76 protein-coding genes and 5 tRNA genes are annotated in these 84,417 nt (G+C 55.7%); 57 read left to right on the plus strand and 24 right to left on the minus strand.

The annotated features are described in order from the left end of the window. Positions 1 to 101: 101 nt before the first annotated feature. Positions 102 to 177 (plus strand) — tRNA-Trp (locus ABLU78_RS15265). A 102-nt stretch (positions 178 to 279) separates the two neighbouring features. Here the strand turns inward: ABLU78_RS15265 and hdfR are convergent. Beyond that, positions 280 to 1,101: an HTH-type transcriptional regulator HdfR gene (hdfR, locus tag ABLU78_RS15270; RefSeq protein WP_015703960.1), complete on the minus strand. Its 822-nt coding sequence runs from the start codon at positions 1,099 to 1,101 to the stop codon at positions 280 to 282. Between the two features lie 118 nt (positions 1,102 to 1,219). Here hdfR and ABLU78_RS15275 point away from each other — a divergent pair, with 118 nt between their 5' ends. Beyond that, positions 1,220 to 1,558: a DUF413 domain-containing protein gene (locus tag ABLU78_RS15275; protein ID WP_015368901.1), complete on the plus strand. Its 339-nt coding sequence runs from the start codon at positions 1,220 to 1,222 to the stop codon at positions 1,556 to 1,558. 23 nt (positions 1,559 to 1,581) lie between these two features. Here the strand turns inward: ABLU78_RS15275 and ABLU78_RS15280 are convergent, their stop codons facing one another. Next, the gene (locus ABLU78_RS15280; RefSeq protein WP_020077608.1) at positions 1,582 to 3,102 is read right to left on the minus strand and encodes a YifB family Mg chelatase-like AAA ATPase; all 1,521 of its coding nucleotides are present in this window, start codon (positions 3,100 to 3,102) and stop codon (positions 1,582 to 1,584) included. A 354-nt stretch (positions 3,103 to 3,456) separates the two neighbouring features. Between ABLU78_RS15280 and ilvL the strand changes: the two genes are divergently transcribed. The 6 genes from ilvL to ilvA all read left to right on the plus strand — a co-directional run bounded on the left by ilvL (position 3,457) and on the right by ilvA (position 10,003). Next, positions 3,457 to 3,555 (plus strand): ilv operon leader peptide, encoded by a 99-nt coding sequence (ilvL, locus tag ABLU78_RS15285; RefSeq protein WP_001311244.1) that lies wholly within the window; start codon positions 3,457 to 3,459, stop codon positions 3,553 to 3,555. Between the two features lie 140 nt (positions 3,556 to 3,695). Beyond that, a complete protein-coding gene (ilvG, locus tag ABLU78_RS15290; protein WP_015368898.1) occupies positions 3,696 to 5,342 on the plus strand; it encodes an acetolactate synthase 2 catalytic subunit in 1,647 nt (548 codons plus the stop codon). Further along, on the plus strand, positions 5,339 to 5,596 hold the full coding sequence (ilvM, locus tag ABLU78_RS15295; RefSeq protein WP_015368897.1) for an acetolactate synthase 2 small subunit: 258 nt from the start codon (positions 5,339 to 5,341) through the stop codon (positions 5,594 to 5,596). Before ilvG ends, ilvM begins: the two co-directional genes overlap by 4 nt. A gap of 19 nt (positions 5,597 to 5,615) precedes the next feature. Then, positions 5,616 to 6,545 carry a branched-chain amino acid transaminase gene (locus ABLU78_RS15300; RefSeq protein WP_008807980.1) on the plus strand — a complete coding sequence of 310 codons (930 nt, stop codon included), beginning with the start codon at positions 5,616 to 5,618 and terminating at the stop codon, positions 6,543 to 6,545. 60 nt (positions 6,546 to 6,605) lie between these two features. After that, positions 6,606 to 8,456 carry a dihydroxy-acid dehydratase gene (gene ilvD / locus ABLU78_RS15305; protein WP_015368896.1) on the plus strand — a complete coding sequence of 617 codons (1,851 nt, stop codon included), beginning with the start codon at positions 6,606 to 6,608 and terminating at the stop codon, positions 8,454 to 8,456. Positions 8,457 to 8,458: 2 nt separating this feature from the next. Further along, positions 8,459 to 10,003 carry a threonine ammonia-lyase, biosynthetic gene (gene ilvA / locus ABLU78_RS15310; protein ID WP_015368895.1) on the plus strand — a complete coding sequence of 515 codons (1,545 nt, stop codon included), beginning with the start codon at positions 8,459 to 8,461 and terminating at the stop codon, positions 10,001 to 10,003. Here ilvA and ilvY read toward each other — a convergent pair. Then, entirely contained in the window at positions 10,000 to 10,890 is an 891-nt protein-coding gene (gene ilvY / locus ABLU78_RS15315) for an HTH-type transcriptional activator IlvY (protein WP_015703964.1), read from the minus strand. The two genes, ilvA and ilvY, sit on opposite strands and share 4 nt — an antisense overlap. A gap of 155 nt (positions 10,891 to 11,045) precedes the next feature. On the opposite strand from ilvY, the gene ilvC reads away from it, so the two are divergent. After that, positions 11,046 to 12,521, plus strand: coding sequence for a ketol-acid reductoisomerase (ilvC, locus tag ABLU78_RS15320; protein ID WP_015703965.1), 1,476 nt, complete (start codon positions 11,046 to 11,048; stop codon positions 12,519 to 12,521). A gap of 203 nt (positions 12,522 to 12,724) precedes the next feature. Here ilvC and ppiC (ABLU78_RS15325) read toward each other — a convergent pair whose 3' ends face one another. Both ppiC (ABLU78_RS15325) and ppiC (ABLU78_RS15330) read right to left on the minus strand, forming a co-directional pair. Further along, positions 12,725 to 13,006, minus strand: a complete 282-nt coding sequence (ppiC, locus tag ABLU78_RS15325; protein WP_002883180.1) for a peptidylprolyl isomerase PpiC — start codon at positions 13,004 to 13,006, stop codon at positions 12,725 to 12,727. Positions 13,007 to 13,057: 51 nt separating this feature from the next. After that, on the minus strand, positions 13,058 to 13,339 hold the full coding sequence (gene ppiC / locus ABLU78_RS15330; RefSeq protein WP_048230017.1) for a peptidylprolyl isomerase PpiC: 282 nt from the start codon (positions 13,337 to 13,339) through the stop codon (positions 13,058 to 13,060). A gap of 112 nt (positions 13,340 to 13,451) precedes the next feature. Between ppiC (ABLU78_RS15330) and rep the strand changes: the two genes are divergently transcribed. Next, positions 13,452 to 15,473 (plus strand): DNA helicase Rep, encoded by a 2,022-nt coding sequence (rep, locus tag ABLU78_RS15335; RefSeq protein ID WP_015368891.1) that lies wholly within the window; start codon positions 13,452 to 13,454, stop codon positions 15,471 to 15,473. Between the two features lie 4 nt (positions 15,474 to 15,477). Here rep and ABLU78_RS15340 read toward each other — a convergent pair whose 3' ends face one another. The 5 genes from ABLU78_RS15340 to rhlB all read right to left on the minus strand — a co-directional run bounded on the left by ABLU78_RS15340 (position 15,478) and on the right by rhlB (position 21,189). Continuing rightward, positions 15,478 to 16,200: a DUF554 domain-containing protein gene (locus ABLU78_RS15340; RefSeq protein ID WP_015368890.1), complete on the minus strand. Its 723-nt coding sequence runs from the start codon at positions 16,198 to 16,200 to the stop codon at positions 15,478 to 15,480. 61 nt (positions 16,201 to 16,261) lie between these two features. Further along, positions 16,262 to 17,260, minus strand: coding sequence for an amidohydrolase family protein (locus ABLU78_RS15345; protein ID WP_015368889.1), 999 nt, complete (start codon positions 17,258 to 17,260; stop codon positions 16,262 to 16,264). Between the two features lie 131 nt (positions 17,261 to 17,391). Further along, the gene (locus tag ABLU78_RS15350; RefSeq protein ID WP_048230019.1) at positions 17,392 to 18,309 is read right to left on the minus strand and encodes a LysR family transcriptional regulator; all 918 of its coding nucleotides are present in this window, start codon (positions 18,307 to 18,309) and stop codon (positions 17,392 to 17,394) included. 19 nt (positions 18,310 to 18,328) lie between these two features. Then, on the minus strand, positions 18,329 to 19,834 hold the full coding sequence (gene gppA / locus ABLU78_RS15355) for a guanosine-5'-triphosphate,3'-diphosphate diphosphatase (protein WP_020077605.1): 1,506 nt from the start codon (positions 19,832 to 19,834) through the stop codon (positions 18,329 to 18,331). A gap of 89 nt (positions 19,835 to 19,923) precedes the next feature. Further along, entirely contained in the window at positions 19,924 to 21,189 is a 1,266-nt protein-coding gene (gene rhlB, locus ABLU78_RS15360; RefSeq protein ID WP_015368886.1) for an ATP-dependent RNA helicase RhlB, read from the minus strand. A gap of 343 nt (positions 21,190 to 21,532) precedes the next feature. Between rhlB and trxA the strand changes: the two genes are divergently transcribed. The 17 genes from trxA to ABLU78_RS15445 all read left to right on the plus strand — a co-directional run bounded on the left by trxA (position 21,533) and on the right by ABLU78_RS15445 (position 36,689). Further along, on the plus strand, positions 21,533 to 21,862 hold the full coding sequence (trxA, locus tag ABLU78_RS15365; RefSeq protein WP_002883224.1) for a thioredoxin TrxA: 330 nt from the start codon (positions 21,533 to 21,535) through the stop codon (positions 21,860 to 21,862). Positions 21,863 to 22,193: 331 nt separating this feature from the next. Further along, on the plus strand, positions 22,194 to 23,453 hold the full coding sequence (gene rho / locus ABLU78_RS15370; RefSeq protein ID WP_002883293.1) for a transcription termination factor Rho: 1,260 nt from the start codon (positions 22,194 to 22,196) through the stop codon (positions 23,451 to 23,453). Between the two features lie 241 nt (positions 23,454 to 23,694). After that, entirely contained in the window at positions 23,695 to 24,798 is a 1,104-nt protein-coding gene (gene wecA, locus ABLU78_RS15375) for a UDP-N-acetylglucosamine--undecaprenyl-phosphate N-acetylglucosaminephosphotransferase (RefSeq protein WP_015368885.1), read from the plus strand. Positions 24,799 to 24,811: 13 nt separating this feature from the next. After that, positions 24,812 to 25,858: an ECA polysaccharide chain length modulation protein gene (gene wzzE / locus ABLU78_RS15380; RefSeq protein WP_020077604.1), complete on the plus strand. Its 1,047-nt coding sequence runs from the start codon at positions 24,812 to 24,814 to the stop codon at positions 25,856 to 25,858. Between the two features lie 55 nt (positions 25,859 to 25,913). Beyond that, on the plus strand, positions 25,914 to 27,044 hold the full coding sequence (gene wecB, locus ABLU78_RS15385; RefSeq protein ID WP_015703970.1) for a UDP-N-acetylglucosamine 2-epimerase (non-hydrolyzing): 1,131 nt from the start codon (positions 25,914 to 25,916) through the stop codon (positions 27,042 to 27,044). Beyond that, entirely contained in the window at positions 27,041 to 28,303 is a 1,263-nt protein-coding gene (gene wecC, locus ABLU78_RS15390; protein WP_048230023.1) for a UDP-N-acetyl-D-mannosamine dehydrogenase, read from the plus strand. The genes wecB and wecC overlap by 4 nt, the downstream gene beginning before the upstream one ends. A gap of 27 nt (positions 28,304 to 28,330) precedes the next feature. Further along, positions 28,331 to 29,005 (plus strand): dTDP-4-amino-4,6-dideoxy-D-galactose acyltransferase, encoded by a 675-nt coding sequence (gene rffC / locus ABLU78_RS15395; protein ID WP_020077602.1) that lies wholly within the window; start codon positions 28,331 to 28,333, stop codon positions 29,003 to 29,005. Between the two features lie 4 nt (positions 29,006 to 29,009). After that, positions 29,010 to 30,140 (plus strand): dTDP-4-amino-4,6-dideoxygalactose transaminase, encoded by a 1,131-nt coding sequence (gene rffA / locus ABLU78_RS15400; protein WP_045389293.1) that lies wholly within the window; start codon positions 29,010 to 29,012, stop codon positions 30,138 to 30,140. Between the two features lies 1 nt (position 30,141). Beyond that, positions 30,142 to 31,392, plus strand: coding sequence for a lipid III flippase WzxE (gene wzxE, locus ABLU78_RS15405; protein ID WP_045389291.1), 1,251 nt, complete (start codon positions 30,142 to 30,144; stop codon positions 31,390 to 31,392). Continuing rightward, positions 31,389 to 32,465 carry a TDP-N-acetylfucosamine:lipid II N-acetylfucosaminyltransferase gene (locus tag ABLU78_RS15410; protein WP_048230024.1) on the plus strand — a complete coding sequence of 359 codons (1,077 nt, stop codon included), beginning with the start codon at positions 31,389 to 31,391 and terminating at the stop codon, positions 32,463 to 32,465. Before wzxE ends, ABLU78_RS15410 begins: the two co-directional genes overlap by 4 nt. After that, positions 32,462 to 33,808 (plus strand): ECA oligosaccharide polymerase, encoded by a 1,347-nt coding sequence (wzyE, locus tag ABLU78_RS15415; RefSeq protein WP_015368875.1) that lies wholly within the window; start codon positions 32,462 to 32,464, stop codon positions 33,806 to 33,808. Before ABLU78_RS15410 ends, wzyE begins: the two co-directional genes overlap by 4 nt. An 11-nt stretch (positions 33,809 to 33,819) precedes the next feature. Next, a complete protein-coding gene (wecG, locus tag ABLU78_RS15420; protein WP_015368874.1) occupies positions 33,820 to 34,560 on the plus strand; it encodes a lipopolysaccharide N-acetylmannosaminouronosyltransferase in 741 nt (246 codons plus the stop codon). Between the two features lie 205 nt (positions 34,561 to 34,765). Next, positions 34,766 to 36,151 carry an amino acid permease gene (locus ABLU78_RS15425; RefSeq protein ID WP_015368873.1) on the plus strand — a complete coding sequence of 462 codons (1,386 nt, stop codon included), beginning with the start codon at positions 34,766 to 34,768 and terminating at the stop codon, positions 36,149 to 36,151. Between the two features lie 102 nt (positions 36,152 to 36,253). Continuing rightward, positions 36,254 to 36,330: transfer RNA gene (locus ABLU78_RS15430), tRNA-Arg, on the plus strand. Between the two features lie 55 nt (positions 36,331 to 36,385). Continuing rightward, positions 36,386 to 36,461: transfer RNA gene (locus ABLU78_RS15435), tRNA-His, on the plus strand. Between the two features lie 22 nt (positions 36,462 to 36,483). Next, positions 36,484 to 36,570 (plus strand) — tRNA-Leu (locus ABLU78_RS15440). A gap of 42 nt (positions 36,571 to 36,612) precedes the next feature. Next, positions 36,613 to 36,689, plus strand: a tRNA-Pro gene (locus ABLU78_RS15445). A 466-nt stretch (positions 36,690 to 37,155) separates the two neighbouring features. Here ABLU78_RS15445 and hemY read toward each other — a convergent pair. The 4 genes from hemY to hemC are packed head-to-tail and all read right to left on the minus strand — an operon-like array spanning position 37,156 to position 41,228. Then, the gene (hemY, locus tag ABLU78_RS15450) at positions 37,156 to 38,352 is read right to left on the minus strand and encodes a protoheme IX biogenesis protein HemY (protein WP_015703976.1); all 1,197 of its coding nucleotides are present in this window, start codon (positions 38,350 to 38,352) and stop codon (positions 37,156 to 37,158) included. Positions 38,353 to 38,355: 3 nt separating this feature from the next. Beyond that, positions 38,356 to 39,528: a uroporphyrinogen-III C-methyltransferase gene (hemX, locus tag ABLU78_RS15455; protein ID WP_048230025.1), complete on the minus strand. Its 1,173-nt coding sequence runs from the start codon at positions 39,526 to 39,528 to the stop codon at positions 38,356 to 38,358. Positions 39,529 to 39,549: 21 nt separating this feature from the next. Further along, positions 39,550 to 40,290: a uroporphyrinogen-III synthase gene (gene hemD, locus ABLU78_RS15460; protein WP_015368870.1), complete on the minus strand. Its 741-nt coding sequence runs from the start codon at positions 40,288 to 40,290 to the stop codon at positions 39,550 to 39,552. Continuing rightward, a complete protein-coding gene (gene hemC, locus ABLU78_RS15465) occupies positions 40,287 to 41,228 on the minus strand; it encodes a hydroxymethylbilane synthase (protein WP_015368869.1) in 942 nt (313 codons plus the stop codon). The genes hemD and hemC overlap by 4 nt, the downstream gene beginning before the upstream one ends. A 350-nt stretch (positions 41,229 to 41,578) precedes the next feature. Here hemC and cyaA point away from each other — a divergent pair, with 350 nt between their 5' ends. After that, on the plus strand, positions 41,579 to 44,131 hold the full coding sequence (cyaA, locus tag ABLU78_RS15470; protein ID WP_015368868.1) for a class I adenylate cyclase: 2,553 nt from the start codon (positions 41,579 to 41,581) through the stop codon (positions 44,129 to 44,131). 133 nt (positions 44,132 to 44,264) lie between these two features. On the opposite strand, the gene cyaY is transcribed toward cyaA, so the two are convergent. After that, positions 44,265 to 44,585, minus strand: a complete 321-nt coding sequence (gene cyaY / locus ABLU78_RS15475) for an iron donor protein CyaY (RefSeq protein ID WP_015368867.1) — start codon at positions 44,583 to 44,585, stop codon at positions 44,265 to 44,267. Positions 44,586 to 44,724: 139 nt separating this feature from the next. On the opposite strand from cyaY, the gene ABLU78_RS15480 reads away from it, so the two are divergent. The 7 genes from ABLU78_RS15480 (at position 44,725) to corA (ending at position 51,639) form a co-directional block, all read left to right on the plus strand. After that, a complete protein-coding gene (locus tag ABLU78_RS15480; RefSeq protein ID WP_015703981.1) occupies positions 44,725 to 44,928 on the plus strand; it encodes a lipoprotein in 204 nt (67 codons plus the stop codon). Between the two features lie 35 nt (positions 44,929 to 44,963). Continuing rightward, positions 44,964 to 45,788 (plus strand): diaminopimelate epimerase, encoded by an 825-nt coding sequence (gene dapF, locus ABLU78_RS15485; protein ID WP_032713809.1) that lies wholly within the window; start codon positions 44,964 to 44,966, stop codon positions 45,786 to 45,788. Further along, entirely contained in the window at positions 45,785 to 46,492 is a 708-nt protein-coding gene (locus ABLU78_RS15490) for a DUF484 domain-containing protein (RefSeq protein ID WP_048230027.1), read from the plus strand. Before dapF ends, ABLU78_RS15490 begins: the two co-directional genes overlap by 4 nt. Further along, positions 46,489 to 47,391, plus strand: coding sequence for a tyrosine recombinase XerC (gene xerC / locus ABLU78_RS15495; RefSeq protein ID WP_015368863.1), 903 nt, complete (start codon positions 46,489 to 46,491; stop codon positions 47,389 to 47,391). The genes ABLU78_RS15490 and xerC overlap by 4 nt, the downstream gene beginning before the upstream one ends. Further along, complete coding sequence (gene yigB, locus ABLU78_RS15500) at positions 47,391 to 48,107, plus strand: 5-amino-6-(5-phospho-D-ribitylamino)uracil phosphatase YigB (protein WP_015368862.1); 717 nt, start codon at positions 47,391 to 47,393, stop codon at positions 48,105 to 48,107. The genes xerC and yigB overlap by 1 nt, the downstream gene beginning before the upstream one ends. A 63-nt stretch (positions 48,108 to 48,170) precedes the next feature. Beyond that, positions 48,171 to 50,333: a DNA helicase II gene (uvrD, locus tag ABLU78_RS15505; RefSeq protein ID WP_015368861.1), complete on the plus strand. Its 2,163-nt coding sequence runs from the start codon at positions 48,171 to 48,173 to the stop codon at positions 50,331 to 50,333. A 355-nt stretch (positions 50,334 to 50,688) separates the two neighbouring features. Continuing rightward, positions 50,689 to 51,639, plus strand: a complete 951-nt coding sequence (corA, locus tag ABLU78_RS15510; RefSeq protein ID WP_002883400.1) for a magnesium/cobalt transporter CorA — start codon at positions 50,689 to 50,691, stop codon at positions 51,637 to 51,639. An 88-nt stretch (positions 51,640 to 51,727) separates the two neighbouring features. Here the strand turns inward: corA and rarD are convergent, their stop codons facing one another. Next, positions 51,728 to 52,621 (minus strand): EamA family transporter RarD, encoded by an 894-nt coding sequence (rarD, locus tag ABLU78_RS15515; RefSeq protein WP_015368860.1) that lies wholly within the window; start codon positions 52,619 to 52,621, stop codon positions 51,728 to 51,730. 48 nt (positions 52,622 to 52,669) lie between these two features. Next, a complete protein-coding gene (gene yigI, locus ABLU78_RS15520; protein ID WP_004097567.1) occupies positions 52,670 to 53,134 on the minus strand; it encodes an acyl-CoA thioesterase YigI in 465 nt (154 codons plus the stop codon). Positions 53,135 to 53,287: 153 nt separating this feature from the next. Between yigI and pldA the strand changes: the two genes are divergently transcribed. From pldA to rhtC, 3 genes are all read left to right on the plus strand, one after another. Further along, positions 53,288 to 54,160: a phospholipase A gene (gene pldA, locus ABLU78_RS15525; RefSeq protein WP_015703985.1), complete on the plus strand. Its 873-nt coding sequence runs from the start codon at positions 53,288 to 53,290 to the stop codon at positions 54,158 to 54,160. 67 nt (positions 54,161 to 54,227) lie between these two features. After that, the gene (recQ, locus tag ABLU78_RS15530; RefSeq protein WP_048230030.1) at positions 54,228 to 56,054 is read left to right on the plus strand and encodes an ATP-dependent DNA helicase RecQ; all 1,827 of its coding nucleotides are present in this window, start codon (positions 54,228 to 54,230) and stop codon (positions 56,052 to 56,054) included. A gap of 61 nt (positions 56,055 to 56,115) precedes the next feature. Further along, the gene (gene rhtC, locus ABLU78_RS15535) at positions 56,116 to 56,736 is read left to right on the plus strand and encodes a threonine export protein RhtC (protein WP_015703986.1); all 621 of its coding nucleotides are present in this window, start codon (positions 56,116 to 56,118) and stop codon (positions 56,734 to 56,736) included. A gap of 47 nt (positions 56,737 to 56,783) precedes the next feature. On the opposite strand, the gene ABLU78_RS15540 is transcribed toward rhtC, so the two are convergent. Continuing rightward, a complete protein-coding gene (locus ABLU78_RS15540) occupies positions 56,784 to 57,692 on the minus strand; it encodes an Rpn family recombination-promoting nuclease/putative transposase (RefSeq protein ID WP_048230032.1) in 909 nt (302 codons plus the stop codon). 161 nt (positions 57,693 to 57,853) lie between these two features. Further along, entirely contained in the window at positions 57,854 to 58,474 is a 621-nt protein-coding gene (rhtB, locus tag ABLU78_RS15545; RefSeq protein WP_015368855.1) for a homoserine/homoserine lactone efflux protein, read from the minus strand. Positions 58,475 to 58,583: 109 nt separating this feature from the next. Between rhtB and pldB the strand changes: the two genes are divergently transcribed. The 3 genes from pldB (at position 58,584) to ABLU78_RS15560 (ending at position 61,409) form a co-directional block, all read left to right on the plus strand. Next, on the plus strand, positions 58,584 to 59,576 hold the full coding sequence (gene pldB, locus ABLU78_RS15550) for a lysophospholipase L2 (protein ID WP_048230033.1): 993 nt from the start codon (positions 58,584 to 58,586) through the stop codon (positions 59,574 to 59,576). 44 nt (positions 59,577 to 59,620) lie between these two features. After that, a complete protein-coding gene (gene yigL / locus ABLU78_RS15555; RefSeq protein WP_020077589.1) occupies positions 59,621 to 60,421 on the plus strand; it encodes a sugar/pyridoxal phosphate phosphatase YigL in 801 nt (266 codons plus the stop codon). Between the two features lie 88 nt (positions 60,422 to 60,509). Next, positions 60,510 to 61,409 carry a carboxylate/amino acid/amine transporter gene (locus ABLU78_RS15560; protein WP_032713806.1) on the plus strand — a complete coding sequence of 300 codons (900 nt, stop codon included), beginning with the start codon at positions 60,510 to 60,512 and terminating at the stop codon, positions 61,407 to 61,409. On the opposite strand, the gene metR is transcribed toward ABLU78_RS15560, so the two are convergent. After that, positions 61,297 to 62,250: an HTH-type transcriptional regulator MetR gene (metR, locus tag ABLU78_RS15565; protein ID WP_015703991.1), complete on the minus strand. Its 954-nt coding sequence runs from the start codon at positions 62,248 to 62,250 to the stop codon at positions 61,297 to 61,299. The two genes, ABLU78_RS15560 and metR, sit on opposite strands and share 113 nt — an antisense overlap. Positions 62,251 to 62,367: 117 nt before the next feature. Between metR and metE the strand changes: the two genes are divergently transcribed. Then, positions 62,368 to 64,632: a 5-methyltetrahydropteroyltriglutamate--homocysteine S-methyltransferase gene (metE, locus tag ABLU78_RS15570; protein ID WP_032713805.1), complete on the plus strand. Its 2,265-nt coding sequence runs from the start codon at positions 62,368 to 62,370 to the stop codon at positions 64,630 to 64,632. A gap of 59 nt (positions 64,633 to 64,691) precedes the next feature. Here the strand turns inward: metE and ABLU78_RS15575 are convergent, their stop codons facing one another. Then, positions 64,692 to 65,504, minus strand: coding sequence for a dienelactone hydrolase family protein (locus ABLU78_RS15575; RefSeq protein ID WP_015368850.1), 813 nt, complete (start codon positions 65,502 to 65,504; stop codon positions 64,692 to 64,694). A 265-nt stretch (positions 65,505 to 65,769) separates the two neighbouring features. On the opposite strand from ABLU78_RS15575, the gene udp reads away from it, so the two are divergent. The 9 genes from udp to tatD all read left to right on the plus strand — a co-directional run bounded on the left by udp (position 65,770) and on the right by tatD (position 73,724). Beyond that, positions 65,770 to 66,531, plus strand: a complete 762-nt coding sequence (udp, locus tag ABLU78_RS15580; protein WP_004181652.1) for a uridine phosphorylase — start codon at positions 65,770 to 65,772, stop codon at positions 66,529 to 66,531. A 135-nt stretch (positions 66,532 to 66,666) separates the two neighbouring features. Further along, positions 66,667 to 68,115: a DNA recombination protein RmuC gene (gene rmuC / locus ABLU78_RS15585; protein ID WP_032713804.1), complete on the plus strand. Its 1,449-nt coding sequence runs from the start codon at positions 66,667 to 66,669 to the stop codon at positions 68,113 to 68,115. 70 nt (positions 68,116 to 68,185) lie between these two features. Beyond that, positions 68,186 to 68,941 carry a bifunctional demethylmenaquinone methyltransferase/2-methoxy-6-polyprenyl-1,4-benzoquinol methylase UbiE gene (gene ubiE, locus ABLU78_RS15590; protein WP_015368847.1) on the plus strand — a complete coding sequence of 252 codons (756 nt, stop codon included), beginning with the start codon at positions 68,186 to 68,188 and terminating at the stop codon, positions 68,939 to 68,941. Between the two features lie 13 nt (positions 68,942 to 68,954). Next, positions 68,955 to 69,560: an SCP2 domain-containing protein gene (locus ABLU78_RS15595; protein ID WP_032713803.1), complete on the plus strand. Its 606-nt coding sequence runs from the start codon at positions 68,955 to 68,957 to the stop codon at positions 69,558 to 69,560. Beyond that, positions 69,557 to 71,197, plus strand: a complete 1,641-nt coding sequence (ubiB, locus tag ABLU78_RS15600) for a ubiquinone biosynthesis regulatory protein kinase UbiB (protein ID WP_032713802.1) — start codon at positions 69,557 to 69,559, stop codon at positions 71,195 to 71,197. The genes ABLU78_RS15595 and ubiB overlap by 4 nt, the downstream gene beginning before the upstream one ends. Positions 71,198 to 71,328: 131 nt before the next feature. Further along, positions 71,329 to 71,580, plus strand: a complete 252-nt coding sequence (gene tatA / locus ABLU78_RS15605; RefSeq protein ID WP_015368844.1) for a Sec-independent protein translocase subunit TatA — start codon at positions 71,329 to 71,331, stop codon at positions 71,578 to 71,580. A 3-nt stretch (positions 71,581 to 71,583) separates the two neighbouring features. Then, positions 71,584 to 72,120, plus strand: a complete 537-nt coding sequence (gene tatB, locus ABLU78_RS15610; RefSeq protein WP_015703995.1) for a Sec-independent protein translocase protein TatB — start codon at positions 71,584 to 71,586, stop codon at positions 72,118 to 72,120. Between the two features lie 3 nt (positions 72,121 to 72,123). Further along, on the plus strand, positions 72,124 to 72,897 hold the full coding sequence (gene tatC / locus ABLU78_RS15615; RefSeq protein WP_015368842.1) for a Sec-independent protein translocase subunit TatC: 774 nt from the start codon (positions 72,124 to 72,126) through the stop codon (positions 72,895 to 72,897). Between the two features lie 32 nt (positions 72,898 to 72,929). Next, complete coding sequence (gene tatD, locus ABLU78_RS15620; protein ID WP_162866945.1) at positions 72,930 to 73,724, plus strand: 3'-5' ssDNA/RNA exonuclease TatD; 795 nt, start codon at positions 72,930 to 72,932, stop codon at positions 73,722 to 73,724. A gap of 8 nt (positions 73,725 to 73,732) precedes the next feature. Here tatD and rfaH read toward each other — a convergent pair whose 3' ends face one another. Beyond that, a complete protein-coding gene (gene rfaH / locus ABLU78_RS15625) occupies positions 73,733 to 74,221 on the minus strand; it encodes a transcription/translation regulatory transformer protein RfaH (protein ID WP_015703997.1) in 489 nt (162 codons plus the stop codon). Positions 74,222 to 74,398: 177 nt separating this feature from the next. Between rfaH and ubiD the strand changes: the two genes are divergently transcribed. Further along, a complete protein-coding gene (gene ubiD / locus ABLU78_RS15630; protein WP_015368839.1) occupies positions 74,399 to 75,868 on the plus strand; it encodes a 4-hydroxy-3-polyprenylbenzoate decarboxylase in 1,470 nt (489 codons plus the stop codon). Positions 75,869 to 75,923: 55 nt separating this feature from the next. Further along, positions 75,924 to 76,625 (plus strand): NAD(P)H-flavin reductase, encoded by a 702-nt coding sequence (gene fre, locus ABLU78_RS15635; RefSeq protein WP_008807928.1) that lies wholly within the window; start codon positions 75,924 to 75,926, stop codon positions 76,623 to 76,625. Between the two features lie 104 nt (positions 76,626 to 76,729). On the opposite strand, the gene fadA is transcribed toward fre, so the two are convergent. Continuing rightward, complete coding sequence (gene fadA / locus ABLU78_RS15640; RefSeq protein ID WP_032713798.1) at positions 76,730 to 77,893, minus strand: acetyl-CoA C-acyltransferase FadA; 1,164 nt, start codon at positions 77,891 to 77,893, stop codon at positions 76,730 to 76,732. 9 nt (positions 77,894 to 77,902) lie between these two features. Beyond that, on the minus strand, positions 77,903 to 80,092 hold the full coding sequence (gene fadB / locus ABLU78_RS15645; protein WP_032713797.1) for a fatty acid oxidation complex subunit alpha FadB: 2,190 nt from the start codon (positions 80,090 to 80,092) through the stop codon (positions 77,903 to 77,905). Positions 80,093 to 80,283: 191 nt separating this feature from the next. On the opposite strand from fadB, the gene pepQ reads away from it, so the two are divergent. Genes pepQ through hemG form a run of 4 tightly spaced genes read left to right on the plus strand, consistent with a single transcriptional unit; the run spans position 80,284 to position 84,267 of the window. Next, complete coding sequence (pepQ, locus tag ABLU78_RS15650; protein ID WP_015704000.1) at positions 80,284 to 81,615, plus strand: Xaa-Pro dipeptidase; 1,332 nt, start codon at positions 80,284 to 80,286, stop codon at positions 81,613 to 81,615. Next, complete coding sequence (locus tag ABLU78_RS15655) at positions 81,615 to 82,229, plus strand: IMPACT family protein (RefSeq protein ID WP_015704001.1); 615 nt, start codon at positions 81,615 to 81,617, stop codon at positions 82,227 to 82,229. Before pepQ ends, ABLU78_RS15655 begins: the two co-directional genes overlap by 1 nt. Positions 82,230 to 82,270: 41 nt before the next feature. After that, complete coding sequence (gene trkH, locus ABLU78_RS15660) at positions 82,271 to 83,722, plus strand: Trk system potassium transporter TrkH (protein ID WP_015368834.1); 1,452 nt, start codon at positions 82,271 to 82,273, stop codon at positions 83,720 to 83,722. A gap of 11 nt (positions 83,723 to 83,733) precedes the next feature. Then, positions 83,734 to 84,267 (plus strand): menaquinone-dependent protoporphyrinogen IX dehydrogenase, encoded by a 534-nt coding sequence (gene hemG, locus ABLU78_RS15665; RefSeq protein WP_015368833.1) that lies wholly within the window; start codon positions 83,734 to 83,736, stop codon positions 84,265 to 84,267. Positions 84,268 to 84,417 lie beyond the last annotated feature (150 nt).

An 84,417-nucleotide genomic window follows, 5' to 3' on the forward strand; every position in this document is an offset into this window, starting at 1 on the left:
CTGCCTGTCACGCAGGGGGTCGCGGGTTCGAGTCCCGTCCGTTCCGCCACTTATTTATATTAAGCCTGCTATATTAGCGGGCTTAATAGCGAGAAAGATTTAGGGGCGTAGCTCAGTTGGTAGAGCACCGGTCTCCAAAACCGGGTGTCGCGAGTTCGAGTCTCTCCGCCCCTGCCATATATAATCCTTTGCTTCGGCAAAGGATTTTTTTTGTCTTTAATTTCTCCCATCACTCTGCCTTTCCAGTTTTTTAGCCACTCCATCCATGGAGTCAGATCGCTATTCCAGGATGCTGCTTTTCAGGATCTCGCGAATATGTGCCTGCTTATCGCTATTTTGTAGCCAAATGGCATACAGAGGACGTGAAAGGGTCGCGCTATCGGTCACCGTGTGCAGGCCAGTTTTCTGCTGTGCCCAACTAACGGGTAACCAGGTACAACCATTCAAGGTAGTGAGCTGTTGATAAGCCAGTTCTGCGGAGCTCGTCGTCAGTAACGGTACATCATCGCTGCCGATCAAACCCACTTCGTTTTGCTGGAAGTCCGGTCCCCATTCCAGCCGCAGGTAGTTCAAATCATTCTTATTTTTTCCCGGCGCGGCACAATAGAGCGCCAGGGTGAAATGGCCCAATAACTGGCTGCTTAATTCATCCATCTTCGGTGATTCTGTGGTGATCAGGAGATCGAGCTGGCGTTCATGCAACTGCTTAACTAATGACTGGCGTTGAGCTATCCGAGCCTCAAATTGCAGGTTATAGGGATCTTTGTAGAGCGTCCCCAGCCAACCGTTCAATAGGCATTCCCATAGCGACGCGCTGGCGCCGATCGAAAACTCATTATGGCGAGAAGAGTGGGCGACCTCCTTACGCGCGGCCTGCCAGGTATTCATCAACGTTTCGGCATAGGGCAACAGTTTCTCACCGGCTGACGTCAGGCGAATATTGTTACGATGGCGGGTGAATAAATTTACGCCCAGCTGGTTCTCCAACTGACGAATGCGGAAGCTAACCGCTGATTGTGTTAAATAAAGCGCTTCCGCTGCCCGCCCAAAGTGGCGAGTTCTGCTCACTTCAAGGAAAGTTTTGAGCAATTCCGTGTCCACACTCTTCTCCGCAAAATTATTTGTCGTGATGATTTAAATGTTTTGTTTGACGCTCTGTCAAGCGTAACTAATACTCCGCGCCATAAATAGCTCGGCCAAAGAATCAGGAGCGTGTAGGATGGCGGAAAGCTTTACGACGACTAATCGTTTTTTCGACAATAAAAATTATCCACGCGGGTTCTCCCGTCACGGTGATTTCACCATCAAAGAGGCGCAACTGCTTGAACGTCATGGTTACGCCTTTAATGAGCTGGAATTGGGCAAACGCGAGCCTGTTACCGAAGATGAAAAACAATTCGTTGCGGTATGCCACGGCGAACGTGAGCCGGTGACCGAAGCGGAACGCGTTTGGATTAAGTATATGGCGCGAATCAAACGTCCGAAGCGTTTTCACACCTTATCTGGCGGTAAGCCGCAGGTTGAAGGCGCTGAAGACTACACTGAAAGCGACGATTAAAAAAAAGGGCGAAAGCCCTTTTTTTATGCCATTAGCGTCTGCAGGTGATTTAACATACGGTCGATAGCCCGGTAGCTTAGCGCCTCCTGCAAATGATGACGTTCGATATCCCTATCCTCATTAAGATCGGCGATAGTACGCGCAACTTTCAGTAAACGTTGCCATGCGCGGATTGAAAGCCCTAACAGTGAGAGCGTCTGTTCCAGCCATATCGCGTCGTCTTCTTTCAGCTTGCACCAGACTTTTATCTCCCCGCTGTCCAATTGTGCATTAAGTTTATTCTGCCGTGCGAGCTGTCTGTCGCGCGCCGCGAATACCCGTAGACGAATGGTGGCGCTTCGCTCTTCGCCAACGCCACCCCGGCTTAATACGCCCGGTGGAGGAAGTGGAATCTCAAGCGAGAGATCGAAGCGGTCGAGAAATGGCCCTGACAATCGGCCCAGGTAGCGCAGGGTCTGTTCCGGTGTGGCCCGATTATGCTGACCCTGGTAATGTCCTGTTGGGCTGGGATTCATGGCGGCAATCAACTGAAATCGCGCAGGATAGTCAATCTTAGCCCGAGTGCGGGAAAGATGAATTTTTCCTGATTCAATGGGCTCTCGTAGTGCATCCAGAACCCGACGCTCGAATTCAGGTAGTTCATCAAGAAACAGAATACCGTTATGCGCCAGGGAGATCTCCCCCGGGGCAGGGATTGAGCCGCCGCCGACCATCGCCGTTAGCGAAGCGCTGTGGTGAGGGGCACGAAAAGGCCGCCGACGCCACTGACGCGTAACGTAATGAGCATTGACGAGGCTGAGGATAGCCGCACTTTCCAGCGCTTCCTGGTTGCTTAGTGGCGGTAAAAGCCCCGGCAAACGGCTGGCGAGCATCGTCTTTCCTGTACCCGGTGGACCCATCAAAAGTAAATTATGACCGCCAGCTGCGACTATCTCCAGCGCGCGTTTTCCCTGCTGTTGGCCAATGACATCGCCGAGATCGTCATAATCGTCCTCTCCCGCAGTTATTTCACCAGTCGGCGGCTGCAGAGTATGTTTCCCTTCCAGAAACGCACAGACTTCCTGCAGGTGCCCTGCTATAAGGCACTCATTGCCGTTAATCAAGCCGACCTCTTCGGCGTTATCTCCAGCAACGACAATCTGCCTCCCGACTTTTATCGCTTCCATAGCGCTGGATATTGCCCCAGGAACGCCGCGTAACGCGCCTGTAAGCGCTAATTCGCCAATAAACTCATACTGATTAAGTTTCGGGGCGGCAAGCTGCTGCGAAGCGACCAGGAGCGCGAGAGCGATAGGTAAATCATATCTCCCGCCCTCTTTCGGCAGATCGGCTGGGGCAAGGTTTATGGTTATCTTCTTTGCCGGAAAGCTGTAGCCGCTGTTAATAATGGCGCTACGTACCCGATCGCGGGCTTCCTTTACCGTGGTTTCCGGCAGGCCGACCATCGTCAAACCAGGGAGTCCGTTGCTGATATGGACTTCGACGGTAATTAGCGGCGCGCTGACCCCGAGCGCCGCGCGGGTATAGACAATTGCGAGTGACATAACGCCTCCTGAGCGGAATGATTATGTCTATTCATAGAGTTTCATGAACCTGGGAATATTTAACTTTACGACGCCTGTTCCAGACAATTGTCTGCAAAGTTTTGCATTTTTATTATCTTGCGAGGGCATGCGCAAATCCGTCATGACGCCGTTTTAATGCCGTAAAACATGGATGCAAACGCGAGAATAAGCTGAATTTTTTTCATTTTATTTTTTTCTTTTTAAAAACAACTGGTTTAATAAAAATCGTTAGCAAGATCAGAAAATGGAACATAAAAAAATCTTGTGCTTAATGTGATGTCTGTGGTAACTCTTTAGGTATTCCTTCGAACAAGAAGCCAGAAAGAACAGAAAATGACAGCCCTTCTACGAGTGATTAGCCTGGTCGTGATTAGCGTGGTGGTGATTATTATCCCACCGTGCGGGGCTGCACTTGGACGAGGAAAGGCTTAGAAATCAAGCCTTAACGAACTAAGACCCCCGCACCGAAAGGTCCGGGGGTTTTTTTATAACTTAAAAAACATAAGCGAGGAGCAGAAGATGAGTTTTAGCATAAAATTCTGTTTCTCCCGATCTATGACGGGGAAGTAACTATGAACGGGGCGCAGTGGGTGGTACATGCTTTGCGAACACAGGGGGTCGACACGGTATTTGGCTATCCGGGTGGCGCGATTATGCCGGTTTACGATGCTTTGTATGACGGCGGCGTGGAACACCTGCTGTGTCGGCACGAGCAAGGCGCCGCAATGGCCGCCATCGGTTATGCCCGCGCGACCGGCAAAACTGGTGTTTGCATCGCCACTTCCGGCCCTGGCGCCACCAACCTGATCACCGGTTTGGCTGACGCATTACTTGATTCTGTACCTGTTGTCGCCATCACCGGTCAAGTGGCGGCGCCGTTTATCGGCACCGATGCTTTTCAGGAAGTGGACGTTCTCGGTTTGTCGCTGGCCTGCACCAAACACAGTTTCCTCGTGCAGTCGTTGGAAGAGCTGCCGCGCGTCATTGCGGAAGCTTTCCAGGTGGCAAACTCAGGCCGTCCTGGCCCGGTACTGGTTGATATTCCAAAAGATATCCAGTTGGCTAAAGGCGAATTAGATCCGCATTTCTCCACCGTCCCTGATGATGTTGAGTTCCCGCACACACAAGTCGAGCAGGCGTTAGCGATGCTTGCGCAGTCCCACAAGCCAATGCTGTACGTGGGCGGCGGTGTTGGAATGGCACAGGCGGTACCGGCCGTGCGCGAATTTCTGGCGGTGACGCAGATGCCGGTAACCTGCACTCTGAAAGGGTTGGGCGCCGTCGCCGCGGATTATCCGTATTACCTTGGCATGCTGGGTATGCACGGAACCAAGGCAGCAAACCTGGCGGTGCAGGAGTGCGATTTATTAATCGCCGTCGGCGCCCGTTTTGATGACCGGGTTACCGGCAAGCTGAATACCTTTGCCCCGCACGCCAAAGTAATCCATATGGATATTGACCCGGCCGAGCTGAACAAACTGCGCCAGGCGCACGTCGCCTTAACCGGAGATTTAAACGCCATGCTGCCGGCGTTGCAGCAGCCGTTGGCCATCGATGCGTGGCGCGAGCACAACGCGCAGCTGCGCGCGGAGCACGCCTGGCGTTACGATCATCCCGGCGAGGCAATCTACGCACCGCTGTTGCTCAAGCAGCTTTCCGATCGCAAACCGGCGGATTGCGTCGTGACGACCGATGTCGGCCAGCACCAAATGTGGTCGGCCCAGCACATGACCTATACCCGCCCGGAAAACTTCATCACTTCCAGCGGCCTCGGCACCATGGGTTTTGGTCTGCCGGCAGCCGTTGGCGCGCAGGTGGCTCGCCCGGACGATACGGTTATCTGTATCTCCGGCGATGGCTCTTTCATGATGAACGTGCAGGAGCTGGGCACCGTTAAGCGCAAGCAATTACCGTTGAAAATCGTGCTGCTGGATAACCAACGTTTAGGCATGGTTCGCCAGTGGCAGCAGCTGTTTTTCCAGGAGCGTTACAGCGAAACCACGCTTACCGATAATCCTGATTTTCTTACGCTGGCCAGCGCTTTTGGCATTCCAGGCCAGCACATCACCCGTAAAGACCAGGTTGAAGCGGCACTCGACACGATGCTTTCGAGCCAGGGGCCATACCTGCTTCATGTCTCAATCGATGAACTTGAGAATGTCTGGCCGTTGGTGCCGCCCGGCGCCAGTAATGCAGAAATGCTGGAGAAATTATCATGATGCAACATCAGGTCGCTTTACAGGCTCGCTTCAACCCCGAAACCTTAGAACGCGTGCTGCGCGTGGTGCGCCATCGCGGTTTTCAAATTTGCTCAATGAATATGGAAACCGCGTCGGATGCGCAAAACATAAATATCGAGCTGACCGTTGCCAGCCAGCGGCCCGTCGAATTACTGTTTAGTCAGTTACGCAAACTGGTCGACGTCGCCTGCGTCGAGATCCAGCAACCCACATCACAACAAATCCGCGCCTGAGCGCAGAGGAATAAAAACAATGACGACGAAGAAAGCTGATTACATTTGGTTCAATGGCGAGATGACCCCATGGGGCGAGGCGAAAGTACATGTCATGTCCCACGCGTTGCACTACGGGACTTCGGTATTCGAAGGTATCCGCTGCTACGATTCTCACAAAGGGCCAGTGGTGTTCCGCCATCGTGAACACATGCAGCGTCTGCATGATTCAGCAAAAATCTACCGTTTCCCGGTTTCTCAGAGCGTTGACGAGCTGATGGAAGCCTGCCGCGAAGTTATCCGTACCAATAAACTGACCAGCGCTTATATCCGTCCGCTGGTGTTTGTTGGCGATGTTGGCATGGGCGTTAACCCGCCGGACGGCTATAAAACCGACGTTATCATCGCGGCGTTCCCGTGGGGTGCATACCTTGGCGCAGAAGCGCTGGAGCAGGGGATCGATGCGATGGTTTCTTCCTGGAACCGCGCGGCGCCAAACACCATCCCAACCGCAGCGAAAGCGGGCGGCAACTATCTCTCCTCTCTGCTGGTCGGCAGCGAAGCGCGTCGTCACGGTTATCAGGAAGGTATCGCGCTGGACGTTAACGGCTATATCTCCGAAGGCGCAGGCGAAAACCTGTTTGAGGTGAAAGATGGCGTGCTGTTTACTCCGCCGTTTACCTCTTCCGCGCTGCCGGGTATCACCCGCGACGCCATCATCAAACTGGCGAAAGATCTCGGTATCGAAGTCCGCGAGCAGGTGCTGTCCCGCGAATCTCTGTACCTGGCGGATGAAGTGTTCATGTCCGGTACCGCTGCGGAAATCACGCCGGTACGCAGCGTTGACGGTATCCAGGTTGGCGCAGGCCGCCGTGGCCCGGTGACCAAACGCATTCAGGAAGCCTTCTTTGGCCTCTTCACCGGTGAAACGGAAGATAAATGGGGCTGGCTGGATCCGGTAAGTAAGTGATTAAAAATGGGACGGCACGCACCGTCCCATTGCATAAACAGAGATGGGAGTAAAAAGAGCATGCCTAAGTACCGTTCCGCCACCACCACACATGGCCGCAATATGGCGGGCGCCCGCGCGCTGTGGCGCGCAACCGGGATGACCGATGCCGATTTCGGCAAACCGATCATCGCCGTTGTTAACTCCTTTACCCAGTTTGTACCAGGGCACGTGCATCTGCGCGATCTCGGCAAACTGGTTGCCGAGCAAATTGAAGCTGCTGGCGGCGTTGCTAAAGAATTCAACACCATCGCGGTGGATGATGGGATCGCCATGGGGCACGGGGGTATGCTCTATTCACTGCCATCCCGCGAGCTCATCGCCGATTCAGTCGAGTACATGGTTAACGCCCACTGCGCCGATGCTATGGTCTGTATCTCTAACTGCGACAAAATCACCCCGGGGATGCTGATGGCCTCCCTGCGATTGAATATTCCGGTGATCTTTGTCTCCGGCGGTCCGATGGAAGCCGGGAAAACCAAGCTGTCTGACAAAATCATCAAGTTGGATCTGGTTGATGCCATGATCCAGGGGGCAGACCCGAAAGTCTCTGACGATCAGAGCGAACAGGTGGAGCGTTCCGCCTGTCCGACCTGCGGTTCGTGCTCGGGGATGTTCACCGCGAACTCAATGAACTGCCTGACCGAAGCATTAGGCCTGTCGCAGCCGGGTAATGGTTCTCTGCTGGCGACCCATGCCGACCGTAAAGCGCTGTTTCTCAACGCCGGTAAACGTATCGTTGAACTGACCAAACGCTACTACGAGCAGGACGACGCTTCCGCGCTACCGCGCAATATCGCCAGCAAGGCGGCATTTGAAAACGCCATGACTCTCGATATCGCAATGGGCGGCTCAACCAATACCGTACTGCACCTGCTGGCGGCGGCGCAGGAAGCCGAAATCGACTTCACCATGAGTGATATCGACAAGCTGTCCCGCAAAGTGCCGCAGCTGTGTAAGGTGGCGCCGAGTACGCAAAAATACCATATGGAAGACGTGCACCGCGCCGGTGGCGTGCTGGGTATCCTCGGCGAGCTGGATCGCGCGGGGTTACTCAACCGCGATGTTAAAAACGTCCTTGGCCTGACGCTGCCGCAGACCCTGGAACAGTACGATGTGATGGTGACCCAGGACGACGCGGTGAAAAAAATGTTCCGCGCCGGTCCGGCGGGGATCCGTACTACCCAGGCGTTCTCGCAGGATTGCCGCTGGGATACGCTGGATGACGATCGCGCTGAGGGATGTATCCGTTCTCTGGAACATGCCTACAGTAAAGACGGTGGCCTGGCAGTACTGTACGGTAACTTTGCCGAAAACGGCTGTATCGTCAAAACCGCTGGCGTCGACGATAGCATCCTGAAATTTACCGGCCCGGCGAAAGTTTATGAAAGCCAGGACGAAGCGGTTGAGGCTATCCTCGGCGGCAAAGTCGTGGAAGGCGACGTCGTGGTTATTCGCTATGAAGGGCCGAAAGGCGGGCCGGGAATGCAGGAGATGCTCTATCCGACCACTTTCCTGAAGTCCATGGGGCTTGGCAAAGCGTGCGCGTTGATCACCGATGGCCGCTTCTCCGGCGGCACCTCCGGGCTTTCCATCGGCCACGTATCGCCGGAAGCCGCGAGCGGCGGCAACATCGCTATCATCGAAGATGGCGACATGATTGCTATCGATATTCCGAACCGCGGTATTCAGCTGCAGCTCAGCGATGCCGAAATCGCTGCCCGTCGCGAAGCGCAAGAAGCGCGTGGCGATAAGGCGTGGACGCCGAAAGACCGCGAGCGCCAGGTCTCCTTCGCGCTGCGCGCTTACGCCAGCCTCGCGACCAGTGCCGACAAGGGCGCCGTGCGCGATAAATCAAAACTTGGGGGTTAATCATGGCCGAGTCGCAACCCCTATCCGCCGCCCCTGAGGGGGCGGAGTATCTCCGGGCGGTACTGCGCGCGCCGGTTTATGAAGCGGTGCAGAAAACCCCGCTGCAAAAAATGGACAAGCTCTCTTCGCGGCTGGATAACGTTATCCTGGTGAAACGCGAAGATCGCCAGCCGGTGCATAGCTTTAAGCTGCGCGGCGCCTACGCGATGATGTCCGGCCTGACGGCGGAACAAAAATCAAATGGCGTGATCACCGCTTCGGCGGGTAATCATGCGCAAGGCGTGGCGTTTTCTGCCTCCCGGCTGGGTGTTAAGGCGCTGATCGTGATGCCGGTAGCGACCGCCGATATCAAAGTCGATGCCGTTCGCGGCTTTGGCGGCGAAGTGCTACTGCACGGCGCCAACTTTGACGAAGCGAAAGCCCGCGCGATCGAGCTGGCGCAGCAGCAGGGGTTTACCTGGGTGCCGCCGTTCGATCACCCGATGGTCATCGCCGGTCAGGGAACGCTGGCGCTGGAGCTGCTGCAGCAGGATGCCCACATTGACCGCGTATTCGTCCCGGTTGGCGGTGGTGGTCTGGCGGCAGGCGTGGCGGTGCTTATCAAGCAGCTGATGCCGCAGATTAAAGTGATAGCGGTCGAAGCGGAAGATTCGGCGTGTCTGAAAGCGGCGCTGGATGCCGGTCACCCGGTGGATCTGCCGCGCGTCGGTTTGTTCGCTGAAGGCGTGGCGGTGAAGCGCATCGGCGATGAAACGTTCCGTGTATGCCAGGAGTATCTGGACGACATCATCACCGTCGATAGCGATGCTATCTGCGCGGCGATGAAAGATCTGTTCGAAGATGTGCGGGCGGTAGCGGAGCCCTCCGGCGCGCTGGCGCTGGCGGGGATGAAAAAGTATATCGCCCAGCATAACATCCGCGGCGAGCGTCTGGCTCACATCCTGTCCGGCGCCAACGTCAACTTCCACGGACTACGCTACGTTTCTGAGCGTTGCGAGCTCGGGGAGCAGCGCGAAGCGCTGCTGGCGGTGACGATACCGGAAGAGAAGGGTAGTTTTCTTAAGTTCTGCCAGCTACTGGGCGGCCGTTCGGTTACCGAGTTCAACTACCGTTTTGCCGATGCCAAAGATGCCTGTATTTTCGTTGGCGTGCGGCTGAGCCGCGGGCTGGATGAGCGTAAAGAGATCCTCGATTTACTGAGCGAAGGCGGCTACAGCGTGGTCGATCTTTCCGATGACGAAATGGCGAAACTGCACGTGCGCTATATGGTCGGCGGACGGCCGTCTAAACCGCTGCAGGAGCGCCTGTTTAGCTTCGAGTTCCCGGAATCACCAGGCGCGCTGCTCAAGTTTCTCCACACCCTCGGCACCCACTGGAATATTTCGCTGTTCCACTATCGTAGCCACGGCACCGATTTTGGCCGCGTTCTGGCGGCGTTTGAGCTTGGCGAGCATGAGCCGGACTTCGAAACCCGTCTTAATGAACTGGGCTACGAGTGTCATGACGAAACCCATAACCCGGCGTTCCGCTTTTTCCTCGCGGGCTAGTGGTTAGGCAGGATTTTCCAGAACGCATCAATAAGCGGCTCGTACAGCCGCTTTTTTTGTGCGCAGACGCCCAGCTCAAATGGCGTCTTCTCATCGCTGCGATCGAGGATCATCACGCGATTGCGGACCGGCTCGGGGCTGTTTTCCAGCACCACTTCCGGCAGTAGCGCCACGCCGCAGCCGAGGGCGACCATCGATACCATGGCTTCATGGCCGCCGACGGTGGCGTAAATGGATGGATTGCTGATTTTATGGCGACGGAACCACAGCTCGATGCGGCGGCGCACCGGGCCCTGATCGGCCATGATAAACGGCACCGTTGCCCAGTCGGGATGTTCGACCGTCACCTGATTGCGCACCGGGCAGGGCAACGCCGGGGCAATCAGTACCACCGCAAGATTTTCCAGCATCGAAAACGCCACCGAACCCGGCAGCGTCTCCGGCTTACCGGCAATGGCCAGATCGGCTTCCCCAGTGACCACTTTTTCCATCGCATCAGCGGCGTCGCCGGTCGATAACTTTATCTCTACCGAAGGATGCGCGGCGCGAAAGCGATCGAGAATCGGCGGCAAGTGACTGTAAGCGGCGGTCACGGAGCAGAAAATATGTAGCTCGCCGGAGAGCGACGGCCCCTGCTGGTCGATGGCGTGGCGCAGTTGCTGATACTGCAATAAGGTCTGCTGGGCAAAGGTGCGGAGTTCTTCGCCGGCCTCGGTTAGGGTCACGGTGCGATTATCGCGAACGAACAGCGGCTGGCCGAGGTCCTCTTCCAGGCGTTGAATCTGCCGCGAAAGCGTGGAGGGGCTGACATGCATAGCCCGCGCGCTGCGGCCAAAATGGCGGCTTTCCGCCAGATGCAGAAAGGTTTTCAGATCGCGTAAATCCATGGCTCAATCCCCTGAAAATAACGTTGCAGTTATTGCAATGTGATGTTGTGAATATATCAATTTTCGCAACGAAATTCCTGTCATATAGTGGGTTCATTCTCGCAAAACGCGAACCGAACAATAAGCACGACAACACAACATCACGAGGTATCACCATGGCTAACTACTTCAACACACTGAATCTGCGCCAGCAGCTGGCTCAGCTGGGCAAATGCCGCTTTATGGGGCGCGATGAATTTGCCGATGGCGCAAGCTATCTTCAGGGTAAAAAAGTAGTCATCGTCGGCTGTGGCGCGCAGGGCCTGAATCAGGGGCTGAACATGCGTGACTCCGGCCTGGATATCTCCTATGCGCTGCGTAAAGAAGCGATCGCCGAGAAGCGCGCATCCTGGCGTAAAGCGACGGAAAACGGCTTCAAAGTGGGTACCTATGAAGAGCTGATCCCGCAGGCTGACCTGGTCGTCAACCTGACTCCGGACAAACAGCACTCTGACGTTGTGCGTTCCGTACAGCCGCTGATGAAAGACGGCGCGGCGTTGGGTTACTCCCACGGCTTCAACATCGTTGAAGTGGGCGAGCAGATCCGCAAAGACATCACCGTGGTGATGGTGGCGCCGAAGTGCCCGGGTACCGAAGTTCGTGAAGAGTACAAACGCGGTTTCGGCGTGCCGACGCTTATCGCCGTACACCCGGAAAACGATCCGAAAGGCGAAGGTATGGCCATTGCTAAAGCGTGGGCAGCGGCGACCGGCGGCCATCGTGCGGGCGTTCTGGAATCCTCCTTCGTGGCGGAAGTAAAATCTGACCTGATGGGCGAGCAGACCATCCTCTGCGGTATGCTGCAGGCGGGTTCTCTGCTGTGCTTCGACAAGCTGGTGGCTGAAGGTACCGATCCGGCCTACGCGGAAAAACTGATTCAGTTCGGTTGGGAAACCATCACCGAAGCGCTGAAGCAAGGCGGCATCACCCTGATGATGGATCGCCTGTCTAATCCGGCGAAACTGCGTGCTTACGCGCTGTCAGAACAGCTGAAAGAGATCATGGCGCCGCTGTTCCAGAAACATATGGATGACATCATCTCCGGCGAATTCTCTTCCGGCATGATGGCTGACTGGGCGAACGACGACAAAAAACTGCTGACCTGGCGTGAAGAGACCGGTAAAACCGCGTTCGAAACCGCGCCGCAGTATGAAGGTAAAATCGGCGAGCAGGAGTACTTCGATAAAGGCGTTCTGATGATTGCAATGGTGAAAGCTGGCGTTGAACTGGCCTTCGAAACCATGGTTGATTCCGGCATCATCGAAGAGTCCGCTTACTACGAATCGCTGCACGAGCTGCCGCTTATCGCCAACACAATCGCCCGTAAGCGCCTGTATGAAATGAACGTGGTTATCTCCGATACCGCGGAGTACGGTAACTACCTGTTCTCTTATGCTTGCGTACCGCTGCTGAAAGAGTTCATGACCACTCTGCAGACCGGCGACCTGGGCAAAGCGATTGCCGAAGGCGCGGTAGATAACGCTCAGCTGCGCGACGTGAACGAAGCGATTCGCAGCCACGCTATCGAAGCGGTGGGTAAAAAACTGCGCGGTTATATGACCGATATGAAGCGTATCGCGGTTGCCGGCTGATTCCTCGTCGTCTTTCGACTTGCCGATGCGTTGGCTACGGTACGTACACCCCAGTCACATAGGAATCTATGTTCCTGGGGATGTACTTCCTTACCGCCTTCCGGCAAGCCGAAATCCATAGAGGAATGGATTTGTTTAGTAGGCCTGATAAGCGAAGCGCCATCAGGCAAAAACCCGGAGATTAAGATCCCCGGGTTTTTTTATTATTTCCGGTACAGCACTTTGATGATGTGGTAACCGAACTGGGTATGCAGCGGGCCGGTTGGCTCCAGTTCCGGGCAGGAGAAAACCACTTTATCGAATGCCGGAACCATCTGGCCCTGGCGGAATTCGCCCAGATCGCCGCCGCGTTTTCCTGACGGGCAGATAGAGTGTTTTTTCGCCAGCTTGCCGAAGTCGGCGCCGTTTTTGAGCTGCTCAAGCAGATCGAGAGCCAGTTTCTCTTCTTTTACCAGGATATGCAGTGCTGCCGCTGTTTTAGCCATGATTGCGCCTTGATTGAGTTGGGATAAATCAGGGCGCCATAGTAACACGCGCTAGCGGCGATACAGCACCTTGATGATATGGTAGCCAAATTTGGTTTGTACCGGGCCATAGGGTTTGAGCAGCGGACAGCTGAACACGGCTTTATCAAACGGAGCGACCATCGCGCCCTGCTGGAACTCCCCCAAATCGCCGCCATGGAGTCCGGACGGACATTTTGAGTAGCGCTTTGCCAGATGATCGAAGCTGACGCCCCGTTCCAGCTTGGCGAGGATCTCGTGTGCCAGTTTTTCTTCTTTGACCAGAATATGCAGGGCCGCTGCGCTTTTTGCCATTACCGGAGCCTCAGGATGAATTGCGTGGCTGACACTTTACCATCAGCCGGTAAATCTCGGCCTCGCTTTCTGCTACAATCCACACCCCGTTCGAAGATTGAGCAATATTCCCATGCGTTTAAACCCTGGCCAACAACAAGCCGTCGAATTCGTTACCGGACCGTGCCTGGTGCTGGCGGGCGCCGGTTCCGGTAAGACCCGCGTTATTACGAATAAAATCGCCCACCTGATCCGCGGCTGCGGTTATCAGGCGCGCCATATCGCGGCCGTCACCTTTACTAACAAGGCCGCCCGCGAAATGAAAGAGCGCGTCGGGCAAACGCTGGGGCGAAAAGAGGCGCGCGGGCTGATGATTTCCACCTTCCACACCCTGGGGCTGGATATCATCAAACGTGAATACGCCGCGCTGGGAATGAAATCCAACTTTTCCTTGTTCGATGATACCGACCAGGTCGCGCTGCTCAAAGAGCTCACCGAAGGGTTGATCGAAGATGACAAAGTGGTGTTGCAGCAGCTTATCTCGACGATCTCCAACTGGAAAAACGATCTGAAAACGCCGGCGCAGGCGGCGGCTGGCGCGAAAGGCGAACGGGACCGCATCTTCGCCCACTGCTATGGGCTCTATGATGCGCATATGAAGGCCTGCAACGTCCTTGATTTTGACGATCTTATTCTACTGCCGACGCTTCTGTTGCAGCGCAATGAAGAGGTGCGCGAACGCTGGCAGAACAAGATCCGTTACCTGCTGGTGGATGAGTATCAGGATACCAACACCAGCCAGTATGAGCTGGTGAAGCTGCTGGTGGGGCAGCGCGCGCGCTTTACCGTGGTGGGTGATGATGACCAGTCGATTTACTCGTGGCGCGGCGCGCGGCCGCAGAACCTGGTGCTGTTAAGCCAGGATTTTCCGGCGCTGCAGGTGATCAAGCTTGAACAGAACTACCGTTCATCAGGGCGTATTCTGAAGGCTGCCAACATTTTGATCGCCAATAACCCGCACGTGTTTGAAAAGCGGCTGTTCTCGGAACTTGGCTACGGTACCGAGCTGAAAGTGCTCTCCGCCAATAACGAAGATCATGAAGCGGAGCGCGTCGCTGGCGAACTGATTGCCCACCACTTTATTAATAAAACAAACTACAAAGATTACGCCATCCTTTATCGCGGCAATCACCAGTCGCGGGTCTTTGAAAAGATGCTGATGCAGAACCGCATCCCGTACAAAATCTCGGGCGGCACCTCGTTCTTCTCGCGTCCGGAAATTAAAGATCTGCTGGCCTATCTGCGCGTACTCACCAACCCGGATGACGACAGCGCCTTCCTGCGTATCGTCAATACGCCGAAGCGAGAGATTGGTCCGGCGACCTTGCAAAAACTGGGCGAATGGGCGATGAGCCGCAATAAAGGCTTATTCACCGCCAGCTTTGATATGGGGTTAAGCCAGACGCTGACCGGGCGCGGGTATGAATCCCTCACTCGTTTCACCCACTGGCTGCGGGAAATTCAGCAACTGGCCGAGCGTGAACCAGTCAATGCCGTGCGGGATTTAATTCGCGGGATTGATTATGAGTCCTGGCTATATGAAACCTCGCCGAGCCCGAAAGCCGCGGAAATGCGGATGAAAAACGTCAACCAGCTGTTCACCTGGATGACCGAAATGCTGGAAGGCAGCGAGATAGATGAGCCGATGACGCTGACGCAGGTGGTTACCCGCTTTACCCTGCGCGATATGATGGAACGCGGCGAATCGGATGAAGAGCTGGATCAGGTGCAGTTGATGACCCTGCATGCCTCAAAAGGGCTGGAGTTCCCGTATGTTTACCTGGTGGGAATGGAAGAGGGATTGCTGCCGCATCAGAGCAGTATCGATGAAGATAATGTTGATGAAGAACGGCGTCTGGCCTATGTAGGTATCACGCGCGCGCAGAAAGAGTTGACCTTTACGCTCTGTAAGGAGCGTCGTCAGTATGGCGAGCTGGTACGCCCGGAGCCGAGCCGTTTTCTGCTTGAGCTCCCGCAAGACGATCTGATTTGGGAGCAGGAGCGGAAAGTCATCTCTGCGGAAGAACGTATGCATAAAGGCCAGGCCAACGTTGCGAATATCAAGGCGATGCTGGCGAAGGCGAAAAAGGGCTAACGTTTCAGGCGACAAACTGCTGCCAGGCGGTGGAAAATGGCATCACCAGCAGCAGTGACGGCAGCATGTTGGCGGTGGGGAAATGGCGAATACCGCAAAGCCGAAAACCGGTCGCCAGCATAATAATACCGCCGCAGGCAGTAAAATCAGCGATCATCGATGGGCTTATCAACGTCATAATAAACGTGGCGGCGAAGAACAGAATCACGAAGATGATCAGCTGGGGAATAAAAATCGCGGTGATAATGTAGCCCAGCGTCGAAGCGAAAATGGCGGCGGTGAAAAAGTCGAGTATCGACTTGGTCAGCAGAATGGTCGGGTCGCCGGTCATCCCTTCGGTTAGGGCGCCAAAAATACCGGTACCGCTGGCGCAGAACAGGATCAGCACCGCGATAAACTGGTTCATAAAATCCTCCGCTTCTACGCCTGCGTTGTTTTGGCCTGGAAAAATGCGCTCGATGGGCGTTCGCAGCTGTGTTCCCGCCCGCTCAATCCACTTCTCAATATTCAACAGGCCGCCAATAATCGTGCCGATGATAACGGCCAGCGCAATGGGTGGCAGATTGATGAGTTTGTTAAGGAAGAACACGCCCATACTGATAGAGATTAACCCGGAAATAAGCGGTAGCGTTTTCTTAAAGTGATCCGGGATAAATCGGTTGAGTGAGGCGCCTGCAATCGCGCCGACGAGTAATGAACCGCTGCAAACAAAAATACCTACCGGCATAGTATATTCTCCCTGTAATAAAACCAGGGCCTGAGAACAGGCCCTGTCGATTTATTTTTTATTATTTGATATTAAATACGCGGCTGGCATTGCCCCAGGCTATTTTTTCTTTCAGCCCTTCATCCATTTCTAACGGATCAAACCAGTCGCAGGCCTGATGAATATCTTCATAAGGGTAATCAACGGAGAACATCACGCGATCGGCACCCATTACTTCAATCGCATTATTTAGCGAGTGAGTATTAAAATGACCGCTGGTGGTGACAATAAAGTTATTTTGCAGATAGTGCATTAACGGTTTTTCCGCCTTGCCCAAACCGCAGCCGAAACGCTGACGATAGAGGCGATGTTGAGTGCGCGGCAGCATGTGTACCAGCCCTTCACCGAGGTGTCCCAGCACCAGGTTAAGATTCGGATAACGGTCGAACAGGCCGCTCATCATCAGGCGAATAGCGTGAACGGCGGTTTCCTGCGCAAAGCCCCAGGCGGAACCGATTAGGCTTTCGTAACCGGTATAAATCCCGCGCGCCGGGCCTTCCAGCGGTTCACGCGGATGCAGGTACACCGGCACGTTTAGCTCGTTGACTTTATCCCAGAATACCAGCATGGATTCATCATCAAGATACAGGCCATGTTCGCTGTCTTTGACGTTGGTGTAGCCGTTAATCAGCGCGCCTTTCATGCCCAGTTTTTTCACCGCGCGCTCCAGCTCTTCCGCCGCAGCTTCCGGGTTTTGTAACGCCAGCGTGGCGAACGCGCTAAATTTATCCGGATTCGGTTTTACATAATTATCAACGATAAAGTCGTTAGTGTCGCGAGCGAAAGAGACCGCTTTGGCTTTATCTAAAATAGATTGCGCGCCGGGTGAAGTCAGAGAAAGAATAACGTGGTCAATATTACGTTGCGCCATTTCTTCGAGTTGAATGCTGCGGTCAAGCAGGCGGCGCTCTACGTCTTGCATATATTCGCTACCGTTACGGTTAGCTTCGCCGGTCGAATCCCATAAACGGTTATTTTCAGGAGTAGATACATGTTCTTCTAAAGCGATTTTTCCGCGCATGATAGGTTCCTTTATTTATTCGGTCGATATGAACTGATGCGGGGAGATTAAAATGTTTGACGTATTGACAGCAATAAACCAAATAGAATATAGCGTATCAGAAATCCTAATACAGCCGCTTATTTTATGATTTAAATGCTAATAGAACCGCCTGAGGCGGCAAGATCTACAATCTGCTTGCGCAGCCAGATATGCCCAGGATCGCGGTGCAGACGCTGGTGCCAGACCTGGCGAATCGCGATGTTAGCCAGTGAGAAAGGTAGCGGCCAGCTGCGGCAGGGGTAACGCCTGGTGATGTGGCGCGCCAGCTGTTCCGGCACCACCGCGATCATCTCGCTGCCGGCAACCAGCTCGCCCGCGCCTAAAAAGCTGGGCAGCGTCAATGCGATGCGCCGCGGCATACTGTGTTCCGCCAGCAGTTTATCAATGTCGCCGTGGGCGGTGCCGTTGACGCGAACCGCAAGGTGCTTTTCCTGACGCCAGTCTTCGGTGCTGAACCGATGACGAATGCGCGGGTGATTGTCCGCTGCCAGACAAACATACGACTGATCGAACAGATGCTGCTGATAGACGCTATCCGGCAGTTGGGTAAGATAGCCGATCGCCAAATCACATTTACCTGATTCCAGCGCGCTAAGCGTCTGATCGTCAATATTCAGCACCGTAAAGGTGATGCCGCTGGCGTCCAGCCGCTGGAGCTGGCTTTGCAGCAAAGGAAGAAGCGTCATCTGGCTGATATCGGTCATGCCGATGGTGAAGTTACGGTTGCTCTCTTGTGGGATAAATTCCGGCTTAGCCGTCAGATCGGTATCGGCCAGTTGCAAAAGAGTAAAAATGGTGGGGGCGATAGCGTCCGCGCGCGGCGTTGGCGCCATGCGTTGTCCAACGCGCACAAACAGCGGGTCGTCAAAGTGCTCGCGTAGCTTTTTTAGCAGCAGGCTACCGGTTGGCTGACTGATATCGAGCGCTTCCGCTGCCGGAGAGACATTCCCCAAACGGTAGAGCGCGGAGAAAAAGCGTAGTGATTTGAAATCCAGTTCTTCCCGCATGCGCCCTCCTGGCTGGAAATTACCTCGCCGCGTCGTCGTTGATCAACAGCGCCCAGTGGACATAGCTCTGCCACTGACACTCTTGCTCGACCATTTCCCGGCCCAGCGGATGTTCCTTTAGCCAGTCATCCGGCAGCGTCAGCGTCAGTTTTTCGTCGTCGGCGGCAAGTTGAATGGCTGGCAGGAGATCGTCGCGCCGGCGGCTGGCAAACAGAATCGCCAGTCGCAGCAGGCGACACAAATGTTCAGCAACGCGCGGCGGTACCGCGTTTTGCTGATGGAGCGAAGAAAGATCGATGGCGTTAGTCTGGTTGAGCAGCAGCGTGGCGATGAGCTTCTTCTGCGCCGGGGTAAAACCGGGCAGGTCGAGGTTATTGACCAGATAGGCGGCGTGCTGCGGCGCGCGTTTGAAATCGACGCTCAGGCCAATTTCATGAAGCGCACAGGCGCTGACGAGTAAATCGCGGCTTAGCGGATCCAGCTCCCAGCCGCTGTCCAGTTGATCAACCAGATGGGTGGCCAGATTAGCAACACGTTGCGCCTGTTCAGTATCGATCATAAAGCGCCGCTGAATATTACGCAGCGTGCGGCTACGAATATCCTGATCGACAGAAAGGTGCAACATGCCGTAGACCAGGCCTTCGCGTAATGCGCCGCCAGCCAGCGTCATGCACTGAATATTCAGTTCGCTAAAGATAGCAATCAGAATGGCAAGGCCGCTCGGAAAAACCAGTGCGCGTTCGAGCGTCAGCCCTTCGATTTCCAGCTCTTCGAGTCGGCCGCACTGGATGGCGCGCTGCTTAAGCTGCTGTAGCTTGCTGAGGGTGATGCGCTCATCCATTCCCTGCGCCATCATAATTTCCTGCAGCGCCTGCACGGTGCCTGAAGCGCCGACGCACACTTTCCAGCCGTGGTAACGCAGGACATCAGCGATTGGAAGCAGCACATCGCGCGCCGCCGCTTCAGCGAGATCGAAGTTTTCTTTCGTCAGGCTACGGTCGGCAAAGTAGCGTTCAAGCCAGGTGACGCAGCCCATCGACAGGCTGAACAGCGAGGTCGTTTGCGCGCCGGTGCCGGTCACCAGTTCAGTGCTGGCGCCACCGATATCCACCACCAGACGCTGATCGGCGCCGCCGGTGGTATGGGCTACGCCCTGGTAGATCAGGCGGGCTTCTTCCTCACCGCTAATCACCTGGACGGGGCAACCGAGGATTTCCTGCGCTTTCGCCAGAAATTCGCCGGCGTTGACCGCCAGACGCAGGGTGGCGGTGGCGACGACGCGAATTTGCGCCGAAGGAATATCCTGCAGACGTTCGGCAAACAGGCGTAAGCACTGCCAGCCGCGCTCCATCGCTTCTGCGGAGAGCGCATTGTCGCTATTCAGGCCGGCAGCCAGACGCACCTTGCGCTTAATGCGGCTCAGGGTCTGAATACTGCCCGCCACCTCGCGCACCACCAACATATGAAAACTATTGGAGCCAAGGTCGATGGCGGCATACAGCGAGGTGGAACTCATACTCTTCATCTTTCAGGCAGCTCCTGTGTCGACTGGGCTTCGTTGCCCGGGATAATCTCCGTGGCGCATCCTGAAAAATTTCGTGTATGGCATAGATATTAACCTGAGCGACGACGATTACGAGGCGGGCCATTACGGCGCGGGCCATTACCTGGGCGGGTGCGCGTTAAACGCAGCGGCTTCGGTAAATCGGTCATCAGCGCGTCCGGATTGTACTTGCTGACCGGGATCGAGTGGCCGATATAGGTTTCGATTGCCGGCAGGTTCAACGCGTATTCTTCGCAGGCCAGGCTGATGGAGTGCCCGCTGGCGCCCGCGCGGCCGGTACGGCCGATACGGTGGACATAGTCTTCGCAGTCATCCGGCAGGTCATAGTTAAAGACATGGGTGACGGCTGGGATATGCAGGCCGCGAGCGGCTACGTCGGTCGCAACCAGAATATCGAGATCGCCGCGGGTGAACTCTTCGAGAATACGCAGGCGTTTTTTCTGCGCCACGTCGCCGGTCAGCAGGCCGACGCGATGTCCATCTGCCGCCAGATGGCCCCAGATATCTTCACAACGATGCTTGGTGTTGGCGAAAACAATAGCGCGGTCGGGCCACTCTTCTTCCAGCAGCGTCTGCAGCAGGCGCATTTTTTCGTCGTTGGAAGGATAGAACAACTCTTCTTTAATGCGGTGGCCGGTTTTCTGTTCCGGTTCGACTTCAACGTACTCGGCGTTGTTCATCTGTTCGAATGCCAGTTCGCGTACGCGATAAGACAGCGTGGCGGAGAACAGCATGTTCAGGCGCTGAGTGGCCGGCGGCATGCGGCGGAATAGCCAGCGGATATCTTTAATAAAGCCGAGATCGTACATGCGATCGGCTTCGTCGAGCACGACAACCTGAATGGCGCCGAGATTAATGTGGTTTTGTTTGGCGTAATCGATCAGTCGACCGGTGGTGCCGATCAGAATATCAACGCCGCTTTCCAGTACTTTCAGCTGCTTATCGTAGCCGTCGCCGCCGTAAGCCAGACCGAGCTTCAGACCGGTGGCCTGCGCCAGCGGTTCGGCGTCAGCGTGAATCTGTACCGCCAGCTCGCGCGTTGGCGCCATGATCAGCGCGCGCGGTTGGTTAACCTGGCGGTCTGCGATGGCCGGGTGAGAGAGAAGATAATGAAACGTTGACGTCAGAAACGCCATCGTTTTACCGGTACCGGTTTGCGCCTGCCCGGCGACATCGCGGCCTTCCAGCGTGAGCGGAAGGGCGAGAGCCTGAATGGGTGTGCAATTATGAAACCCTTTTTTTTCAAGGGCTTCGACAACTGCCGGGTGCAGGGCGAAGTCGGAAAACTTCTGTTCTGTCAAATGTGTTTTGCTCATAGTGTGGTAGAATATCAGCTAACTATTGCATTAAGAAAGCGTATCCGGTGAAATAACGTCAACCTTTCGTTGGCGATATACGAAATTATTCAAGGTGCGTCTCCGGCTACTGAATGGATCCCGGAAAGCTTAGACTACTAAGCGCAACGGGGGCGGTAAATCTGCCGCAGGTAGATTTGCAGACAGTGCGCTTAAGCATCGGCGGTGGTGGTCCATGGTGGATCCATTCCCGCAGGTAGCTTATAAAAGAGGCATCCTGAAGAATAGCGTGCATAACGTAGCATCAACACGTCGTTGATGGCTGCGACACCAACACACCAGGCTTATTCCTGTGGAGTTATATATGAGCGATAAAATTATTCACCTGACTGACGACAGTTTTGACACGGACGTACTCAAGGCTGACGGGCTGACCCTCGTCGATTTCTGGGCAGAGTGGTGTGGTCCGTGCAAAATGATCGCCCCGATTCTGGATGAGATCGCTGAAGAGTATCAAGGCAAACTGACCGTGGCTAAACTGAACATCGATCAGAACCCGGGCACGGCGCCGAAGTACGGCATCCGCGGCATCCCGACGCTGCTGCTGTTCAAAAACGGCGAAGTCGCGGCGACCAAAGTCGGCGCGCTGTCCAAAGGCCAACTGAAAGAGTTCCTCGACGCCAACCTGGCGTAATCGGTTTGCCATTCCGGCGTCCGGATTCCTATTTTTTGTGGAACTCTGGACGCCCGGCCTGAGTCGTGCTAAGTTAATTCCAGACTTCGTTTTAAACATACCTATTGTTTGAATCTTGTTTTACCCAAAGCGTCCCGCAGACTATGCGCGTGAGGCTAATAATTCCGGGCTTATCACTCATTCCGTCTTGTCGTTTCAGTTCTGCGTTCTTTCCTGTGACCAGGCAACGTACAGACACGAGATGAAGCCGCTAACAGGCATGGATGTTCCTGCCATACCATTCACAACATTAAGTTCGAGATTTACCCCGAGTTTAAGAACCCACACCACTATGAATCTTACCGAATTAAAGAATACGCCGGTTTCTGAGCTGATTACTCTCGGCGAAAATATGGGGCTGGAAAACCTGGCTCGTATGCGTAAGCAGGATATTATTTTTGCCATCCTCAAGCAGCATTCAAAGAGTGGCGAAGATATCTTTGGCGATGGCGTACTGGAGATACTGCAGGATGGATTTGGATTCCTCCGCTCAGCAGACAGCTCCTACCTCGCCGGTCCAGACGACATCTACGTATCCCCCAGCCAAATCCGCCGCTTCAACCTCCGCACTGGTGACACCATTTCCGGTAAGATTCGTCCTCCTAAAGAGGGTGAACGTTACTTCGCGCTGCTGAAAGTTAACGAAGTTAACTACGACAAGCCGGAAAACGCGCGTAACAAGATTCTGTTCGAGAACTTAACGCCGCTGCACGCGAATTCACGCCTGCGTATGGAGCGTGGTAATGGTTCTACCGAAGACTTAACCGCTCGCGTACTGGATCTGGCATCGCCGATTGGCCGCGGCCAGCGTGGTCTGATCGTCGCGCCGCCGAAAGCCGGTAAAACCATGCTGCTGCAGAACATCGCGCAGAGCATCGCGTACAACCATCCTGACTGCGTGCTGATGGTGTTGCTTATCGACGAACGTCCGGAAGAAGTGACCGAGATGCAGCGTCTGGTTAAAGGCGAAGTTGTTGCTTCTACCTTTGACGAACCCGCATCTCGTCACGTGCAAGTTGCCGAAATGGTTATCGAGAAAGCGAAACGTCTGGTTGAGCACAAAAAAGACGTTATTATCCTGCTCGACTCCATCACCCGTCTGGCTCGTGCCTACAACACCGTGGTTCCGGCTTCCGGTAAAGTGCTGACCGGTGGTGTGGACGCCAACGCCCTGCATCGTCCGAAGCGTTTCTTCGGTGCGGCGCGTAATGTGGAAGAGGGCGGCAGCCTGACCATCATCGCTACCGCGCTTATCGATACCGGCTCTAAAATGGATGAAGTTATCTACGAAGAGTTTAAAGGTACCGGTAACATGGAACTGCACCTCTCCCGTAAGATTGCGGAAAAACGCGTCTTCCCGGCTATCGACTACAACCGTTCCGGTACCCGTAAAGAAGAGCTGCTGACCACCCAGGAAGAACTGCAGAAAATGTGGATCCTGCGCAAAATCATCCATCCAATGGGTGAAATCGACGCAATGGAGTTCCTCATTAACAAGCTGGCGATGACCAAAACTAACGACGACTTCTTCGATATGATGAAGCGTTCGTAGGACGGAATACGCCGAAAAAACGCCACGCGATTGCGTGGCGTTTTGTTTTGTAGCTTTGTATGATCCAGGCGGGAAAAGCACCGCCAACGTTGACGTATGATATGCGCGGCGGGTTAAGCAGAAAGGACTTTAACAGTCTAAAATATATACAATAAATTTGTAATGTTCTGCTTTTCCCCTTCAGGAGTGGAGACATCATCGTTATACTCCCCGGATTAACTATGCTGAGAGCACATGTGTTGTGAATTTACTCACTGCTATTACTGAATTAATCAGTGTTTTCTTATTCACGACCCTGTTTATATTTGTTGCCCGTAAAGCAGCGAAAAAAATTGGGTTAGTGGATAAGCCAAACTATCGGAAACGGCATCAAGGTTTGATTCCGTTAGTTGGTGGTATCTCAGTTTATGCCGGTATTTGTTTTACCTTTGCGATTGCCGATTATTATATCCCTCATGCCACGCTGTATCTGGCCTGCGCGGGGGTGCTGGTGTTGGTCGGCGCGTTGGATGACCGATTTGATATCAGCGTAAAAATTCGTGCGGTTATTCAGGCCGCGATAGCCGTTATCATGATGACGGCGGGTAATCTGCATCTCAGCAGCCTCGGCTATATTTTCGGTTCGTGGGAGTTAGTCCTCGGCCCCTTTGGTTTTTTCCTCACGCTTTTCGCCGTTTGGGCGGCAATCAACGCCTTCAATATGGTGGATGGCATTGACGGGTTGCTCGGCGGGCTTTCGTCCGTCTCCTTCGCGGCAACCGGCATCATCTTATGGTTTGATGGCCAGTACAGCCTGGCGATGTGGTGTTTTGCGATGATCGCCGCCATTCTGCCCTATATTTTACTTAATCTTGGCGCGCTTGGACGTCGCTATAAAGTGTTTATGGGTGATGCCGGCAGTACCATGATTGGCTTCACCATTATCTGGATCCTGCTGGAGACGACGCAGGGCAAAACGCATCCCATCAGCCCGGTGACGGCGCTGTGGATTATTGCGATTCCACTGATGGATATGGTGGCGATTATGTATCGCCGCCTGCGAAAGGGGATGAGCCCGTTCTCGCCAGATCGTCAGCATATTCATCATTTGATCATGCGTGCCGGGTTTACTTCCCGGCAGGCCTTTGTCCTGATTACGCTGGCTGCCGCTTTACTGGCGCTGGTCGGCGTAGTGGCGGAATACACCCGTATTGTTCCTGAATGGGTGATGTTAATACTCTTTTTGTTTGCTTTTTTACTTTATGGCTACTGCATTAAGCGCGCATGGAAAGTGGCGCGTCTGGTTAAGCGCATTAGACGCAGAATTCGGCGACACAGCGGCAATAATCCAAATTTAACCAAGTAAAACTGGGGAAGTGATGACTCAACCATTACCGGGAGCACAAGCAGTGAACGTTGAGAACGAACTGGATATTCGCGGGCTGTTTCGCGCCTTATGGGCAGGAAAAGGCTGGATAGTCGGCATCGCCGTGCTGTTCGCACTGATCGTTCTTATTTATTCCTTTTTTGCTCGCCAGGAGTGGAGCGCGACGGCAATTACCGACCGGCCGACCGTCAATATGCTGGGCGGATACTATTCGCAACAGCAGTTCTTACGTAACCTGGATATCAAAGCCGATCTGGCTTCGGTAGACCAACCTTCCGCCATGGATGAGGCATACAAAGAGTTTATTATGCAACAGGCGTCATGGGATACCCGCCGTGACTTCTGGCTGCAGACCGATTACTACAAGCAGCGCCAGTCAGGCAACTCACGCGCGGATGCCGCGATGCTTGACGATCTGATTAACGATATTCAGTTTATCCCCGGCGACCCGCTGAAAAGCGTCAATGACAGCATCAAGCTGACGGCGGAGACCGCGCCAGATGCCAATAATCTGCTGCGTCAGTATGTCGCTTTTGCCAGCCAACGTGCCGCTGGTCATCTTAATGATGAGCTGAAGGGCGCCTGGGCGGCGCGTACGGTACAGATGAAAGCGCAGGTGAAGCGTCAGGAAGAGGTGGCAAGCGAGATCTTCAACCGCCGCGTGCAGAGCGTCGAGCAGGCGTTGAAAATCGCCCAGCAACATAACATTTCCCGCAGCGAGACCGATGTTCCGGCGGAACAGCTGCCGGCCTCCGAACTCTTCTTACTTGGCCGGCCGATGCTGCAGGCGCGCCTCGAAAATCTGCAGGCCGTAGGGCCGGAATACGATCTCGACTATGACCAGAACCGCGCCATGCTGAACACGCTAAACGTTGGCCCGACGCTGGATCCACGTTTTCAGACTTACAGATATTTGCGTACGCCGGAAGAACCTGTAAAACGCGATAGCCCGCGGCGTGTATTTCTGATGATCATGTGGGGGATTGTGGGCGCGCTCATCGGCGCAGGCGTGGCGTTAGCACGTCGTCGTGTCCAGTGAATGGGGCCTGTGATGAAGGCTCCGCGCCATCATCACCTAATCGAAGAGAATCGATGTGAAAGTACTAACTGTATTTGGCACGAGACCAGAAGCCATCAAGATGGCGCCGCTGGTCCATGCGCTGGCAAAGGATCCTCATTTTGAGGCAAAGGTTTGCGTAACCGCGCAGCATCGGGAGATGCTCGATCAGGTGTTGAAACTGTTTTCGATTACGCCGGACTACGATCTGAACATTATGCAGCCGGGTCAGGGATTAACCGAGATCACCTGCCGCATTCTGCAAGGTTTAAAGCCGGTACTGGAGTCATTTAAGCCGGACGTGGTGCTGGTACATGGCGATACCACGACGACGATGGCGGCCAGCCTGGCGGCGTTTTATCAGCGCATCCCGGTGGGCCACGTGGAAGCGGGCCTGCGTACCGGCGACCTGAACTCGCCGTGGCCGGAAGAGGGTAACCGCACGCTGACCGGGCGTCTGGCAATGTACCATTTCGCCCCGACCGCCACCTCGCGCGATAACCTGCTGCGGGAAAATATTAACGAAGAACGCATTACCGTCACCGGCAATACGGTGATCGATGCGTTGTTCTGGGTTCGCGATCGTGTCCTTGGTGACGAGGCGCTGCGCAATGAACTGATGCAGCGCTACCCGTTCCTCGAAGAGGATAAGAAATTAATTCTGGTGACCGGCCACCGCCGCGAGAGCTTTGGTCTCGGCTTTGAGCACATTTGCCATGCGCTGGCGGATATCGCCAGCCATCACCCTGATGTACAGATTGTTTATCCGGTTCACCTGAACCCGAACGTCAGCGAGCCGGTTAACCGTATTCTCGGCCATGTCGCTAACGTGAAATTAATTGATCCGCAGGATTACCTGCCGTTCGTCTGGCTGATGAATCGCGCGTGGCTGATTCTGACCGATTCCGGCGGGATTCAGGAAGAAGCGCCGTCGCTTGGGAAACCGGTACTGGTGATGCGCGAAATGACGGAGCGCCCGGAGGCGGTCGCCGCTGGCACCGTACGTCTGGTCGGCACCGACAGGCAGCGTATCGTCGATGAAGTCACCCGTCTGCTGCAGGATGATGCCGCCTGGCAGGCAATGAGTCGGGCCCATAACCCTTACGGCGATGGTCAGGCATGCGATCGTATTTTATCCGCTCTTAAAAATAATCAGGTAACGCTATGAGTTTTTCTACCATTTCAGTGATTGGCCTTGGGTACATTGGTCTGCCAACCGCTGCCGCATTTGCTTCCCGGCAACGGCGGGTGGTTGGCGTGGACATCAATCAACACGCCGTTGAGACCATTAACCGTGGTGAGATTCATATCGTCGAGCCGGATTTAGCGAGCGTCGTAAAAACGGCGGTTGAACAGGGATATTTAAGCGCCACCACCGTGCCGGTGGAGTCTGACGCCTACCTGATTGCCGTCCCGACGCCGTTTAAAGGCGGGCATGAGCCAGATATGGCCTTTGTTGAATCCGCCGCTAAATCTATTGCCCCGACCCTGAAGAAAGGGGCGTTAGTGATCCTGGAATCCACCTCGCCGGTCGGTTCGACTGAACAGATGGCCGAGTGGCTGGCGGCGATGCGCCCCGATCTCTGCTTCCCACAGCAGGTGGGCGAGGCGGCCGACGTTAATGTCGCCTACTGTCCGGAGCGCGTGCTGCCGGGGCAGGTGATGGTTGAGCTCATCAAAAACGACCGCGTTATTGGCGGCATGTCGCCGGTCTGCTCGGCGCGTGCCAGTGAGCTGTATAAAATCTTCCTTGAAGGCGAATGCGTGGTGACTAACTCGCGCACTGCGGAAATGTGCAAGCTGACGGAAAACAGCTTCCGCGACGTCAACATCGCCTTTGCTAACGAACTATCGCTGATTTGCGCCGACCAGGGGATCAACGTCTGGGAACTGATCCGCCTGGCGAACCGCCATCCGCGCGTCAATATTCTGCAGCCGGGTCCGGGCGTCGGCGGCCACTGTATCGCCGTCGACCCGTGGTTTATCGTGGCGCAAAACCCGCAGCAGGCGCGTCTGATTCGCACCGCGCGCGAGGTTAACGACCACAAGCCGGAATGGGTTATCGAACGGGTGAAAGCACAGGTTGCCGAGTGCCTGAATGCCAGCAATAAACGCGCCAGTGAACTGACTATTGCCTGCTTCGGCCTGGCCTTTAAGCCTAACATTGATGATCTACGTGAAAGCCCGGCGATGGAAATTGCCGCGCAGATCGCCCGCTGGCACAGCGGCGTGACGCAGGTGGTTGAGCCCAACATTCACACGCTGCCGAAGAAGCTTGATGGCCTGTGTACGCTGGCGACCCTTGATGATGCGCTGGCGAGCGCCGATGTGCTGGTGATGCTGGTCGATCACAACGAGTTTAAAGCCGTTAGCGGCGATAGCGTTACCCAGGCCTATATCATCGACACCAAAGGAGTGTGGCGGTGAGAATCCTACCCTCGTCTGGTTCATCCAATGCCTCTGCGCGCCAGTATTGAAGCGCTGGAGTGGGAAAACCGCTTCTTCGCCGTTAATAGCGGTATCGTTCGCTTTGACGAGCGCGCGCCGCTGCTCACCGCTGAATCCCTGGCAGGATGGGCGCGAGTGCAAGCGAAAGTCGCCGCCAGCGACACCGCCCGGCTGGATGCGCTACAGGAGATCGGTTTTCAACTGGTGGAAGGCGAGGTCGATCTGGCGTTGCCGGTAGGCGAGCCGGCTGATGCCGGCGCCGAATGGGCCGTTGAAGGCGATATTGCGCGGCTACGCGAACTGGCGGCACAGGCCTTTGCTATGAGCCGTTTTCGCGCTCCCTGGTATGCCGCTGACGCCAGCGGCCGATTCTACGCGCAATGGATTGAAAACGCGGTGCTGGGGACCTTTGACCACCAGTGTCTGCTATTTCGCGCGTCCGATGGCGACATCCGCGCATTTGTTTCTTTGCGTCAGCTCAACGACACCGACGCGCGTATCGGCCTGCTGGCCGGGCGCGGCGCTGGCGCCGAGCTTATGCAGGCGGCGCGCCACTGGGCGGCGCAACGCGGGCTTTCTACACTGCGGGTGGCGACCCAGATGGGCAACACCGCCGCGCTTAAACGTTATATTCTCAGCGGTGCGAATGTGGAAAGCACCGCGTACTGGTTATACAGGTGACACGATGATTCCATTTAACGCACCGCCGGTGGTGGGGACTGAGCTCGATTACATGCAATCGGCGATGAACAGCGGCAAGCTTTGCGGCGACGGCGGTTTTACTCGTCGCTGCCAGCAGTGGTTTGAACAGCGCTTCGGCACCGCCAAAGCGCTGCTGACGCCATCCTGCACCGCGTCGCTGGAGATGGCGGCGCTGCTGCTGGATATTCAGCCTGGTGATGAAGTCATCATGCCCAGCTATACCTTTGTTTCCACCGCCAATGCCTTTGTGCTGCGCGGGGCGAAAATCGTCTTCGTCGATATCCGTCGCGATACGATGAATATTGATGAATCGCTGATAGAAGCCGCAATCACTGATAAAACCCGGGCGATCGTGCCGGTGCATTATGCGGGCGTGGCCTGTGAAATGGACACCATCATGGCGCTCGCCGCCAAATATAACCTGTTTGTGGTGGAAGACGCCGCGCAGGGCGTGATGTCCACCTATAAGGGCCGCGCGCTGGGCACCATCGGCCATATTGGCTGCTTTAGCTTCCATGAGACGAAAAACTACACCGCCGGTGGTGAAGGCGGCGCAACGCTTATCAACGATCGTAAACTGGTGGAACGCGCGGAAATCATTCGCGAAAAGGGCACTAACCGTAGCCAGTTCTTCCGCGGTTTGGTGGATAAGTACACCTGGCGCGATATCGGTTCCAGCTATTTGATGTCCGATCTACAGGCCGCCTATCTCTGGGCGCAACTGGAAGCCGCGGAGCGGATTAACCAACAGCGCCTGACGCTGTGGCAAACTTATTATGACGCGCTCCTGCCGCTGGCGCGCGCGGGCCGTATCGATCTGCCGGCGGTGCCGGCGGATTGCGGACAAAACGCGCATATGTTTTACATTAAGCTGCGGGATAACGATGACCGCGCGGCGCTGATTAACTGGCTGAAAGAGGCAGAAATTCTGGCGGTGTTCCACTATATTCCGCTCCATAGCTGCCCGGCTGGCGAACAGTTCGGCGAGTTCTGCGGCGAAGATCGTTATACCACCCAGGAGAGTGAACGCCTGCTGCGTTTGCCGCTGTTCTACAACCTGTCTGCGGTAAACCAACGGACGGTGATTAATTCACTGCTGAGCTACTTCTCCTGATATGTCGTTGGCAAAAGCATCACTGTGGACCGCGGCGTCCACCTTAGTCAAAATAGGCGCCGGTCTGCTGGTGGTAAAGCTGCTGGCGGTCTCATTTGGCCCGGCGGGCGTAGGCCAGGCCGGTAACTTCCGGCAACTGGTCACCGTTCTGGGCGTCCTGGCGGGCGCCGGGATTTTTAATGGCGTCACTAAGCTGGTTGCCCAACATCACGACGATCCGCTACGCCTGAAGCAGGTGGTTGGAACCTCGTCATCAATGGTGCTCGGTTTTTCCACCCTGCTGGCGCTGGTCTTTTTGCTGGCGGCGGCGCCCATAAGCCAGGCGCTGTTCGGCCATTCACACTATCAGAATCTGGTACGTCTGGTGGCGCTGGTGCAGATGGGAATTGCGTGGGCCAACTATCTGCTGGCGCTGATGAAAGGTTTTCGCGATGCGGCGGGTAACGCTTTTTCGCTGATTGCCGGGAGTCTGATTGGCGTGGCGGCCTACTACGCCTGTTACTACTTCGGTGGTTATCAGGGGGCGCTGTTAGGGCTGGCCTTAGTTCCCGCGCTGGTGGTGGTTCCGGCCGCCATTATGCTTTGGCGGCGCGGCGCGATCCCGCTGAACGCGCTACGTCCGCGTTGGGATAACGGGCTTGCGGGGCAACTATCGAAATTTACCCTGATGGCGCTGATTACCTCGGTGACGCTGCCGGTGGCCTATGTGATGATGCGTAATCTGCTGGCGGCGCATTACGGCTGGGAGGCGGTCGGTATCTGGCAGGGGGTGAGCAGTATCTCGGATGCCTACCTGCAGTTTATTACCGCTTCCTTTAGCGTATATCTGCTGCCGACGTTGTCGCGGTTGAGCGCCAAGACGGACATCACGCGTGAGATAGTGAAGTCGTTGAAATTCGTCCTGCCGGCGGTGGCGGCGGCAAGCCTGATGGTCTGGCTGCTGCGCGATTTTGCCATCTGGTTACTGTTTTCCGCGCGCTTCACCGCGATGCGCGACCTGTTTGCCTGGCAGTTGGTGGGCGATGTTTTAAAAGTTGGCGCTTACGTCTACGGCTATCTGGTGATCGCCAAAGCGTCATTGCGTTTTTATATTCTGACGGAAATCAGCCAGTTCACGCTGCTGACCGCATTTTCACACTGGCTTATTCCGGCGCACGGCGCACTTGGCGCGGCGCAGGCGTATATGGCCACTTATATTGTTTATTTCGCCCTTTGTAGTGGCGTGTTTTTACTCTGGCGTAAACGGGCATGACAGCACTGATACACGTACTGGGATCGGATATCCCGCACCACAACCAGACCGTATTGCGGTTCTTTAACGACGAACTGGCCGCCGACGCGCGGGCCAGGACGTTTATGGTCGTGGGTGATGCGACAGGTATGCGCGAGGCGTATCCGGCGCTGGAAATTACCTGCTATCCGGGTAAGAAATCGCTGGCGCAGGCGGTGATTGCCAAAGCGAAAGCCGATCGCCAGCAGCGCTTTTTTTTCCACGGCCAGTTTAATACCGGTCTGTGGCTGGCGTTGTTGAGCGGCGGGATCCGCCCGTCGCAATTTAACTGGCATATCTGGGGCGCGGATCTGTATGAAAACTCAGCCAGCCTGAAATTCCGTCTGTTTTATCCTCTGCGCCGCATGGCGCAAGGGCGGGTAGGGCGCGTCTTCGCCACCCGCGGCGATCTCAGCTGGTTTGCTAACCGCCATCCGCGAGTGCCGGGCGAACTGCTGTACTTCCCGACGCGTATGGATCCGGCGCTAAACTCCCTTGCCGATACCGCCCCGCGCGGTGACACCCTGACCATTCTGGTAGGAAATTCCGGCGATCGGAGTAATGAGCATATTGCAGCGCTAAAGGCGATTCATCAGCAGTTTGGCGATACGGTGAATGTCATCGTACCGATGGGCTATCCGGCCAACAATGAAGCGTACATTGACGAAGTGCGCCAGGCGGGAGCGGCGCTGTTTAGTCGCGAGCATCTGCAGATCCTCAGCGAGAAGCTTGAGTTTGATGATTATCTGGCGTTGCTGCGCCGCTGCGACCTGGGCTATTTCCTGTTTGCGCGCCAGCAGGGTATCGGCACGCTGTGCCTGCTGATTCAGGCGGGTATTCCCTGCGTGCTCAATCGCGAAAATCCGTTCTGGCAGGATATGACCGAACAACAGATCCCGGTGCTGTTTACCACCGATACCCTGGATGTCGACGTGGTGCGCGAAGCACAGCGCCAGTTAGCGAGCGTTGATAAAACGCAAATCGCCTTCTTCCGCCCGAACTATCTGGCGGGCTGGCAGCGGGCGCTACAGCTGGCAGCGGAGGCGCGGGTATGACGTTAATGCAATTTAGCGGGCTGTTGGTGGTCTGGCTGCTGTCGACGCTGTTTATCGCTACTGCCACCTGGTTTGAGTTCCGCCGCGTGCGCTTTAACTTCAACGTCTTTTTCTCGTTGTTGTTCCTGCTCACCTTTTTCTTCGGCTTCCCGTTAACCAGTATCCTGGTATTCCGCTTTGACGTCAGCGTGGCGCCGCCGGAGATTTTGCTGCAGACGCTGCTGGTTGCGGTATGCTTCTATGCCATCTACTACGTGACCTACAAAACGCGATTGCGTCCGGCATCGCGCGATGTTCCACGTCGTCCGCTGTTTACCATGAACCGGGTTGAAACTCATCTGGCCTGGGGGATTTTGATGGGGCTGGCGCTGCTGTGCGTCGGTATCTTCTTCGCCCACAACGGTTTCCTGCTCTTTAAGCTCAATTCATACAGCCAGATATTCTCCGCGGAAGTGTCCGGCGTGGCGTTGAAGCGCTTCTTCTACTTCTTTATTCCGGCGATGCTGGTGATCTATTTCCTGCGTCAGGATTACAAGGCGTGGATTTTCTTCCTGGTGAGCACCGTCGCCTTTGGTCTGCTGACCTACGCGATCGTCGGCGGTACCCGCGCCAACATCATTATCGCTTTCGCTATCTTCCTGTTTATCGGCATTATTCGCGGCTGGATCAGCCTGTGGATGCTGGCGGCGGCGGGCGTGCTGGGTATTGTCGGCATGTTCTGGCTGGCGTTGAAGCGCTATGGGATGAACGTTAGCGGCGATGAAGCGTTTTATACATTCCTCTATCTCACGCGCGATACCTTCTCGCCGTGGGAGAACCTGGCGCTGCTGCTGCAGAACTACGACAAGATTGAGTTCCAGGGGCTGGCGCCGATGATCCGCGACTTCTACGTCTTTATCCCCAGCTGGATGTGGCACGGTCGCCCGACAATGGTGCTGAATACCGCCAATTACTTCACCTGGGAAGTGTTAAACAACCATTCGGGGCTGGCGATATCGCCGACGCTGATTGGTTCGCTGGTGGTGATGGGCGGCGTATGGTTCGTACCGCTGGGCGCCGTCGCGGTAGGGCTCATCATTAAATGGTTCGACTGGCTGTACGAACTAGGCAACCGGGAGAGCAATCGCTACAAAGCGGCTATCCTGCACAGTTTCTGTTTCGGCGCTATCTTCAACATGATAGTGCTGGCGCGCGAAGGGTTGGATTCGTTCGGCTCCCGCGTGGTGTTTTTCCTCGTGATCTTTGGTATCTGCTTGTTAGCGGCGAAACTGCTGTACTGGCTCCTGGACAGCGCAGGATTGATTCATAAGCGGGTGAAGCCGCTTTCGCAACCGCAGGTCTGATAAGGATGAACATGACTGATAACACTTCCGCGCCGCAGTATGCGCTGCGAGGGCTGCAGCTGATTGGCTGGCGCGACATGCAGCATGCGCTCAACTATCTCTTCGCCGACGGCGAGCTGCGTCAGGGAACGCTGGTCGCGATCAACGCCGAAAAAATGCTGGCGGTAGAAGATAACCCGGAAGTGCGTGCGCTGATTGAGGCCGCCGAGTTTAAATATGCCGACGGTATTAGCGTCGTGCGCTCATTACGTAAAAAATATCCGCAGGCTGAGGTGTCGCGCGTTGCCGGCGCCGATCTGTGGGAAGCGCTGATGGAGCGGGCTGGCGCTCAGGGAACGCCGGTGTTCCTGATCGGCGGCAAGCCCGAGGTGCTGGCGGAGACGCAAGCGAAGCTGCGTGAGCGCTGGAAGGTCAATATCGTCGGCAGTCAGGACGGCTATTTTTCCGCCGATCAGCGTCAGCAGCTGTTTGAGCGGGTGCGCGACAGCGGGGCGAAAATTGTCACCGTCGCGATGGGATCGCCGCGCCAGGAAATTCTAATGCGCGACTGCCGGCTGGTATATCCCGCCGCGCTGTATATGGGCGTTGGCGGCACTTATGACGTCTTTACCGGCCACGTTCACCGGGCGCCAAAATTCTGGCAGAACCTGGGGCTGGAGTGGTTCTATCGCCTGCTCCTGCAACCGAGCCGTATCAAAAGACAGTTCCGTTTACTGCGCTATTTACGTTGGCATTATTCCGGCAAGCTCTGATATTCCACTGCAACCAGGCGAGATTGCATACATATTCTGTGTAATCTCTTCACTCGCCTGATACTTTATTTGCCATTTCCGTAAAATTAATTAACCATTCGCATGCTTCAAACGCGTGGGGGAGACCTGCGCGCCGGCAAGGCTATGGTTTCAATTAATAACAATAACCGGGAGTACCCGGAGTACAGCAAACACAAGAGGCTTTATGACTGAGAAAAAAGCGGAACTCCAGCGTGGACTGGAGGCCCGGCATATTGAGCTAATCGCGCTAGGCGGGACGATTGGCGTAGGGTTATTCATGGGCGCGGCAAGTACGCTGAAGTGGGCCGGTCCATCCGTCCTGCTGGCGTATATTATCGCCGGTTTATTTGTCTTCTTTATCATGCGTTCGATGGGCGAAATGTTGTTCCTCGAACCGGTAACCGGCTCATTCGCCGTTTACGCGCACCGTTATATGAGCCCGTTCTTCGGCTATCTCACGGCCTGGTCATACTGGTTTATGTGGATGGCGGTGGGAATATCAGAGATCACCGCCATCGGGGTATACGTCCAGTTCTGGTTCCCGGAGATGGCGCAGTGGATCCCGGCGCTAATTGCCGTTGGGTTGGTAGCACTAGCGAATCTGGCGGCAGTGCGTCTGTACGGCGAGATCGAGTTCTGGTTTGCGATGATTAAAGTCACCACCATTATCGTGATGATAGTCATTGGCCTGGGCGTCATCTTCTTTGGCTTCGGCAACGGCGGACAGTCGATCGGTTTTGGCAACCTGACCGAGCACGGTGGCTTCTTCGCCGGCGGCTGGAAAGGCTTCCTGACGGCGCTGTGTATTGTCGTCGCCTCTTATCAGGGCGTTGAACTTATCGGTATCACCGCCGGGGAAGCGAAAAACCCGCAGGTCACGTTGCGTAGCGCGGTAGGCAAGGTACTGTGGCGTATCCTGATTTTCTACGTGGGGGCGATTTTCGTTATCGTGACTATCTTCCCGTGGAACCAGATTGGATCGACCGGTAGCCCATTCGTTCTCACTTTCGCCAAAATCGGCATTACCGCGGCGGCGGGGATTATCAACTTCGTGGTGCTGACCGCAGCGCTGTCGGGCTGTAACAGCGGGATGTATAGCTGTGGGCGTATGCTGTACGCGCTGGCGCGCAACCGTCAGCTACCGGCGGCAATGGCCAAAGTATCGCGTCAGGGCGTGCCGGTGGCGGGCGTCGCGCTGTCGATCGTGATTCTGCTAATCGGTTCGTGCCTGAACTACATTATTCCTAACCCGCAGCGCGTGTTTGTCTATGTCTATAGCGCCAGCGTGTTGCCGGGGATGGTGCCGTGGTTTGTGATCCTGATTAGCCAGCTGCGTTTTCGCCGCGAGCATCAGCAGGCGATGGCCAGCCATCCGTTCCGTTCATTGTTGTTCCCGTGGGCAAACTATTTGACGATGGCTTTCCTCGTTTGTGTGCTGATCGGCATGGGAATTAACGATGAAACCCGGATGTCGCTCTTTGTCGGAATGATTTTCCTCGCCGCGGTGACCCTTATTTATAAGGTTTTCGGCCTCGGCAAGCGGGGAAATCTCGATAAAACGGCGGAATAAGCGCCAAAGCGCACAAACTGTGAGCAAATAGAAATTTTATTTAAAAAGGCACTAGACAGGGGTGGGGGAAGTCCGTATTATCCACCCCCGCAACGGCGCTAAGCGCCCGTAGCTCAGCTGGATAGAGCGCTGCCCTCCGGAGGCAGAGGTCTCAGGTTCGAATCCTGTCGGGCGCACCATTTACCCGGTGCTGGAGCTGCGGTGGTTTTAATACCGCGTAAAAGAATTGTTGTGGTGGCTATAGCTCAGTTGGTAGAGCCCTGGATTGTGATTCCAGTTGTCGTGGGTTCGAATCCCATTAGCCACCCCATTATTTGATAGAGTTGTGAATTGCGAAGGTGGCGGAATTGGTAGACGCGCTAGCTTCAGGTGTTAGTGTTCTTACGGACGTGGGGGTTCAAGTCCCCCCCCTCGCACCACGACTTTAAAGAATTGAACTAAAAATTCAAAAAGCAGTATTTCGGCGAGTAGCGCAGCTTGGTAGCGCAACTGGTTTGGGACCAGTGGGTCGGAGGTTCGAATCCTCTCTCGCCGACCAATTTTGAACCCCGCTTCGGCGGGGTTTTTTGTTTTCCGGCTTTGCCCAATCCTCTTTTATCCCGCTGATCTTTCTCGTAAAAAAAAAGGTTCTACCTCTGCGAATTATTGTCCGGAATTGTCCCAAATGATCGTTGCGATAGATGCAATCCCCCCGGATCCTGTGCGATAATAACCGGGTAGATGCTCATTCCATCTCTTATGTTCGCCTTCGTGCCTCATAAACTCGGGAATGATGCAGAGCCGTACTTACGGTGCTTATCGTCCACTGATAGATGTCGCATTTTATGTCTCATCAAACACCATGGACATTACGTTGAGTGAAGCACCCAATTTGTTGTCAAACAGACCTGTTTTAACGCCTGCCCTGATTTCAGCGCAGGCGTTTTTTTCTTTCAGGGGTAGGCTATTTTTTTCGCGAGAGAAGGGCGCTATCGCCCCATACGAGGCGATAGCGTTATCGTGAATTACTGCTGAGGGTTATTGTGTAGCGTCAACAGCAGGCCGTCACGACGCATGGTCGCCGCTTCTTCCGGCTGGTGCAAGCGGTCCAGCGCATCGGCAAGCCACGCGTAATCAAAGGCATCCGGGCGCTGCTTAAGCGCGGCGCGGAAGGCGATACTGGCCTCCTGCCATTCACCGTGACGCATCAGCGACTGGCCCAGGGTGCTCCACAGTAGCGGACGGTCGCCGACGGCTTTGATCTGCTGGCGCAGCACTTTTTCCAGTTGCTCAGGATTATTGGTCTTCAGCCGTGGGATCGGCATGACCAGGCGGTCGTCGTACTGTTTCTTCAGACCATCGATAATAATTTGCTGTGCGGTATCGTGATCGTCGCTTTCGATCAGGCGTTCGGCCATTGCCACCTGCAGCGGTATCAGCGCGCGCGTTTTACGGCTCTGGTTGCGCCACCATTCGCGTAGCCCTTCGCTACCGCCGTCGGCCAGCGCTTTATCCATCAGTCCAATCCACGCCAGCTGTTCCAACGCGGCGCGGTGCTCTTCATCCGCCACGTTGGCTTTCGCCATAGACGGAATGATGTCCAGCAGCGAATTCCACGCGCCGGTGCGGGTATAGGCCTGCTCGGCGAGACGCAGTACCTCCGGATGACGCGGGGTCACTTCCAGCAGCTTATCGATACCGTGACGGGCGGCGTGGTTTTCATTACGCGCCAGCTGTAGGCGCACGCGGGTGATTTCAACCGGGATCAGATCGTCGCCAGCCAGTTCGGCGGCGCGCTCAAGATGCTGATTGGCGCGAGCTTCATCACCGCGCTGTTGGGCCGCTTCCGCCGCTAACAGATAGTTCACTACCGGTTGTTCGGCGTGATCGGCATTTTTCGCCATCAGCTTTTCAACCTGTTGGTAATCGCCTTCCGCCAGTTTCAGCAGCGCTTGCTCGGTTTGCTTACGCGCGCGGCGGCGCTTACGGCCGACGAACCAGCCGCGCGTGTGCGCGCCGGTACGGAAAATGCGGCGCAGAAGCCACTCGATAGCAAACAGCACGACCATTGCGAGGATCAGGATGATCACAAGACCCGTCACGCTGGTTTCGATATTGTAGTTATCGGTCTGGATCAGAACATAGCCCTGATGGCCCGCGATCATCGGCCCAACGACGATCCCGGCGATCAGCAGTGCGAAAAGCAGGAGAATTTTCAGCATCGGTTATTCTCCTTGCGGCGCAGGGGCTGGCGCGGTCGCTGCTGGCGCTGGCGTCGGAGCGGCTGCCGCAGGCTGGGCCATTAAATTACGCACCCGGGTTTGCATCAGCTTTTCCAGCAGGCTCTGGCTCTGCAGCGTTTCCGGTACGCTCATGGTGATACTCTGCTGACTGAGCTTATCCACTTCTTCAAGGAAAGCCTTGGTAGTGGCGTCTTCAGTATCGTAATAAGCGCGTACCCAGGTGGAGACGTTTTCCAGCGCCTGCTTATAGGTTTCTTCCTGATGACGCGGCACCGCCTGCGCGGCGACCAGCAGGCGAGAACGGATATTTTCGCGCAGATAGACATCCTGATTCGGCGCTAACAGCGGCACCGCCGTTTCGTCGCGGCGGCGTATGGTAATGAAGCTATCCATAAAGTTCTGCCAGCTTTTCTGCAGGTTAACCCGCCATTCGCCGATGGAGCTGGAGAGCTCGTCGCTGTCGGCATCCATCGGGGAATCATCGTCGTTATTATCGGCCAGACGCAGATTGTCGATTTGATTCGCCAGCTGGTTAACTTTGAGGATGATGCCGTCATAATCGACCTGGCTTACCGCCGACAGCGAAGCGATGTCATCGGTGATGGCGCGGCGCGCGCCGATAAGGCTTGGGTCGTTCATGTCGGCGAGGCTGGCATCGGCGCTTTTCAGCAGCGCGGCGGCGGTCGTCACATCCTGATCGCTCCACAGTTTACGTTCCGCCAGCTTAACCAGGAAATCAGCCTGCGCCAGCAGCCAGGTTTTGGCGTCGCTGCCGGAAATCACGGCAACTTTTTGCTGTAGCTCATCAAGCTGTTTCGTCAGGGTTTCCTGTTCACGTTTGGCTTCGCTCAACTGGTCGGCCTGCTGTTTGATGACGCTTTCCAGCTCGCTCTTCTGGCTGTCCTGCGCTTTTTGCAGCGCCGCGAGCTGGCTTGCTAATTCAGAGCTGGTTTCGTTTTGCCGCGTAACCTGCTGCTTATTCAAGCCATACAGGCCAATACCGGCGGCGAGGGCGATAGCGATAGCAATCGCGCTGAGCGCCAGGCTGGTTTTGTTGCCGGCCTTTTTCTTCTCGTTGTTTTCTGGCTGTGGCGTGGTTTCCACGGCCTCCCTGGTCTCTTCAACCACGGCGGATTGATTTTGTTGTTCCGTCATTATGGCTTCCAATGTTGAGAGTTATTGTAATGCGCGTAGCAGCGCATCGTTGTCGGCGTTATCGGCAACCTGAATATCCTGCCAGCCCAATTCCCGGGCCTGAAGGGCCAGACGTTCGCTGACAACGATAAGGCTACAGTGCAGCAGCCACTGTTCGCGATACCACTGGGGTATTAACGACCACAGCTGCTGCAGCATCTCGCCGCTGGTGACCACCAGCGTTGTGACTCCACGAGATTGCCAGCGCATAGCCTCTTCCGCACCATCATAGTACTTCGCACAACGTTGATAACATTCACAAAATGTTACTTCGGCGCCGCGATCTCGCAGCGTGTCGCCGAGTAATTCCCGCCCGCCGTTGCCGCGCAGAATCAGGGCTTTCTTGCCCGCAATGTTTTGTAATTCAGGTAATTGTAGCAAGACTTCGCTGATTTCCCGATCTAACGGGTAACGGATATTTTTACCACTGACCGTATGCAGGGCCAGCGCGGTGGTGCGGCCTATCGAGAAATAGGCCGGGTCGGAGGGCCAGCGTTGGCTCTCCTGCAGCAGACGGGCATGGGCGAATTCCACCGCATGCTGCGACAGCGCAAACAACAAATCGTCCGCGCCTAATGCCGCCAGTTGACGCGGGAGCGCTGCCAGCTCTCTCCCCGGCGTGAATTCAATCAGCGGAAAGCTCCAGGCCACGCGTCCCAGCGCGCGCAGGCGGCTGACTAACTCTTCACCTTGCGGTAGCGGACGGGTGACCAGGATGCTCATCGTGGGGCTTCTCCATCATAGACCGCCGCGAGGATGTCGCGGGCGCCGTTATCCAGTAGCTCTTCCGCCAGCGAGACGCCGAGCGCCTCTGCCTCTTCAGGCCGCCCGCGGCGTTCACCGCGCACGACCAGCGAACCATCCGGCGCGCCCACCAGCGCTCGTAGCCACAGCTCACCATCGCGCAGTTCGGCATAGCTGCCAATCGGCACCTGACAACCGCCTTCGAGACGGGTGTTCATCGCCCGCTCGGCACGTACGCGCACGGCGGTCTCTGTATGGTTAAGCGGCGCTAACAGCGCTTTGGTCCATTCATCGTCAAGGCGGCATTCGATACCCACCGCGCCCTGGCCGACGGCTGGCAGAGATTGTTCAGGCGAGAGCGGCTGGCGAATACGCGCTTCCAGTTTCAGGCGCTTCAGCCCGGCGGCGGCAAGGATAATAGCGTCATACTCGCCGTTATCGAGTTTGCCTAATCGCGTGCCAACGTTGCCGCGTAGCGAGCGAATCACCAGATCGGGGCGCTCTGCCGCCAACTGGCACTGGCGACGTAAACTTGACGTGCCAACGATGCTGCCAGCCGGCAGCGCGTCAATTGAGGCATAGTGATTGGAAACAAATGCGTCGCGCGGATCTTCACGTTCGCAGATGGTGACCAATCCCAGGCCTTCAGGGAATTCGACCGGGACATCTTTCATCGAATGGACGGCGATATCGGCGCGCCCCTCAATCATGGCGAGCTCTAACTCTTTCACAAATAAGCCCTTGCCGCCCACTTTCGCCAGCGGGGTATCAAGGAGCACGTCGCCGCGGGTGACCATTGGCACCAGCTCAACGGAAAGCCCCGGATGACAGGACTCCAGGCGCTCTTTCACATAATGTGCCTGCCATAGCGCAAGCGGGCTTTGCCGTGTGGCAATTCTCAAAACTTTGTCTAACATGCTTGTTACCGTCATTGTCGACCATGAGCCATCCTAACATTGTTGCTTTAGGGATGTTAGTTTCGCGGTTAATGTGGGATGCTGGCATGATGACCTTTAGCGTTTCATGCGCGTGCGGTTGCCGCAAGCGTAGTGGGGAATTTACACCCGGCAAACGGTGCTACACTTGTATGTAGCGCATCTTTCTTTACGGTCAATCAGCAAGGTGTTAAATTGATCACGTTTTAAACCATTTGTCAGCCAGCAGTTCATCACAACCACACCGATGACGAATGGTGACGGTTCTTGTTGAAATACTGAAATCCTCCGTACTATTGTACGTCGGATTTTTGAACATCAGGCGATATGTCTTGTACCTCTATATTGAGACACTGAAACAGAGACTGGATGCCATCAACCAACTGCGCGTGGATCGCGCGCTTGCTGCCATGGGACCCGCTTTCCAGCAGGTTTACAGTCTTCTGCCGACATTACTACATTATCATCACCCGCTGATGCCGGGTTACCTTGACGGTAACGTTCCCCGCGGCATTTGCCTCTACACGCCTGATGAAACCCAACGCCACTATCTTGACGAACTCGAACTGCATCGCGGCCTGCTAACGCAGGAGCCGCCGAAAGGCGAACTGCCGATTACCGGCGTCTATTCGATGGGCAGTACCTCTTCCGTCGGGCAAAGCTGCTCTTCCGATCTGGATATCTGGGTATGCCATCAGGCCTGGCTGGATAACGAAGAACGCCAACTGCTGCAGCGTAAATGCAGCCTGCTTGAAAGCTGGGCGGCGTCGCTCGGCGTCGAGGTCAGTTTCTTCCTGATCGACGAAAACCGCTTCCGCCACAACGAAAGCGGCAGCCTCGGCGGCGAAGACTGTGGTTCGACCCAGCATATTTTGTTGCTCGATGAATTTTACCGCACCGCCGTGCGTCTCGCCGGGAAACGTATTCTGTGGAATATGGTGCCGGGCGATGAAGAAGACCATTACGATGATTACGTGATGGGGCTGTATGCCCAGGGCGTGCTGACGCCAAACGAATGGCTCGATCTCGGTGGCCTCAGTTCGCTGTCGGCGGAAGAGTACTTCGGCGCCAGCCTGTGGCAGCTGTATAAGAGCATCGACTCCCCGTATAAAGCGGTGCTGAAAACGCTGCTGCTGGAAGCCTACTCGTGGGAATACCCCAACAACCGCCTGTTGGCGAAAGATATTAAACAGCGCCTGCACGATGGCGAGATTGTCTCATTCGGTCTCGACCCCTACTGCATGATGCTGGAGCGCGTAACCGCCTATCTGCAGGCTATCGAAGACGACACCCGTCTCGATCTGGTACGCCGCTGCTTCTATCTGAAAGTCTGTGAAAAACTCAGCCGCGAGCGCGCCTGTGTGGGCTGGCGTCGTGAAGTCGTCAGCCAACTGGTGAAAGAGTGGGGCTGGGATGAAAAGCGTCTGATGATGCTCGATAACCGCGCTAACTGGAAAATCGATGAAGTGCGCAAAGCGCACAACGAACTGCTCGACGCGATGATGCAGAGCTATCGTAATCTGATCCGCTTCGCGCGTCGCAATAACCTCAGCGTCTCCGCCAGCCCGCAGGATATCGGCGTGCTGACGCGTAAGCTGTATGCGGCCTTTGAAGCCTTGCCGGGCAAGGTTACCCTGGTAAACCCACAAATTTCACCGGACCTGTCGGAACCGAATCTGACCTTTATCCACGTGCCGCCGGGCCGCGCCAACCGTACCGGTTGGTATCTGTATAATCGCGCGCCGGATATGGAATCGATCATCAGCCATCAGCCGCTGGAATATAACCGTTATCTTAATAAGCTGGTGGCCTGGGCCTGGTTTAACGGCCTGCTGACCTCACGCACCCGTCTGTTTATTAAGGGCAACGGTATCGTCGATTTGCCGAAGCTGCAGGAGATGGTGGCCGACGTGTCGCACCACTTCCCGCTGCGTCTGCCGGCGCCGACGCCAAAAGCGCTGTACAGCCCGTGCGAAATTCGCCACCTGGCGATTATCGTTAACCTCGAATATGACCCGACGGCGGCTTTCCGCAATCAGGTGGTGCATTTCGACTTCCGTAAGCTCGACGTTTTCAGCTTCGGCGAAGAGCAAAAATGCCTGATTGGCAGCGTCGACCTGCTGTATCGCAACTCGTGGAACGAAGTGCGTACGCTGCACTTTAACGGCGAGCAGGCGATGATCGAAGCGCTGAAAACTATTCTCGGCAAAATGCATCAGGACGCCGCGCCGCCGGATAGCGTGGAGGTGTTCTGCTACAGCCAGCATCTGCGCGGCCTTATTCGCACCCGCGTGCAGCAGATGGTCTCCGAGTGCATCGAACTGCGTCTCTCCAGTACCCGTCAGGATACCGGGCGCTTCAAAGCGCTGCGCGTCTCCGGCCAGACCTGGGGCCTGTTCTTTGAACGCCTGAACGTTTCGGTGCAGAAGCTGGAAAACGCCATTGAGTTCTACGGCGCTATCTCGCACAACAAGCTTCACGGCCTGTCGGTACAGGTAGAAACCAATCACGTTAAGCTGCCGGCGGTGGTGGATGGCTTCGCCAGCGAAGGGATAATTCAATTCTTCTTTGAAGATGCGGATAACAATGATAGCGGCTTTAACATCTACATTCTCGATGAAAGCAACCGCGCCGAGGTCTATCACCACTGCGAAGGCAGCAAAGAAGAGCTGGTCCGCGACGTCAGCCGCTTCTACTCATCATCGCACGATCGCTTCACCTACGGCTCCAGCTTCATTAACTTCAACCTGCCGCAGTTCTATCAGATAGTCGAAGTTGACGGACGCACGCAGGTGATCCCGTTCCGCAGTCAGGCGATTGCCGCCGCGGTGCCGCCGGGCCAGGAAGCGGTCGCCTCACCGGTGCTGCAGCAGCGCTACTCGTAGATTTGGCCCGCATAAGGCGCGATGCGCTATCCGGAGATATTCCCTGCTGGCGCTGCGCTTAGCAGGGCTACGGTTGTATGTCGTCGGGTAGCCCGGATAAGGCGCGATGCGCCGCCATCCGGGAAACACCTCATTAACGGAAGCTCACCGTCTCGCCGGCTTGATTGCTTGCCGCCTGCTCCAGCAGATCCCAGAAGCGTTCGCCGCTGCGATCGCAGATCCACTCGTCGCCTTGCAGATCGAAGTGATAGCCGCCTTGCTTGGTCGCCAGCCAGACCTGATGCAGCGGTTCCTGACGGTTAATAATGATCTTACTGCCATTTTCGAAGCTGATGGTCAGCACGCCGCCGTTGATTTCGCAGTCGATATCGCTGTCGCCGTCCCAATCGTCCAGACGTTCTTCGATGGTCATCCACAGGCTATCGGCCAGGCGATGGAATTCACTGTCGTTCATGGTTCTATCCTGCTTTTTTGAAGATGGCCGCAGTATAGCGCGAAACAAAAGCGCGTGCAGTCAGATGCTAAACGCTTGCTTTTACGTCTTCTCCTGCGATGATAGAAAGCAGTAACGAATGAATCATGGGCAACTATCAATGAAAAACGTTTTACCCACGCTTGCCGTTCTGTTTGCAATCTTCAGCCTGACCGGCTGCGGTTTGAAAGGGCCGCTGTATTTCCCGCCGGCAGACAAAACCGCGCCGCCGCCGACCAGGCCGGTTAACCCAGGCATTCAGAGCGCGACGCCGGATCGTAACGATCGCGGCGATAATGGCGGTCCGACCCAGGTTAACTATTAACGATAACGTTCTGTTCCGCGCAATTGGAGTAGATAATGCAGTTCTCTAAAATGCATGGCCTCGGCAACGACTTCATGGTTGTTGATGCGGTAACGCAGAATGTTTTCTTCTCACCGGAGCTGATTCGCCGCCTTGCGGATCGGCATCTTGGCGTCGGCTTCGACCAGCTGCTGGTTGTCGAGCCGCCGTACGATCCCGATCTGGACTTCCACTACCGTATCTTCAATGCTGACGGTAGCGAAGTCTCGCAGTGCGGCAACGGCGCGCGCTGCTTCGCCCGCTTTGTCCGTTTAAAAGGCCTGACCAATAAACGTGATATCCGTGTGAGCACCGCCAATGGGCGTATGGTATTAAGCGTAACGGAAGATGATCTGGTGCGCGTTAACATGGGCGAGCCGAATTTCGAGCCGTCTCAGGTCCCGTTCCGCGCCAACAAAGCGGAAAAGACCTATATTATGCGTGCGGCTGAACAGACAATATTGTGCGGCGTCGTCTCAATGGGCAACCCGCACTGCGTGATTCAGGTCGATAACGTGGACACCGCCGCGGTTGAAACCCTCGGTCCGGTGATGGAAAGCCACGAACGTTTTCCGGAACGCGCCAATATCGGCTTTATGCAGGTAGTGGAACGCTCTCATATTCGTCTGCGCGTCTATGAACGCGGCGCAGGTGAAACGCAGGCCTGCGGCAGCGGCGCCTGTGCGGCGGTGGCGGTCGGTATCCAACAGGGATTACTCGCCGAAGAGGTACGCGTGGAATTGCCAGGCGGGCGTCTCGACATCGCCTGGAAAGGTCCGGGTCAACCGTTGTATATGACTGGCCCGGCGGCACACGTCTACGACGGATTTATTCATCTATGAAACAGATCGGGGAAGAACAGCAGGAACTCGCCACAGCGCTCGACGACAGCGCGGTAGTAGATTATCTGCTGCAAAATCCTGAGTTCTTTATTCGTAATGCAGCGCAGGTAGAGCATATCCGCGTCCCGCATCCGGTGCGCGGCACCATTTCGCTGGTCGAGTGGCATATGCTGCGGGCGCGTAACCATATCAACGTGCTGGAAGAAAATATGACGCTGCTGATGGAACAGGCGACGGCCAATCAAAGCCTGTTTCAGCGCCTGTTCCATCTGCAGACGCGCCTGGCGTCCGCCGATAGCCTGGATGAAATGCTCAACCGCTTTCATCGTTGGGCGCGCGAGCTGGGCCTGGCGGGCGCGACGGTGCGCCTGTTTCCGGACAGCTGGCATCTCGGCGCGCCGTCTAAATTCACCCATCTGGCGTTGAGCCGGCAGGCGTTCGAACCCATTCGTATCCAACGGTTGGGCCAGGCACGTCACTATCTTGGTCCGCTGAACGGGCCAGAGCTGTTGGTGGTGCTGCCGGATGCGAAAGCTATCGGCTCGGTGGCGATGTCGCTACTGGGCGATGACGACGCGCCGGGGGTGATGTTCTTCAGCAGCCGCGATCCACAACATTATCTGCAAGGTCAGGGGACGCAGCTACTGCAGGAGATTGCGCGCATGCTGCCCGGCCTGCTGGAGCGCTGGATTGAACGCGCATGACCGACTCCCCGCTATTCGCCTGCGTCGAACGCTTCCTGCGCTATCTCGGCGTAGAGCGCCAGCTTAGCCCGATTACGCTCACGAATTACCAGCGTCAGCTGGAAGCGCTGATCGCGCTGGCGGATGATGCTGGCTTAAAAAGCTGGCAGCAGTGCGACGCCGCTCAGGTACGTAGCTTTGCCGTGCGCAGCCGCCGCGCGGGCTTAGGCCCGGCGAGCCTGGCGCTGCGGCTTTCCGCCTTGCGCAGTTTCTTCGACTGGATGGTCAGCCAGGGCGAGTTAGCGGCTAACCCGGCGAAGGGGATTGCGGCGCCAAAAATTCCCCGCCACTTACCGAAAAATATCGACGTTGATGATGTGAATCGGCTTCTGGATATCGACCTTAACGACCCGCTCGCGGTGCGCGACCGGGCGATGCTGGAAGTGATGTACGGCGCGGGGCTGCGTCTTTCTGAGTTAGTTAACCTTGATATTCAGCACCTTGATCTTGAGTCAGGGGAAGTGTGGGTGATGGGTAAAGGCAGCAAAGAGCGCCGCCTGCCAATTGGACGCAACGCGGTGGCGTGGATCGAACATTGGCTGGATTTGCGCGGCCTGTTCGGCGGTGATGACGACGCGCTGTTTTTGTCGAAGCTGGGTAAGCGAATTTCAGCGCGCAACGTGCAGAAGCGGTTTGCCGAATGGGGGATCAAGCAGGGGCTCAATAGCCACGTGCATCCGCATAAGCTGCGGCACTCCTTCGCGACGCATATGCTGGAGTCGAGCGGCGATCTGCGCGGCGTGCAGGAGCTGCTGGGGCATGCCAATCTCTCCACCACCCAAATCTATACCCATCTCGATTTTCAACACCTTGCCTCGGTGTACGATGCCGCGCATCCGCGCGCTAAACGGGGGAAATAATGCGTTTTTACCGACCTCTGGGCCCGATCTCCGCGCTGACGTTCGACCTGGATGACACCCTTTATGATAACCGCCCGGTGATTGACCGGACGATGCAGGAATCGCTGACGTTTGTGCGCAATTACCATCCGGCGCTGAGCCAGTTTGATGCCCATGCGCTTAATCAACTGCGACAAACGCTATTGTCCTCAGAACCTGAGATTTATCACGATGTCACCGTCTGGCGCCACCGCGCGCTGGAGTTAGGGATGCGTAATGCCGGGCTCTCCGCCGCCGAGGCGAAAGCCGGCGCCGATGCGGCGATGGAAAACTTCGCCCACTGGCGCAGTCGCGTCGACGTGCCGCAGGAGACGCACGATACGCTGGCGAAGCTGGCGCAGAAATGGCCGCTGGTGGCTATCACCAACGGTAACGCCCAGCCGGAACTGTTCGGGCTGAATGACTATTTCCGTTTCGTGCTGCGCGCGGGTCCGGATGGTCGCTCCAAGCCGTTTGCCGATATGTACCATCTGGCGGCGGAGCGCCTGGATTTACCCCTCGGGCAGATTCTGCACGTCGGCGATGATCTGACCACCGACGTGGCTGGCGCTATTCGCTGTGGAATGCAGGCCTGCTGGATCAAGCCGCAGGACGCGTCGTTGATGAAAACCGCCGATAGCCGCCTGCTGCCGCATATTGAAATTTCACGGTTGGCATCTCTGACCTCGCTGATATAATCACCAGTAACTCTGTATATATTAACAGGGGTTCGTGGAACCCCTTCTCTTCCGGCGGTGCCAATGGACGTTTCTTACCTGCTCGACAGCCTTAATGACAAACAGCGTGAAGCCGTAGCGGCCTCGCGCACCAATATGCTGGTTCTGGCAGGGGCGGGCAGTGGTAAGACGCGCGTACTGGTGCACCGTATCGCCTGGCTGCTGAGCGTGGAGAACTGCTCGCCGTATTCCATTATGGCGGTGACCTTTACCAACAAAGCGGCGGCGGAGATGCGCCACCGTATCGGCCAACTGATGGGCACCACCCAGGGCGGTATGTGGGTCGGCACCTTCCACGGCCTGGCCCATCGCCTGCTACGTGCCCATCATCTGGATGCCAACCTGCCGCAGGATTTCCAAATCCTCGATAGCGAAGACCAGCTACGCCTGCTGAAGCGCCTGATTAAGGCGATGAACCTGGATGAGAAGCAATGGCCGCCGCGTCAGGCGATGTGGTACATCAACAGCCAAAAAGATGAAGGGCTGCGCCCGCATCATATTCAGAGCTACGGCAACCCGGTCGAACAGACCTGGCAGAAGGTGTATCAGGCCTATCAGGAAGCCTGCGATCGCGCCGGGCTGGTGGACTTCGCCGAGCTGTTGCTGCGCGCGCACGAGCTGTGGCTGAACAAACCGCACATCCTGCAGCACTACCGCGAGCGCTTCACCAATATTCTCGTCGACGAATTCCAGGATACCAACAACATTCAATATGCCTGGATCCGCCTGCTGGCGGGCGATACCGGCAAAGTGATGATTGTCGGCGATGATGACCAGTCGATTTACGGCTGGCGCGGCGCGCAGGTTGAAAACATTCAGCGCTTCCTGAATGACTTCCCGGGCGCGGAAACTATTCGTCTGGAGCAGAACTATCGTTCGACCAGCAATATTCTCAGCGCCGCCAACGCCCTGATTGAAAACAACAACGGGCGGTTGGGCAAAAAACTGTGGACCGACGGCGCCGACGGCGAGCCCATTTCGCTGTACTGCGCCTTCAACGATCTCGATGAAGCGCGTTTCGTGGTTAACCGAATTAAAACCTGGCAGGAGAACGGCGGAGCGCTGGAGCAGTGCGCCATTCTCTATCGTAGCAACGCCCAGTCGCGCGTGCTGGAAGAGGCGCTGCTACAGGCCAGCATGCCTTACCGTATCTACGGCGGCATGCGCTTCTTCGAACGTCAGGAAATCAAAGATGCGCTCTCTTATCTGCGTCTGATTGCCAACCGCAACGATGACGCGGCGTTTGAGCGCGTGGTCAATACGCCTACCCGCGGCATCGGCGATCGTACCCTGGATGTGGTGCGCCAGACCTCGCGCGATCGTCAGCTGACGCTGTGGCAGGCCTGCCGCGAGCTGCTCAAAGAGAAAGCGCTGGCTGGCCGCGCTGCCAGCGCTCTGCAGCGCTTTATGGAGCTTATCGACGCGCTGGCGCAGGAAACCGCCGATATGCCGCTGCATGTCCAGACTGACCGGGTCATTAAAGATTCCGGCCTGCGTATGATGTACGAGCAGGAAAAAGGCGAGAAGGGCCAGACCCGTATCGAAAACTTAGAGGAACTGGTGACGGCGACGCGCCAGTTCAGCTACAACGAAGAAGATGAAGATCTGATGCCGCTACAGGCGTTCCTCTCCCACGCCGCGCTGGAAGCCGGCGAAGGGCAGGCGGATACCTGGCAGGATGCGGTACAGCTGATGACTCTGCACTCGGCGAAAGGGCTGGAGTTCCCGCAGGTGTTTATCGTCGGCGTTGAAGAGGGGATGTTCCCGAGCCAGATGGCGCTTGATGAGGGCGGTCGTCTGGAGGAAGAGCGTCGTCTGGCCTACGTCGGCGTGACGCGCGCGATGCAGAAACTGACGCTGACCTACGCCGAAACCCGTCGTTTGTACGGCAAAGAGGTTTACCATCGCCCATCGCGCTTTATCGGCGAGCTGCCGGAAGAGTGCGTGGAAGAGGTGCGGCTGCGGGCTACGGTGAGCCGCCCGGTTAACCATCAGCGCCTCGGTACTCCGGTGGCGGAGAACGATACCGGCTATAAGCTGGGCCAGCGGGTCCGGCATCCGAAGTTCGGCGAAGGCACCATCGTCAACCTTGAGGGCAGCGGTGAACATAGCCGGCTGCAGGTGGCATTCCAGGGGCAGGGAATTAAATGGCTGGTTGCCGCCTATGCCCGGCTGGAAACGGTGTAACTTTAAGAAAAATATAATTTTTTTGTAATAATCTGCTAGCCTTATATGCTAAAGGGCAGGATTTGCTCTTTAGCGTTCCCTTGCGTGTTGACGCCGTTTTGGCGCTGGCGTAACATGCGCGCACGATTACGCTAAGAGGACATTCGCCTTGGACACACCCAGTAGATGCTGGCTCAACTTCCTGTCATTCAGGAACAACTCCTAAGGCTATCCCCTTATGCCGATAGCCTTAGCGGTTGTCGGCGACTCGTCCTATCCCCGTCGCTCTGAGTCAGGCTTAATGGTCTGAAACCCAAATAGTTTCTGTGTGCCCATCGAACTGTCCGATAAATTTTTTGTATTGGGAGTCCCGGTCATGCTGAGCGCATTTCAACTGGAAAATAATCGTTTAACGCGCCTTGAGGCCGATGAGATCAAGCATCTCGCCAGCTCGGTGTGGGTCGATCTGGTCGAGCCAGACGATGACGAACGTAGCCGTGTGCAAACGGAGTTAGGCCAGAACCTGGCGACGCGCCCGGAACTGGAAGACATCGAAGCGTCAGCGCGTTTCTTTGAAGACGAAGATGGTTTACACATCCACTCCTTTTTCTTTTTCGAAGATGCCGACGATCACGCCGGTAACTCAACCGTGGCGTTTACCATCCGCGAAGGCCGCCTGTTTACATTGCGCGAGCGTGAACTACCCGCTTTTCGCCTGTACCGCATGCGCGTGCGTAACCAGACGCTGGTCGACGGCAACGCCTACGAGCTGCTGTTAGATCTGTTCGAGACCAAAATCGAACAGCTGGCGGATGAGATAGAAAACATCTACAGCGACCTGGAAAAGCTGAGCCGCGTGATTATGGAAGGCCACCAGGGCGACGAGTACGACGAAGCGCTGTCGACGCTGGCGGAACTAGAAGATATCGGCTGGAAGGTTCGCCTCTGTCTGATGGATACCCAGCGCGCGCTAAACTTTCTCGTGCGCAAGGCGCGCCTGCCGGCAGGCCAGCTTGAACAGGCGCGAGAGATCCTGCGAGATATCGAATCCCTGCTGCCGCACAACGAATCGCTGTTCCAGAAGGTGAACTTCCTGATGCAGGCGGCGATGGGCTTTATCAACATCGAGCAGAACCGCATTATCAAGATCTTCTCGGTGGTTTCGGTCGTGTTCCTGCCGCCGACGCTGGTGGCGTCCAGCTATGGGATGAACTTTGAGTTTATGCCGGAACTACACTGGAGCTTTGGTTATCCGGGAGCCATCGTGTTTATGATGTTGGCCGGCCTGGCGCCGTATCTCTACTTCAAGCGTAAAAACTGGCTGTAGTTGTTGTGCCGGATGCGCTTCGCTTATCCGGGCCTACGTGTTGTGCTTTTGTAGGCCGGATAAGGCGTAGCCGACATCGGGTAATATCCTATCCCCGGCGCCCCCGTCTTTGCGTATATACCGCATCCATCACGAATATCGCCAGCGCCACCCAGATAAAGGCGAAGGTTACCATCTTATCCGTGCCCGGCACTTCACCGTAGAACGTTACCGCCAGCAGGAACATCAGCGTCGGGCCAATGTACTGGAAAAAGCCCAACGTTGACAGGCGCAGGCGGGTCGCCGCACCGGTAAAGCACAGCAGGGGGATGGTAGTTACCACGCCCGCGGCCATCAGCAGTAAATTGAGCGACCAGGGGTTGTCTCCCATATGGCTGGTTGGGCTATCGGTGATGCCGAAAAGCCAGATCGCCGCCACTGGCAGCAGCCATAGCGTTTCCACCAACATGCCGGTCTGCGCATCGACGGCGATTTTCTTACGTACCAGTCCGTAGAAGGCAAAGCTGAAGGCTAGCCCCAGACCGATTACCGGCAGTGAGCCGAAGGTCCAAAGTTGCACCAGCACGCCGCAAAAAGCGAGGATCACCGCCAACCACTGCAGCCGACGAAAGCGTTCGCCGAGGAAAATCATCCCGAGCACGATATTAACCAGCGGGTTAATAAAGTAGCCGAGGCTAGCTTCCAGCATATGGTGGTTATTGACCGCCCAGATAAAGAGCAGCCAGTTGCCGCCGACAAGCACTGCAGAGAGCGCGAGCAGGAAGATCTTGCGCGGGGTTTTTAGCAGTTTTTTTACCTGCGGCCACTGGCGGCTGACGCTGATGAGCGCCACCATGAAAAAGAAAGACCAGATCACGCGATGCGTCAGGATTTCATCGGCGGGAACGTAGTAAATAAGTTTGAAGTACGCCGGCGCGATACCCCAGATAAAATAGGCGGCCAGCGCCAGCATAACGCCCAGCCGCGTTTGTTTTGCGTCCATTGGTAGAATCCATTGCCAAAGAGAGTGATGTTACTCGATCTGCGGCAATCAACCCACCATATAGGTGGCCGTGGCGCTGGCGATATAAACCTGCTCTTCGTTATGCAGCTCGACGCGAGCCACGGCGACTTTGTTTCCGGCACGCAGCAGGCTGCTGGTCGCGGTGAAGCGTTCGCCGCGGCCAGGGCGTAAATAATCGACGCGCAAATCGATAGTTCCCATCCGCGAGAGGCGCTGGCGCAGCTCTTCTTCGTTGATGGTGTCATGGCGAGTCAGGGTGCTGCCGACGCAGACCAACCCCGCGGCGACATCCAGCGCAGACGCAATAACGCCGCCGTGCAGAATACTCTGCGCCCAGTTGCCAACCATCATCGGCTGATTATTAAAGCTGAGCTGGGCAAACTCTTTTTCATACCGTTCCAGTTCCAGCCCAAGGGCACGGTTAAAAGGCATGTGATAAACAAAAATCTCGCCCACCAGCTTTAGCGCGGCGGCGGCGGTCAGTTCAGACATAGCAGAGGTCCATTCGTTAATGAAATGTTGATTTTATGCTTCAAAAATATTGATTTCCACTTTCGGAGGCGATAACGCAGCGGGAGGTGGATAAATAGGTAGAATGGCAGCAGGACAAAACATTAATAAGAACCATTCTTCAGGAGAACAGTAATGCGTATCTCTTTAGCCTGGCTGCTGGCGCTTAGCGCGTTACCAGCAGGCGTTCTGGCGCAGGACGCGCCGATTGAACAAACCGTTCATGACAAACCCGCGGTACGGGGCAGTATTATCGCCAACCTGCTGCAGGATCATGATAATCCGTTCCTGCTTTATCCTTATGAGAGCAACTATCTGCTCTATACATGGACCAGCGATCTCAATAAAGAGGCAATTCGTAGTTACGACTGGGCCGATGACGCGCGTAAGGATGAGGTGAAGTTCCAGCTCAGCCTGGCGTTCCCGTTGTGGCGCGGTATTCTCGGCGATAATTCGCTGCTTGGCGCCTCCTATACGCAAAAATCCTGGTGGCAGCTCTCTAACAGTAAAGGCTCGGCGCCGTTTCGCGAAACCAACTACGAGCCTCAGCTCTTCCTTGGCTTCGCGACGGATTATGAGTTTGCCGGCTGGACCTTGCGCGATATCGAAGTCGGCTATAACCACGACTCTAACGGCCGTTCCGATCCAACGTCACGTAGCTGGAACCGCCTGTATACTCGCCTGATGGCGCAAAACGGTAACTGGCTGGTTGAAGTGAAGCCGTGGTATGTGGTCGGCAGTACCGATGATAACCCCGATATCACCAAATACATGGGTTACTACCGCCTGAAGATTGGCTACCAGCTGGGGGAGGCTATTTTTAGCGCTCAGGGGCAATATAACTGGAATACCGGCTACGGCGGCGCGGAAGTCGGGGTCAGTTATCCTATTACCAAACATGTGCGCGCCTATACTCAAATCTACAGCGGTTATGGCGAGTCGCTCATCGACTATAACTTCAATCAGACGCGCGTCGGCGTCGGCGTGATGCTCAACGATCTGTTTTAATCGTTGCACTCTGGCTCGCAGGCGCTGAAAATAGCGCCTGTTTTCTTTTCAGGCGAATGGGGTCAACGTGGCACAGGCGGAAGTATTAAATCAGGAATCGCTGGCTAAGCAGGTTTTACAAGAGACCTTCGGCTACCAGCAGTTCCGCCCGGGCCAGGAATCGATTATCGCCACGGCGCTGGAAGGCCGCGATTGCCTTGTAGTGATGCCGACCGGCGGCGGTAAGTCGCTGTGCTACCAGGTACCTGCATTGGTCCTCGGCGGCCTGACGGTTGTCGTGTCGCCGCTGATTTCGCTGATGAAAGACCAGGTCGATCAGCTGCTGGCGAACGGCGTCGCCGCGGCCTGTCTTAATTCAACGCAAAGCCGCGAGCAGCAGCAAGAAGTGATGGCGGGCTGCCGCAGCGGGCAGATTCGTCTGCTGTATATCGCGCCGGAACGCCTGATGCTGGACAACTTTCTCGAGCATCTGAGCCACTGGAACTTAGCGATGCTGGCGGTAGATGAGGCGCACTGTATCTCGCAGTGGGGCCATGATTTCCGCCCGGAATATGCCGCGTTGGGCCAGCTGCGCCAGCGGATGCCGCATATTCCGTTTATGGCGCTCACCGCCACCGCGGATGACACCACCCGCCGCGATATTGTTCGCCTGCTGGGGCTCAACGATCCGCTGATTCAGGTCAGTAGCTTCGATCGCCCCAATATCCGCTATATGCTGATGGAGAAATTTAAGCCGCTCGATCAGCTGATGCGTTACGTCCAGAATCAGCGCGGTAAATCAGGGATTATCTACTGTAACAGCCGTTCTAAAGTTGAAGACACCGCCGCCAGGCTGCAAAGCCGCGGCATCAGCGCGGCGGCCTACCATGCTGGTCTGGAAAATGATATTCGTGCCGACGTGCAGGAGAAATTCCAGCGCGACGATCTGCAGATCGTGGTGGCGACGGTGGCCTTCGGTATGGGCATTAACAAGCCGAACGTCCGTTTTGTGGTGCACTTTGATATCCCGCGCAACATTGAATCCTATTATCAGGAAACCGGTCGCGCCGGGCGTGACGGGCTGCCGGCGGAAGCGATGCTGTTTTACGATCCGGCGGATATGGCGTGGCTGCGCCGCTGCCTGGAGGAGAAGCCCGCCGGGCCGCTGCAGGATATTGAACGTCATAAGCTGAATGCGATGGGCGCCTTTGCCGAAGCGCAGACCTGTCGCCGTCTGGTGCTGCTGAACTATTTTGGCGAAGGGCGTCAGGAGCCGTGCGGCAACTGTGATATCTGTCTTGATCCGCCAAAGCAGTACGATGGCTTAATGGACGCGCGTAAGGCGCTTTCAACTATTTATCGGGTGAATCAGCGCTTCGGGATGGGCTATGTGGTTGAAGTACTCCGCGGCGCCAACAATCAGCGTATCCGTGACCTGAACCACGATAAACTGCCGGTGTACGGTATTGGTCGCGAGCAGAGCCACGAGCATTGGGTGAGCGTGATTCGTCAGTTAATTCACCTCGGACTGGTTACGCAAAATATTGCCCAGCACTCCGCGCTGCAGCTCACCGAGGCCGCGCGTCCGGTACTGCGCGGTGAAGTCCCGCTGCAGCTCGCCGTGCCGCGTATCGTGGCGCTAAAACCGAAAGCGATGCAGAAATCCTTCGGCGGCAATTATGACCGCAAGCTGTTCGCCAAGCTGCGTAAATTACGTAAAGCGATCGCCGACGAGGAGAATATCCCGCCCTATGTCGTCTTTAACGACGCGACGCTTATTGAGATGGCCGAACAGTCGCCGCTCACCGCCGGGGAAATGCTCAGCGTCAACGGCGTGGGGACCCGCAAGCTTGAGCGCTTCGGTAAAGAATTCATGGCGCTGATACGTGCTCATGTCGATGGTGATGATGAGTAGTCAGCCGCGGGAAAAGGTGCCAGAATAGTTTCCTTCTTCACTATTTCCCTGCGAGTTAAACATGTTGATGCTTTTTCTCACCGTGGCGCTGGTGCACATCATTGCGCTAATGAGTCCGGGGCCGGATTTTTTCTTTGTTTCGCAAACCGCGGTGAGCCGCTCGCGCAAAGAGGCGATGATGGGCGTGTTGGGAATCACCGGCGGCGTAATGGTCTGGGCGGGCGTAGCGCTGCTCGGCTTGCATCTGATTATCGAGAAAATGGCCTGGCTGCATACGTTGATTATGGTCGGCGGTGGGCTGTATCTGTGCTGGATGGGCTATCAAATGCTGCGCGGCGCGTTGAAGAAAACCGATGTATCGGCAGCGGAACCGCAGGTTGAGCTGGCGCGTAGCGGGCGCAGTTTCCTGAAGGGCCTGCTGACCAATCTCGCCAATCCGAAAGCGATTATCTACTTCGGTTCCGTCTTTTCACTGTTCGTTGGCGATAACATTGGCGCCGGGGCGCGTTGGGGGATTTTCCTGCTGATCGTCCTTGAAACGCTGGCGTGGTTCACCATCGTAGCCAGCCTCTTCGCACTGCCGAAAATGCGCCGCGGCTATCAGCGGATGGCAAAGTGGATAGACGGCATCGCAGGAACCCTGTTTGCCGGTTTCGGCATTCATCTGATCATTTCGCGCTAACTCGTCATGCGATTATCCACCCGGTTTGTTGCCGGGTGGGGCAGACATTAGTGACGAAGGCGCTGTAGTTCATCCCTGGTCAAACCGGTCATTTCCAGGATAGCATCGTCATCCAAGCCGCGATTGAGCATCGCTGCGGCGACCTGTAAAAGGGCCTGTAGTTTTCCTTCTTTGATGCCTTCTTTGATACCTTTCTCTCTGCCTTCTGCGAGCCACGTTTCTGCCAGAGTCATTAGCATTCCTCCATGCTGCGGCACACGCTGTGCCAGCCCATACAATAGTGCCCGAATATCCTGAGCTTCTCCCGCCTGAGCCATATATTTTATCAGCACGGCGATTTGTTGTCCGCTCATCTGCTCCAACATTAAGAGGTGGGTCAACTTGTCAAGCAGCTGTGCCATATCGCGCTGGCGAATATGTTTTTGTACCAGCGTAAGCGCCGCCATACTGCGGTGGCGCATAATTTCGTCATCAGGGATCACCGTAATATCGACCAGCGGAAATGCACCTGAATAGAGCTGATGGGCAAGCATCGAGTCGTCAAAATTATCCAGCCAGTTCAGCGACCAGGGATAGGGGCTGCGACGTCCTTGATAAAAGAGAATGGGAATTACCAGCGGTAACGTTTTATGACCATTCTCCAGATGCCTCTGCATGGCGGCGATGGCGTAGCGCATCAGGCGGAATGCCATCAGTTTATCAGGTGAACTCTGGTGTTCTATCAGAACATGAATATACCCCGGGCCGCGGTTTGTCTCCAGCGAATACAGAATATCGCTGTAGTAGGGCCGCAGGTCATCTTCCAGAAAACTCCCGGATTCCAGGCGCAGCGTATCCAGTTTACAAACCTGAATTAACGCCGGTGGAAGGTGGATCTCGATAAAATCGCGCGCCGTTTCGACCCGCGACAGAAAGGTCTTAAAGACTGCATCATGAGGGGTTGCCGTTTCCGCCATTTTCGTTCATCCGTGAATAAACCCAATGGCGGCATTCTGGCACTGAAAAGGCGGGGCCGACAGCGCGCGGATAAAGTCTCTTTCATCTTTGCGCGCCAGCACGCGTGATAATACGACTCCGGCCGCAAGTGGCCTCGCGCTGTGCGAGCGTCATTCCAGTTTCAGGCGTGACGGGCGGAAGCGAGCAGCGCCCCCACCAGCATAAACAGCGAGCCAAACACTTTATTCAGCGCCTTCATCTGCTTCGGACCTTTAATCCAGGCCGCAATGCGCTGCGCCAGCGTCGCGTAACCGATCATCACAATGATATCGACCACAATGGTGGTGACGCCGAGTACCAGGTACTGCATCACCTGCGGCTGATGCGGGACGATGAACTGGGGAAACAGCGCGGCGAGGAAGACGATACTTTTTGGGTTGGTCAGATTGACGAACACCGCGCGTTTATAGAGCTTACCGCGGCTTTGAGTTCGCGCCAGCGTATTCAGGTCAATTGAACCCGCCGCCCGCCACTGCTGGATCCCCAGCCAAATAAGATATGCCGCGCCCGCCCATTTCAACACTTCGAATGCCAGTACCGAGCGGGAGAAGAGCGTGCCCAGACCGACGCCGACCAGCACGATATGAATGGCCAATCCGGTTTGCAGGCCGGCAATAGAGGCCGCCGCGCCGCGATAGCCGTGGTTGATGGATGTGGTCATGGTATTGATCGCGCCGGAACCCGGCGACAGGCTGAGAATGATTGATGTCAGCAGATAAGCGAACCACCACTCGAAGGTCATGAGAATCTCCCTGATTGTCTATTTTTATGCCACAATACGCTATTGCATCAGCATTGTGTGATGTGCGACAAAAAAACGATTTTCAGCGGTTAACAGGGGTGTAAACCCGATGTTTGGGCAGCAAAAGGACTGGGACACACGAGAAAACGCGTTTGCGGCCTTTACCATGGGGCCGCTGACGGATTTCTGGCATCAGCGGGAAGAAGCTGAATTTACGGGCGTCGATAAGGTTCCGGTACGCTTTGTGCGCTTTTGTGCCGCAAATAACGACCGGCTGGTGGTCATTTGCCCCGGCCGCATCGAAAGCTACGTGAAGTATGCCGAACTAGCCTACGATCTCTTCCACAGCGGCTTTGACGTGATGATTATCGATCATCGCGGCCAGGGGCGTTCCGGTAGGTTGCTGTCTGATACCCACCGCGGTCATGTTGTGCGCTTTAGCGATTATGTTGACGATCTGGCTGCGCTCTGGCAGCAGGAAGTGGTTCCCGGCCACTGGCGTAAACGTTTTATTCTCGCCCACTCGATGGGCGGCGCCATTGCCACGCTGTTCTTGCAGCGTCACCGGCAGCATTGCGACGCCATTGCCTTATGCGCGCCAATGTTTGGCATCATCATGCGCCTGCCGGACTGGATGGTGCGCCATATTCTCGACTGGGCTGAGGGCCATCAGCGTATTCGTGAAGAGTATGCCATCGGTACGGGCCGCTGGCGGGCGCTGCCGTTTTCGCTCAATGTGTTGACTCATAGCCGTCAGCGCTATCGTCGCAACCTGCGTTTTTATGCCGACGATCCGCGGTTGCGCGTCGGCGGGCCGACCTATCACTGGGTGCGCGAAGGTATTCTGGCCGGCGAAGAGATATTGTCTGGCGTCGAGAAAGATACGACTCCGACGTTATTGATTCAGGCCGAGGATGAAAAGGTGGTCGATAACCTGATGCACGACCGCTATTGTGAACTCTGTTCCGCTGCCGGGCACCCTTGTGAAGGCGATAAGCCGCTCGTTATTGAAGGGGCATATCACGAGATCCTTTTTGAAAAGGACGCTATGCGCTCAGTCGCGCTAAATGCCATCGTCGATTTTTTCAATCGACATACTTAATCCGACGATAGATCTCGTCGCCCTGCTTAGAGGTTAAATTTTTTATGTACCAGGTTGTTGCGTCTGATTTAGATGGCACGCTGCTTTCCCCCGACCATTTCCTCACCCCCTATGCCAAAGAGACGCTGAAGCTACTCACCGCGCGCGGGATAAATTTCGTTTTCGCCACTGGCCGCCACTACATCGATGTGGGGCAGATCCGCGATAATCTCGGCATTAAGTCGTACATGATCACCTCTAACGGCGCGCGGGTACACGATAGCGAAGGTAAACAAATCTTCGCTCATAACCTCGATCGCGATATCGCCAGCGATCTGTTTGAGATGGTGCGTAACGATGTGAAGATTGTGACCAACGTCTATCGTGAAGATGAATGGTTTATGAATCGCCATCGCCCGGAAGAGATGCGCTTCTTCAAAGAGGCGGTGTTCAACTACAAGCTTTATGAACCGGGCGAGCTGGATGCGGATGGCATCAGCAAAGTTTTCTTCACTTGTGAAGATCATGAACATCTGCTGCCGCTTGAGCAGGCTATCAACGCGCGCTGGGGCGACCGCGTGAATGTGAGTTTCTCCACACTAACTTGTCTTGAAGTGATGGCTGGTGGTGTTTCGAAGGGGCATGCGCTGGAGGCCGTCGCGAAAATGCTCGGCTACAGCCTCAAAGAGTGTATCGCCTTTGGCGACGGCATGAACGACGCCGAGATGCTGTCGATGGCCGGTAAAGGCTGCATCATGGCGAACGCCCATCAGCGGTTGAAGGATTTGCATCCGGAGCTGGAAGTGATCGGCAGCAATGCTGAGGATGCCGTACCGCATTACCTGCGCAAGCTGTACCTCGATTGATAAAGATTGACGACTGGCTAATAACTGGCCAGTCGTCAACCTCTCTCTCCGCTACAATGCCTGTTCTTTATTCAATGAGACGACCATTGTGGCGCTATTAATTATCACCACTATCCTGTGGGCCTTTTCTTTTAGCCTGATTGGCGAATACCTTGCCGGTAGCGTCGATAGCTATTTTTCCGTGCTGATGCGCGTGGGCCTGGCAGCGCTGGTGTTTTTGCCTTTCCTGCGTACGCGCGGCCAGTCTCCGCGCACCATCGTACTCTATATGCTAGTGGGGGCGATGCAGCTTGGCATCATGTATTTGCTGGCTTTCCGCGCCTATCTTTATCTGACGGTCTCGGAATTTCTGTTGTTTACGGTCTTTACCCCGCTGTATATCACCCTGATTTACGATCTGCTCAGCGGTCGTAAACTGCGCTGGGGCTATCTGCTTAGCGCGGCGCTGGCGGTGTTAGGGGCGGCGATCATCCGCTATGACAAAGTCAGCGATCATTTCTGGACCGGGCTATTGCTGGTGCAGTTGTCGAATATCTGCTTCGCCATCGGCATGGTGGGCTACAAGCGTTTGATGGAAGTCCGCCCGATGCCGCAACATAATGCTTTTGCCTGGTTCTATGTCGGCGCCTTTATTGTGGCGGTAGCGGCGTGGTTTATGCTGGGCAATCCGCAGAGGCTACCGACTACCGGCCTGCAGTGGGGAATCCTGGTCTGGCTTGGCGTGGTCGCATCCGGATTGGGTTATTTCATGTGGAACTACGGCGCGACGCAGGTGGATGCCGGTACGTTGGGGATCATGAATAACGTTCACGTCCCCGCCGGGCTGTTGGTTAATCTCGCTATCTGGCAGGAGCAGCCTCACTGGCCAAGCTTTATCATTGGCGCGCTGGTAATCCTGGCTTCGCTATGGGTCCATCGCCGCTGGGTCGCTCCGCACTCCGTACAAACGGCAGATGATCGCAAGCGTGGTTCCGCGCTGAGCGAATAAACGCTTCTGTTACCGGCTGGCGTTGCTCGCCATCGCGCACTGCAGCATACAGCCGGCTCCACAGTCCTTCTCCCAGGGTTTTGGTGACAATCAAACCCTGGCGTTCAAAACTTTCCACCACCCAGTGCGGCAGGGCGGCAATACCCATTCGTGCGGCAACCATCTGAATCAACAGCAGCGTGTTATCGACACTTTTCAACTGTGGGCTGATCCCCGCCGGTTGCAGGAAGTGGCGCCAGATATCCAGCCGCCCGCGCTGTACCGGATAAATCAGTAACGTTTCCGCAGCCAGATCTTCCGGGGAGATGCGCGTTTTTGCCGCCAGCGGATGTTCCGGAGCTAACACCAGACGAACTTCATAATCAAACATTGGTGAATAGTGCAGGCCGCTACGCGGCAAAATATCTGAGGTCATCACCAGATCGAGTTCACCCTGCTGCAGGGCTGGCTGCGGGTCAAAGGTGACGCCGGACTGAAAATCAACTTCCACCAGCGGCCAGCGGGCGCGGAAGCTTTCCAGCGCCGGGGTGAGCCATTGAATACAGCTATGGCACTCAATCGCCAGCCGCAGACGGGTTTGCTGTGGTTCATTGCAATCCTGTAGCGCGCGAGCGATCTGCGGCAGTACCTGATTGGCCAACTGCAGCAGAATTTCTCCTTGCGGCGTGAAGCGTAGCGGCTGGCTTTTACGCACAAACAAACGGAAGCCAAGGCGCTGTTCCAGATCGCTAAACTGGTGGGACAGGGCCGACTGGGTTTGGTGCAGGGCCGCCGCCGCGCCCGCCAGCGAACCGCTGTTCCGCAACGCCTGTAGCGTTTTCAGGTGCTTAATCTCGATCATGAATGTCCTTCACTTCGGCATGAATAATTTGCGCTTGAGGAATATACAGTACCTTTACATTATGGATGTGTAAACATCTGGATGGCTAAATGCAAAAAATTCCATAAGGGGCATAACATGACAATCCTCAATCACACCCTCGGTTTTCCTCGCGTTGGCCTTCGCCGCGAGCTGAAAAAAGCGCAAGAGAGCTACTGGGCGGGCAAGGCCACGCGTGAAGATCTGCTGGCGGTAGGTCGCGAACTGCGCGCTCGTCACTGGGAGCAGCAGAAACAGGCGGGCATTGATCTGCTGCCGGTGGGCGATTTTGCCTGGTACGACCATGTTCTGACCACCAGCCTGCTGTTGGGCAACGTGCCGGCTCGTCATCAGAACAAAGACGGCACCGTCGATATCGATACTCTGTTCCGTATTGGTCGCGGTCGCGCGCCGACCGGCGAACCCGCTGCTGCCGCGGAAATGACCAAGTGGTTCAATACCAACTATCACTACATGGTGCCGGAATTTGTCCAGGGCCAGCAGTTCAAGCTGAGCTGGACTCAACTGCTGGATGAGGTGGACGAAGCGCTGGCGCTGGGCCACAAGATTAAGCCTGTACTGCTGGGGCCGGTAACGTATCTGTGGCTGGGCAAAGTAAAAGGCGAACAGTTTGACCGTTTAAGCCTGCTGAACGATATCCTTCCGGTTTACCAGCAGGTACTGGGCGAGCTGGCGAAACGCGGCATTGAGTGGGTGCAGATTGATGAACCGGCGCTGGTACTGGAGCTGCCGCAAGCATGGTTGGATGCCTTTAAACCAGCTTATGAAGCCCTGCAGGGGCAGGTAAAACTACTGCTGACTACCTATTTTGAAGGGATCGCCGACAACCTTGATGTTATCACCGCGCTGCCGGTACAGGGGCTTCACGTCGATCTGGTGCATGGCAAAGATGATGTTGCTGAACTACATAAACGTCTGCCGGCCGACTGGCTGTTATCCGCCGGGCTGATCAACGGTCGTAACGTCTGGCGCGCCGATCTCACGGAAAAATATGCGCAAATTAAGGCGATTGTCGGTCAACGCGAACTATGGGTCGCCTCTTCCTGCTCCTTGCTGCATAGCCCGATCGATCTGAGCGTAGAGACCCGTCTTGATGCCGAAGTAAAAAGTTGGTTTGCTTTCGCCCTGCAGAAGTGCGGCGAACTGGCGCTGCTGCGCGATGCGCTGAACAGCGGTGATACGACGGCGATCGAGGCGTGGAGCGCGCCAATCCAGGCTCGTCGCCATTCGACTCGCGTACACAACGCGGCAGTGGAAAAACGGCTGGCGGCAATCACCGCTCAGGACAGCCAGCGCGCCAGTCCTTATGCCGAGCGCGCACAGGCGCAGCGCAGGCGCTTTAACCTGCCAGCATGGCCGACGACGACGATCGGTTCATTCCCGCAGACAACCGAAATTCGTACCCTACGTCTGGACTTCAAAAAGGGCAATCTTGATGCCAGTCATTATCGGACGGGTATTGCCGAACATATTAAGCAGGCGATCGTCGAACAAGAACGTCTGGGTTTAGACGTGCTGGTGCACGGAGAAGCCGAGCGTAATGACATGGTGGAGTATTTCGGTGAGCATCTGGACGGTTTCATTTTTACGCAAAACGGTTGGGTGCAAAGCTATGGCTCTCGCTGCGTGAAGCCGCCGGTGGTTATCGGCGACGTCAGCCGTCCGCAAGCGATCACCGTCGAGTGGGCGAAGTACGCGCAGTCTCTTACCGACAAGCCGGTCAAAGGCATGTTGACCGGTCCGGTGACCATTCTGTGCTGGTCCTTCCCGCGCGAAGATGTCAGCCGTGAAACCATCGCGAAGCAGATTGCGCTGGCGCTGCGCGATGAAGTGGCGGATCTGGAGGCGGCCGGTATCGGTATTATTCAGATTGATGAACCGGCACTGCGCGAAGGTCTGCCGCTGAAGCGCAGTGATTGGGATGCTTATCTACGGTGGGGCGTCGAAGCTTTCCGCATCAACGCCGCGGTTGCTAAGGATGACACCCAGATTCATACCCACATGTGTTATTGCGAGTTCAATGACATCATGGATTCTATCGCCGCGCTGGATGCCGACGTCATCACCATTGAAACCTCGCGCTCTGACATGGAACTGCTGGAGTCGTTCGAAGAGTTCGAATATCCGAACGAAATCGGCCCGGGCGTTTATGATATTCACTCGCCAAACGTACCGAGCGTGGAGTGGATTGAAGGGTTGCTGGAGAAGGCCGCGCAGCGTATTCCGGCGGAGCGCTTGTGGGTTAACCCGGACTGCGGCCTGAAAACTCGTGGCTGGCCGGAAACCCGCGCCGCGCTGGCTAACATGGTGCAAGCGGCGCAGAATCTGCGCGAATCAGCCTGATAGATACGCGGAAAACAACAGAGGAGGCCACGGCCTCCTCTTTTCATGTATCAGGCGAGTTACCCTTTTTTACCGCCATATTGAGCAAACCAGTCCAGCATCCGCTGCCAGCCGTCTTTGGCTGACTCTTCGTGATAGCTGGCGCGATAGTCGGCGTTAAAGGCGTGATCGGCCTCGGGATAGACCACGATCTCAGCGTTCGCATTTGCCGCCCGCAGCGCCTGGCGCATGGTCTCGACGGTATCCTGCGGAATGCTGGCGTCTTTAGCGCCGTACAGGCCAAGTACCGGCGCGTTGAGATCGACAGCGATATCCACCGGGTGTTTTGGCGAATTCAGCGATTTTTCTCCCACCAGTTTGCCATACCAGGCGACGCCTGCCTTCAACTGCGGGTTATGCGCGGCATACAGCCAGGTGATGCGACCGCCCCAGCAGAAACCGGTGATCAGCAGACGATGGGCATCGCCGCCGTGGCGTGCCGCCCAACTGGCGACGTGGTCGAGATCCGCCAGCACCTGTGCGTCAGGCACCTTAGTGACCAGTTCTTTGAACAGGGTAGGGATATCGTTGTACTCATTCGGATCGCCCTGGCGGAAGTAGAGTTCTGGCGCAATCGCCAGATAGCCTTCCTGCGCCAGGCGGCGGCACAGATCGCGAATATGTTCATGTACGCCGAAAATTTCCTGCACCACGATAACGATCGGCAGCGGGCCGTCGGCGTTTTTCGGGCGGGCGTGATAGGCCGGCATATTCTCGCCCTGCGATGGGATCGAGGTTTCTCCGGCGGTAATGTGCTCATCCGACGTATGGACGGCGGTAGAGGCGTGCGGCGAGGCTGCAGGTGCGAATCCGGGTTGCTTGGTGGTGGTCATGGTATTCTCCGTACCCTTATTTATTAGCGCATCGATAAATATAGACTCTTAGACTGAACGTTAATAAAGCACAGTGCCTGAAAGCGGCTATCTTTTGTTCTGTGACCGCGAATATAACTTGTTAATGTGATGTGAATCACTATTTGTTGAAAAACAAATGCAATCATTATTATGCATGGTGACTGTCATCACAAAAATAAGCGAGTGGCTTCTGTAAAGTACCCTTTTGCTTCTGCTGATACTTCGACCCACAGAGGAGTTTTTTATGTCCAAGTCTGATGTTTTTCATCTCGGCCTCACTAAGAACGATTTACAAGGGGCTACGCTGGCTATCGTCCCTGGCGATCCGGAGCGTGTGGAAAAGATCGCCGCGCTGATGGATAAGCCGGTTAAGCTGGCATCACATCGTGAATTTACCTCCTGGCGCGCTGAGCTGGACGGCAAACCGGTGATTGTTTGCTCTACCGGTATCGGCGGCCCGTCGACCTCTATCGCCGTGGAAGAGCTGGCGCAGCTGGGGGTTCGTACCTTCCTGCGTATCGGTACCACCGGCGCGATTCAGCCGCATATCAATGTTGGCGATGTACTGGTGACGACCGGTTCTGTCCGTCTGGACGGCGCCAGCCTGCACTTCGCGCCGATGGAGTTCCCGGCCGTTGCTGACTTCGCCTGTACCACCGCGCTGGTGGAAGCGGCGAAATCAATCGGCGCGACTACGCATATCGGCGTGACTGCTTCTTCTGATACCTTCTATCCAGGCCAGGAGCGTTACGACACCTTCTCCGGCCGCGTCGTGAGCCGTTTCAAAGGCTCGATGGAAGAGTGGCAGGCAATGGGCGTCATGAACTATGAAATGGAATCCGCTACGCTGCTGACCATGTGCGCCAGCCAGGGCCTGCGCGCCGGGATGGTGGCAGGGGTTATCGTCAACCGTACCCAGCAAGAGATCCCTAACGCCGAAACCATGAAGCAAACCGAAAGCCACGCGGTGAAAATCGTTGTGGAAGCGGCGCGCCGTCTGCTGTAGTTCTTCTCTCTTTCTCACAGGGCCGGATCTTCCGGCCTTTTTTTGCGTAGCGCCTCGCAGGAAAATCCTTTTCAACTGGACGTTTGTACAGCACAATTCTATTTTTGTGCCGTAAGTGGTTGCCGGGGAGGCGTTGTGGATATCTCTATTGTGATGAGCGCCGTGGTGGCGCTGGCGGCAGGGTTAATCGTTGGCTGGCTGGCGACAAAAGCCCGCGCCGATCAAATCCGTGCCGATCTCATTGAAGAGCGCCGCGAGCTGGATATTGAACTTAGCGCCGCACGTCAGCAGCTGGTGCAGGAATCGCACTGGCGCGATGAGTGCGAACTTCTCAACAACGAGCTGCGCAGCCTGCGTGATATCAACACCTCGCTGGAGGCCGACCTGCGTGAAGTGACCACCCGTCTGGAATCCACGCAGTTGCACGCCGAAGATAAAATTCGCCAGATGGTCAACAGCGAGCAGCGCCTGAGCGAGCAGTTTGAAAACCTGGCGAACCGCATATTTGAGCACAGCAACCGACGGGTTGATGAACAAAATCGCCAGAGCCTGCATGGCCTGCTGACGCCGCTGCGCGAACAGCTCGACGGTTTCCGTCGCCAGGTGCAGGACAGCTTCGGCCAGGAGGCGCGTGAGCGCCACACGCTGGCGCACGAAATCCGCAATTTGCAACAGCTGAACGCACAGATGGCGCAAGAGGCGCTGAACCTGACGAAAGCGCTGAAGGGTGATAACAAAACTCAGGGCAACTGGGGAGAAGTGGTGCTAACCCGCGTGCTGGAGGCCTCCGGCCTGCGCGAAGGCTATGAGTATCAAACTCAGGTGAGCATCGAAACCGATAACCGCTCGCGGATGCAGCCGGATGTTATCGTGCGTCTGCCGCAGGGCAAAGACGTGGTTATCGACGCCAAAATGACCCTCGTCGCCTATGAGCGCTACTTCAACGCTGACGACGACTACACCCGCGAAGCGGCGCTACAGGAGCATATTGCCTCGGTGCGTAACCACATTCGCCTGCTGGGGCGTAAAGATTACCAACAACTGCCGGGGCTTCGTTCGCTCGACTATGTGCTGATGTTCATCCCCGTTGAGCCGGCGTTCCTGCTGGCTATCGACCGCCAACCTGAGCTTATCAGCGAGGCGCTGAAGAACAATATTATGCTGGTTAGCCCGACAACCTTGCTGGTGGCGTTGCGCACCATCGCCAACTTGTGGCGCTATGAGCATCAAAGCCGTAACGCGCAAAAAATCGCCGAGCGCGCCGGGCGCCTGTATGACAAGATGCGGCTGTTTGTCGACGATATGTCGGCTATCGGTCAAAGCCTTGATAAAGCGCAGGATAACTATCGCCAGGCGATGAAAAAGCTCGCCTCCGGGCGCGGCAACCTGCTGGTACAGGCCGAGTCATTCCGTGGCCTGGGGGTCGAGGTTAAGCGCGGGATTAATCCTGATTTAGTCGAGCAGGCCACGGCGCAGGATGAAGAATATCGCCTTGAGGAAGATGAAAATTCACCGCAGGAAGATGTGTTTAGCGCCGATTCCGACCCTGCAGTGAGCGCAAACGAGCACGTCAGGCCAAGCTGAAACGTATGGGAAATGGCCTGAATCTGTTACACTCGCTGAACATTTTCTTGATAAGTAAGCGGGCATAGAGATGGTTGAGGATTCACAAGAAACAACGCATTTTGGCTTTCAGACGGTAGCCAAAGAGCAGAAGGCGGACATGGTGGCGCATGTATTCCATTCTGTCGCTGCAAAATATGATGTGATGAACGACTTAATGTCGTTCGGGATTCATCGCTTGTGGAAGCGCTTCACCATCGACTGCAGCGGCGTGCGTCGCGGGCAAACCGTGCTGGACTTAGCGGGTGGCACCGGCGACCTGACGGCGAAGTTTTCCCGTCTGGTGGGCGAAACCGGCCGTGTGATGCTCGCCGATATCAATGATTCGATGCTCAAAATGGGCCGCGAAAAACTGCGCAACATCGGTATTGTCGGTAACGTCGAGTATGTTCAGGCCAACGCTGAAGCGCTGCCGTTTGCGGATAACACCTTTGACTGCATTACCATCTCCTTTGGCCTGCGTAACGTTACCGATAAAGACAAAGCGCTGCGTTCAATGTACCGCGTGCTGAAACCGGGCGGACGTCTGCTGGTTCTGGAGTTTTCTAAACCGATTCTCGAACCGCTGAGCAAAGCCTACGACGCTTACTCCTTCCACGTGCTGCCGAAAGTCGGCGAGCTGGTGGCAAACGATGCGGAAAGTTATCGCTATCTGGCGGAATCCATCCGCATGCATCCCGATCAGGACACCCTGAAAGGCATGATGCAGGAGGCGGGTTTTGAAAGCGTCGACTACTACAACCTGACGGCAGGTATTGTCGCGCTACACCGCGGCTATAAGTTCTGACAGGAGGGACGCTATGCCTTTCGCACCACTGGTTACCGCTGGCATCGAAACGGTTCTTAATACTTTTCTCTGGCGCGACCGCGCGCTTAAACCGGCGCGTCAGCGCCTGCTGGGGAAAGTGCTGCGCGTAGAGCTCAAAGAGCTGTCGGCGCCTGTCGTGCTGGCCTTTAGCGAGCAGCAAATCGACGTGCTCGGCGCGTGGGAAGGCGAAGCTGACTGTACCGTGATAACCCGCCTGAGCGTGCTGCCGCAGTTGCGTAACCGCCAACAACTGACCGCGCTGATTCGCAGCGGCGATCTGGAAGTACAGGGCGACCTGCAGGTTGTGCAGAACATGGTCGCACTTTGCGATCTGGCGGAGTTCGACCCGGCAGAGCTACTGGCGCCATATACCGGCGACATCGTCGCTGAAGGGGTTGGCAAGGTGCTTCGCGGCGGCGCGCGCTTCCTGCTGCAGGGCGCGAAAAGCCAGCAGCGCTACGTCGCTGAAGCGATTACCGAAGAGTGGCGACTGGCGCCGGGGCCGTTGGAAATGGCCTGGTTTGCTGAAGAATCCGCCGCCGTTGAACGCGCGCTGGCCGCACTGGAAAAACGGCTGGAAACGCTGGAGGGCAAATGACGCCAGGAGAATTACGGCGCCTGTATTTTATCATCCGCACCTTTTTGAGTTACGGGCTTGATGAGCTCATTCCCAAAATGCGTATCACGTTGCCGCTGCGCCTCTGGCGGCGAATGTTGTTCTGGATGCCGAATCGCCACAAAGATAAACCGCTGGGTCAACGCTTACGCCTGGCGCTGCAGGAGCTGGGCCCGGTGTGGATTAAGTTCGGCCAGATGCTCTCCACCCGCCGCGATCTGTTCCCGCCGCAAATCGCCGATCAACTGGCGCTGCTGCAGGATCGCGTCGCACCTTTCGATGGCAAATTGGCTAAACAACAGATCGAACAAGCGATGGGCGGGCTGCCCATTGAAGCCTGGTTCGATGATTTCGCCATTGAGCCGCTCGCTTCCGCCTCCATCGCCCAGGTCCATACCGCGCGCCTGAAAGACAACGGCAAAGAGGTCGTCATCAAGGTCATCCGCCCGGATATCCTGCCGGTGATCAAAGCGGACATGAAATTAATCTACCGCCTGGCGCGCTGGGTACCTCGTCTGCTGCCGGATGGCCGCCGTCTGCGCCCGCAAGAAGTCGTCCGCGAATATGAAAAAACGTTGATGGACGAGCTGAATCTGTTACGCGAGTCGGCTAACGCTATTCAGCTACGGCGCAATTTCGAAGATAGCCCAATGCTATACGTGCCGGAAGTCTATTCCGATTACTGTAGCGAAGGCATGATGGTGATGGAGCGGATCTACGGTATTCCGGTTTCCGATGTCGCCGCGCTGGAAGCCCAGGGCACTAACATGCAGTTGCTTGCGGAGCGTGGTGTGCAGGTCTTCTTTACCCAGGTGTTTCGCGACAGCTTTTTCCATGCGGATATGCATCCGGGTAATATTTTCGTTAGCTACGATCATCCGCATGACCCGCAATATATCGGTATCGACTGCGGTATCGTCGGCTCGCTGAACAAAGACGATAAGCGTTATCTGGCGGAAAACTTCATTGCTTTCTTCAACCGCGATTACCGTAAGGTTGCCGAGCTGCACGTCGATTCCGGCTGGGTGCCGCCGGATACCAACGTTGAAGAGTTTGAGTTTGCGATTCGCACCGTGTGCGAGCCCATTTTTGAAAAGCCGCTGGCGGAAATCTCCTTCGGCCACGTATTGCTGAATCTGTTTAATACCGCGCGGCGTTTCAATATGGAAGTCCAACCGCAGCTGGTTTTGCTTCAGAAGACATTACTTTACGTAGAAGGGGTAGGTCGTCAGCTCTATCCTCAGTTAGACTTGTGGAAAACGGCGAAGCCTTTCCTCGAGTCGTGGATTAAGGATCAGGTCGGTATTCCCGCGCTGGTGCGTGCGTTTAAAGAAAAAGCGCCGTTCTGGATTGAAAGGATGCCGGAAATTCCTGAGCTGGTGTACCAAAGCCTGCAGCAGAGCAAACAGCTGCAGACCAGCGTCGATACTATCGTGCGCGACTTCCAGGTGCGTCACGTGCGTCAGGGGCAGTCCCGCTATCTGTTTGGTATAGGCGCCGTTTTGCTTTTAAGCGGTACGCTGTTATTTATCCACCGCCCGGAGTGGGGCATGATGCCAGGCTGGCTGATGGCCGGCGGCGTCGTAACCTGGCTTATTGGTTGGCGAAAAACGCGCTGACAGGTTTCGCGTTTATTCTGGCGCATTGATTCTTGCGCGAAGTCATGTGAGCGGTCTGACAAAGAGGCGTCTCACCGGATGACGTGTATAATGCGCTCTCATCATTCATCATCTGTCATAGGGGAACGTGTATGGGTGGTATCAGTATTTGGCAGTTGTTAATTGTTGTCGTCATCGTAGTTCTGCTTTTCGGGACGAAGAAGCTGAGCTCGCTGGGTTCGGATTTAGGCGCATCGATCAAGGGCTTTAAAAAAGCGATGAGCGATGATGAGAAATCCGATAAATCCTCAGCCGATGCAGATTTTGCAGCGAAAACTATCGCTGATAAACAAGATGATGCGAAAAAAGACGAGACAAAACGCCACGACAAAGAGCAGGTGTAATTCGTGTTCGATATCGGTTTTAGTGAACTATTGCTGGTGTTCGTGATTGGCCTCATCGTATTGGGGCCACAGCGACTACCTGTCGCCGTTAAAACGGTGGCCAGCTGGATCCGTACGTTGCGCTCGCTGGCGACCACCGTACAAAATGAGCTTGCCCAGGAGCTAAAACTGCAGGAGTTTCAGGAGAGCCTGAAGAAGGTGGAGAAAGCCAGCCTGGATAATCTGACTCCGGAGCTCAAAGCCTCGATGGACGAGCTGCGTGAAGCAGCTGAATCTATGAAGCGTTCCTATACCGCCCACGATCCTGAAAAGGCCAGCGACGAAGCGAACACCATTCATAATCCGGTCGTCAAAGGTAGCGAAGCGCAGCGTCAGGATGTCACGCCGGCAACGGCGGAACATCAGGTCAGCGCCCCGGCACATACCCCGGAGCCCGTTGCCGAGGAGCCATCCGTTTCGCCGGCTGAAGTCCCGGCGGCTAAGGAAAAAGCCGCCGCGGCAGTGCCAGATTCTTCCCCCGCATCGAGTGATAAAGCGTAAAAAATGGGCGTAGACGAGACTCAACCGTTAATTTCACATCTGATTGAGCTGCGTAAGCGCCTGCTCAACAGCATCATTGCCATCCTGGTGATCTTCCTGGCGTTGGTTTACTTCGCCAATGATATCTATCAACTGGTATCCGCTCCGCTTATCAGCAAAATGCCGGTAGGCGCGACGATGATCGCCACCGATGTCGCTTCTCCTTTCTTCACGCCGATCAAACTGACTTTTATGGTCTCGGTGATCCTGTCGGTGCCGGTCATTCTATATCAGGTATGGGCATTCGTGGCGCCGGCGCTGTATAAGCATGAACGTCGGCTGGTCATGCCGCTGCTGGTTTCCAGTACGTTGCTGTTTTATATCGGTATGGCTTTCGCTTATTTCGTCGTGTTCCCGCTGGCATTCGGCTTCCTGACTCACGCCGCGCCGGAAGGGGTATTAGTTTCGACCGATATCCGTAGCTACCTCGATTTTGTCATGGCGCTGTTTATGGCTTTCGGCGTGTCGTTTGAAGTGCCGGTCGCCATCGTCCTGCTCTGCTGGATGGGCGTCACGACGCCGGAAGATTTACGTAAAAAACGGCCCTACGTGCTGGTGGGCGCCTTCGTGGTCGGTATGTTGCTGACGCCGCCGGATGTGTTCTCGCAAACGCTGTTGGCCATCCCCATGTATTGCCTGTTTGAAGTCGGGGTGTTCTTTGCCCGTTTCTACACCGGTAAACGCCTGACGCGTGACGAAGATGCCGCCGCCGAAGAGGCGGAGAGCAAAGAAGAGTAACAACGCCAACCGCCCGTCAGGGCGGTTGTCATATGGGAGTTATGATGTTTGATATTGGCGTAAATCTGACCAGCTCGCAGTTTTCCCGCGACCACGACGAGGTGGTTGCGCGCGCGCAGGCGGCAGGTGTCCATGGGATGTTGCTGACCGGCACCAATCTGCATGAAAGCCAGCAGGCGCGGCAGATGGCTGGCCGTTACGCCAACTGCTGGTCTACCGCGGGTGTACATCCGCACGATAGCAGCACCTGGACTGAGTCGGTGGCCGAAGAAATCCACGCGCTGGCCCGCCAGCCGCAGGTGGCGGCGATTGGCGAATGCGGTCTTGATTTCAACCGTAATTTCTCAACGCCGCAGGAACAAGAGAAGGCATTCAACGCCCAGCTGGCGCTGGCGGCTGAGCTCTCAATGCCGGTATTTTTACACTGCCGCGACGCCCATCAACGGTTCCTTGAGCTGCTGGAGCCGTGGCTCAATAAACTGCCCGGCGCCGTGTTGCACTGCTTTACCGGTAGCCTCGAGGAAGTGATTCAGTGTCTTGATAGAGGTTTATTTATCGGTATCACCGGTTGGGTGTGCGATGAGCGGCGGGGACTGGAGCTTCGTGAATTGTTGCCGGCGATCCCGGCGGAACGTCTGCTGCTGGAGACCGACGCACCATATCTGTTGCCGCGCGACATGAAGCCGAAGCCCTCCTCGCGGCGCAACGAGCCCGCTTATCTGCCGCATATTCTGGCAAGCGTAGCGGGCTGGCGAGGCGAGGAAACGCAATGGCTGGAGGAGGTTACGGATGCGAACGTCAGGAAGCTGTTTGGCGTGCGCTTTTAACCGCGCCGTCAGATTTTATAGAAGTCGGTATTTTTAACGCTTTGCAGGACCTGTTTATTCAACAGATTGAGGAGCAGCATTGAACGGGCTTCGCCGTCGGGCTCGGTGAAAATAGCCTGCAGCCCTTCAAAAGCACCGTCGGTGATTAACACGCTGTCGCCTTCATGAGGCGTTTCCGGGTCGGTAATACCTTCCGGTTTATAGATGGAAAGCTGGTGAATCACCTCTGAAGGGACCACTGCCGGTTGGGCGCCAAAACGGACGAAACTGTTCACCCCTCGGGTAGCGCTGATGGTGGTGGTATGAATGATCTCGGGATCGAATTCGACGAACAGATAGTTTGGGAACAGGGGCTCGCTGACCGTAGTACGTTTACCACGGATGATTTTTTCCAGCGCGATCGTCGGCATCAGGCAATTGACTGCCTGACGTTCAAGGTGTTCCTGGGCGCGCTGAAGCTGCCCACGTTTGCAATAAAGTAAGTACCAGGCTTGCATAATGACTCTTTCCGCTTTACTACCTGCAAGCATAACAAAAGCCTGGAACAATCGCGAAAACCATTATAAGCGAAAGCGTAAATAGCCTGTTCATTTACGCTTATTTAACAAAAGTACAGCATCGTTGCGGCGAAAATCGTATAATCAGCCGCTTGTATAGAGGTCAATAATAACTCCATGAAATACCACGATCTACGCGACTTTCTGACATTACTTGAGCAGCAGGGCGAGCTAAAACGGATAACCCTGCCGGTCGACCCGCATCTGGAAATTACCGAAATTGCCGACCGCACCCTGCGTGCCGGCGGCCCGGCGCTGCTGTTTGAAAACCCGAAAGGCTACTCGATGCCGGTGCTGTGCAATCTGTTTGGCACGCCGCGTCGTGTGGCGCTGGGGATGGGCCAGGAAGACGTCAGTTCGCTACGGGAAGTCGGGAAGCTATTGGCCTTTCTGAAAGAGCCGGAGCCGCCAAAAGGCTTCCGCGATCTGTTTGATAAGCTGCCGCAGTTCAAGCAAGTGTTGAATATGCCGACCAAACGCCTGCGCGGCGCGCCTTGTCAGCAAAAAATCATCCAGGGCGATGATGTCGATCTCAACAAAATACCGATTATGACCTGCTGGCCGGAAGATGCCGCGCCGCTGATTACCTGGGGGCTGACGGTGACCCGCGGCCCGCACAAGGAGAGGCAAAATCTGGGTATTTATCGCCAGCAGCTGATCGGCAAAAATAAACTCATCATGCGTTGGTTGTCCCACCGCGGCGGCGCGCTCGATTTCCAGGAGTGGTGCGCGGCGCATCCCGGCGAACGTTTTCCGGTTTCCGTGGCGCTTGGCGCCGATCCGGCGACCATTCTGGGCGCGGTGACGCCGGTTCCTGATACCCTGTCGGAATACGCTTTCGCAGGCTTGCTGCGCGGCACCAAGACCGAAGTGGTGAAGTGCGTTTCCAATGACCTTGAAGTGCCGGCCAGCGCGGAAATCGTGCTTGAAGGCTACATTGAGGCCGGCGAGATGGCGCCGGAAGGGCCATACGGCGATCATACCGGCTACTACAATGAAGTAGACAGCTTCCCGGTATTTACGGTGACCCATATTACCCAGCGCGAAGACGCGATTTATCATTCGACCTATACCGGTCGTCCGCCGGATGAACCCGCGGTGCTGGGCGTGGCGCTGAACGAAGTCTTTGTGCCGATTCTGCAAAAGCAGTTCCCGGAAATCGTCGATTTCTATCTGCCGCCGGAAGGGTGTTCCTATCGCCTGGCGGTGGTGACCATGAAAAAACAGTACGCAGGCCATGCCAAGCGCGTGATGATGGGCGTCTGGTCGTTCCTGCGCCAGTTCATGTATACCAAGTTCGTGATTGTCTGCGACGATGACGTGAACGCGCGCGACTGGAATGACGTGATTTGGGCGATTACTACCCGTATGGACCCGGCTCGTGATACGGTACTGGTAGAAAATACGCCAATAGATTATCTGGATTTTGCCTCGCCGGTTTCCGGCCTGGGTTCAAAAATGGGGCTGGATGCCACAAATAAATGGCCTGGCGAAACCCAGCGTGAATGGGGTCGTCCAATCAAAAAAGATCCTGAGGTGACGGCGCGTATCGACGCCATCTGGGATGAACTGGCCATCTTTAAATAACAGTAAGCGGGGCTAACGCCGCTGTTTTGCTCTATAGACCCGACAGAGGGGACGCATGACAACCTTAAGCTGTAAAGTGACCTCGGTGGAGGCGATTACCGATACCGTGTATCGCGTTCGATTAGTACCGGAAGCGGCATTTTCTTTCCGCGCCGGCCAGTATCTGATGGTAGTGATGGATGAGCGCGACAAGCGTCCGTTCTCTATGGCTTCCACGCCGTCAGAGCATGAGTTTATCGAGCTGCATATCGGTGCTTCTGAACTCAATCTGTATGCGATGGCGGTGATGGATCGCATTCTGAAAGAGCGTGAAATTGAGGTTGATATTCCGCATGGCGAAGCGTGGCTGCGCGATGACGAAGATCGCCCGCTGATTCTGATCGCCGGCGGTACCGGATTCTCTTATGTGCGTTCTATTCTGTTAACCGCGCTGGCGCGTAACCCGGATCGCGATATCGCCATTTATTGGGGCGGCCGCGAGGCTAAGCATCTGTACGATCTGGCCGAGCTGGAAGCGTTAAGCATCAAGCATCCGAATCTGCGCATCGAGCCGGTGGTCGAGCAGCCGGAAGAAGGGTGGCGTGGTCGCTCCGGTACGGTACTCACCGCCGTGCTGCAGGATTACGGTACGCTGGCCGAGCATGATATTTACATTGCCGGTCGTTTTGAGATGGCTAAAATTGCCCGCGACCTGTTCTGTAATGAGCGCGGCGCGCGTGAAGATCGCCTGTTTGGCGATGCGTTTGCGTTTATCTGAAAATAAAAAACCCGCCCCTGACAGGCGGGAAGAACGGCAACTAAACCCCCTCTAATCCATTATTGCCTGTTGGCTGGCAGGCAATAATGGCATCGAGTTTTTTCCTACATCCGCTCGAATACGGTGGCGATCCCCTGGCCTAAGCCGATACACATGGTCGCCAAACCGAACTGCGCGTCTTTGCGTTCCATCTGGTTAATCAACGTGGTGCTAATACGCGCTCCGGAACAGCCTAGCGGATGTCCGAGCGCGATCGCGCCGCCGTTGAGGTTGATCTTCTCGTCGATCTGCTCCATTAAGCCCAGATCTTTAATACATGGCAGGATCTGCGCGGCAAACGCTTCATTCATTTCAAAGACGTCGATATCGCTGGTGGATAATCCCGCTTTTTTCAGCGCCAGCTTTGAGGCCGGAACCGGGCCATAACCCATAATGGACGGATCGCAGCCGACCACCGCCATTGAACGGACGCGAGCGCGCGGCTTCAGCCCCAGCTCGCGGGCGCGGCTTTCGCTCATCAGCAGCATTGCCGCCGCGCCGTCGGAAAGCGCGGAAGAGGTACCTGCCGTTACCGTGCCGGTCACCGGATCGAAAGCCGGTCTCAGCGCCGCCAGCGCTTCTACGGTGGTTTCCGGGCGGATCACTTCGTCATAATTAAAGGATTTCAGCACGCCATCGGCATCGTGGCCGCCGGTCGGGATAATCTCCGCCTTGAATGCCCCGGATTGCGTTGCCGCCCAGGCGCAAGCGTGGGAACGTGCGGCGAATTGATCCTGCATTTCACGGCTAATGCCGTGTAGACGCGCCAGCATTTCCGCGGTCAGCCCCATCATACCGGCGGCTTTCGCCACGTTACGGCTAAGGCCCGGATGGAAATCGACACCATGACTCATTGGCACATGGCCCATGTGCTCAACGCCGCCAATCAGGCAGACGCTGGCGTCGCCGGTCATGATCATACGGGCGGCATCGTGCAGCGCCTGCATGGAGGAACCGCACAGGCGGTTAACCGTTGTTGCCGGTACCGAGTGCGGTATTTCCGCCAACAGCGCGGCGTTACGCGCAATGTTGAAACCCTGCTCCAGCGTTTGTTGCACGCAGCCCCAGTAAATATCGTCAATCGCGCTCGCCTCAAGGGACGGGTTACGCGAGAGCAGGCTTCGCATCAGGTGTGCGGAGAGGTCTTCCGCACGCACGTTGCGAAAGGCGCCGCCCTTTGAACGGCCCATCGGGGTGCGAATTGCATCGACAATGACAACCTGTTCCATTGTGACTCCTTAAGCCGTTTTCAGTTCGCCAACCGGACGGGCTGGTTCTACTGGAGGATAATACGCTTCGTTATGACGGGCCTTATTACGCAGACCCTCCGGCACGGCATAAAGCGGGCCGAGGTGCTGGTATTGCTGCGCCATATCGAGATATTTTGCGCTGCCGATGGTGTCCAGCCAGCGGAATGCGCCGCCGTGGAACGGAGGGAAGCCCAGGCCGTATACCAGCGCCATATCCGCTTCCGCCGGGCTGGCGATAATGCCTTCTTCCAGGCAGCGAACAACTTCGTTAACCATTGGGATCATCATGCGGGCGATAATCTCTTCATCGCTGAAATCGCGCTTCGGCTGGCTGACTTCGGTCAGCAGACTATCGACTGCGGCATCTTCTTCTTTCTTCGGCTTACCTTTACTGTCTTCTTTATAACGCCAGAAACCGAGGCCGTTCTTCTGGCCGAAACGGTTGGCGTCAAACAGCGCGTCGATCGCATCGCGATAATCTTTCTGCATCCGCTGTGGGAACCCCGCCGCCATTACCGCCTGAGCATGGTGCGCGGTATCGATGCCGACAACATCCAGCAGATAGGCCGGGCCCATCGGCCAGCCAAACTGTTTTTCCATCACTTTATCGACTTTGCGGAAATCCGCGCCGTCGCGCAGCAGCTGGCTGAAGCCTGCGAAATAGGGGAACAGGACGCGGTTAACGAAGAAGCCGGGGCAATCATTCACCACGATCGGTGTTTTGCCCATTTTGCTGGCCCAGGCCACGACTTTGGCAATGGTCTTGTCCGAAGTTTTCTCGCCGCGGATCACTTCAACCAGCGGCATGCGATGTACCGGGTTAAAGAAGTGCATACCGCAGAAATTCTCCGGGCGCTGCAGAACGCTGGCCAGCTCGCTGATAGGAATCGTTGAGGTGTTGGAAGCCAGCACGGTGTCCGGACGCACTTTCTCTTCGGTTTCCGCCAGTACCGCTTTCTTCACTTTCGGGTTTTCCACCACCGCTTCAACGACGACGTCCACGCGGTCAAAACCGCTGTATTCCAGCGTTGGCTGAATGGTGCTAATCACCCCGGCCAGCTTCAGGCCGTCGATTTTTCCGCGTTCCAGCTGTTTATTCAGCAGCTTCGCCGCTTCGGTCATGCCAAGGGTCAGCGATTTGTCGCTGATGTCTTTCATCACCACCGGCACGCCTTTCCAGGCTGACTGGTAAGCAATGCCGCCACCCATAATGCCGGCGCCTAATACGGCAGCGTGCTTCGGCGTCTCGACATCTTTAGTGAGTTTTTTCGCTTTCGCTTTGACGTACTGGTCGTTAAGGAAGATACCGACCAGCGCGCGCGCTTCGTTGGTGTGCGCCAGCGGAACAAAACTTTGGTTTTCCAGCTTCAGCGCGTCATCACGGCCAAGACGCGCGGCGGCTTCGATGGTTTTTACCGCGGTGATCGGCGCCGGGTAATGTTTTCCGGCGGTTTGCGCGACCATACCTTTGGCAATAGTGAAGCTCATGGCGGCTTCAATTTTGCTGAGCTTCAGCGGCTCCAGTTTCGGCTGACGTTTGGTTTTCCAGTCCAGGTCGCCATTAATCGCCTGACGCAGAATCGCCAGCGCGCCGTGATGCAGTTTTTCCGCGGCAACAATGCCGTCAATGAGGCCAATTTTCAGCGCTTGATCGGCACCGACGTCTTTACCGGCGGCAATAATTTCCAGCGCGCTATCGGCGCCGAGCAGGCGCGGCAGACGTACGGAACCGCCGAAGCCAGGCATAATGCCCAACTTGGTTTCCGGCAGGCCGATGCGCAGATCCGGCGTGGCGAGGCGATAGTCGGTCGCCAGTACGCATTCGCAGCCGCCGCCCAGCGCGTAGCCGTTAACCGCTGACAGAGTAGGGACCGGTAAATCTTCCAGGCGATTGAAGACGCTGTTGGCGAAGTGCAGCCACTGGCTCAACTGTTCTTCCGGCACCAGGAATAGAGAAAGGAATTCGGTGATATCGGCGCCGACAATAAAGGCCGCTTTTTCAGAGCGCAGCAGCAGCCCTTTGAGATCTTTTTGTTTTTCGAGTACGTCCAGCGCGTGACCGAGGCTGGCAACGGTTGCAGTATCAAGCTTGTTAACCGAGCCGGGGGCGTCGAAAACCAGTTCGGCAATGCCATCTTCCAGCCAGTCGAGGTACAGGGTGTCGCCTTTGTAGAGCATGTCAGTCTCCTGAATCCAGCAATATGATCTGGTCATACCAGATGACTCGGAGTGTGGAATTTATGTTAAGAAAATGCAAATTACTCTTTAAATAATTGCTGGTCGGATCACATCCGGTAGAAATCACCCGGCCTGGAGCCAATGTGCTAAGATGCGGAGAATCACGATCCAATAAAAGCAAAGGATAAAAGATGGAATCACTGGCCGCGCTTTATAAAAATCATATCGTTACCCTACAAGAACGTACCCGCAAAGTTTTAGATCGCTTCAAGCTGGATGCTCTGCTTATCCACTCCGGCGAGCTGATCAATGTCTTCCTCGACGATCATCCGTATCCGTTTAAGGTTAACCCGCAGTTTAAGGCGTGGGTGCCGGTGACCCAGGTGCCAAACTGCTGGCTGCTGGTGGATGGCGTGAATAAACCGAAACTGTGGTTCTATCTGCCGGTCGATTACTGGCACAACGTTGAGCCGCTGCCGACCTCTTTCTGGACTGAGGAAGTGGATGTTATTGCGTTGCCGAAAGCCGATGGCATTGGCGGTCAACTGCCCGCGGCGCGTGGCAACATAGCGTATATCGGCCCGGTGCCGGAACGTGCTTTAGGTCTGGAGATCGCGGCAGACAAAATCAACCCGAAAGGCGTTATCGACTATCTGCACTATTATCGCGCTTACAAAACCGACTATGAGCTGGCCTGTATGCGTGAAGCGCAGAAATCGGCGGTGAACGGCCATCGCGCGGCCCACGAAGCTTTCCAGTCGGGGATGAGCGAGTTCGATATTAATCAGGCTTACCTGACGGCGACCGGTCATCGCGATACCGACGTCCCTTACAGCAATATCGTGGCGCTGAATGAGCATGCGGCCGTATTGCACTACACCAAGCTGGATCACCGTGCGCCAACCGAAATGCGTAGCTTCTTGTTGGATGCGGGCGCAGAGTACAACGGCTATGCCGCGGACCTGACTCGTACCTGGGCAGGCCACAGCGATAACGATTTCGCGCAGCTGATTAAAGACGTTAACGACGAGCAACTGGCGCTGATTAGCACCATGAAGGCTGGCACCAGCTACGTTGATTACCATATTCAGTTCCATCAGCGCATCGCAAAGCTGCTGCGTAAACACCAGCTAGTGACCGGCATGAGCGAAGAGGCGATGGTGGAAAACGATCTGACCGGGCCGTTTATGCCACACGGGATTGGTCATCCGCTGGGCCTGCAGGTTCATGATGTCGCCGGTTTCATGCAGGACGATACCGGTACGCATCTGGCGGCGCCGTCGAAGTATCCTTACCTGCGCTGCACCCGTATTCTCGAACCGCGTATGGTGTTGACTATCGAACCAGGCATCTACTTTATTGAGTCGCTGTTGGCGCCATGGCGTGAAGGGCAGTTCAGCAAGCACTTCAACTGGCAGAAAATTGAAGCCATGAAGCCGTTTGGCGGGATTCGTATCGAAGATAACGTGGTGGTTCACGAAAACAGCATCGAAAATATGACGCGCGACCTGAAACTGGCGTAATGGAAAGTTGGTTGGTGCCGGCCGCGCCGGTGAGCGTTGTTGAAGAGATCAAAAAGAGCCGTTTCATCACGCTGTTGGCGCATACCGACGGCGTGGCGGCGGCGAAAGCGTTTGTCGAATCGGTCAGGGCTGAGCACCCGGACGCTCGTCACCACTGCGTGGCATGGGTTGCCGGGCCTCCTGATGATTCACAGCAGCTGGGTTTCTCTGACGATGGCGAACCGGCGGGAACGGCAGGTAAACCCATGCTGGCGCAGCTGATGGGCAGCGGCGTCGGCGAGATAACCGCGGTGGTGGTGCGCTACTACGGTGGTATTCTGCTGGGTACCGGCGGTCTGGTGAAGGCCTATGGCGGCGGTGTCCATCAGGCGCTTGCGCAGTTGAAAACGCAGCGCAAGACGCCGTTAACCGCATATACTTTGCAATGTGAATACGGACAGCTGGCCGGGGTAGAAGCGTTGCTGGCGCAGTTCTCGGGCATTATTGTGGAAAGCGAATATCAGGCGTCTGTGCAACTGCGCGTCGCGCTTCCGCAAGCTGAAGTGGCCTCTTTTTCGACAAAACTGGCTGATTTTAGTCGTGGTTCATTGCAATTACTGAAGATTGACGAATAATCCCCACCTGATTTTTTTGTAACCCAAAGGAAGCGCCAGAGATGCATTTTCGCGCGATAACCCGAATCGTTGGACTGTTGGTCATCTTATTTTCGGGGACAATGATTGTCCCGGGATTAGTGGCCTTGATATATCGCGATGGCGCGGGGCGAGCTTTCACCCAAACCTTCTTTGTTGCCCTGGCGATTGGCTCCATGCTGTGGTGGCCGAACCGCAAGCAAAAAGGCGAACTGAAATCCCGCGAGGGGTTTCTGATTGTCGTGCTGTTCTGGACCGTGTTGGGCAGCGTCGGTGCGTTACCGTTTATCTTTGCTGAACAGCCTAATCTGACGGTGACGGATGCCTTTTTTGAATCCTTTTCCGGCTTAACCACTACCGGCGCGACGACGCTGGTGGGACTGGACTCACTGCCTCATGCCATCCTGTTCTATCGCCAGATGCTGCAGTGGTTCGGCGGTATGGGGATCATCGTGCTGGCGGTGGCGATTTTGCCTATCCTCGGCGTCGGTGGGATGCAGCTCTACCGGGCAGAAATGCCGGGCCCGTTGAAAGACAATAAAATGCGCCCGCGTATTGCCGAGACGGCAAAAACGCTGTGGCTTATTTATGTCTTATTAACCGTCGCCTGCGCATTGGCGCTGTGGTTTGCCGGAATGCCGGCATTCGACGCGATCGGCCATAGCTTTGCGACCATCGCTATCGGCGGCTTCTCAACTCACGATGCCAGCGTCGGCTACTTTAATAGCCCGATGATTAATTCCATCATCGCCATCTTCCTGCTGATCTCCGGCTGTAACTATGGCCTGCACTTTTCGCTATTAAGTGGACGCAGTTTGCGGGTTTACTGGCGTGACCCGGAATTCAGAATGTTTATCGGTGTTCAGCTAACCCTGGTTATCGTCTGTACACTGGTATTGTGGCTACATAATGTCTACGGCTCGGTGTTAACAACGCTGAACCAGGCGTTCTTCCAGGTGGTGTCGATGGCGACGACCGCTGGGTTTACTACCGATAGTATTGCGCGCTGGCCACTGTTCTTGCCGGTATTGCTGCTATGCTCTGCGTTTATCGGCGGCTGCGCCGGGTCAACGGGCGGTGGCTTAAAGGTCATTCGTATCCTGTTGCTGTTTAAGCAGGGGAATCGTGAGCTTAAGCGCCTGGTGCACCCGAATGCGGTCTATAGCATTAAGCTAGGCAACCGTGCGCTACCGGAACGTATTCTGGAAGCCGTGTGGGGATTCTTCTCCGCCTATGCGTTGGTCTTTATCATTAGTATGCTGGCTATTATTGCGACTGGGGTTGATGACTTCTCTGCCTTTGCTTCAGTTGTGGCGACATTGAACAACCTGGGGCCTGGTCTTGGGGTCGTTGCTGATAACTTTGCGACAATGAACCCGGTCGCGAAATGGATCCTGATTGCTAACATGCTGTTTGGTCGTCTGGAAGTGTTCACCTTATTGGTGCTCTTTACTCCCACTTTCTGGCGCGAATAACAGGAGTGCTCGTGAAAACTTTAATTCTTTTCTCCACCCGGGATGGGCAGACCCGTGAAATTGCCTCCTACCTGGCTTCTGAACTCAAAGAGCTGGGGGTTGATGCGGATACTGTGAACTTGAACCGTACCGAGACGGTTGAGTGGCATCATTACGATCGGGTGGTGATTGGCGCTTCTATTCGCTACGGGCACTTTCATCCAGCGCTGGACCGCTTTGTGAAAAAGCATCTGGCATCTCTGCAGGCGTTGCCGGGGGCGTTCTTCTCGGTAAACCTGGTGGCGCGCAAACCGGAAAAGCGCACCCCGCAAACCAACAGCTATACGCGCAAGTTTCTCCTTAACTCGCCGTGGCAGCCGCAGAGCTGCGCGGTATTTGCCGGTGCGCTGCGTTATCCGCGATATCGCTGGTACGATCGAATGATGATTCGCTTAATTATGAAGATGACCGGCGGGGAAACGGATACCAGTAAAGAAGTGGTTTATACCGATTGGCCGCAGGTTGCCAGATTTGCCCGAGAAATCGCGCAAATGACGAGCAAATAGCGCGTAAAACTCGCGTTATGGTGGAAAATCGAGCGAACGAAAAGTTTTTTTGAATTTCCTCTTGTCACTTCAGAATTACTCCCTATAATGCGCCACCACTGACACGGAACAACGGCAAACAAGCCGCCGGGTCAGCGGGGTTCCGGTGAG

Origin of the sequence: Klebsiella sp. JN_Kp122, assembly GCF_040062085.1 — a bacterium.
GTDB classification, from domain to species: Bacteria; Pseudomonadota; Gammaproteobacteria; order Enterobacterales; family Enterobacteriaceae; genus Klebsiella; species Klebsiella aerogenes.

What these genes read in the sequence shown, in the direction of transcription:
- rho (WP_002883293.1), top strand. Translation starts at nt 22,194, where the DNA reads ATGAATCTTACCGAATTAAAGAATACGCCGGTTTCTGAGCTGATTACT.
- fadA (WP_032713798.1), bottom strand. Translation starts at nt 77,893, where the DNA reads ATGGAACAGGTTGTCATTGTCGATGCAATTCGCACCCCGATGGGCCGT.
- wzxE (WP_045389291.1), top strand. Translation starts at nt 30,142, where the DNA reads ATGTCGTTGGCAAAAGCATCACTGTGGACCGCGGCGTCCACCTTAGTC.
- dapF (WP_032713809.1), top strand. Translation starts at nt 44,964, where the DNA reads ATGCAGTTCTCTAAAATGCATGGCCTCGGCAACGACTTCATGGTTGTT.
- yigB (WP_015368862.1), top strand. Translation starts at nt 47,391, where the DNA reads ATGCGTTTTTACCGACCTCTGGGCCCGATCTCCGCGCTGACGTTCGAC.
- wecC (WP_048230023.1), top strand. Translation starts at nt 27,041, where the DNA reads ATGAGTTTTTCTACCATTTCAGTGATTGGCCTTGGGTACATTGGTCTG.
- tatA (WP_015368844.1), top strand. Translation starts at nt 71,329, where the DNA reads ATGGGTGGTATCAGTATTTGGCAGTTGTTAATTGTTGTCGTCATCGTA.
- wecG (WP_015368874.1), top strand. Translation starts at nt 33,820, where the DNA reads ATGACTGATAACACTTCCGCGCCGCAGTATGCGCTGCGAGGGCTGCAG.
- metE (WP_032713805.1), top strand. Translation starts at nt 62,368, where the DNA reads ATGACAATCCTCAATCACACCCTCGGTTTTCCTCGCGTTGGCCTTCGC.
- xerC (WP_015368863.1), top strand. Translation starts at nt 46,489, where the DNA reads ATGACCGACTCCCCGCTATTCGCCTGCGTCGAACGCTTCCTGCGCTAT.
- rhtB (WP_015368855.1), bottom strand. Translation starts at nt 58,474, where the DNA reads ATGACCTTCGAGTGGTGGTTCGCTTATCTGCTGACATCAATCATTCTC.
- ilvD (WP_015368896.1), top strand. Translation starts at nt 6,606, where the DNA reads ATGCCTAAGTACCGTTCCGCCACCACCACACATGGCCGCAATATGGCG.
- ABLU78_RS15300 (WP_008807980.1), top strand. Translation starts at nt 5,616, where the DNA reads ATGACGACGAAGAAAGCTGATTACATTTGGTTCAATGGCGAGATGACC.
- ABLU78_RS15340 (WP_015368890.1), bottom strand. Translation starts at nt 16,200, where the DNA reads ATGCCGGTAGGTATTTTTGTTTGCAGCGGTTCATTACTCGTCGGCGCG.
- ilvL (WP_001311244.1), top strand. Translation starts at nt 3,457, where the DNA reads ATGACAGCCCTTCTACGAGTGATTAGCCTGGTCGTGATTAGCGTGGTG.
- pepQ (WP_015704000.1), top strand. Translation starts at nt 80,284, where the DNA reads ATGGAATCACTGGCCGCGCTTTATAAAAATCATATCGTTACCCTACAA.
- pldB (WP_048230033.1), top strand. Translation starts at nt 58,584, where the DNA reads ATGTTTGGGCAGCAAAAGGACTGGGACACACGAGAAAACGCGTTTGCG.
- ABLU78_RS15350 (WP_048230019.1), bottom strand. Translation starts at nt 18,309, where the DNA reads ATGCGGGAAGAACTGGATTTCAAATCACTACGCTTTTTCTCCGCGCTC.
- hemD (WP_015368870.1), bottom strand. Translation starts at nt 40,290, where the DNA reads ATGAGCATCCTGGTCACCCGTCCGCTACCGCAAGGTGAAGAGTTAGTC.
- ubiD (WP_015368839.1), top strand. Translation starts at nt 74,399, where the DNA reads ATGAAATACCACGATCTACGCGACTTTCTGACATTACTTGAGCAGCAG.
- ABLU78_RS15575 (WP_015368850.1), bottom strand. Translation starts at nt 65,504, where the DNA reads ATGACCACCACCAAGCAACCCGGATTCGCACCTGCAGCCTCGCCGCAC.
- ilvA (WP_015368895.1), top strand. Translation starts at nt 8,459, where the DNA reads ATGGCCGAGTCGCAACCCCTATCCGCCGCCCCTGAGGGGGCGGAGTAT.
- trxA (WP_002883224.1), top strand. Translation starts at nt 21,533, where the DNA reads ATGAGCGATAAAATTATTCACCTGACTGACGACAGTTTTGACACGGAC.
- hemX (WP_048230025.1), bottom strand. Translation starts at nt 39,528, where the DNA reads ATGACGGAACAACAAAATCAATCCGCCGTGGTTGAAGAGACCAGGGAG.
- ubiE (WP_015368847.1), top strand. Translation starts at nt 68,186, where the DNA reads ATGGTTGAGGATTCACAAGAAACAACGCATTTTGGCTTTCAGACGGTA.
- ilvY (WP_015703964.1), bottom strand. Translation starts at nt 10,890, where the DNA reads ATGGATTTACGCGATCTGAAAACCTTTCTGCATCTGGCGGAAAGCCGC.
- ABLU78_RS15540 (WP_048230032.1), bottom strand. Translation starts at nt 57,692, where the DNA reads ATGGCGGAAACGGCAACCCCTCATGATGCAGTCTTTAAGACCTTTCTG.
- cyaY (WP_015368867.1), bottom strand. Translation starts at nt 44,585, where the DNA reads ATGAACGACAGTGAATTCCATCGCCTGGCCGATAGCCTGTGGATGACC.
- ubiB (WP_032713802.1), top strand. Translation starts at nt 69,557, where the DNA reads ATGACGCCAGGAGAATTACGGCGCCTGTATTTTATCATCCGCACCTTT.
- rarD (WP_015368860.1), bottom strand. Translation starts at nt 52,621, where the DNA reads ATGGACGCAAAACAAACGCGGCTGGGCGTTATGCTGGCGCTGGCCGCC.
- rffC (WP_020077602.1), top strand. Translation starts at nt 28,331, where the DNA reads ATGCCTCTGCGCGCCAGTATTGAAGCGCTGGAGTGGGAAAACCGCTTC.
- ppiC (WP_002883180.1), bottom strand. Translation starts at nt 13,006, where the DNA reads ATGGCTAAAACAGCGGCAGCACTGCATATCCTGGTAAAAGAAGAGAAA.
- yigL (WP_020077589.1), top strand. Translation starts at nt 59,621, where the DNA reads ATGTACCAGGTTGTTGCGTCTGATTTAGATGGCACGCTGCTTTCCCCC.
- fadB (WP_032713797.1), bottom strand. Translation starts at nt 80,092, where the DNA reads ATGCTCTACAAAGGCGACACCCTGTACCTCGACTGGCTGGAAGATGGC.
- yigI (WP_004097567.1), bottom strand. Translation starts at nt 53,134, where the DNA reads ATGTCTGAACTGACCGCCGCCGCCGCGCTAAAGCTGGTGGGCGAGATT.
- uvrD (WP_015368861.1), top strand. Translation starts at nt 48,171, where the DNA reads ATGGACGTTTCTTACCTGCTCGACAGCCTTAATGACAAACAGCGTGAA.
- ABLU78_RS15490 (WP_048230027.1), top strand. Translation starts at nt 45,785, where the DNA reads ATGAAACAGATCGGGGAAGAACAGCAGGAACTCGCCACAGCGCTCGAC.
- pldA (WP_015703985.1), top strand. Translation starts at nt 53,288, where the DNA reads ATGCGTATCTCTTTAGCCTGGCTGCTGGCGCTTAGCGCGTTACCAGCA.
- ABLU78_RS15595 (WP_032713803.1), top strand. Translation starts at nt 68,955, where the DNA reads ATGCCTTTCGCACCACTGGTTACCGCTGGCATCGAAACGGTTCTTAAT.
- ABLU78_RS15655 (WP_015704001.1), top strand. Translation starts at nt 81,615, where the DNA reads ATGGAAAGTTGGTTGGTGCCGGCCGCGCCGGTGAGCGTTGTTGAAGAG.
- gppA (WP_020077605.1), bottom strand. Translation starts at nt 19,834, where the DNA reads ATGAAGAGTATGAGTTCCACCTCGCTGTATGCCGCCATCGACCTTGGC.
- ABLU78_RS15275 (WP_015368901.1), top strand. Translation starts at nt 1,220, where the DNA reads ATGGCGGAAAGCTTTACGACGACTAATCGTTTTTTCGACAATAAAAAT.
- rhtC (WP_015703986.1), top strand. Translation starts at nt 56,116, where the DNA reads ATGTTGATGCTTTTTCTCACCGTGGCGCTGGTGCACATCATTGCGCTA.
- wzyE (WP_015368875.1), top strand. Translation starts at nt 32,462, where the DNA reads ATGACGTTAATGCAATTTAGCGGGCTGTTGGTGGTCTGGCTGCTGTCG.
- ilvM (WP_015368897.1), top strand. Translation starts at nt 5,339, where the DNA reads ATGATGCAACATCAGGTCGCTTTACAGGCTCGCTTCAACCCCGAAACC.
- ABLU78_RS15345 (WP_015368889.1), bottom strand. Translation starts at nt 17,260, where the DNA reads ATGCGCGGAAAAATCGCTTTAGAAGAACATGTATCTACTCCTGAAAAT.
- corA (WP_002883400.1), top strand. Translation starts at nt 50,689, where the DNA reads ATGCTGAGCGCATTTCAACTGGAAAATAATCGTTTAACGCGCCTTGAG.
- ppiC (WP_048230017.1), bottom strand. Translation starts at nt 13,339, where the DNA reads ATGGCAAAAAGCGCAGCGGCCCTGCATATTCTGGTCAAAGAAGAAAAA.
- ABLU78_RS15425 (WP_015368873.1), top strand. Translation starts at nt 34,766, where the DNA reads ATGACTGAGAAAAAAGCGGAACTCCAGCGTGGACTGGAGGCCCGGCAT.
- metR (WP_015703991.1), bottom strand. Translation starts at nt 62,250, where the DNA reads ATGATCGAGATTAAGCACCTGAAAACGCTACAGGCGTTGCGGAACAGC.
- ABLU78_RS15480 (WP_015703981.1), top strand. Translation starts at nt 44,725, where the DNA reads ATGAAAAACGTTTTACCCACGCTTGCCGTTCTGTTTGCAATCTTCAGC.
- rfaH (WP_015703997.1), bottom strand. Translation starts at nt 74,221, where the DNA reads ATGCAAGCCTGGTACTTACTTTATTGCAAACGTGGGCAGCTTCAGCGC.
- ABLU78_RS15410 (WP_048230024.1), top strand. Translation starts at nt 31,389, where the DNA reads ATGACAGCACTGATACACGTACTGGGATCGGATATCCCGCACCACAAC.
- trkH (WP_015368834.1), top strand. Translation starts at nt 82,271, where the DNA reads ATGCATTTTCGCGCGATAACCCGAATCGTTGGACTGTTGGTCATCTTA.
- tatC (WP_015368842.1), top strand. Translation starts at nt 72,124, where the DNA reads ATGGGCGTAGACGAGACTCAACCGTTAATTTCACATCTGATTGAGCTG.
- wzzE (WP_020077604.1), top strand. Translation starts at nt 24,812, where the DNA reads ATGACTCAACCATTACCGGGAGCACAAGCAGTGAACGTTGAGAACGAA.
- rffA (WP_045389293.1), top strand. Translation starts at nt 29,010, where the DNA reads ATGATTCCATTTAACGCACCGCCGGTGGTGGGGACTGAGCTCGATTAC.
- rep (WP_015368891.1), top strand. Translation starts at nt 13,452, where the DNA reads ATGCGTTTAAACCCTGGCCAACAACAAGCCGTCGAATTCGTTACCGGA.
- udp (WP_004181652.1), top strand. Translation starts at nt 65,770, where the DNA reads ATGTCCAAGTCTGATGTTTTTCATCTCGGCCTCACTAAGAACGATTTA.
- ilvG (WP_015368898.1), top strand. Translation starts at nt 3,696, where the DNA reads ATGAACGGGGCGCAGTGGGTGGTACATGCTTTGCGAACACAGGGGGTC.
- ABLU78_RS15280 (WP_020077608.1), bottom strand. Translation starts at nt 3,102, where the DNA reads ATGTCACTCGCAATTGTCTATACCCGCGCGGCGCTCGGGGTCAGCGCG.
- hemY (WP_015703976.1), bottom strand. Translation starts at nt 38,352, where the DNA reads ATGCTGAAAATTCTCCTGCTTTTCGCACTGCTGATCGCCGGGATCGTC.
- rhlB (WP_015368886.1), bottom strand. Translation starts at nt 21,189, where the DNA reads ATGAGCAAAACACATTTGACAGAACAGAAGTTTTCCGACTTCGCCCTG.
- fre (WP_008807928.1), top strand. Translation starts at nt 75,924, where the DNA reads ATGACAACCTTAAGCTGTAAAGTGACCTCGGTGGAGGCGATTACCGAT.
- tatD (WP_162866945.1), top strand. Translation starts at nt 72,930, where the DNA reads ATGGGAGTTATGATGTTTGATATTGGCGTAAATCTGACCAGCTCGCAG.
- hemC (WP_015368869.1), bottom strand. Translation starts at nt 41,228, where the DNA reads ATGTTAGACAAAGTTTTGAGAATTGCCACACGGCAAAGCCCGCTTGCG.
- ilvC (WP_015703965.1), top strand. Translation starts at nt 11,046, where the DNA reads ATGGCTAACTACTTCAACACACTGAATCTGCGCCAGCAGCTGGCTCAG.